Origin of the sequence: Pseudoalteromonas amylolytica (assembly GCF_001854605.1) — a bacterium.
Classification (GTDB): domain Bacteria; phylum Pseudomonadota; class Gammaproteobacteria; order Enterobacterales; family Alteromonadaceae; genus Pseudoalteromonas; species Pseudoalteromonas amylolytica.
Genome location: NZ_MKJU01000027.1, coordinates 304,482 through 393,399, shown reverse-complemented (window position 1 = coordinate 393,399; position 88,918 = coordinate 304,482). Strand labels below are relative to the sequence as shown.

The 88,918-nt window shown below is 42.0% G+C and carries 49 protein-coding genes (1 of these 49 running past the window's edge); 31 read left to right on the top strand and 18 right to left on the bottom strand.

Annotated features, from left to right (window positions below; genetic code table 11):
* The 3 genes from BET10_RS13620 to BET10_RS13610 form a co-directional block, all read right to left on the bottom strand.
* Positions 1-10,369 (bottom strand): non-ribosomal peptide synthetase (locus BET10_RS13620; protein WP_070986124.1); only part of this gene is annotated, 10,369 nt, incomplete at its 3' end.
* A complete protein-coding gene (locus BET10_RS13615) occupies positions 10,366-13,743 on the bottom strand; it encodes a non-ribosomal peptide synthetase (protein ID WP_070986123.1) in 3,378 nt (1,125 codons plus the stop codon). The genes BET10_RS13615 and BET10_RS13620, both read right to left, overlap by 4 nt.
* Positions 13,740-28,025, bottom strand: a complete 14,286-nt coding sequence (locus BET10_RS13610; protein WP_070986122.1) for a non-ribosomal peptide synthetase — start codon at positions 28,023-28,025, stop codon at positions 13,740-13,742. Before BET10_RS13610 ends, BET10_RS13615 begins: the two co-directional genes overlap by 4 nt.
* A 901-nt stretch (positions 28,026-28,926) precedes the next feature.
* Between BET10_RS13610 and BET10_RS13605 the strand changes: the two genes are divergently transcribed.
* The 14 genes from BET10_RS13605 to BET10_RS13540 all read left to right on the top strand — a co-directional run bounded on the left by BET10_RS13605 (position 28,927) and on the right by BET10_RS13540 (position 49,141).
* Positions 28,927-30,141, top strand: coding sequence for a LeuA family protein (locus BET10_RS13605; protein WP_083330554.1), 1,215 nt, complete (start codon positions 28,927-28,929; stop codon positions 30,139-30,141).
* A 1-nt stretch (position 30,142) separates the two neighbouring features.
* Positions 30,143-32,116 carry an aconitase family protein gene (locus BET10_RS13600; protein ID WP_070986121.1) on the top strand — a complete coding sequence of 658 codons (1,974 nt, stop codon included), beginning with the start codon at positions 30,143-30,145 and terminating at the stop codon, positions 32,114-32,116.
* Positions 32,106-33,179, top strand: coding sequence for an isocitrate/isopropylmalate dehydrogenase family protein (locus tag BET10_RS13595; protein ID WP_070986120.1), 1,074 nt, complete (start codon positions 32,106-32,108; stop codon positions 33,177-33,179). The genes BET10_RS13600 and BET10_RS13595 overlap by 11 nt, the downstream gene beginning before the upstream one ends.
* A 100-nt stretch (positions 33,180-33,279) precedes the next feature.
* Positions 33,280-34,560, top strand: coding sequence for an aminotransferase class I/II-fold pyridoxal phosphate-dependent enzyme (locus BET10_RS13590; RefSeq protein WP_083330553.1), 1,281 nt, complete (start codon positions 33,280-33,282; stop codon positions 34,558-34,560).
* Positions 34,561-34,673: 113 nt separating this feature from the next.
* Complete coding sequence (locus BET10_RS13585) at positions 34,674-35,651, top strand: TauD/TfdA family dioxygenase (protein ID WP_083330552.1); 978 nt, start codon at positions 34,674-34,676, stop codon at positions 35,649-35,651.
* A gap of 81 nt (positions 35,652-35,732) precedes the next feature.
* Entirely contained in the window at positions 35,733-37,622 is a 1,890-nt protein-coding gene (locus BET10_RS13580; RefSeq protein ID WP_070986118.1) for an HAD-IIIC family phosphatase, read from the top strand.
* Positions 37,623-37,633: 11 nt separating this feature from the next.
* Positions 37,634-39,265, top strand: a complete 1,632-nt coding sequence (locus tag BET10_RS13575) for an MBL fold metallo-hydrolase (protein ID WP_083330551.1) — start codon at positions 37,634-37,636, stop codon at positions 39,263-39,265.
* Complete coding sequence (locus BET10_RS13570) at positions 39,265-40,551, top strand: phenylacetate--CoA ligase family protein (protein ID WP_070986117.1); 1,287 nt, start codon at positions 39,265-39,267, stop codon at positions 40,549-40,551. Before BET10_RS13575 ends, BET10_RS13570 begins: the two co-directional genes overlap by 1 nt.
* Before the next feature lies 1 nt (position 40,552).
* Positions 40,553-41,758 carry an aminotransferase class V-fold PLP-dependent enzyme gene (locus BET10_RS13565; RefSeq protein ID WP_083330550.1) on the top strand — a complete coding sequence of 402 codons (1,206 nt, stop codon included), beginning with the start codon at positions 40,553-40,555 and terminating at the stop codon, positions 41,756-41,758.
* A 269-nt stretch (positions 41,759-42,027) separates the two neighbouring features.
* Positions 42,028-43,836 (top strand): fused MFS/spermidine synthase, encoded by a 1,809-nt coding sequence (locus BET10_RS13560; RefSeq protein WP_139158575.1) that lies wholly within the window; start codon positions 42,028-42,030, stop codon positions 43,834-43,836.
* Positions 43,836-45,077, top strand: coding sequence for an efflux RND transporter periplasmic adaptor subunit (locus BET10_RS13555; protein WP_070986115.1), 1,242 nt, complete (start codon positions 43,836-43,838; stop codon positions 45,075-45,077). Before BET10_RS13560 ends, BET10_RS13555 begins: the two co-directional genes overlap by 1 nt.
* A gap of 28 nt (positions 45,078-45,105) precedes the next feature.
* A complete protein-coding gene (locus BET10_RS13550; RefSeq protein WP_096348953.1) occupies positions 45,106-45,792 on the top strand; it encodes an ABC transporter ATP-binding protein in 687 nt (228 codons plus the stop codon).
* Positions 45,793-45,808: 16 nt separating this feature from the next.
* Entirely contained in the window at positions 45,809-48,205 is a 2,397-nt protein-coding gene (locus BET10_RS13545) for an ABC transporter permease (protein ID WP_070986114.1), read from the top strand.
* Between the two features lie 12 nt (positions 48,206-48,217).
* Entirely contained in the window at positions 48,218-49,141 is a 924-nt protein-coding gene (locus BET10_RS13540) for a TauD/TfdA family dioxygenase (RefSeq protein WP_070986113.1), read from the top strand.
* Between the two features lie 267 nt (positions 49,142-49,408).
* On the opposite strand, the gene dapE is transcribed toward BET10_RS13540, so the two are convergent.
* The 6 genes from dapE to BET10_RS13510 all read right to left on the bottom strand — a co-directional run bounded on the left by dapE (position 49,409) and on the right by BET10_RS13510 (position 56,018).
* Positions 49,409-50,644 carry a succinyl-diaminopimelate desuccinylase gene (gene dapE, locus BET10_RS13535; RefSeq protein ID WP_070986112.1) on the bottom strand — a complete coding sequence of 412 codons (1,236 nt, stop codon included), beginning with the start codon at positions 50,642-50,644 and terminating at the stop codon, positions 49,409-49,411.
* A gap of 554 nt (positions 50,645-51,198) precedes the next feature.
* Positions 51,199-51,444: a hypothetical protein gene (locus BET10_RS13530; RefSeq protein WP_070986111.1), complete on the bottom strand. Its 246-nt coding sequence runs from the start codon at positions 51,442-51,444 to the stop codon at positions 51,199-51,201.
* Between the two features lie 180 nt (positions 51,445-51,624).
* The gene (locus BET10_RS13525) at positions 51,625-52,317 is read right to left on the bottom strand and encodes a DUF4386 domain-containing protein (RefSeq protein WP_070986110.1); all 693 of its coding nucleotides are present in this window, start codon (positions 52,315-52,317) and stop codon (positions 51,625-51,627) included.
* A gap of 88 nt (positions 52,318-52,405) precedes the next feature.
* Positions 52,406-53,563: a helix-turn-helix domain-containing protein gene (locus BET10_RS13520; RefSeq protein ID WP_070986109.1), complete on the bottom strand. Its 1,158-nt coding sequence runs from the start codon at positions 53,561-53,563 to the stop codon at positions 52,406-52,408.
* A gap of 91 nt (positions 53,564-53,654) precedes the next feature.
* Positions 53,655-54,515, bottom strand: a complete 861-nt coding sequence (locus BET10_RS13515; protein ID WP_139158576.1) for a helix-turn-helix domain-containing protein — start codon at positions 54,513-54,515, stop codon at positions 53,655-53,657.
* Positions 54,516-54,521: 6 nt separating this feature from the next.
* Positions 54,522-56,018: a DUF3612 domain-containing protein gene (locus tag BET10_RS13510; RefSeq protein WP_070986107.1), complete on the bottom strand. Its 1,497-nt coding sequence runs from the start codon at positions 56,016-56,018 to the stop codon at positions 54,522-54,524.
* Positions 56,019-56,190: 172 nt separating this feature from the next.
* Here BET10_RS13510 and BET10_RS13505 point away from each other — a divergent pair, with 172 nt between their 5' ends.
* The 7 genes from BET10_RS13505 to BET10_RS13475 all read left to right on the top strand — a co-directional run bounded on the left by BET10_RS13505 (position 56,191) and on the right by BET10_RS13475 (position 64,250).
* Positions 56,191-56,673, top strand: coding sequence for an aldolase/citrate lyase/malate synthase family protein (locus tag BET10_RS13505; protein WP_070986106.1), 483 nt, complete (start codon positions 56,191-56,193; stop codon positions 56,671-56,673).
* A 208-nt stretch (positions 56,674-56,881) separates the two neighbouring features.
* Positions 56,882-58,780, top strand: coding sequence for an alkaline phosphatase D family protein (locus BET10_RS13500; RefSeq protein WP_070986105.1), 1,899 nt, complete (start codon positions 56,882-56,884; stop codon positions 58,778-58,780).
* A gap of 315 nt (positions 58,781-59,095) precedes the next feature.
* A complete protein-coding gene (gene kynA, locus BET10_RS13495; protein WP_070986145.1) occupies positions 59,096-59,959 on the top strand; it encodes a tryptophan 2,3-dioxygenase in 864 nt (287 codons plus the stop codon).
* 20 nt (positions 59,960-59,979) lie between these two features.
* Positions 59,980-61,167: an aminotransferase class V-fold PLP-dependent enzyme gene (locus BET10_RS13490; RefSeq protein WP_070986104.1), complete on the top strand. Its 1,188-nt coding sequence runs from the start codon at positions 59,980-59,982 to the stop codon at positions 61,165-61,167.
* A 105-nt stretch (positions 61,168-61,272) separates the two neighbouring features.
* Positions 61,273-61,638 (top strand): cupin domain-containing protein, encoded by a 366-nt coding sequence (locus BET10_RS13485; protein ID WP_070986103.1) that lies wholly within the window; start codon positions 61,273-61,275, stop codon positions 61,636-61,638.
* A gap of 1,170 nt (positions 61,639-62,808) precedes the next feature.
* A complete protein-coding gene (locus tag BET10_RS13480; RefSeq protein ID WP_170829158.1) occupies positions 62,809-63,600 on the top strand; it encodes a PhzF family phenazine biosynthesis protein in 792 nt (263 codons plus the stop codon).
* 44 nt (positions 63,601-63,644) lie between these two features.
* Entirely contained in the window at positions 63,645-64,250 is a 606-nt protein-coding gene (locus BET10_RS13475; RefSeq protein WP_070986102.1) for a DUF998 domain-containing protein, read from the top strand.
* Positions 64,251-64,370: 120 nt separating this feature from the next.
* Here BET10_RS13475 and BET10_RS13470 read toward each other — a convergent pair whose 3' ends face one another.
* The 3 genes from BET10_RS13470 to BET10_RS13460 form a co-directional block, all read right to left on the bottom strand.
* Entirely contained in the window at positions 64,371-65,522 is a 1,152-nt protein-coding gene (locus BET10_RS13470) for a serine hydrolase domain-containing protein (protein ID WP_070986101.1), read from the bottom strand.
* 114 nt (positions 65,523-65,636) lie between these two features.
* Entirely contained in the window at positions 65,637-66,686 is a 1,050-nt protein-coding gene (locus BET10_RS13465) for an acyltransferase family protein (RefSeq protein WP_070986100.1), read from the bottom strand.
* Between the two features lie 72 nt (positions 66,687-66,758).
* Positions 66,759-67,280 (bottom strand): GNAT family N-acetyltransferase, encoded by a 522-nt coding sequence (locus tag BET10_RS13460; protein WP_070986099.1) that lies wholly within the window; start codon positions 67,278-67,280, stop codon positions 66,759-66,761.
* A 298-nt stretch (positions 67,281-67,578) separates the two neighbouring features.
* On the opposite strand from BET10_RS13460, the gene BET10_RS13455 reads away from it, so the two are divergent.
* Positions 67,579-69,714 carry a hypothetical protein gene (locus tag BET10_RS13455; RefSeq protein ID WP_070986098.1) on the top strand — a complete coding sequence of 712 codons (2,136 nt, stop codon included), beginning with the start codon at positions 67,579-67,581 and terminating at the stop codon, positions 69,712-69,714.
* Positions 69,715-69,727: 13 nt separating this feature from the next.
* Here BET10_RS13455 and BET10_RS13450 read toward each other — a convergent pair whose 3' ends face one another.
* The gene (locus tag BET10_RS13450) at positions 69,728-70,246 is read right to left on the bottom strand and encodes a cytochrome b (RefSeq protein WP_070986097.1); all 519 of its coding nucleotides are present in this window, start codon (positions 70,244-70,246) and stop codon (positions 69,728-69,730) included.
* A gap of 294 nt (positions 70,247-70,540) precedes the next feature.
* Between BET10_RS13450 and BET10_RS13445 the strand changes: the two genes are divergently transcribed.
* Positions 70,541-70,777, top strand: a complete 237-nt coding sequence (locus tag BET10_RS13445; protein WP_070986096.1) for a hypothetical protein — start codon at positions 70,541-70,543, stop codon at positions 70,775-70,777.
* Complete coding sequence (locus BET10_RS13440; RefSeq protein WP_070986095.1) at positions 70,770-71,621, top strand: hypothetical protein; 852 nt, start codon at positions 70,770-70,772, stop codon at positions 71,619-71,621. Before BET10_RS13445 ends, BET10_RS13440 begins: the two co-directional genes overlap by 8 nt.
* Positions 71,622-71,714: 93 nt before the next feature.
* On the opposite strand, the gene BET10_RS13435 is transcribed toward BET10_RS13440, so the two are convergent.
* The 4 genes from BET10_RS13435 to BET10_RS13420 form a co-directional block, all read right to left on the bottom strand.
* On the bottom strand, positions 71,715-72,497 hold the full coding sequence (locus tag BET10_RS13435) for an MBL fold metallo-hydrolase (RefSeq protein WP_070986094.1): 783 nt from the start codon (positions 72,495-72,497) through the stop codon (positions 71,715-71,717).
* A 166-nt stretch (positions 72,498-72,663) separates the two neighbouring features.
* On the bottom strand, positions 72,664-73,530 hold the full coding sequence (locus BET10_RS13430; RefSeq protein WP_070986093.1) for a lipase chaperone family protein: 867 nt from the start codon (positions 73,528-73,530) through the stop codon (positions 72,664-72,666).
* Entirely contained in the window at positions 73,527-74,444 is a 918-nt protein-coding gene (locus BET10_RS13425; RefSeq protein WP_070986092.1) for an esterase/lipase family protein, read from the bottom strand. The genes BET10_RS13430 and BET10_RS13425 overlap by 4 nt, the downstream gene beginning before the upstream one ends.
* 330 nt (positions 74,445-74,774) lie before the next feature.
* Positions 74,775-77,258: an amidohydrolase family protein gene (locus BET10_RS13420; RefSeq protein ID WP_070986091.1), complete on the bottom strand. Its 2,484-nt coding sequence runs from the start codon at positions 77,256-77,258 to the stop codon at positions 74,775-74,777.
* A gap of 461 nt (positions 77,259-77,719) precedes the next feature.
* Between BET10_RS13420 and BET10_RS13415 the strand changes: the two genes are divergently transcribed.
* From BET10_RS13415 to BET10_RS13400, 4 genes are all read left to right on the top strand, one after another.
* Entirely contained in the window at positions 77,720-79,375 is a 1,656-nt protein-coding gene (locus tag BET10_RS13415) for a trypsin-like serine protease (RefSeq protein WP_070986090.1), read from the top strand.
* An 85-nt stretch (positions 79,376-79,460) separates the two neighbouring features.
* Positions 79,461-80,666 (top strand): hypothetical protein, encoded by a 1,206-nt coding sequence (locus tag BET10_RS13410; RefSeq protein WP_070986089.1) that lies wholly within the window; start codon positions 79,461-79,463, stop codon positions 80,664-80,666.
* A gap of 161 nt (positions 80,667-80,827) precedes the next feature.
* Positions 80,828-81,610: a putative porin gene (locus tag BET10_RS13405; RefSeq protein WP_070986088.1), complete on the top strand. Its 783-nt coding sequence runs from the start codon at positions 80,828-80,830 to the stop codon at positions 81,608-81,610.
* A 280-nt stretch (positions 81,611-81,890) separates the two neighbouring features.
* Positions 81,891-84,491: an ExeM/NucH family extracellular endonuclease gene (locus BET10_RS13400; RefSeq protein ID WP_070986087.1), complete on the top strand. Its 2,601-nt coding sequence runs from the start codon at positions 81,891-81,893 to the stop codon at positions 84,489-84,491.
* A 44-nt stretch (positions 84,492-84,535) separates the two neighbouring features.
* On the opposite strand, the gene BET10_RS13395 is transcribed toward BET10_RS13400, so the two are convergent.
* Positions 84,536-85,321: a PhzF family phenazine biosynthesis protein gene (locus BET10_RS13395; protein ID WP_070986086.1), complete on the bottom strand. Its 786-nt coding sequence runs from the start codon at positions 85,319-85,321 to the stop codon at positions 84,536-84,538.
* A 401-nt stretch (positions 85,322-85,722) separates the two neighbouring features.
* Between BET10_RS13395 and BET10_RS13390 the strand changes: the two genes are divergently transcribed.
* From BET10_RS13390 to BET10_RS13380, 3 genes are all read left to right on the top strand, one after another.
* Complete coding sequence (locus tag BET10_RS13390) at positions 85,723-86,508, top strand: hypothetical protein (RefSeq protein ID WP_070986085.1); 786 nt, start codon at positions 85,723-85,725, stop codon at positions 86,506-86,508.
* Between the two features lie 655 nt (positions 86,509-87,163).
* The gene (locus BET10_RS13385) at positions 87,164-88,606 is read left to right on the top strand and encodes a lipopolysaccharide biosynthesis protein (RefSeq protein WP_070986084.1); all 1,443 of its coding nucleotides are present in this window, start codon (positions 87,164-87,166) and stop codon (positions 88,604-88,606) included.
* A gap of 13 nt (positions 88,607-88,619) precedes the next feature.
* Positions 88,620-88,918, top strand: the 5' end (the start) of a protein-coding gene (locus tag BET10_RS13380; protein WP_070986083.1) for a polysaccharide pyruvyl transferase family protein. The gene runs 766 nt beyond the window's last position; only the first 299 of its 1,065 coding nucleotides appear in the window; it begins with the start codon at positions 88,620-88,622; the stop codon falls past the right edge of the window.

Genomic DNA, 88,918 nt, shown 5'->3' with positions numbered 1-88,918 from the left:
CGTCAACCGGATAGTTCTCGAAAATAAACAAACTATCAAATAGTTGCTGCTGTGTAGGCGCTAACTGCTGAATATCTGATAGGGGTAGGTAACTATAACTGTCCGCATCGACTAAATCTTTGTGTAGTTGACGCAACCACTTTTCTAGCGTTTGTGATTCATCCACCGTAACCTTCATCGGCACCGTGTTGATAAATAGCCCCACCATCTCATCAACACCTTTGAGCTGCGCCGGACGCCCCGATACTGTGACACCAAACATTACCTGTGATTCACCACTGTAACGGCTCAATAATAGGCTCCAAGCCGCTTGGACTATCACATTCACTGTTGTTTGACACGCTCGTGCAAGCTTCACCAACGCCGCTGTTTTCTCCGCCTCTAAACTAAACCGTGCCTGATGAATACCGTTTCGTGCTTCTTCGTGCTCACTGACCTCTACCCCATACCCTACAAATGGTAAGGGAGTGACCCCTTCTACGTCCCTAAGGTGGTGATGCCAATATTCCCTTGCCGCTGTCGCTGGCTGCTCCGCTAACCATTGGACATACCCTTTGTAAGGCTCCACCGCACCAAGCTGTGCTTCACTGCCTGTTTGAAGTGCTCGGTAATACTCTGTCACCTCTCCAAACACCAGCGACGTACACCAACCGTCTAATAGGGCGTGATGGTGTGTCCAAAGTAGTACTTGTTTTGTACCCTCTGCTGCCTCTGACAAGTTGAACACCGTCAATCGCATCAATGGGGCATGAGCCGCTATAAACCCTTTCGCTTTGTCTTCTGTACGATACTGCTCTATCGCTGCTTGCTGTGCTACCGGCGTCAGCTCTAATAATGAGATCTCCTGCCAATCCAGCATCACATCCGATTGTACTAATTGGTGTGCATTACCGTCTTCTACACCCACAAAGCTGGTTCTGAAAATATCATGTCTCGCGATTACCTTTTCCCATGCTTGTCTAAAGTGCTCAACATGTAAATCCGTAAACTCTACTTTCACTTGGGTCGCGTAACTGTCTGACGACAACAAGCTATGAAATAGCATACCTTGTTGCATACCCGTCGCCGGATATAAGTCTAATAGCCGCCCCTTCGTTAAGCTTGACCAGTCTATTAATGCCTGCTCTGTAACCGTGGCCAGCGGAAAATCACTGACAGTAAACCGCCCCGCTAACTCGCCTCGGTTAACTTGCTGACAATGCGCTATTACCGCTGCCAGACCAGCTTCATAGGCCGCCATCCACTGTGCGATAAACGTTTGCGAATAAGCCGCTTTGTCATACCCTAAGCTGATATGAAGCTGTCCCTTTTCTACAAATCCATTCAATGACAAACCATACGCCTGCGCACGACGAACACTCACGCCTTGTCCTGTTGATATATCTGCTCGGCTGAATTTTTGCCGCTCCCCTGTGGACGCATCGAATTGGCCTAAGTAATTAAACAACAGTTCGCTGCCTGCATCACCTTCTGATAGCACCGCATGTCCTTCTACTGAGCCAACCCCATGGCGTAATAAACCGTACCCTATGCCACCATTTGGGATCCCTCTATACTGCTCTTTTACTGCACAAATGAGCGCTGCAACATCATCACTGTCATGGCTTAACAAGCATGGATAAATACTCGTAAACCACCCTAAGGTTTCACTTAAGTCAATTTCATCGCTCAGGGCTTCTCGACCATGGCTTTCTAAATCCAATCGGATACCCGATACACCTTGCCACTGCTTCATACCCACAAACAAACCCGCCAACAACAACTCGTTGATACGCGTTCTATATGCCTGATTACTCTCGTTAATTAACTGAGATGTCAAAGCCGTAGATAAACTAAAGTTGGCTTCTTCATAGGTGGTCGCCAATCCATGTTCAGGAGCCGATGCGCTCCAACGAGCAACCGGACTAGACACCACCGCTTGCCAATAACCCAACTCATCAACCACACTTGAGCGTTGGGCGTAGTCTTCCAAAAACTCTCCCCACTGTTGGTAAGATGAGCTTTTCGCACCCAGTTTCAAGGCGTTACCCGCTTGGTGTTGCTCAAATAACGTGGTTAAGTCATCCAGCAGCACCCGCCACGATACACCGTCTATCACTAAGTGGTGAACGCAAATAAACACATGCTGATCTTGCTTGGTCGGCTCTAGATTCTTAACTAGCACCGCTTTCATCAAACGACCCGCTGTGATATCTAAACTCTTATGCACTTGCGTTGCGTAATCAGCAAATTCGCTGATCTGCGCTTGAGCACTCGTAAGTGGCCATGTGATCTGTGATACCAGCGATGAGATTGATTGTGCACTGTGTGCTACATACTGTCCCTGCCACTGCTCATCACGCGATTTTGTAAACACTAAGCGTAATGCATCGTGACGCTGATAAAGCTCAGTGAACATAGCCTGTAGTAACTCCAACGTCAGCGTGTCTGGTACTTGTAATAACAAGCTTTGGTTGAAGTGATTAATATCCGTTTCATCCGTGAAGAACTCACGATGAATGGGTAACAAAGGTTGTGCTCCGCTCGTGGCTTCTTGTGGTGCAAGTACCTTTGGTCCCGTGTTCACACTGGTGGCTAAACGACGGATAGTCGGCATATCAAATAGGGCTTTAACACTAAAGAACAGCCCTGCCTTTGCCGCTTTTGAAACTACCTGAATCGATAAGATAGAGTCACCACCAAGCTCAAAGAAGTTAGCATCAATGCTAAGCTGCTCCGCTGCCAAACCTAATAGCTCAGCCCAAATCACCACCAATTGCTGTTCAATATCATTCATTGGAGCAACATAGTTACTGACTGCGATACTCGCCCAATCAGGCATAGGTAATTGCTTTTTATTCACCTTACCATTGGCTGTCAGTGGCATTTCATCCAATACCAAAATCGCACTTGGCACCATGTAATCGGGTAGCTGCTCGGTAAGTCGTAACTTCAAAGACGACACCACCTCCGCGCTAATTGCTTCCTTGTTACTCAATACCACATAGGCAACCAACTGCTTTTTATTCGGCTCATCTTCACGTGCGACCACCACACAAGACTGCACATCACTTGACTGAGAAAGCTGGTACTCAATCTCTCCAAGTTCAATACGGAACCCTCGGATCTTGACCTGATCATCTTTACGCCCAATGAACTCAATATTGTTATCCGGTAGTTGACGAACCAAATCGCCAGTACGGTATACTCTTTCTTCATGACCTTCGTACAAACTAACCGTGATAAAACGCTCTGCGGTTAATTCTGGCTGCCCATAATAGCCAAGCCCAACGCTTTCCCCACCAACAAATAGCTCACCAATGGCCCCTTGTGGCGCCAACCTCAATTCACTATCAAGTATGTATAAATTAACATTGTCCATCGCCCTACCAATTGGGGTGACTTGGTTTTCCAACCAATATTGCGGGGTCAATATAAAGTCACAGGATATATCCGTACATTCGCTTGGGCCGTACATATTCACTAGGTTAGGACGACTCTCCCCCTCACTTACCCACTTGTTTAACCAAGTTGTATTAATAGGCTCGCCACCAAGCAATATCCATGATACTTCAGGCCATGTATCACCGTTATCTGTGATATGGTACATAGTACTAGGCGCACAGTTAACATGTGATATATGCCATTGTTTGATCTTGTCTCTCGCGTCATCAGCAGCAAAATATTTGTTGCCAATCAAACACACTGCACCACCAGAAACCAAAGGTGCGAGTAGGTTCTTTTGCGTCAAATCAAAGCCAAGTGAGCTGACAATCAGTGCTCTACTGGCTTGGTTAAAACCATACTTGGTAACATACCAATCTAATAAATTGACTTCATTGCGGTGACTTACAATCGCGCCTTTAGGTCGACCAGTCGATCCCGACGTGAAAATTAAATACAAGATGTTATCGACGTCCTGCCCTTTGGCTCGAGGGAGGTTATCAATGGGTTGGCATTCAATTTTGCTTTGCACCTCAACATCATCAAGGATAATTTGTTTGGCACTTTCAGGCTTAATAAGGCATTCAGATAAATTCAGTAGATAATTGGGCTTGGCTACCTCCATCATTACTTTGTGCCTTGACGCTGGGTAGTCTTGATCAATCGGAACATAAGCTGCACCAGCTTTCAGGACCGCCAATATTGCAACAATCGCCTGAGCTGTTGCAGGAAGGCACACCGCTACCAAGTCATTTGGTTTGACACCTTCTTCTCTTAAATAAGCTGCCAGTTGATTCGCTCGCGTATTTAAGTCGCGGTTTGACAAAGCGCAGATATCATCAAACACCGCAATATCATCAGGTCGTCGCGCCAAGCTTGTCTCGATTAATTCATGAATCAAAGTATCCTGTTCGCAAACTAACTCAGTGATAGATTGATTAGCCAATACCGCTTGGCGCTGCGTTTCACAGAGCATATTCACGTCAGAGATGTTATTTGACTCACACAATTGAAGTAGGATTTGCTTCAAATGAGTCGCAAATTGCTGTGCAGCTTGGGGGGCATAAACTGAATTCAAAGTCTCCACTCGCAATGACAATGAATCGGCGTGATTTGCGATCACTGTTATTGGGTAGTTTGTTCCTTCAATACTGTGAACATCATCAATACTTAAGTGCTCACCGAAGTCACTTGCAAAAAGGGATTCATCAACAGGAAAGTTCTCGTAAACTAAAATACTTTCAAACAGTTCTTTATTATCATACAGCTTTTTAATGTCACTTAGCGGTAAGAAGTTGTTGTTTTCTTGAAGCGCCACATTATTGTTAATTGATTGTAGCCACGCTTTGATCTGAATCTGTTGCTTGAGATCGACAGTTACAGGTAAGCAATTGATAAACAAACCTACGATGGCATCAGAGTTAGGCATTTCAACAGGTCTGCCTGAACTAATCGCACCAAAGCGTACAATGTCTACATCAGCATAACGCGCGAGTAATATCGACCAGGCCCCTCGCAGTACCGTGTTTAATGACACTTCACTTTGTTTGGCAAACGTCGTCAGTTTTTCAATTTCTAAATCTGTCAGTGAAAACGAATAATCACTAAACCCTTGTGCGTTTGCGTTATCTGTTTTGAAAACTTGCGGCAAAGGTGTTTGCCCTGCCATAAGCGCCAATTCATTTTGCCAATAAGTTTCTAGGCGCTGCATATCCTGTTGTTCAAGCCAAACAACATAATCTTGATATTGAACTACCTCATTGAGAAGTGGTTCACTATTGTAAATTTTGATTAAGTCTGTAAACAACAGCGAACGACACCAACCATCTAATAAAACGTGGTGATAAGACCAAAAAACAACCTGTTTCGCGCCCAGGTCAAAACATGTGATACGCATCAATGGCGGCTTAACTAAATTAAAACTTGTGTGCTTATCTTGTTTTGAAAATGCCTCTATAGCAGCATCTTGTTGTGCCTCACTATGCTGTGATAGATCAACCACTTCAAAAGGAAGTTCAACATTGTCATACACAATTTGATGAATGTTACCTTCATCAAAACCGTCAAAGCCCGTGCGTAAAATGTCATATCTTTGCACTACGCCCTGCCACGCTGACGCAAACTTCTTAAAATCCAACTTTGAGAAAGTAAACTTAGTTTGAGTTACATATTTGCCAGACTCCAACAAACCATGGAATAGCAAGCCTTGTTGCATTCCCGTCGCTGGGTAAATCTCTTTAACTCCCTCTGTGTGCCAATTACTTAGCTCATTCTCAGAAGCCCTTGCCATTTGGTAGCAAACACGATTTGAGGGTGTTCGTATCACTTCCTTGCCCCAGCGGCAATATAACGCAAGGGAATCGGATAGTGTGTCAACAAACTTTAACGCCTCATCAGCATCAATGAGATTGGTTTGCACTCTCACTTGGCAGACGAGCTTGTCTGCTCTGATAGCAATATTCACACTGATTGGGTGTGTCGCAAAATTGCCATTCTCTTCACGTGCTATATCGACAAAGTCAAAGTGTTCACTCTGTTCTACCTGCAGCCCGACCTCTCCAATATAGTTGAATAAAACGTCAGACTTAGCATTTGCCAAGAGGGAGTCATTGTCTGCATGAGCTTTAAGGCACAAGTAGCTGTCCGCTATCTGCGATACATGATTAATAGCAAGGTCAATACCGCGAATTTGAGCGAGGCAGTCTTCAGACTCAAATGCTGGCAACACAACGGGATAAATACTGGTAAACCAACCGACTGTGTGGCTAAAATCTTGCCCATTCGCGGCATTCAATCGGCCATGCCCTTCGAGTTCAACTAATGTAGCGCCTCGCCCTTTCCAGGCGCATATCGCATGCTGTAAAGCGCCCAGTAAAACCACATCTGCACGTTTATTTAGTAGCTTAGTTAACCCCGTCTTGAGAACATCTGTTTCTCCCTGACTCAGCTGAATTTCAAATAGCTCAATATGCTGTTCACGCGACAGTGAGTTTTCGTTACTTTCAACTAGCGTTCTAGTCGGTTTAGTTAACAACGATTGCCAACGAGCTTGATGTGCACTTGATTGCTCGCTTTTCGCCCAGTCATGCCAAAACAACGCATAATCACTATAGTTTTTCTCTAAATTGCGACTGTTTTCGTATGGATTACCTGACTTTGCGAACAATTCCAAATCAGCTAACATTATGGTCCATGAAATAGCATCTATGGCTAAGTGATGAACACATATAAAGAAATAATTTCCTTTTTCTGGATGAGATAACCAAACTGATTTAAACAATTCACCTGTATTCAAATTGATTGATTGTTCGGTTAACTCTGCTAAGCGTTGTAATTCGGATTCAACATTGTCATTCGCTGACAAAGTATGAACTGACAATGCCTTTTCGGTTAAAGCCTCATCAACAGGTAAGATATTCGCCCGTACTTGTTCTTCAGACCATAGATATTGGTATCTAAAGCTATCATACTGGGTTAGCCAGTACTTAACCGCAGCCTCGGCCATTGACAGGCTGACAGAGTCGCTCACTTTGATACAAAATGATTGGAAAAAGCGCGCTTTTTTTGGAATATCGCTGTTTAAAAACCAACTTTGAATGGGGCTCAGGGGAGTCGTACCTGTGCGTTGCACATTGCCAGCACAATCTAAAAGCGGTTCATCAAGCGAATCAACTATCGCCCTAACACTGCCTTTTTGATATAGATCTGACAACGATATATCAAACCCTGCTTTTTTAGCTTGCGCAACAATTAACAATGCTTTGATTGAGTCGCCGCTTACAGCAAAAAACTTGTCTTCGACACTTATAGATTCATTGCCAATCACTTGGCACCAAACCTCTAAGAGTGCTCTTTCTCTATCCGTTACGTCTGTCGTCTTAGTTTGGCTTTGTATAAATAACTGCGCAACAATTTCCGCTTGGTTGACCTTCCCATTTACGGTCAGCGGAAGGTCATCAAGAAGAAGAAGCCTTTTAGGTATCATATATTCAGGCAAATGCGCTTGCATATATGCGCTTATCTCTTCTTCTGAGTGTTCTGAAACTAGCGCGGCAACCAAAAGCTTACCCGCTTCTTTTAAGTCAGCCTTAAATACCGCAACTTGTGAGGCTATTTTTGCCTGTAGTAACAGTTGCTCAACTTCACCAGGCTCTATACGATATCCATTGAGATCTATCTGCTCATCCGCTCGCCCAATAAAAATCAACTGCTTAGACTCATTCCAACGAACTAAATCGCCAGTCTTATACAGGTGTTTGCCTAACCCATTAACGTTTATAAACTTTTCAGCCGACAGCGACCCTTGACCAAAATATTCTGGAGAAACACTGTCACCACCGATAAGCAACTCACCAACCGCACCATCTGGTACCAAGCGATTTTGCTGGTCAACAACATAGAGTTGGTAATTTGGTAATGCTGTACCAATTGGAACCGCGTAACCTTGTGGCACTTGTTGTTGTTTACTGTTCCAGTTAGTGCACCCAACAACAGTTTCAGTCGGACCATATTCATTAATGAAGGTCGCTTTTGGGAAGACTTTAACCCACTTAGCTAACTGTGCTGCTAAAAGTTGCGAGCCGCCAATAACGAACACATGCTCAAGGTCAATATGCTCACAGTTCAAAGCGATTGAATCAAGGTGTGCAGGGGTTAGTTTAAATAATTTAGCGCTGCTCGCGTTGTGTAATATATCTTGTAACTCAGATAGATCGCGCTCTTGAGGCAATAACGTAACAGACTTAGAGACTAACAACGGGCTATACAATGTCGTAATGGTGGCATCAAAAGCAATTGAAGAACTAACAACACTTCCCTCTACATCACCTAAATAGCTTTCTTGTGCATGATGCAGGTAGTTCATTAAACCTTTATGTGTGATCACGACCCCTTTAGGCTGACCTGTGGAGCCCGAAGTGAACATGATATACACAGGGTCCGTCTCTTGTACATCAATCGCATATAAAAATGCCTGTAACTCTGAGATTTCAACAAACTCAGAAAGATTAGCTGCCGTTAATTGCAATAATGACAATAATGTGACTGGCAAATCGGTAGAAACCTGTAAGCCTTGCTCATAAACAAAGAATTTACTGTTGCTTTGTGCTACGACCGCCTTTTGTCTGTTTGCTGGCGACTCAGGATCAATTGGCACATAAACAGCCCCAATTGCTTGAATAGCGAGTAATAATGCCGGTAAATCGCAAGTTCTTGGTAGGCAAACAGATATAATATCTCCCTTGCTAACACCATTTTCGCGTAATTTACTTGCTATTTGGTAAATTCGACTACCTAGCTTATGGTAGGAGTAAGTTGTGGTGCCATCCGTTAGTGCGATGGCCTGAGAAGTGCTCAGTACACTAGAAAATACATTCTTGATCAACACATTATTTGTGGTGCGACGAACGGTGCCCAAGGCTCTGTGCTTACTGAGCTCTAATTTAGACTCTATGCCCAACGTTTCGACCAAATGCAAAGGCAATGCGGGCTGGCGGAGCAACGCGCTTAAAAACTCATTAAATGCCTTAGCAAACTGATCGATCGTATTTGTCGACAAAATAGCAGCGTTGAATTGCCATTCAAGCTCTAATTCATTATTCGCTTCTGTAATATTCAAAATCAGATCTAATTTCGCACTATCAAACTGGCGGTCTAATACCTCAACCGTTAGATCTGATAAATTTACCTGAGCCTTCTCATAGTTATGCATTGAGATCATAACTTGATAAATAGGGCTGACATGCGTCAATCGCTCTACTGATAAGTTATCAGCCAAAAACTCAAACGGATATCGATTAAATAAAGAGGCTTCATATTCCTCATTTTGAGTTTTCATTATGAGCTGGGAAAAGCTCGCCTCCTCGTCTACCTTAATACGGCAAACTTGGGTATTCATGATCATCCCTACAATGTCCGCTAAATCTTTTGAGTCTCGACAGGCGATAGGAAAACCTAACACCACATCGTTACACTGAGTCCAACGTGATAAAGCTAGCCCCAGAACCACCTTTAAGGCAGTAAATAAGGTCACGTTCTGTTGATAGCAAAATGCTTTTAGTTGACTCGCTAACTTGCCTGATATTGCTGTGTTTATATGCGCACCGAGATAGCCATTTTCAGTTCGAGAATGATCCAAGTTAAGCGCATGACAAGCAGGGATGTCCGCTAAATATTGATGCCAATACTCTAGCGCGACATCTGCGGCTAGCCCATTTAGCCAATTGTGTTGCGCTTTTGCAAAATCACTATAATCAAGATTGCAAGATTGCTCTACTTGCCCCCCTTGTGACAGTGATTTATAAAAGCGACACAGATCCTTAACAATTATCGAATTTGACCAACCATCCGTAGCAATATGGTGTAAAACAATGACTAATAAATATTCGTTAGGCTGAAGCTCTACTAACGTGACCTTGATCGGGAAGTCTGCGGATAAATCGAACTTCACAGCTGATAACCGCTTAAGCTCAGAGTTCATATCCAATGCTCCCAGCTCATCCCTAGTTTGATGCTCAATAGCAAAGCTATTTGGATCTAGTTCGCGTAGTTCAAGCTCACCTTCCATTTCAAAAATAGTGGTTCTTAACACTTCATGATGTGCTAAAAGCTTTTGAAAACTCGCTTCAAGCACAGCAATATTTAATTCCCCCATTAGCTTAAGAGCGAATGGAATATTAAAAAGATTGCTACTATTACTGAGTTTATTCGCAAGCCATAGTCCTTTCTGCGCGGCAGATAGTACCTTGGGTTCGTCCGTCACCACCAAATCTGTAAGTTGATTGTCTGAAGTTAACCACTCAATCAATTCATGTTTTTTTTGTTTGATGGCTGCAATTAAATACTCTGGTAAATCGGTGTTATGAGCAACCAACTTTAACTGAGATTCATAAACCTCTAACTCAATGCCTCGGTTTTTACATTCGAGAATGATTTGCAATAATGTCATAGCAGTACTTCTGTTTTTTTCGTTGTTGGCTGTTGTTCTTTGTCAATTAATGCTGCCAATGCCGCAATGGTTGGTGATACAAGTAAAGATTTAATCTGTATACCAACACCAAACTTGCTACGTATTTCTGCTATTAAAGTCATTGCTAATAAAGAGTGACCACCTAATTCAAAGAAGTTGTCCGTGACACCAACCGCATTTACATCCAGTAATTCACACCAAATTTCCATCAGTGCCTTTTCTGTACCTCCCAAACTTTCAGGCTGTAAAACACTAGACTCTCTGTATAATTTCCACATGGCTGATGGAGAAACTTTTCCACTGGTTGTTCGCAACATTGCATCGACAGGGATCAGTTTGTTTGGGTGCATATAGCTCGGTAACGACGCTCGGATATGTGATTGAATGATAGGTAAGACAGTTGATGCATTCTCAATATCTGCTAAACAAACGAAGCTGATGAGCTGCTCACTTGCATCCTCCCTAAGCCAAGAATGTACCTCTTGAACCTCTGGCATGCTTTTTATTAAGTTATCAATTTCATCTAACTCAACTCTGAACCCTCTTACTTTAACTTGTCTGTCTTTTCGACCAAGAAAGCTCACCAAGCCATTTGGTTGCTTCACACCCATATCACCGGTCAAATAGAAAGCCTGCCCTTTTTTATTATTCTTTGCGTCACTGGCAATAAACCTTTCTTCGAATAGTTGTGCTTTGTTTAAGTAGCTCATTGCCAAGCCTGGACCCGAGATTGCTATCTCCCCTCTTGCCCCTACAGGTACTTCGTTTAATTCTCTGTCAACAATGAATAGTTGATGCCCATGAGTCGCAGAGCCAATTGCTGGCATGCTCAACCCATTAACTAAACAATAACTTGCATTCACCGTTGTTTCTGTCGGGCCATAGGCATTGATAGCATTTACGCCGAATTTCTCGTTGTACTTCTTCAATTGCGTCCAAGTTGATTGACCAATATCGTCGCCACTGACAATTAAGTTAACGGCAACTGATTGTCGTTCTAGCTCTTCCAACAAAGCTGGCGCAACAGAAGGCATAGTGTTGAAGATTGGCACTTCATATTTATTCAATAACTCAACCAGTGCACTTGGCGAAACCATCGTATCTACGTCAGGTAAAATGAGTGACGTACCACTTGCAAGCAATGTAAAACTCTTTATCGAAGCATCAAAAGCGAAAGAGTGAGACCACACCCAACTCTTTGGCAATTCTGGGGTCAATGCCACCAACTGCGCTTGGATTTCTAGCATAAAATGCGCTAACGAATACTGGCTGATTTCAACGCCTTTTGGCGTGCCTGTAGACCCTGATGTATAAATGACATAAGCCGCTTGGTCTGCCTTAGCAGCCGATAGGCTAGGCAACTTTATATCCGCCGGTTTGGTGTGTTCCGCGCTATATACAACCAAGGGTGGCAAGTTAGTTTCTTCCTCCCACCAACTAAACGTTGCGTCAGAGATAACCATTTTTGCAGCAGAGTCTACTACTTGAAAAACCATGCGCTCTTGTGGATAGTGCGGCTCTATTGGCACATAACACGCGCCTAACCTAAGTACGGCTAACACACACACGATGAGGTCTGTGCTGGGTGAAAATACCACCCCTACTTTATCCCCAGATTGAAGCCCTTTTTCCATCAGCAAGTGAGCTTGGCTTTCAACTTGCTCAACGAGCTGTGAATATGTGATGGCTAAATCGCCATCGATCAAAGCCGTTTGATCCGGAAATTTATCCATAGTTCGGTATAGCGATAAGATTAAACTGTCGATATTTTCATCATCGCTGTTAGCTTCGAGCTTCGTTTGCGGCGCTGATAAGGTTGTTTGGTTCACAGGTAAAGCGATTTCAGACAACTTTATTTGAGGAGATTGAGACGTTGTAACTAATAAGTGTAAAAAGTCTTCGGCGAAAGATTCGACCATCGCTCTTTCAAATAGTGTTGCGTTATACAACCACTCAACTACGAGGCCGTCAGTGCTATCTGTGATCAACAACGAAAGGTCATAACGTCCCATGCTGTCGTCAGATTTTATAGTTGAAACCTCAACCCCATCAAGTTCTAGCGCTTCATCAACCAGATCTTGCATTGCAATTGAGATCTGAAAAATTGGGTTATAACCTGTATTACGTTGCGGTGCTAATTCTTCAACAAGCACTTCAAATGGTACTTGCTGATGCGAATAACCTTCCAAACATCGTTGCTTCGTATAACGCAGTAAATCGCTATAGGTTTGACATTCATCTAAATTAATTCGAAGCACCAAGTTATTTACGAACAACCCAAATATATTCTCTAATGCGGGTAAAAACCTTCCCGCAGTCGGCGTGCCGAACACCATATCAGTGTCACCACTGTACCGATTAACCAATAGTGACAAGTTGGCGAGCATGGACATGAATATTGTTGCACCGTGCTCTTTGGAAATCCCCTCAATGATTTGAGCTTTTGAGGCCTCTATGTGTGTAGTAACTTTACCTGCTTCATAAGATTGAAACTCTGGACGAGGATGTTGTAGCGGGATGCTATGACATTTAGGAATACCTGCTAAGGTATTTTTCCAATAGTCCAAATGAGGCTTAAGACTATCGTTATTTAAGGATTCTCGCTGCCACTGTGAAAAATCCAGATATTGTAATTTGGGCAGTGGCAAATCACTCATACCCATTTTAGCAATTTGGTTGTACAGTTTATTGTATTCTTCAACCAACACTTTCATCGACATACCATCAGCTGAGATATGGTGGATGTTTATCTGTAATACCCACTCCTGCTCACCAAGCTGAACAACCGTCACTCGAATTTTTATATCTTGTTCCAGTAGAAATGGTTGATATACGTCCTCTTTTAAAACCGCTTGAACTTGCTCACTGGACCAATCTAATCCAATACAGTCTGTATTAACTTCAAATGGTATATCTGCTTGAGGTAATACATACTGCGCTGGTTCACCATCGTGCTCAAAGTAAATCGTTCTCAGTGATTCGTGTCTATCTAAGATTTGTTGAAAAGCAGCTTTTGCCACATCAATGCTGAACTGTCCAGTTAGATGAAATGCCGATGGCAAATTGAAGACCGCATTTTGTCCTTGTAATTTATCTATAAACCAAAGACGCTTTTGTGAATAAGACATTGGATAAATAGCTTGTCTATCTTCAAGTACACGGATCCCACTATCCTCACCTTGAGCACGGATTGACAACCACTCGATCAGCATAGGCTTTTGCTCTTTTAACTGACGCTTTAAATCATCACCTAATGCTTCTTTCGTACCTCGTACAACTAGCTGACCTTGTTCAGACAAGCCTATTTTTATTCCTTTTTCTTTTAGAACGTCAATCAATTCAGATATATTCACAGTACGAATTCCTCTTCTTCTTCACCCAATTCAGTTCCCTGAATGATGAGCATGTTATTTGTTTCAATCAGTGCTGCTATTTCCGCGATGGTTTGTGCAGAAAATAACAGTTGCACTGATAGGTTTACTTTAAATGTTTCTTCAATTCTTTTAGCGACGCGTAGTAGTAATAACGAATCGCCACCTAGCTCAAAAAAGTTGTCAAATATTGCGATGTTTTCGCTCGACAAGCCCAAGCACTCAGACCACACCTGAACAAGCTGTCGTTCAGTATCATTACGCGGTGCCACTCCTTCTTTTTCTGACTGATACTCGATAGCCGACAAAGCTTGATAATCAACTTTGCCATTGGGAGTAGATGGGAACTGTCCCAGCTGTATGAAATACGATGGGAACATGTAATCTGGAACTTTATCAGACATATAGCTTCTCAATTGCTCAGCACTGATCGGTTCCTTATTTTCAGTGGTATAAAACGCAATCAATAGCTTTTGTCCTACGGCTCCCTTTCTCACTTGTACAACACTATTGATAATGTCAGGGTGTTGCATGAGCCAGTATTCGATCTCTTTTACCTCTATCCGGAAGCCCCTGATTTTGACTTGATGATCTTCGCGGCCTAGGATTTCTATATTTCCATCGTCCATGTATCTTGCAAAATCACCGGTCTTATAGATTGGAATTTGTTTAGAACAAAGAGTGACTTGTGTGAAGGTATTTGCTGTTTGTTCTTCAAGGCCTAAATAGCCTTCAGATAAGCCATTGCCTCCAATGCATATTTCACCCACCATTCCTTCGGGAACCAACTGGTTATCTTTGTCTAAAAGGTAAACCTCACAGCCGTACATAGGCTTACCAATTGACGCAATGCTAGTATTGAGTTCACTGGCATCCAAAATTGGATACAAGGTGACAAATGTGGTCGTTTCTGTTGGCCCGTAAACATTGACTAGTCGCAAATCTCGATTTATCTGCTTTGCCTTTTTAACGTACTCAACAGCTAATGGTTCACCTCCGACGAGTAGTGACTGTAACTGAGTTAAGCATTCAGGTTGTTCATCCACCACAGCGTATAACAATACAGGAGTGAAACACGCTGCTGTCACCCCTGTATCTTTAATGCAATGATACAGTTTTACTAGATCTAGCTTGTCTTCACTGTAAATCGACAGAGTCGCGCCAGTTAAAAACGTTGTCCATATTTCAAAAGTTGACGCATCAAAGGTGATTGAGTTAACCATCAAAATAGTTTTCTGCTCGCCTATATGCGTGATTTCCTCCTGCAATGCCATATTGGCAATCGCCTTTTGAGTAATCTTAACTCCTTTAGGACGACCAGTTGACCCAGAGGTATAGATAAGGTTGCTGACACGGTTAAACGATGCTTTAAAATGAACATCGTCGAGGTTTTTGTCCAAATGAACATGCTTGATCTGACAATGCCCAAAAATGTCTTTACGTTGTGCTATTTCTGTATCGGCTCTTTGAGTCAGAACCAAATCCATCGCGGTATCTTGAACTATGTATTCAAGCCTATTATCAGGGTAACTAGGATCTAATGGAACATACGCACCGCCACTTTTAATTACAGCCAATACAGAAACAACAAACTCGCATGAACGTCCCATATACAACCCAACATAACGGCCATACAAGTCATGTTCTTGTGCTATCTCCGCTGCGAGGCGGTTAGACATTTTATCGATCTCTTGATAAGTGAATGCCTTACTTCCCTCTTGGATGGCCTCTTTATTTGGAGACTGCGCAACAAAATGAGCAAACCCTTCTATTAGAGACTCGACATTATGCGGATGTGTTTTGTATTCGTTCAGAGTGGTCATTTGACGCTGCATTTCCTGCGGAGTCATCAAATCATTTAACACCACTTGTGTGTCAGGAACACTCAATAACTTATCTAAGATAGCATCCATGTATTTTGCTAAGCGGCTTAGTACACTGGCATCAAACGCAACTTTATCTACTTTCAATCTTATCGATACTTCACCTTGAGCCGAGTGCATCACGCTTGTTTCAAATAAGAAGTTAGTTCTCTCTTGTAGCTCAAAGTCCGTGACTGACACTTTTTCATTAAGTGCGTTATAGACATAAAAGTTGGTGTAATTGAATATTGAAGCGGATAAATCACATTGCGCTAACTTTTGGATCTCGCTGATCGGATAGTAGCGGTGAGGCAACAACTCCACTGATGATGACTCAATTTGCTTTATCAGCTCAACATACGTTTTTCCTCTTACTTCAATACTCAGAGGAACCGAGTTCAAAAACATACCAAGCTTCGTATCTGCACCAGCTAATGCAGGCCGTCCGTTGGTGACAACTGACGTCAATACGCTGTGATTACTATCAATCATCCACAGTAATATCGCATGCATTGCGGTATAAACTGTTTTTTCTTGTACGCCAACTTGCGCAGCTAAGCCCTTGATTGCCACCTGTTGATTTTTACTTAAGTCAATTGAGACTTGCTGAACATCTCCCGATGGCCTTGTTAACCACCAAGGTGTATGAAATTGCTCTGCTTTTGACTGCCAATATACCTGATGCTCACGAGAATGCAGAGCCTCTTGTTCCAACCTAATATAATCGGAGATTCGAATCGATTCAGGGTCGCCTACAGTACTTTGACCATCACAAAGGGCGCGATAAATACTGAATAACTCAGTATTAAAGTTAGCCACACTCCAGCCATCTAGTAACATGTGATGAAAACTGAAATGATAAACAAAATCACCATCGGTTAATTGCTGAATATGAATGCGCCACAACGGCTGCTCATAGTCAAACCCATGCGCCAAGATGGCAGACTTACGCTCTGCTATTTTTTGTCGTCGAGTCGTCGTATCAAAGTTACGTAGATCTTCTAAAACAATAGGCAGTTCGACATTTTCATAGACCATTTGCAATGGTCGTTGAGCTGACAGACTTATTGTCGACCTAAGGACTTCCTGCCTTATCACAACGTTTTGTAATGCCGCCACAAAGTGTTCGAGTTCGAAGGGTTCTGCTATGGTTGCAGAAAATAAATCGTGGTATGTAGTGCCATGTTCATCCATAAGATGATGGAAAATCATACCCTGCTGAAGCGAAGACAGTGGATACGCATCTACAGCGTCTGAAGCTTCAATGATTTGGCGTTCTTCATCGGTTAGCAATTCGAAAGCCGCTAACTTGCACGCATCGACTTGCTGTTGTGAGTGAGCACGGTTATGTCGTGTTAAATATGCTGCCAACTCAGAAATAGTGGGATGCGCAAACAACTCACTAATTTGACACTCCCCTATTTCGCGCTTAATGCGATTGACTAACGGAATCGACTTAATTGAATCACCGCCTAACTCAAAGTAATTATCCGTAATACCAATCTCATCCAACCCTAAGGTCGTCATCCATATATCTGCTAACTTCGTTTCGAGTGTATTCGTTGGAGCTACTCGGCTACCCTGAAGTTTAACGTCTGGCTTCTCTAGCTTGGCAACATCCAACTTACCGTTTGCCGTCATTGGTAACGCCTCAATCTTAACCCAATATGCTGGGACCATATGAGCAGGCAGTACTAAAGACAGCGCCTTCTTCAGGTAAGTTAAAAGCGCTGAACTCTCTGACTTATGCTCATCATGAGGCACGATGTATGCGATTAATGCTTTCGTGCCAAGAGGTTCTTGGTGTACAACGACTTTACATATTGATACTTCATCTAGTGCTGTTAATTTGGCTTCGATCTCACCAAGTTCAATCCTGAACCCTCTGATTTTCACCTGATCATCAATTCGCCCCATATACTCGAGCGAGTTATGTTGATTAAATCGTGCTAAATCCCCAGTTCGGTACAATCGAGTGTAAGGAATTTCAGGTATTGGGTTAGAAACAAACTTTTGATTCGTCTTCTCCAAATCACCTAGATACTCTTTTGCTAACCCAGCACCTGTCACATACATTTCTCCTACCACCCCTTTGGGCACCAAACGCATATTCTGATCGAGCACCACAATTAATTGGTCATGTAATGGTTTGCCGATACTCTTATTATCCAAAGAGTCGGGGTGTAGGAAGTTGGCGGTCACATGTACCGTTGTTTCTGTAATACCGTACATGTTGACCAATTGGATTTGCTCAACACTGTAGTACTGCCACCAGCGCTCTACCATGTCATGATCTAACGCTTCACCACCAAAAATAATTAATCTAAGTTGTTCAAACACAGCCTTGCTTTCTATCGCTGCGAGTGTGAACCCATAAAATGCAGAAGGTGTTTGGTTTAATATCGTGAGGCCATGTTTTTGTGCAAACTCGCCAAACTTATATGGATCTCTAGTGCAGGCATTCGTTGGTAGTAATAACTTACCACCATGTAATAATGCTCCCCACATCTCCCAAACCGAGAAGTCAAATGCCGGTGAATGGAACATAGCCCACGTATCGTCCGATGAAATTGCAAACTCATCTCGCGTTGCATAAAACAGCCTCATCACGTTTTCGTGAGTTTGTACTACACCTTTTGGCTTACCTGTGGATCCCGAGGTATAAATGACATACGCTACTTTAGAGCTCGCTGCTTCATCTACACTTGGCACTTGTGATGCCGAGCAATCCGCTTGTAGTGACTGTAACGACACCGGCAGATTCTGGTATTGATTAGTAAAATCAAAATGATCCTGCTCATGCGTTAACACCAATGAGGTGCCGGTATCACCAAGGATATAAGTAATACGGTCAACGGGGTTATTTGGGTCAATTGGTACATAACCGTTACCAGATTTCAGTATTGCTAGTATTGCTACGATAAGCTCAAACGAGCGATTCATACAAACAGCGATAAGGTTGTTTTGACCAATGCCTGATTGAATGATCTGTACAGCGAGTTTCGATGAGTAATTATCTAGTTCAGCATACGATAACTGTTCATCACCAAATACTAACGCTGTTTTATCTGAAAACAACTGCGCCTTATCACTAAAAGCTTGATGAATATGGTGCTTAACCGGATATGATTTTCTATTCGGAACCAAGCCATTGGACAACTCTTTTTTCTCAATGTCAGACAACATATTGATATCCGTCACCGTGCTAACGCACGTCACCATGCTTTGCATTATCGCTTGAAGGTGCTTTACTACTTGACTCAGTTTATCCGCATTGAGCAAGTGCTGCTTAACTTCAAAGCTTATCTGCAGTTCTTCCCCAAGGTACGCGATGAGGCTAAGGCCATAATTATTGCCTTCAAAATTGTTAACCGACTGCACCTCAAATTGTGCATGTTGTGCATTTTGTGTAATTGCCTGATCAATAGGATAGTTTTCAAAAACGATCAAACTATCAAATAAACTTTGTCCCAAAGGGTGCTGCTTTTGGATTTGAGATAAAGGCAAGTAGCTATAGGAATCAGCTTCAACCAGATCTGTATGGATACTGTGTAACCAGTTTTCCAATGCAGTTTCTTCATCAACCTCAACAACCATTGGCAATGTATTGATGAATAGACCAATGATCTTATCCGCTCCAACTAAACTGGGTGGACGCCCTGATGTTGTGACACCGAAGGTGACATTTTTCTCTCCCGTATAGCGGCTTAACAACAAACTCCAGGCGGCCTGCAAGATCACATTCACTGTTGTTTGATGACGTCTGGCAAGCTGCACCAACGCCATAGTGTCTGCATGACTGAACTTCAAGCTATCATATATAGTAACGGCTTCAACGTCACCTGCTCTGAATTCACTCACGGGCAAACTGGTCTTTTGTTCAACCTTGGCTAATGTTTGCTTCCAGTATTCTTTCGCTTCATCCATCGGTTGTGTAAGTAACCAATCTACATAATTCCGGTAGCGCTCGCTTTGTTCCAAACGCGCAGTGGAGTTAGTCAATAATGAGCGATAAATTTCGGTTACTTCTGAGAACACAATCGACGTACACCAACCATCCAAAATTGCATGGTGGAAAGTCCAAAGTAAGACCGACTCTCCCTGCTCAGAATCACACTCATTAGATCCACTCAACGTAAAGTGGGTAAAACGCATTAATGGAAAATCTTTTACACTGAACCCTTGACGTTTGTCTTCTTGTAAATGGGTGATGATCGCCTGCTTCTGCTCTACTGCAGTCAAATCCGACAAGTTTACTGAGCGCCAATTCAGTACGCTCGAAGGTCTAACTAGCTGATGAATATTCCCTTGCTCAAATCCAACAAAACTGGTTTTGAAAATATCATGTCGCTCTAATACTTCTTGCCAAGCGGATTTAAATAGAGATTCATTGATGCCCACCAGCGACAATTCAATTTGAGACACGTAAGCGGATTTTTCTTCCATGCTATGGAATAACATGCCTTGTTGCATGCCCGTTGCGGGATACAAGTCAATTTTGGCAAGCTCATTTGCATTAAGCGTGTCTAGCCAACTATCTAACCGAGCTTGGTCAACGCTTGCCAGTGAGAAATCACTAGGTGTAGGTCGTCTTGCTATGCTCCCCTCATTAACCAAATTACAATGTGCCACAATATGACTAAGCGCTTGTAAATATGAGGCTGGCCACTGCTGGATAAAATGCTCACTGTATTGATACGCATCATATTGCAACGAAAAGCTAAGTCGCCCATCTTCAACATAACAATCCAAAATTAATGGGTGAGTTTGGGCTCTTTGCTCGCTGAAGTTTTGACCACTACTTTCCTTCGCTAACTCGAAATAGTTGTTCGCTTGATGTTTTGCGTCTAACTGTCCTAAGTAGTTAAAGAGCAACTCACTTCGATAGTTAGCAAATAATGGTTGAGCCTCTCCACCACAGCGATTTAATATTGCAAACCCAGCCCCTGCCGTAGGCACAGACCTAAATTGCTCTTTAACAGCACAAATAATGTCGTTCACACTATTTGACGGACTGTCTAATAGGCAAGGGTAAATATTGGTGAACCAACCGACGGTTTCGCTCAAGTCATATTGGCTTTCTAAATTGTCTCGCCCATGCCCTTCTACATCAATTCTTATTTTTCCTTGCAACGGTGCAGCTTCATTTGTCATCAATAAAGCAGACATAAGCAACTCATTCGTTTTTGTCTTGTATGCTTGGTTGCTAACACTCAACAGGCTTTGTGTCTCTGACACAGGCAAGTCAAACTTAACTTCACGAAATTGCGGCATCTGATCATGCTTACAAGAAACATCTAAATTATTTCGCTCAATATCAGACCATGTTGATACCGGTTGACTAACTACGTGCTGCCAATAACTGTGCTGTTTTAAAATGATGTCCTGTTTGGCGAGCTGCTGAACATACTCACCCCACTCTTGAAAAGAGGATGTTTTATCTTCCAATTGATATGACTGCTGCTGGCAATGCTGCTGATATAACCTGTTCAAATCATTTAAGATCACGCGCCATGATACGCCATCAACTAACAGGTGATGGATCACAAAGAGCACCCGGTCTTCACCATTTGTATCACCGCAGGTGTCTGCTTCCGCTTGAACAAGGTCACGCAACAAAACCACTTTCATAAGTGGTCCAGATACGATATCCAATTGTTTGTGTACGCTAGTTGCAAACTGCTCAACACTGAGGTTTGACTGCGCTTTTTGATAAGTCGGCCAGTGCACCTCTTCAACGAATGAGCCTAAGCTATCTAATGCTCGATAGTGACCTTGCCAAGTGCCTTGTTCATTCATAGCGAACACCAGCCTCAATGCATCGTGGCGCTTGACAATTTCGGCTATCATATCGCTAAGTGTATCGGCAGCAAGCGCCTCTGGCACAGATAGCATGACGCTTTGGTTGAAGTGATGTAAGTCAGTAAGATCGTCAAAAAACTCAACTTGGACAGGTAGTAATGTCTGAGTGCCATTTACTGACGTTTGGTTCGTTTGTGTCTTTTTCTCAAATGTAACACGCTCTACCAACCCACGAATCGTTTTACCTTCGAATAGATCACGCACACTGAAATACAAACCTTCATGTGCAGCTCTTGATACCAGTTGAATTGATAGTATCGAGTCACCGCCTAACTCAAAGAAGTTGGCGTTCACACTCAATTGCGCCTTATCTAAGCCGAGCAAGTCAGTCCACATGTCGACAAACTTACGTTCCAACTCTGTTTCTGGTTTCGCAAAGTTTGCCGACGCAATTGCTGCCCAATTAGGCTCTGGCAAACTAGATTTATCAACTTTACCGTTGGCAGTAAGTGGTAACTCTTTTATATCAACAATCGCCGCTGGGATCATATAACTTGGCAAAGTCTCTATGAGACTTTGCTTAACTTCACTGATCACAGCATCAATATTGATATTACTTTGAGTGTTTTGGGCTAGATTTTTTAATTCCTGTTTTGGTGCATCGTAATACGCTTCATTGGCTGGACAAATATATGCAACCAACCTTTTGCGTCCATAATTATCATCTTTAGCAATGACCGTAGCACTTTTAACCTGTGGGCTTTGCAGTAACTGAAACTCAATTTCACCGAGCTCAATTCTGAACCCTCTAATTTTTACTTGATGATCTTTGCGCCCACAAAACTCAATTGTGCCATCCGGCAAATAGCGCCCTAAGTCGCCCGTTCTGTATAGTCTTTCAGCTAGAATTGGATGCGGTAAATATCTTTCTCTTGTACGTTGCTCATCATTGTAATAGCAGCGAGCTACGCCCTCACCCGCAATAAATAACTCACCAGTGACCCCTTTTGGAATAAATGCCAAGTTTTCATCCAAAATATAAAACTTCTGGTTAGCAAGTGGCTTACCATATGGCACAGACTTCAACGCACTTGTATCGCCTACAATAGGGTGGTCTATTGACCAAATTGAACCTTCGGTCGCCCCTCCCAAACTATACACATTGGCCCGCGGGAAAGTTTTAAACAAGCGCGCTGGTAAGTCAGTTGCAATCCAGTCACCACTCATCATCATTACCCTGACGCAAGGTACAACATGCTGTTTTAACTCGGCCTGTTCACATAAAAACGCAGCGGAGGTTGGCACAGTATTCCAAACACTTACAGCATGTTGCTCAACCATTTCTAGCCAATGTTGCGGCAACTCTAGCTTATCAGGGTCAGGCAGCACTATGGCACCACCTTTCGCCAGCAAACCAAAAATATCATATACCGATAAATCAAAACTCAGAGCTGAAATAGCGAACACACGGTCAAGTTCTGTCACGCCATAACGACTGTTAATATCTAAAATTGTATTGGCAGCCATTCGGTGCTCAATTGCTACCCCTTTTGGGTTGCCCGTTGAACCAGATGTAAAGATCACATAGGCAAGATCTGAATCTGACTGTGCCATGAAAAGGTCTGATTTCGCGATTAAATCTGCAAGCTCATCACTGCTGTGTTGAACATGTTCAGTGCTGCACATACTTTTGTGCAATTTATCACCATCAACAGCAACTTGATGAACCCCTTTTTCATCAATGAGTAAAGTACAGTTTGCTTGCCTTAATACCGCCGCATTTCGACTCTCAGGCCAGTCCAATGAAAGTGGTAAGTAAGCGCCTTTTGCCATGTTGACAGCCAGCGTTGCGATGATCTGCTCTGGTGTTTTTGGTAATAAAATAGCGACTAATACTTCTGGCCCTACACCCAGTTTTTTTAAAGACAATGCCAGTGCATAGGCCCTTTCAAACAGGGTCTTATACGTTAACGTTTGTGTGGATGTAATTATCGCAGGAGAATCTGCATAGTCTCTTAGTGCATCAAAAAACAACTGGTGTAGTAGCCTAGGCCCAGGCAACGTCACTTCCGTGTCATTGAAATCGACCAGTTGCTCTTGCAACTGTGATTCAGATAGCGTCCGGACTTGATTAATTTCATCATGCAATGAAAGCCCAGTAAACGATTCGAGCGTGTTGGTAAGGTGTTGATGAAGCGTCTCGATAAACTCGCCAGTAAAAATACTATCATCGTATATGTACTGTAATCGAGATTCTTCGCTGCTAACTTGCAAGTTTATTTCAAGGTCAAAACGTGAGTTTGTTTTCTCTAACTGCTGACATTTAGCGCTAAATGGCAGTGCCTTTAAACTTTGTTCAATCGCGGCCACCCCATCATCAGCATTCAGGACGATCTGAAATATAGGAGAATACTGGGCATTTCGCTCTACTTTAAGCTCATCAACTAGCTTATCAAACGGCATTGATTGATTGATTTGCGCTTCTACATGGAGCTGCTTCATATCAGCCAAGTACGCCTCAATCGTTCTATTTCTAGTATTTGCCCGCAAAACAACAGGGTTAACAAAAACCCCTACTGCGTCTTCCGCTAACGCGTTTCGTCTGTTTGTAAACGGCGTACCAATTACCACGTCATTACTGGCACTGTGTCTAGACAATACGAGAGACAGGGCACTGTGAACAATAACGAATGGGGTGGTTTCATTTTGCTGAGCATAATCCAGCAGCTTTCTATTAAGCTGAGCAGGTAGGCTATGGTATTGCGCTAAACCAGTGTTCGATTTTGTTTGAGGTCTGTGTTTGCAAAGTGGCAAATTATGAGTATCGGGAATGCCTTCAAGCTTCTCGCGCCAATAAGCCGATTCTGCGTTAAACGTGTGACTCGATTGCGTAGCATTTTCCCACACTGCATACTCAAGGTAATGATTTTGAGCATCGTTATTGGACGTTTCACAGCCTCCTTCAGCATTTATCAAACCAAGGTAAAAGCGCTTAAAGGCTTCTAACAAGAAGCCAACCGACCATCCATCGGCCACGATGTGATGAATATTAATTAACAACACACCTTCATCAGACCCTAAATCAATGTAACTTGCTTTAAGCTTGACATCTTTAGTTAAATCAAAAGTTTCTCTTTGTGCTTTGTATATGACAGCTTGTACAGCAGAGTGCTTTTTCGACTCATTTAGCTTGCTTAAGTCTTGCTTGTCTAATTGCCAATTCCAGTGCGCAGGCAGGTATTGAACTGGTACGCCTTCAACCTGCTCAAAGTTTGCTGTTAAGATTGGGTAGTGGTTAATAACATCTTTAAATGCCCGTTCGACCTTGTCAACATTAACCTTCCCTTCGGTATTTAAGGCCACGAACATATTGTATTCAGGGCTGTCGCCTTGCAATTGCTCGACCATCCACAGTCGTTGCTGAGAAGAGGTCAAAGGAATTCTTTCTTCAAGCGCTATACCATTGTGTGTATGTGCTGTACTTTCTCTGCTTTCATGTAGCTTGCTCACCATTTGAGCGAGGTTTTTGCTTGCAAATACATCCTGAACTGCCGCCTCTTTAAAGCCAGATTTACGTAACAACGAGATCAGTTTGACTGCAATTACCGAGCTGCCACCCAAAGAAAAGAAGTTGCTATGTGCACCAATGTGCTCAACTGATACATTTAAGACTTGCGCCCATAGATGGGCCATATGCTCCTGTTCTTGTGTCTTAACGCAACTCTCTATGCTCGACTCTAGTTGCTTATTTGCAAGTTGCTTTCTATCAGTCTTACCATTTGCTGTTTTTGGTATAGCATCAATATGAAATATCTCAGCGGGTATCATGTAATATGGTAACTGTTGAGATAATGCCTGCTTCGAATAAGTGATAAGCTCCTCAATATCGCCACAAAAATCAGAGGTAATTTCCACATATCCGACTAGAATACCGCTCGGATTGCTTTGCTTATTTACAACAACAACAGCTTCTCGTATCGATTTGTTTTTTCTTAATACTTCTTCAATTTCGGCAAGTTCAATACGAAAACCATTGACTTTAACCTGCTCATCGATACGACCAATATATTCAAAATCATCGGCGTCAACTTGCCTGACATAGTCACCTGTTTTATAAAAACGCTCAATGCCATACCTGTTAGATAAAAATTCACTACACAGAAATTGTAATTCGGTTTTGGTTGTGTCACCCAAATAACCGACTGATAGACTCGCTCCACTAATGCATAATTCCCCAACCACTCCGTGCGGCGCTATATCTCCGTTATCCATCAGAACAAAATGCTGATACCCAGGCAATGTACCACCAATTCGCGACATTGCAGCGGTAGATGTCTTCGATATCTGTTTGATCATTGACCATATAGTTGCTTCTGTTGGGCCATAACAGTTCCAGACTTGATGACACGCATTAAGGAGCTGTTGTGCTAAAGAAGCGGTTACAGGCTCACCTCCAACCAATGCATTCAAGTTCGAACTGCCAGACCAACCTGACTCAAATAGCATTTTCCAAGTAGTAGGCGTTGCTTGTAGCAAATTGATATTGTGGCTTTCAATCATCTCACAGAGACGGTCTGGATTAACCGTATCGGTATTGGAAGCAAGATAGAGGGTTCCCCCTTTGATGAGAGTGCCTAAGATTTCAAGCAACGAAATATCAAAGATATAAGTGGTGATTGCCAGCGTTCTTGTATGCTGCGAAAAACAGCTTGATAACTGCTCAGTTGCACCGATTAAAAAGTTAGCAAGCGCTCCTCGACTGATACTAACACCTTTAGGCTGCCCCGTTGAACCTGATGTAAACATGGTATACGCAAGCATCTCATCATCTATCGAAACTGACGAACACGTACCTTGCTCTGCGCTTACCATCACTTGCCAATGAGTATCAAGCGCACAGACAGGTAAAGACAAATCTGCAACCCTAGAAAGCAGTTGGCTTTGTGTAAGTATGCCTTTGAGTTCTGCGGTATCACTAATATGTTTTATTCTGCTAAGTGGGAAGTCATGTGAGATAGGTACGAATGAAATACCACTGTGCAAACATGCCAGCATTGTGACGATGCTTAAGTTACTACGTTCAAAGCATAACCCCAACGTATCTCCCTTGCTGTAGCCAAGATCTTTTAACTTATTGGCGATGGCATTTCTGTGAGCAACAAGTTGTGCGAACGATAAAGTTTCATTTTCATCAACCAAAGCGAGCTTATCGCTATGTAGCTCCAAGCCATGCTTAATCAATATTTCAAGACTTTCGTTTGAATTATTTAATTGCCCCTGAATCAATCGCTGACGTTCACAGTGGTTAATAACGCTAAGCTCTTTTAACTCTTGGGTTTCATCTTCAAGTATATGCGCAACGTAATCAAGCAACCTATCTGGTATAACTTCAATATCTTTTGGAGAAAAGTATTCAGTTTGTAAATCTATTAACAGCTCAACAACCCCTGTTTGAGCATGTTCCCACACGGTTACCGATAGTGGCAGTTTTTCATCGTTATTTGTAACAAATACAATATCTGAATTGTCATTTTCAAATACCAGTGCCCTATCCAGTTTTAAGTAATTAAATTGAAAATCAAAGCTGGGTTCTGTTAAGCCTAACTCTTTGCGGTTAGTGATTACTTGACTTATAGGATACTGCTGATGACGTAGCAGCTTTTTTTGAACTTTAATAATTCTTTGGGTGATACTCTCTAAATTATCACCTAATTTAATATCTACATTCATGGGCGAATAGCTCAAAAACGCCCCCAACATATTACGTTCAATCGCGCCCTTTCTGTTGTGCACTGGCATTGCGATTGTCACATTATTCTTGCCAAATGTTTTATGTATAAAACCCGTCACCAACGCACAGTAAACGCTGTTTATTGCTACATTCAGCCGCTCACTCACCCTTTCTATTTGAGCGACATAATTTTCAGAAAGTGGCAATTTAACCCTTACACTCGCATCATTTTTTTGACTTTCTTTATATTGGGAGTAAGGAGTAAATAAAGGCTGTTTATGCGGAAAATCATATTCATTCCAAAAATTTTTGTCTTTCTCAGCCTTAGCACTCATCATGTAACGCTTTTCGCGCTCTACAACTTCCTGCCACGGCATAGCTGGCTGCTGAAGTTGTTCACCTCGATAAAAAAGAGACAGGCTTTTGACAAGGTTAGCGAATCCAAATCCATCCATGATCACATGGTGCGCGAGTGCCACATAACGAAATTGTCCAGGCGCGAGTTTTACCAAGTAAAATTTATAAAGTTCCTTACCTATCAGCTCCATAGGAGAAGAAAACACACTTTTTATAAAAACGTCAAACGCGTTATCTGGATTACTTTGCTGACTGACATCAACCAAAGGAAGCTCGGTCGAACGTTCATCTGTGATGTATTGTTCAAATCCATCATCTGACTCGATGATACGAATTCCAAATACATCAAATGTTGAAATGAGCAGTTCATGGGCAGATTGTATTTTCGACAACGACAGCTGTGCTTGGTCGTCTATTTCTATGTAACCGCCAATGTTGTAGCGTGAAGAACATTTATTTTTTAGCTGATCGAAGAGAATATCTTGCTGAATACTACTTAGGTTAAAACTCATTTATCTTTCCGTGACTTATTATTTATATTTTTGTCTTGAACAAGATTAAAAGTTTATAGAGTTATTTTCAACAATTAAAATTACACAAATTAGGGAAATTTTGATTAGGCACCCACTTACACCTACATACCGCCACAACCGCTTTTTATTCCATGATTTTCAATTTTAAAGATTTTCGACAAAAATCACCTCTATGTCAGGAAACCTGTGGCTCCCAAAGGGAAGACCACGATAACCCCCTACTATTAATGAACTTTTCATGAACCTCACAAAGTGTGACGAGATCACACAAGTACTGACTAAAAGGCAAGTTATTGCAGTTTACGGTAAAAAAACTGAGAGAGCCTTATGACACTAAAAAATAGAATAACGGCAATGTATATGGCCTATAGAGAGTTGTTTGCACTGGCTTCCGATGCCTACTTTAGAGAAAGAGACACTCCAATGCATAGTAAATATGCCACGGAGTCTTTAGTATTTTTTTTGAATAAAGTTCCAACTTAATTAAGATGAGTGAAAATTTAAACACAAACATTACGCGAAACCACCGTACAGCCTTGATGATTACTGAGCATTTAGATGAAACCAACAAATCTGAGAGTTAAAGAATATTCACGCGTTCACTGTTTATCTCCCCCCAATACTCACAGAAAAACCTCCCCATAAAATTGGCAAATTAGAGAACCAAATAACAACAAAAAGAAGCACCTTAGCAATCAAACTTAAGATTACTATCACCTAGATACATCAACATTGAGCTCTTAGTAAAAGACTTTTATTTAATACCAAGAAAGACTTTTTACTATTGACTAAATCGAAAACAAGGCTTACCGTATTGAAAATTGAAACGCCTACAATTCAATAAGATAGTTTTCTAGACGTATTTTAAAAGGAATTCAGTATGCATAAAAAGGAATTAATCCATAATTGGAATGAAAGCTCTAAATTAAAAAGAAAAGTATCGCTTTTAGATGAATCACTCAGAGACGGCATTCAATCTCCAGGCGTTTGGCTACCTGAATTAGATGAGAAAAAAGAACTCATTTCCTCTATGGAAAAATTAGGTGTAGAGTATCTCGATATCGGCTTTCCATCGGCAAATAAACGTGCTTTTAATAATATTAAATCGCTCGTTTCTCATATCTCAAACTGCCAGCTTAAAATAAAGCCTTGCTGCGCAGGTAGAACACATATCGAGGATATAAAACCCATTATTTCACTATCAGAAATAATGGGGAGACCAATTGAACCCCTATTATTTATCGCGGTAAGTCCCATAAGACAACTGGTCGAAAAATGGGATTTAGCACATATTATTTCAATTTCAAGAACAACGCTTGAATTCAGTTTATCCCAAGGATTAACACCAACTTTAGTAATTGAAGATGCCACTAGAGCATTACCTAGCACGCTCTCATCTATGTATGATCTTGCAATTGAGCTAGGCCTCAACAGAATTGTGTTATGTGACACGGTTGGCCAAAGCACTCCTGCCGGTGTGCGTGAAATCGTTTCTTGGTCAGTAGCATATTTTGAACAACGCGACTATCAGATCGGTTTTGACTGGCATGGCCACAATGATCGAGGGTTAGCCTTAATAAACTCTATGGAAGCTATCTTGGCTGGCTGTGATCGTATTCATGGGACCGCACTTGGCATAGGTGAACGCACAGGAAATGCGGCTATTGACCAAATCATCGTTAATTTGTTCTTACAGGGCTATACACAATGGGATGTCAGTAAGTTAAAAAATTATGTCGAATTGTCAGCAACTTATTTTAAGCAGACCATCCCCGACAATTATCCTGTGTTTGGTGCCAATGTGTTTAAAACAGCCTCTGGCGTCCATGCTGCGGCAATTAGAAAGTCCAAGCTACTCGAGAACCCCATGTTATGTGATTTGATTTATTCATCAGTGCCTGCCTCTGCTTTCTCCCGAGAAAATGAAATTGAAATTAACTATATGTCAGGAAAAGCGAATGTAATCAATTGGCTAGAACAAAGCGATGTCTTAATTACATCAGAATTAGTGGACAATATTTTGAAATTTGCTTCTCAGCGACATCGTCCACTTACCGATGATGAAATATACAGCGTAATTGAAGGTGTGAATTAAGGTGTCAAAAAACTATATTGATACGAATGGGAGAGCATTCGTACTCACAAACACCCCCCAGCAAATAGAAGTGCAAATTAATAACCAAGGTGTGAAATCTCTTGATGAATACCTAAAACAAGATATTTGCAACGATTTATTGGATAACATCTCCACAGACGAGATAACTCCCGGTTGGTGCTGCTTTTGGTACGATGAGAAGCTAGCTGACTTTGCCTATCTCGGCTTGAGGCAAGGGGTTGTGCACGAAGGCGATATAAAGCGTATTAACCCGTGTGTGATAGTATCTGGAAATTCAAAGGGCTGTGGCTCTTCAAGAGAACATTCACCTTATGCTGAAAAAGCACTAGGCGCAAAAGTCATCGTCGCCAAATCATTTGAAAAAATCTACTATCAGAACTGTATTAATATTGGGTTGTTTCCTACCACAGATTTTTCAATATTAGAGTATGTGTTTGACAAACAACCGATCCCGCTGGACAAGTTCAGCGAATCTATGTCGCGAATTGATAGAGAAATCATTTACAAAGGGGGGTTGTTTAAATTTAATATTGAACACCATAAAAACAAACAGCCGATTACGGTCTTCGATGAGGCTACCCCCCTAAATTTATTACAAAAAATAGTAAAAAATAGACTCAGTTCAATCTATTCAGATCATCAGTCCAATGAAGTGTCTTTTTGTCATGTTGATCTAAGGTTTTCTCACGAATATGTTTCACCTATGTGCATATCACTGTTTGAAAGCGAATTAGGTCATAACGCGACATTAACGGACCCAACATCTATCGTTTGCTTTCAAGACCATTTAACATTTTTAGAGCAAACGCTACCTGCGCAAAAGCAACACTTGGCCGTCCAAGCCAACAGACTTATTGAGACACAGTTAGAGTTCGTGAAGCTCAATGGCCTAACCTACTACTCAGGACGCTCTGCTAGCGAAAAGTCTGCAATATGCCACAATGCGGTGATGGAAGATCTCGCTCTACCTGGACAGGTAATCATAGGGACTGACAGCCATACTTGCACCGCTGGCGCGTTGGGGTGTTTTGCATTTGGTGTTGGGGCAACGGATATGGCAAATGCATGGTTTACGAAAGATGTAAAATTTACCATGCCAAAGACCGTTGCAATAGAGTTGGTTGGCGAACTCCCCCCATGGTGTACCGCTAAAGATATCGTACTTCAGTTGCTGACATTAGATTTCTTTAAGCATTCAGAAGCACTTGGCTGCGTACTCCTATATAAAGGAGACGGAATCAAACACTTATCAATCGACGAACGCGCGACGATTGCCAATATGGCGGTTGAAATGGGCGCTACCACCGCAATTTTTGAAGTAGATTCTGTGACCCTTGATTACATAGAGAAAATGAGAGATTTACCTGAGCATCAAGTAACTGCTTTGCTTGAATTGGTGAATGATGATGATGCCCAATTTGATCATCAACTTTCATTGGAACTCAGCTCGGTTAGCCCATCAATTGCATTGCCTGGCGATCCTAGAAATGTGCATTCTTTAGAGCATATTCTTGCTCAAAGACTCAACACAATCACAGTTGACAGAGCTTATGCAGGCTCATGCACCGGAGGAAAAAATTCGGATATGGATCTGTATGCGCAAGTGTTACTTCACGCAAAGAAGCTCGGTTTGGAAAAGCCAGACAATATTGACTTTTACATTCAGTTTGGCAGTGACAACGTCAAATCATATTGTGAAGAGAAAAATTATATATCGCTATTTGAAAGCTTTGGAGCCAAGTTAATCGACCCTTCTTGTGGTGCATGTATCAACGCAGGCCCTGGTGTTTCAAAACAATCGAGTGAGGTAACAATTAGCTCTCAAAATAGAAACTTTCCAGGTCGTTCTGGGCCTGGGAGTGTTTACTTAGCTTCTCCAACGGTTGTGGCTATTGCAGCAGTTGCAGGTAAATTAATGACCCCTTCGGAATTTTTTAGTAAAAATGAACACTGAAAGAAAAATCATCATAATACCCGGTGATGGTATAGGCAAAGAAGTGACCAACGAAGCGGTTAAAGTTATTGAGCATATCAATCACTCGAGCTGTGACGTTGTTAATTATGAATATTTCAACCGAGATGCCGACTTTTATCTTGAGCACGGTTACATTCTAAAAGATTCGGATATAAAGAGTCTTACGGATGGTGTAGACGGTATTTTGTTCGGCGCTATCGGTGATCCTCGTATTCCTAATATGGAGCACGGTAGAGAGCTGCTTCTAAAATTAAGACAATCTTTAGACTTATACGTTAATTTTAGGCCTATTAGAGCTGTTAGCAACTGTTACTCCCCCCTTAAGGAAAACCGAGTCGAGGGGGCTGACATGGTTATTTTCAGAGAAAATACCCAAGGGCTCTATACTCAAGTGGGAGGCTCTGTTGCTGGTGTTGATGGCACGCAAGCCGCAATGGATACCGCGTATTATTCAACGCATTCTGTAGACAGAATTATAAGAGAAGCGTTTGAATGGGCAGTGGCAAACGATAGGCGTCGCGTAGACTTAGTCGATAAAGCAAATGCCGTGACGAATATCGGTCAACTATGGCGAACACGCTTTCGCAAAATATCTAAAGAATTTAATCACATTGAAACAGGAGAGCATTACATTGATGCGTACTGCCAACGTATGGTCAGCGACCCTAGATCGATAGATGTTGTCGTTTCCAGTAACCTATTTGGTGATATTCTAGGTGATTTAGGCGCGGGAGTTGTAGGTGGTTTAGGAATTACCCCAAGCGCGAATATCAACCCACAGTCGGGTATCGCTTTGTTTGAACCCGTTCACGGCTCTGCCCCCGATATCGCTGGAAAAGGAATTGCTAATCCAGTGGCGTCACTCTACAGCTTAGCCCTTTTATATGATCATTTGCGATTAGACAAATGGGGAAAACGCATCACTGCAGCTGTTGATGAATATCTGCAAATGGCTAGCTCTCACAAAACGCCCGACTTGGGTGGTGAAGCTGGCACATCCGATGTAACAGAACAAATTATTTCTCTAATAGATGTGTCATGACCAATTATGTATTAATCACCCAGCACGTTAAAAGACGACTGTTAATCTCCAAAAATGAAAATATAGAGGTTTTCATTTTTGATCACATAGAAGCCTTACTATGTCGTTAACCCTTTCAAAGCAGGGGAATTTGATGTGCCAAAATTCTCCCATGATTAAACTAGCAAAAGACATCAATATGTCTCTGTCTAGTGACAGTAAACAGTGGTTAAACTTGGGTGTTGGAAACCCTTTAATAACCAAAGAAGTTGAAGAGTATTGGCTATCAGTTATTAAATCTATATCTGCGGAAAAAGTTGCCCAATCAGTAATGAGCTATGGCAGCACTTCGGGAGACTTACTATTAAGAAAAACATGTTCGGAACTACTTAATAAGCATTATGGCTGGGAAACTACCGCTGAAAACATATTGGTAACAAATGGTAGCCAATCTCTTTTCTTTATGCTTAACAATATATTTTCTGGACAATTTAATAGCGACAGCAAAAAGATATTCATTCCAGCCCTGCCCGAGTATGTGGGTTACAGTGGACAAATATTAAATCAGGACGGTTTTGATGCGAGGCTGCCGACGGTTAAAAATATAGATGATAAAGAGTTTATTTATAAACTGGACATTGAAAATTGTCATGTAAACCGTCGTGAGCATGGAGCTATGATATTATCATTTCCCAGTAATCCAACAGGAAAATGCTTGTCTGAACAAGAATGGCAGTTTTTAGTTAAAGCAGCTGAAAATGAAGGAATACCACTAATTATCGACTGCGCATATGGCAACCCTTTCCCAGGGCTATGCCACCAGCCTATTGATTTTAAAATGCTTCCAAATCTAGTTTATAGTTTTAGTTTTTCAAAAGCCGGCATTCCTGGTAGTAGAATTGGTATTGCCGTTGCCGATTCAGCTCTGGTGGCTAACTTATCGCTCAGTCAATGTAATGCAACTATTCAGCCTAATGCATATGCCCAGCTACTGGCTAATCAAGCTATAAATCATCATGACCTAAGTCGCTTTTGTCACCAAGTGCTAAGACCTATGTATTCCGACATGGCGCTATTTGCCAAAACATTAATGATGGATTTATTTAAAGGCATTAATTGGAAAATGCATCAATATTCCGGAGGAATGTTTCTTTGGATACAGTTTTCAGACTTAAAATGCAACTCACAAGTTATTTATGAAGAAGCCAAAAAGCATAAATTAATCATTGTTCCCGGTGATGTCTTCTTTTTCGGTGTGGACTCATCTTCGATTGGTGGAGAGCAATGCATTAGAATATCATTGGCCGTCAGTGAGAGAACTTTAATAGAAGGACTATCTATATTGAAAAATATAATTCACAAACTACTAGTTAAAAAAGCTAAAGCAGAAGCAACGTTTTAGCCTAAGTTAATATCATGAAAGAAAAAACGAAAGTCACCTAATAAAACACTATGCATGGGATGATAATTCCAATAGCATAATAAAAAAACAAAAATAGATATAAGTAAGCTGTTATGGATGAAACAAACGTGAACTTAATTACCAATCCAGTAGATGTTTCAACATCACATAAAATAGATTGGTTGCCAGTGATTGAGAATAGAGGTTCTAACACAAGCGCAATACAATGGGCTTCAGATAATATAGATACTATTAATAAAAAGATTTTAGAAAGTGGAGCGTTGCTTATAAGAAACTTTGACCTTCAAGATTTGGAAAGTTTCAAAGAAGTGTCAGGCGTGTTTGTTGAAAACTCTACAAACTATGTCGAAGGCGGCACCCCAAGACAAAAGCTAGGGAATAATGTTTACACATCTACTGAATACCCTGAGAAGCTGTCTATTTTCCCTCATAATGAGCTTTCTTATGTGATTAAGGTTCCAGAGAAAATTATCTTTGCTTGCCTACAGGCAGCCATTGTTAAAGGTGCCACACCAATCGCTGATTGCCGAAAAGTGTTAAGTTATATTGATGCTGACATTGTTGAAGAGTTTGAGGCAAGGCAGTGGAAGTTAATTAGAAACTTCGGCACGGGTTTAGGGCCAGATCTCATTCGTGCCTTTGAGACAGAAGACCATCTAGCTATCGAGCAGTATTGCAAACAGATGCAAATGGATTATGAAAAGATTAGCGAGCATCAAGTAAGAACGACTCAAGTTAGACCAGCTGTTCACACCCATCCTATCACTTTAGAAAAAGTCTGGATGAACCATATCGCTTTTTGGCACCCTTCCTCTATGGAACCAAAGATAAAGGATGAGATGCTCGCGGCTTTTGGTCATGAAGGAATGCCGTTCAATGTGTTTTGGGGTGATGGAGAAATTATTTCAGACGATATCATTGACAATATTAGAACCGCCTATAACAAGGCAACGGTGCGCTTTGATTGGAAAAAGGGCGATATTTTGTTCATGGACAATAAGTTAGTTGCCCATGGGCGGGAACCATTTGCAGGACCACGTAAAGTCGTCGTTGCAATGGGACATAGATAGGACCTTTTACGACCTCTTTGGTGTGTATGGCGATCTTAAACACTGGCACTTTAATGTGCTTCTAAATGACATGGACAAAGCATGAAAACAATTACTAATAAGCTTAAGTTGGTTATTTGGGATATGGATGATACTTTCTGGAAAGGCACTATTTCAGAGGGTGATGTAAGCTGCCCACCGGAGCATATTGCACTTCTAAAAGCGCTTGTTGATAATGGTATTGTTAATGCAATTTGCTCAAATAATGACTTTGAAATTGTTAAAGCAAAACTCGTTTCTCTAGGCATCTGGGAATACTTTGTATTTCCTCAAATAAATTGGCAGCCAAAAGGGCCATCTATTCGAAAAATAATTGAAGATGTACAACTGAGACCAGATAACACGCTGTTCGTTGACGATAGAATACTCAACCTTGAAGCTGCAAAGTTCGAATTACCAAACTTAATGGTGTTAGATGCGCAATATATTGAGGTATTGAAGTCTTATATTGAAGACAACCCGAAACCTGACAAACAACATACTAGACTTGCCCACTACAAGCTACTTGAGAGAAAAGCAGAGCAAAGAGCGCAAGTTGAATCCAGCTCAGACTTTCTAAAACAATCTGATATAAAAATTGCGTTTGTCTCAGCTGAGCAACACATCGATAGAATTGCCGAATTAATTGAACGGACAAACCAGCTTAATTTCACCAAAAAGCGCATCGAAAAACCAGCCGTTGAAGCATTGGTGATCGATAAATCAGTAACTTGCAAAGCTGTATGGGTAAAAGATAAATATGGTGATTACGGCATTTGCGGCTTCTATGCACTCAAGCAATTAAGTAATGGCACCTCGCAATTAGAGCACTTTGTGTTTTCATGCCGAATTTTGAATATGGGCATAGAGCAACATATATATTATATGCTGGGATATCCTCAACTTAGCACCAATTCAAAACAGCTCGACTCTCTCATGGGTACTGCACCAGACTGGATAGGCGAGATCACACCTGAGCTGTCGTTTTGGCAACAGAAGCTATTCCAAATTGGCGATAAGTTATGGCATTTCGCTCCTATATTAAGGCCAGCATTAACTGCCATACAAGCACGTTTTTTCGCTCAGCCTACTCAGGTTAACGAGCACAATATTTTGTTCCAAGGTGGATGTACGGTTAATGTATTGAATGCGTACATGGAAAATGTATTACCGGACATACTTACAGATGTTTCTGAATGGCGTGCAAGTGCCTCAATGATGAGGTATCAATTTGGTAAGAGCCATGATAAAGCAGAACTAGAATCCGCATTAGCTTGGACGAGTGATGTTCAACCCACGATTGACTTAAGTGATCAAAGGCAAGTACTTATTTTGGACTTAGCTAAGGATTACCGGACAGCTTATTACCAATACCAAAACACCGACATCTACTTGCCTATCTCACCATTTCATGTCGATTTGACCAAGAAAGAAAACTGGCATGTTGTTAAGGAATGGAAGCAGCACCTCGGTTCAGGTCCTTGGTGGGACAAGATCTACTCGCCATCAGGCCTTAAATGGCTAGCCAATAATTGTACCTATATCGAAAACTCGGAACGACTGGATTTATTTGAACGGTTTTTAACTGAAACGATTCATGCAGTCAAAGCGCGGATGCCAAACACCAAGATTATTTTAATTGACCATAGTGACATAGCACCCAAAGATAATTTTGAAGTCTGGCAAGAGCTATCTCGTGAAATTACAAAATGTAAGCACATTGTCGCAACGACGGCTAAAACATTTAATGTCGCCGTGTTGGACATTGGTGAATTAGTTACATCTGACGGTGATTTCATAGACGGTAACCCATTCCATTTCTCTCGCCAAATTGCGTTTAACGCGTCACATAAACTAATTAAAGAAATTCAACTTGGTCTCTCAAAATCAAAAGACTACGCAACTGAGACACCAACGGAAACAGCAGTAATAGAACCATCGGTTCGTAATTGAAGGAGTATATTGTGAGTAAGCGATTTTATCTTAAAGGAAATATTCAGGCCGAGCCGCTAGTGAATAATTGGTACGCTTGGTCGATGTTAATATCTCCTGCGACTAACGCTATGATAACGACGAAGCAACATCACAGGATCTTAGAATCTTATACAGCAAATCCAGAGATTCACGCGTCTTCGGCACAAAAGAAGTCACTCAAAGGTGGATTATTTGTAGAGAATGCCAATGAGCTTGAACCTGAGTTCATTAAAGACTTTTTAGAGCAAGACAAGCAAAATCGTGCTGAGATTGTCGCCCTAAGTCAAGCAATCGACGACTTACAAAAACTCATCCAAGAAGAAGCTAAAGGCATGTCTTTGGAAAGTTTATATGAACGCATTCCAGAGCCTTTACAAGGTATGGTTGAACTCAATTACGATCTTAATAACTACCCCAGCTTTAGACTGATTGAGCCTTTGTTTTACATGAACCCAAAGTTTTATGATAAAAGCTTACAATCTATAAACCTATGTCATTTAAATTCGGATGACAGACCATTTATTCTCAGCTCGCCTCGATTTGAGGGAGACAATACGGTTAATCTGCAAATTCCTTTTGATTCGCCGTTGTATGAAAAATTATTTGCATCGAAGCAACATGGCTTATCGTTGGAAGAAGTAGAAGAGATCTTGTCACATGCACCAAACAGAGCAACCAAAGCTGAACTGTTCTACTCATTTTTCAGCGAAAAGCCAAGCTACGTGACCACAGAAGCCAATACAATCCAAGATGACACCATCCGCGTGAGATACTTTGGGCATGCGACCATTTTAATAGAGTCACAACACTGCTCAATTTTGAGTGACCCTATCATTAGTTATGATATTACTAATGGACCTGATCGTCTTTCATACAAAGACCTACCTGATGTTATTGATTATGTTGTATTAACTCACAATCATCAAGATCACATCTTGTTTGAAACTATGTTGCAGCTAAGACATAAAGTAAAATATTGGGTTGTTCCACCATCGGCAAGCGGCACCTTACAAGACCCATCCATAAAGTTGATGCTGACACAGTTGGGCTTTAAAAATATCATTGAGCTGTCAGAATTTGAAACCGTCACTATCAATTCTGATTCTCGAATTGTAGGTGTTCCTTTCTTTGGTGAACACGGGGATTTAAATATTCAGAGTAAACTGGCGTACTTCATCGAAGTGCAGGGCCACAAACTCATGTGTACAGCCGATTCACGTAACCTATCACCAAAGCTGTACGAAAACGTGAGAACATACCTAGGCCCAATAGATACTTTGTTTATTGGCATGGAATGCAAAGGTGCTCCCCTATCTTGGGTTTATGGGCCACTTTATAGTGGTTCGCTTCGTCGCAAAATGGATCAAGACCGTAGACTGAATGGATCTGACTGTGACAGTGCGTGGCATATCACACAATGTCTTGAACCATCCGCCATTTACATCTACGCAATGGGGGCTGAACCTTGGTTATCATTTGTTTCTAGCATTGCATATACTACTTCGTCTGAACCGATTATTGAGTCAGATAAATTAATCGCGCGATGTGAAGAAAAGCAGCTAGAAGCGCGAAGATTGTACGGTACGGAAGTGATATCCCTTGGTAATTCTAGGAAGAAATAATGCAATCTATTCAATTGATTATTGCCAATAAAAAAAACGAGCAACACGCTAAACGTGAGATTGAGTACTGTTATGAACATGTCAGAATGTTCAAGTCTCGATTAACGTCGATGGGCCTTACTCCGGATGACTTCCAACGTATTGAAGATCTGTCCAAGTTTCCTATCTTCGAGAAAAAAGAGTTTAGAAAGCATTTTCCTGCAGGAATATTCGCTGGTCGATACAGTTTGGATGATGCGAGGCTTAGCCGCTCACCAAGTTCAGGAACCACTGGCGACAGACTTGTCACCTTTGAGTTTGGCACGCTCTTATTAGAACGTGCAATAAACTGTAGTGAAACACTGCCAAAAATCGCTACTGCATTCTCAGCTACGCCTCGCAAACACGTTCGCTATGCTGCCCCAAACTGTTCTGATGTTGAATGTGCCAACCCAAATAGCACAATGGAAGACAGATTAATGAAGGATGGAACTTTAATTCTGCCTGTGTATCACGATCTTCTGACAACACCTGAGCATATGCTAGATAGAGCGATTGAAGAAATCGAGTCTTATCAACCTAACCTTTATTATATAGATGCTACACATTTTGCATTTCTCGTGAGACACGCGAAAAAAAGGAATAAAGTGCTGCCCGAAGCGCCCATCGTGGCAACATTTAGCAATGTAACCAAAATTGCAAAAGCACAAATTAACGAAATGTTTAGTGAAAACGCAGTCAAACAACTCGTTTCTATGTCGGAGTTTGGCTGGGTTGCTATGGAGTGTGAGCATGGACATTTACACCTCAACAGTAAGAGTTTCATATTTGAATTTATTAATGAGGCTGGAGAACCAGCTTCAGTCAATGAATTGGCTGAAGTGATCATCACCAGTTTAGACCAAGGTGCCCTTCCTCATGTTCGGTATCGAACTGGTGACATGTACAGATTGCAAAAAGGCAACTGTAGCTGCGGCTCTAGCTCACCGGTAGTGACATTTGAAGGCAGAAAGTCAGACTTTATTTACCTGCAAGACACCTTTGTTACGCCAAACGATGTGGATGAAGCCATTGGTGTACCAAGTGGGTTGGCGCTATATCAACTAGTGCAAAAAGAGCAAACGGTCTTCGAGTTAAGGGTGATAGTGAACGAGCATTGGCTACAAAGTTCAGAACAACAACTAAATCAACGATTATCAACACTGCTGGGCTCAAACACAGAACTCAACATAGTCAAGGTACCCTATATAGAAACCGGACGTTCCGGTAAATTCAGAACGTGTATGCCATGCGAGCAAGGAGAATAAAATGAATAATGCTATGCAGAGCTTTGATTTACGGGATGACTTTCCTTTTCTCAGTCGACAAATAGATGGTGTGGATGTCGTATATTTGGATAGTGCTGCAACGTCGCTGAAACCAAACTGTGTTATAGAAGCGATTACTCATTTCTATCAAAATGTTGCGACAAATGTACACCGAGGGAAAAGTTACGTTACTGAAGAGGCGTCCAATATCTACGAACAAACTCGCTATAAAGTCGCGAATTTCATTCGTTGTAGTGGTAACGAAGTGGTATTTTGCAAAAACACAACGGAAGCTATCAATATGGTGGCACTTGGGCTAGAACTCGACAGCGATGACTGGATTTTAGTTTGCTCAGATGCACACCATTCAAATTTTCTTCCATGGCAACAGAACGCCAAAACGCGCTACGTTGGACTACTTGATGATGGCTCTCTCGATTTAGAGACTTACTATAAATTACTGGAAGAAAAACCTAAGTTGGCAGCAATCACGCACTGTTCTAACGCCACTGGCTTGTATCTGCCGGTGAAAGAAATGATTGAAGCGGCACATAAGCATGGAGTTCTCACATTAATGGATGCGGCTCAGTCAATTCCTCATAAAGCAATTGACGTACAATCTCTAGATGTAGACTTTATGGCGTTCTCTGCCCATAAAGTCCTCGGCCCTACTGGCTTAGGCATTTTATATGGCAAAAAAGCCCTATTGGAAGAACTAAAGCCTATGCAATGGGGGGGCGGTATGGTTGACTGGGTTGCGTTAGATAACACCCAGACAAGAAAGCTCCCACACCGTTTAGAAGCTGGTACGCCCAATATTTCTGCCGTATTTGGATTTAACGCTGCGCTGGATTATATCGACAAGTTAGGAATGGAAAATATTGAAAAATATGATAACTTCCTTTCTGATTATATTGTAAGTAAGATATTGGAAAATAAACGACTTACAATCATCGGTGGTGTCGGACATGCTCGAAGCTCTACAACCAGCTTTTCTATTCAGGGCGTTAGTAATCTAGACGACCTTTCAAGGATTTTAAGTGATTCCTATGGGATAATTTGTCGAACGGGTCACTTATGTGCTCAACCATTAGTCAGTGCAGTTGCTGGCGAACAAGTAATGCGGATCTCAGCATATGTCTACACGACAACAGAAGATATCGATTTCTTTTTCAATAGTCTAAGTGAAATATTGGATTTCATGTAACAAACCTATAACTGTTAAATAGAAAAATGAAAAAAATAAACCTACTAACAATCTTTATCTCGTCGTTCCTTCTTTTCCAAATACAGCCGTTACTTGGGAAAATAATGACGCCTTACTTTGGTGGGTCTGCCGCAACGTGGACCAGCTGTATGTTTTTTTTCCAAACATTTTTGTTAGTTGGTTATTTATATTCACATAGCCTTTCCAAGCTAACTGTACTAAATCAAATAAAGGTCCATTCGGCATTGATAATTATTTGCTTTTTATTCATGCCATTATCCGTTGAGTTGTATCAGCTGAACTTAAGTGAAGAACTGCCCATTTTGGATGTACTTACCACCTTGTTCTTCGCGGTGGGTTTACCATATACACTGCTCTCAACAACAGTGCCTATGCTACATAAATGGTATTCACTGAATCAAAGTGATGCTGAATCTAAAAGCTATTACTTCTACGCTTTGTCTAATGTTGGTGCCGTATTAGGGCTTATTTCTTATCCGTTTTTAATAGAACCCCAACTTACAATTGGTCTACAACAAACTATTTGGAGTGTGTTTTACTGTGTCTACTCTTTCTTTTTGTTATTCATTATTTTCAAAATATTTAGTGATAAAAAGCTCACCAGTAAAACTGTCAAGGTTGGCGAACTAGTTACTAAATTACCTCTAAGGTTGCAAGCATATTGGACTCTGCTTGCATTGACCGGCGTTGTATTATTGCTTTCGATTACTAATGCAATGACCCAGAACATTCCGCCAGTGCCATTTTTATGGATTCTCCCCTTGGTCATCTACCTGACGACTTACATTATTAGCTTCAGTAACGTTAATGCATATCGACGTTGGTTGACCGGCGGCGTATTTTTGCTAAGTGCGCTATGTATTGTATTTTTATACCACACAAGCACCATGTTCGACCTGTACAGCCAGATAATAATCTACTGCATTGCACTTGGCTCGGGTTGTATGATTTGTCACGGCGAGCTGGCCAAATCAGCCCCTAAAGAAGAATATTTAACAAATTTTTATTTGACCATGTCTGTTGGTGGTTTCTTTGGTGGATTGCTTGTCTCCGTAGTTTCTCCGCTTATATTCGATGAGTTTTTAGAGCTGCCAATCAGTATCTTCCTTACTATGGTGTTATTGCTGTTAAATGTGAAAGAAGAAAAGTCAGCGCGTCATTTGAAGCTTCAACAAATTGGAGGGGGCACAGCCGTAGCCTTATTCTTGTTGCTGTTTTTCATGGTAAACAGCGCTTATAAGAAGTTTGATGTTTATTCGACGCGTAATTTCTATGGCACATTAACGGTGAAAGACATCAACATTGGTGATATATCAGAAAGAAGATTGGTTGATGGAATCACTTCTCATGGCGCACAAAGCTTAAATGAAGATGAAAAGCACTTGCCTTTAGCCTATTTCAGTCACCAAAGTGGTATTGGTTTGCTACTAAATTCAGTGAAGAAAGCGAATGACCTTAATATGGGTATTATAGGGCTAGGTACGGGCACACTTGCAGCTTATGGCGATGCACAAGACTCCATTACCTTCTACGAATTAAACCCTGATGTTATCCGCGTTGCTGGCAGCCACTTTAGCTACTTGTCTGATACCAAAGCACAAGTATCAACTATTTTAGGTGACGGAAGGTTATCTTTGTCAAAACGCGATCCTGAACAAGCCCCATTTAATGTATTTGTCGTTGATGCTTTTTCTAGTGACTCAATTCCAAAACACTTACTGACTATCGAAGCGTTTGAACTGTATTGGCAGAACTTGGATAAAGACGGCGTTTTAGCACTACATATTTCAAACAACTATATCGATCTACTACCAGTTATAAAGGCCGCAGCGATTGAACTTGAAACTGAATTAATCTATTTCAGCCAAGGAACAAACGCTGAGGAAGGTAGCAGCGCTGACTGGGTATTAATGACAAAGAATCGCGATCTTTTGTATGACAAAGCGTTACTAAACGCCTCGACAAGAGGCGTCATCGAAAATACCAATGAATTACTTTGGACCGATAACTTTAGCTCTATTGCACCTTTACTCAAAACAAAGTGGGAACTATTTTAATGGATATAAAAAAATCACCTAAACAAAGGAATAACCCGATAATAATAGTTGCTGTGACCGCTTTAGTGCTTGTACTTGCAATCTACTTATACAATGACGAAGGTCACGATGTTTCACTCTCAAGCGTCGAAATAGCAGACGTCCAAAAAGGTAATTTTGACGTCTCTATTAATGCGTTTGGTCAACTTGAATCAAAGTATAAGCAACTGCTAACAGCTCAAAGCGCAGCAACTGTTCAAGAACTGCTTGTAAAACCTGGTGGAATCGTCGAAAAAGGCACTCCCATCGTTGTACTCAGTAACCCAGAATTGATGCAAGAACTAGAGCAAGCTCAACTCCAATTGTTGCAACAAGAAGCTGTGTTGCAACAAACCAAGATCAATCAAAAGATACAAAGACTCGATCAAAGGTCACGACTTGCAGAGCTTGAATCGCAATTTGTTGTTGCCAAAATGCGATTAGAGTCTGAGTCATCGTTATCAGACGTGGGGATTATTTCACGAATTGACTTTCAGGCGAGCAAAGTCAATATCGAACAGTTAAAACTAATGATTGATGTTCAAAAAGAACGCATATCACAAGTCGCTGATTTACAAAAAGAAGAAGTCAAGATTGCAGAGAAGCTCATTGAGCAACAAAAGTCGGTAGTTCGCAGCATAGAAAAACGGGTCGACTCTTTAAGTGTAAAAGCTAACTTCAATGGCGTCGTACAAAGAGTATTTGTTGAAGTTGGGCAAAGCGTTGCTACAGGCACACAAATAGCAGAAGTTGGCAGTTCAAATGAACTCGTTGCACACCTGCGCGTGCCACAAAGCCAGGCTCCTATGCTGCAGACAGGTCAAAAAGCAAGCATTTTTCTTAATGGGAAAAAAGCGCTTGGTAGTATCGTTAGAATCGAACCTGTGGTTGTGAATAACAACATTACTGTTGAAGTTGAATTCGAAGATGAAAGCATTGAAGGTGCAAGAGCTCAGCAAAATGTTCAAAGCCATATCAATATCGCTTCTATCAAGGATGCGCTTTACATTGAAACACCTACCAACGCGCAACCAAATAGCTCAGTAACCTTATACAAAATGTCGCAAGACAACAGAAAAGGAGAAGCGAAAACGCTTCAATTAGGTGCCCAATCAGGCAAATATACTCAGGTTTTAGCTGGGGCGAAATTAGGTGAAAAGTACATTATCAACAACCTAAAAACGCTCTCAGAACAAAAACAAGAGATCAATCTGGCGGATTAACATGGAACACAATAACGATAATATTACTATGAACAAAGCCCCAATAATTCAACTTAAAAATATCAGTAAAGTTTTCGACTCTGAAGAAGTAGAAAGTCACGTATTGACCGGTCTAGACTTGTCGATACATCAGGGTGAATACATTTCAATATCGGGACCTTCTGGTAGTGGAAAGTCTACGCTTTTATCAATTTTAGGCCTGCTAGACACTCCAACTAGTGGCGACTATTACATTGATGGCGTTAAAGTTGACTCTCTGAGCATGCACGATAGTGCAAAAGTGAGAAACGAAAAGATTGGTTTCATATTTCAATCTTTCAATTTGATCGATGAATTAAGTGTCCTTGAAAATGTCATGCTCCCACTTAAGTACAACGCGAATTGGAAAGACAAAAATGCCATTCGTACACAAGCCGAAGAATGTCTTAAAAAAGTTGGCTTGGAACATAGAATGAACCATAAGCCTAACCAACTCTCAGGTGGACAACAACAACGTGTTGGTATTGCAAGAGCATTAGTTGGGTCACCTTCCGTACTGCTTGTTGACGAACCAACAGGTAACTTAGACTCTAAAAGTGGGGATTTAGTATTAGATGTTCTAAATCAGTTACATGCAGAGGGCGCCACCATCTGTTTGGTAACACACGACCCAAGATATGCTGATCTTGCACATATAAAATACAAGCTTTCAGACGGAATACTAGAAACGGCTTAATGTAAGGAATATTAAAATGTTTGGATCCCTATTACAGTTGGCGAAAAGGCTGCTGGTGAAGAAGTATTTTTCTTTTACAGTGATAGTCACTATGTCGCTTGCCATTTCAGCATTTTTAACAGCTACCACACTGGCAAATCTATTACTTTTAGATCCCCTACCTTACCCAGACAGTGAGCGCATCGTAAAGGTTGAACATATATTCGATAGCCCTACAGGTGAAACTAACGCTTATACCTATCCAGGTTTAGTTGACCTTTACAATAACAAACAATTTTTTGAACAGGCTTCAATGGCGCTGTTTACCAGAGATGTCGTTACATCACTCGTGAACAAACCTACAATAGAAACTGCTTATATCACACCTGAGTTCTTCTCTATGATAGCCGCTCAGACCAAACTAGGTAGAACTTTCAGTGACAATGAGGGCTTTCAGAAGAATGTTCCGGCTGCTGTTATTAGCTATGATTTATGGCAAACATACTATGGTCAAAATCCCGATATTATTAATAAAACAATAACGATATCGAACAGGCAGTTTCAAATCGTTGGGGTATTGGACCGCTCATTTGTCGAGCCTGAAATAAATCAAAGAGGTCAAGATACCAAAATTTGGCTAACTTGGGACTTTAACCCGAGCGTACACTTAGCTGAAACTTGGTACAACATTGATGAAAAGCTCATTTTATTAGGAAAAGTGCACAAAGGCATCAAGCCGGATTCACTCAACGAGTCGATTTCTCAACACCTTTATAGAACTTGGAAAAGCCAAGTCGAAGGCATTGCATTCTTTAATAACTGGAGTATCAATGCAAAAACATCGAAAATAAAAGACGTGATTTTAGGCAGCAATATTCACTTGGTTTACTTGTTTATTGTTGGCACATATGGATTAATTTTTATTGCGTGTGTGAACATTTCTAACTTATTTTTAATGCGTACAGTTGAGATGTATAAGCCACTGGCTATTAGAGCCGCATTAGGCGCTTCCAAAACGGACTTATTTAAAGAAATATTTAACGAATCCGCGGTGTTAATAACCCTTTCAACCGTGCTTGGCTTTGTCCTTAGCTATTTTACTTTTGGTTTATTACAACAACACCTAACGGATGTCTTGCCTCGTCTAAAAGAGCTATCTGTAAACGGCTTAACTATCGGCTTAGCGATAGTAAGCGTATTTGCCTTCACTCTTCTCTTTTCTAAGTTGAGTATATCAATAGTGAATTATAAGAGCCTGATCTCAGCGATGCAGACAAGCGGTAAAGGTGCTGGCATTAAAGTGTCGAGTACCGCTCAAAAGGGCTTAATGTCTGTTCAGGTATTTTGCGCAATTATGCTGATCGTGTTTTGTACGTCTGTTCTGCAAAAGCTATACGAAATATCGAAGCAAGACCTTGGCTTTAATAGTAAAAATATATACAGCATTGAATTAAGCCACAGCGAGGGAGAATGGCCAGAGGAAGCCACCTTTTCTATTGTGAACCAGCTTGAACAAGCACTAAACAACTTACCTAGCACCGAATATGTACAGCAAAGTGCTTCTCCATTAGACCCGAGAGACATTTTTGTAATTAAAGACGCACACACAGAGTCGCAGTATGCACCAGAGTTTAGTACCGTCAGCTCTGAATATTTCAATATCATTGCACAGCAGTTTATCGCAGGAAAAGCATTCAGTTATGAAGATGTATTTAATCGTAACCCGCTGGTGATCATTAATGAAACATTTGCAAAAGAGCTTTCTAGCGATGGTAATGCGATAGGCAAGCAACTGACTCCAGATGGCGAACGAATGTTTACTATCTCAGGTATCGTTGCTGATATGAAGTTTCCTGGTCAAGTCGATGATATAAGCCGGATGTATCGACCTGCGCCTCAATCTAAAACACAGCTGCTCGTTAAGTTCAAGCCAGACCAAGCACTATCAAAGTCTGACTTAGTCTCGATCACCAATAGCGTATCACCTGAGGTCAATATATTTACCTACGACTCTATTGAAGCGAAACTGAATGAGATGAAAGCGCCCTTTAATATAATTGAGTTATCAACAATATTTTTAATGTTGCTATGTACTTTCCTTGCTGTTATTGGCTTGTATGGCCTGCAAGATTATAGCAGCCGCTTAAGTAGTTCGAAAATAGCGACCAAAATGGCAATAGGTGCATCTCCAACTCATATTATCACTGAGCTTCTTACATACAACTTAAAGGCGCTCATCGTCACAATCATAGTTGCCTTAGTGTCTTCTATTATGGCTACACGATTTATAATGCCAGATACATCAATGTCACTATTCCTATTGAGCTTTATCACATCGAGCATCGCTGTGCTTCTTATTTACGTCCTTGTGGTGATAATCACCTCTAGACGATTTGTCAACAGACCGATTGCCGACAGCTTCAACCATGTATAAAGGAGGAACGAAATGAACAGCAGTTTAAAAATACAGGACGATCTCCTCTATACCATTACGACTGAAGATAATGCTGACTTAGAGGGTTGGATAAAAGCACAATGGTCTGAGCTGGAAACAAAGTTGCACTCACATGGTGCAATTTTGTTGCGCGGGTTTGATGTAGCAAACACGGAGCTGGATAGTATTCTAAACTGGTGTGGCGAAACCCCTTTAGAATATAAGTTTCGTTCAACACCGAGGACCAACTTGTCGGGCAAAACTTATACGACAACCGAATATCCTCAGGATAGAGCTATATTGCAACATAATGAGAATGCTTATAGCAATCACTGGCCGAAACGCCTTTGGTTCAAGTGTGTCATTGACGAATTTAGTCAAGGTCAAACACCTTTGACATGTAGCCGTAAAGTACTTGCTAAGATTCCAGCTGAAATACAGCAAGAATTTGTGAAAAGGAAATTAAGATTTGAACGAAACTTCAATGCGTTCATAGACCTTAGCTGGCAAGATGCATTTTGTACATCCGATAAAGCGGCCGTTGAGCAGTATTGTAACAAAAATAATATCGAGCTCATTTGGACAGACGAAGGCCTTACTACTTTACAAACTTGTGAGCCAATCCAGACCCATCCAGTAACTGGCGAACAAGTTTGGTTTAATCAAGCGCATGTATTTCACCCTTATGCTCAAGGGGAATCATACCGAGTATTGCTTGATAGCTGTGGGGTGTTACCACCTAGAAATGTGGTGTTTGCAGATGATGGTAGTGCTATACCCGATGAGATGATTAAAATCATCAATGATGTCTATCAGGATCTGAGCCTTACTTTCGATTGGCGGAAAAATGATATTCTTATTATCGATAACTTGCTTGTAGCACACGGTAGAGCCCCCTATGAAGGCAATCGTAAAATCGTATTGGCCATGACCTAGTGAAGCTGATTCAAAAATGGTCGGCGAGTGTATCACTCACTTCGGCTAAAAGTAGCTGTTCGAGTTGTTGGTAAGGCAGTGCTGTTTTAATTGAGAACATGCTATGCAGACAGCCATTCAAATTTGAATGGCTGCCCAGCTATAAAGTGCCTGAAGGAAATTTTAGTGAGCTCTATTCGTGTCCCATTTTGTAAGGATTTAATAAGTATGAAAAATGGGGGGAACGCTAATGTTTAACCCATCGACAAGATAAACACGTTAGAGGCTTTAGTCGGTGACTAGATAAGGCTTGTCGGCTTTGTTTTCGAGTTCAGCCTGTGAAAAAAGCTTGCTAAATACTGAAAAATAAAGATGGCTCAACTTATCAATTTGCGTAACTTCGACCCGCTCATTGATTTGATGAATTGTTTTGTTTGATAGTCCAATTTCAATCACCTGCGAACACACTTCTTTAAAAAAACGCCCATCAGACGTGCCACCAGATGTTGAGAAAATACAGTCAATAGAAAACATTTCCCGAATGGCTTCCCGAACATGATGAGTCAACGATATTTTAGCGCCATCTTCACAAAAGTAAGGGACACAGCTTCGATAAGATTTAATATTATACTCAGATGTTACTGCACTCACCAATCGTTCTATCGTATTTTTCACTTCCGTTTCAGTATGCTGATGTGAATAGCGAACATTTAAACTGATTACCACTTTCGATGGGATCACATTATCAGTCCAATCTCCAGAGTTGATATAAGTCACCTCTAGGTTAGTCCCAGGTTGATTTTCACACCCTTCGTCCCATTGATGTTTTTTAAGATTTTCAATCACCTGACTCATCAGATGAACGGCGTTAATCCCATATTGTGGGTAAGCTGCGTGGGCCGCTTTACCTTGCACTTCAACATCAAAACTAATTGAACCTCGTCGACCAATTTTGACTACATCACCGACTTCCTGATTTGCTGTCGGCTCACCGATAATACAACAATCTAAATACACACCCTGCTCTTTTAGACGATCAACAATAGCTCGAGAACCATGTTCCGCTTCTCCCTCCTCATCACTCGTTATGAAAAGCCATAATTTTCCAGTAAACGTTTGTTCCTTAACCAGCCTTTCTGCAGCACCAATAAATGCAGCTATACCACCTTTCATATCCGCAATCCCTCTGCCATAGAGTACGCCTTGCTCTATATGGCCTGAAAACGGTGGAAAGTCCCATTTATTCGAGTCCCCCGCTGGTACTACATCAGTATGCCCACAAAAAGCGATATTAGGCCCATCGCCTTTATCAATCACAGCAATTAGGTTACTGACATTACCCACCTTGAATCGGGTGATATCCGCGCCTAATGCGTTCATTTTTTGCTCTAACCAGTCCTGACAGCCTGCGTCATAAGGTGTTACGGACTCCAGCCTAACTAACGTTTGTGCATACTCTATAGGTGATTTGCACATCGTGTTTGTAACCACTAAGGGAAAAATATCTAAAATATGACTACTCATTAACTCCTCCTGAGTTCAAATAATAAGTGCACCGCTCTATGTTCTTCTTAGTCGATTTTGAAAACCTCAGTCTTTCACGTCATCAAAACTTTCATCATCAACCTTTCTAGCCAAGACACTCTATTTGCGTTCGATTTCCCTCAACCCAATTCATATCGAAACAACATAAAATCCTCTGCTAATTAAGGACTTTTTAATGTTCTATCAACGAGCCTATAGAGTAAATCGTTTTAAAATTTATTATTATTCATTAACAAACGATATCTCAGTTCCTATTTTGGTTCAATCATTTAATCAACTATACGTGGAAACTCAAATTAGAAATCCGATGACGCTTTTTTAGCAGGCTATGAGCGCTTTTAAAAGGTTAAAAACCCTATTCTCTTGATCACACATGCTCATCAAAAGACAGTCGAATTTGTAGCCCCTAGGATGGCTTGCACCCTGAACCATTTTTCCATATTTTTCGACCTACTACCCTATATCACTCTGCACTTCTGAAACATATGCTGGACTTTCCTCTGGCAGATAGATCAAACTTAGCTTCTACGCACTTACCCCTTAGCAAAGCTTTCTGAGTCTTGACATTGAGAGAACTTACCCGCATCAAACTCACTTTGTAACTGTGCTGAAACCTTTTTAGCTACATCTTCAAAGACGTATTCTTCGACTGAAAAAGCAGAAAGTTTGCTGATGGTTTGTTGTTTGGCTTGCTGTGAAAGGTCACTAGTAAATGACACGCTACTTAGTAAGCCACTGAGCACTGGGCCACCAAAAATATGAGTTAAGCCTCGTTTCATGTTCACTTATCCTGAAGTTACAATCAACGCTTAACGTATCGAAAAAAATTGCTTGGAAATTGTATCAAAATAAAGGCGTACAGGTTTATTGTTCGTGTGCTACTTTCGGCGTCTATCTAATGTTATAGCTTAGCCAGCCAAGTAAAGCGCACACGGACAGAATCAACATCAAAAACCAACCTAACTCTTTGTTTTTATTCCTTTGAATAATAACCAAAGACCAAATAGCAACTCAAACAATGCGCCAGGATACATCGCATATTGCAACTCTTTAGGTGCATCGACCATCGCCACATTAACCACACCGTAAACAATCATGGTGATGTAGGTAACCATACCCCAAATGGCTAACGCTTTTGGCACATAATTAGACTTGTAAAATAAGTAGCAGTAGATGACAGCGCCCACCCCCATCACTGGAAGAAGTATGTAATAAGCAACACCGCTGGATTTAATAAACAAAATGGCGAGAGCTCGTAATTGCTCGATATTAAAAGCACCTAAGTAATCAGCATTGCTCAGAATGACCAAAGGCATAATATAAAAAATCAGGGTAACAAAGCCTAGAATGGCTTCAGCGGATCTAAAGGCGAATCCCATTAATGCCATACCTTTATTGACCGGCTTGAGAACTTTATAAAGCCCCCAAGACAACATCAGCACCAATGTATACATTATAAAGTCAGCAGCAATAGCAAATCTAAAAGCTTGCTCGAACTGGCTCATTGCTTGTATTGGATCCTCAGCACGAAAAATTACACGTTTATCAAACATGACTCTTGGTAAAAAGCCGAATAAAATAACCAGCGAGTAAAAAATCCCCGTTATTTTTACATAGTTTAGGTTACTACCCTGTGCATTCTGCGCGTTCATATTATACCTCTTGAATTTCAGTAATTTGATGCGTGCAGTATGCGAAGTTTGTGCTATCGAGTCGTCGTAATGGGCCTATTCGAACGAATTAATTCGTTATTTTTTCGTGTTCTACGAGTTTTTCTTGTTTTTTAAATGCTGAAGGCGTCAGGTTTGTCTGTTTTTTAAAAGCGGTGTTAAAGGTAGATTTTGAATTAAAACCAACCTCATAAACGATAGTAGACACTAACTTATCTGTAGTTAGCAGCAGCGTTTTAGCCAATTCAATTCGGTAACTGTTTACGAAGTGAAAAAAGTTCATTTGTAGGTGCTGCGATAGGGTTTCCGAAATATGGTTCTCACTGATACCAATTGCATTGGAAAGCTTGTTAAGAGACAACTCCTCATCCATAAACATTTGATCTTCAAACATAACTTTTTTAAGTTTAGCTGAAATCTGTGCCATTTTCTGCTCACTCAGAGTGGTAGCTCTGGTTTCGCTTTCGTTTGGCTTACCTTTTTCAGAATCATCTAGCACCGCCTGCTTTAACGCCAAATGGGCAAAAGCGATTAACACCACGGCTTCAAATAATGGCAACACGATACCCGTACCAAACCAGCGCCACCCGAAAAATACCATAACGTATTCTACTGAATACATAAACCACGCAAGCCCCCAAAGAATGAGTACCACTTTGAACCAAGCCATTGATTGACGTTCGATGGATGAGAATTTATCCATTAGTTGTAAACAGTGGCGACGGTGTAGCTGCAAAGTTGCGGCCAAATACCCCCCCGTGAAAACAACAAAGACCAACATAGTGCCTACGCACATAAACAGCGCAAATTTATAGTGTTCGGGGTTTCGAGTAAGGGGATCTGCCAACGCGAGCTTTTCAGCTGAACTGAGTCCAAACACAAAGGGTAACATTGGCAAAATCGCCAGCACGGGCCCAGTTAAAGCTATCAAGTAAGTTCGTCGCGAGGGCGCACTATTTGGAGACATACAGGCATAGGCATACAAATATAAAGCAGGCCCCAACAGCATTCTAACTGGCAACTGCGCACCAACCAGTGCAGGGGCATATTGATATGCACCTGAATAGAAGAACAGCTCCCCCAACACATTGAGTAGCAACAACAGCAGTAGCCCGCTTAAAAATACACTTGGCTTTTGTTTTTCTTTGCTGAGCACATCAACAAGGGCAAGTACCGTCACCCCTACCATGCTTGAATAGATGATCGTTTGTACAACATCAATGTTCATTTAAATTATAACCAATTGTTTTATTTAATTATATTTATTTTTCGACCATTATTGCGGCGATAAGTAACACCATGCAAACCCACAGTCCATGTTAATCTTTTTGCTCAATTGGGTTGTATACACCCGCAAAACGTTTGTTTATCTGTGTAATGGTAGCTGAATCAAAACCGTTCTCTTTAAAATATACTGTGGGCGTGCAATTAAGTATCCCTTTGAATTCTCTAATTAAGTGTGCTTGGTCGTAAAATCCTGCCGCTATCGCAGCATCCGTCATGGACGGCAGTTTACCTGAGTGTGCCAACATCAAAAAGTGATTAAGCCGCCAAATTTGGCTCAACTCTTTTGAGAGCAAGCCACAGTGTACTAAAAAGTGCTTACGAATAGTGACCTTACTTAGACAAAAACTGTCACATAGGGCGTTAACTTGAATATCTCCCTTGTGCCCAAGAATGTAATTAGTCTCAGCTCTAAATAACGTCGGCACAGTAAAGTTCACTTTGCTCAGTACATTATTTACTAGCCAAATTTGCGCCAGTTCGCTACATACCGCAAGTAGCGTCTTTGCTGTTTGAACCTTGTTTTCACTCAATATATTTATGACTTGATTGGCGAGTGTATGGCCGCCAAAATTGTCAGCGATATTTTGCAGAGTATTTTTTATTTCTAGCGCATTAAACTGAGGAAAGGGTAAAAGTGCGAATGGCTGCAAGCGGATACTGAACACCCAACAGAGAGCTTGCGCGGTTAGTTGATACTGGCAAGTATGCTGCCCCACCAGCCACATTGATGGCTGGAATCTTTGTTTATCGGTGCCGTAATACCGCATGTGTGTGTTGATAAAAATATCAAAGACCCCTTGTGGGATCACCTGTTGATTTCCCACCACCCGCTCTAACCAAAAGCATTCCACATCGTCGATTAAACATGGCATGGGCAAACATTCTAATTTCACTGTGCGCTACACCTCATAGCAACCCGGCTGACGTGGACAAGCATTGCCACGTGTACAAATCACTCTAACTTCGCTGCTTAAACCGCGTTCTATCCAGCCTATATTTAAAATGCGCGCCACGCTCAAAAGTTGTTGTTTTAGCGCATGTGGGATCACACTGGCGCCACCGTGTTTAATACACAAAGCTTGTAGCTCTGATACAACCGCCTCGGCATCCATTCCCTGCGCGATAATTGCGGGGTTAAGATCAACACCTGCGCACAACACGTGAGAGTTGCCAGCTAAGTCTTTGACTTGTACCGATTCACAACAATACAGCCTTGGCTTGCCATCCACCAGTAAAATTGACAATTGCGTACTGCTTTGCAAAGACAACTCGGCAAACTTTCTAAATACCGCCCAGTGCTGACAAGGGTCTTGCACCGTTCGCATATTTCCCCATGGCAGCGGAATTCCATTACCACGATACACAGCTTTCAACTTGCCAGGCTGGTAGGCATCAAAATAATGCCAGTGTGGGTAAGGTGAAACCACTGTCATACGCCGCATCGCAACTGACGCGGAGATATTCAGTTGCTTATGAATACTCACCTCATAACCGTGACTGTCTAGCAATTGGCGAAAGGGTGCTTTTGGGCATAATAAAGCGCCCGCAAAGAAGCTGGCTTCAAAGTCACGCCAAGCATTTAAAATATCCTGTGCGTTGGGGGTATCATTGCTGCTGTGTGAATTTTCCTGAGCCCCCCCCACCGTTAGCCGACATTGCAGCCCTTCTTGATTATGTAATACCGTATGACCGATATGCACTGCCAAGTCATACTTCAAACGACTTTCGCGACTTTTCAGTACGCTATTTAAATACACCTTGTTTGGCGCACTAAAATAAGAGGTGGTGAGATGTTGAGTCACCTCGCCTTCTTGTCCTAACTGCGTGCTGTTGGGTTCATCAAACCAGTGCAATTCAAGGGCATGTGAACGGGCGATTGCCATCAAATCATCACTCGTAAGATAGAGGTTTTTGTTACCGACCTCTTCAGCGGCGCGCTCTAAGTCGGGAAAGTGGTTTTGATGATGCTCTTGGTGTGCGCGTATCAACAAATGTGCAAATTGACGGCCACTGATCCCTGTTTGGGATAACATCTCTGGTATAGCAATTTGTAAAATATCATTCGAGAACAAGAAATTTGGCTCTAGAGCCATGCCAGCTATTCCCCCATGATTGCCCTTTTCTGGGGTGATATTGGTCGCTTCAGATTCGTTGTCTAAAAACCAAGAGATGGGTTTTTGAAACACCTCTGAGAGGTTTTCAAGCATACTTTGGCTGGGCGTGCGTTTACCTCGCTCAATCATCGACAGATAGGACACTGACGGGGCCGATTGCGCATCTACTCGAATACATCGGGCTGATAAGTCTTCTAAAGTGAGGTGGTTGCGTTTTCGCAAGTTACGAATTTTTGTGCCCAGAAAGTGGGATTTTCGCATCAAACTTTGTTCTTTTTTCATTATTTTTATTCCAACAAACGTTTCTGCCTATGTTTAAAAATAACACAATTTGTAAAATTTACACTGTAAAATTCTTTTTGTGAAATTATCTAAAAAAGTCGCATACACTCATTTTGAACACTCTCACAAATTACGTAAACAATTAAAGCGACCAGGAATGAGGTAACACACTATGACAGCACTCACCCGTTCAAATTTTGAAACACAACCGCAAAGTTGCCAAAAACTCAGCATTGCAAAGCAGTATCTTGATCAGCATTGTCCATTAGATCATGGCTCTCATCAGCAAGCCACCCACTATGTTGTTTACTATAACCATCTGATGGCATTCTTTGCAGATGGTAGTCACTGTGGCCTGAAATACCCCAAGCAATTTGTTGCCCTATGTGGCCACAGAGACGACCCCAGTGCTATTTTGCTTAAAAAAGCCGATAACTTACACATTGAGATAGCGTTCAATCGCTGCGGTGAAACCGGTAAAATTGACCATGCCAACATCGATGATATTCAGGTAGAAACGCAACTAAGCAGTGTGGATCAGCAAGCTCAACACACTCAACTTAATCGTTTATGGATGAGCTTTTTAACCGGCGTGCAAACCGCTACGCTTTGTAAACAATACACGGCGAAGGATGGCAGCGATTACCTGCTGTAAATGACCGATGTAAACATCAAAAAGGCGCAGAATACGCTGTCAGTGCCCTTTTGATGTTATCGCCGCTTCTAGATTCACCACGCTTTACCCTAAACACACTATCTGCGGCGCTTTTACAAGCTGCCCATGCTGGCATTGTACTTACACCAGTCTTAGCGCTATATTTCCTTCTCTTCATGGAAATTCATAAAAAGAAGGAATTATGGATATGAAAGTACTTTGCGGCCCCATGCTCAGACGAGTTGACTCTCAAACAGCTTGTATATTTTTAGTGTTACATGGGCTATTTGATAAACAGGCGCTTAGCGCCACAACCTCGCTGATGATGGCGCCCCTGAATGACGATGTACACATTGACAGCATTCAAATTGGCAACAATTTAAATGCTGTTATGATCACGCTTAACGCGCCTCAAAGCGGCTGGCCAGAACGCGATTTGATTCACTACGATTTACGCTATAACAATACCAGCCTCTTTCAAAACCAGTTCTTTAATGGCCCACTGCCCGTTTATGCTGGTCATGCTCTACCATGTTTTCGGTATGTGGCAAACAATCAAAAAATATTAAATGCCTCTTGCCGCAAACCTCACGGTGCCAAGCAAGATGCGTTGGCTGCCTATGATAGAAGCGTTGAACACAGCAACAAGCTAGACACGCTGCCTGATGTGGCATTTTTCACAGGCGACCAAATTTATGCCGATGATGTTGACCCGCAAATTGCTAAATACCTGTTTGAGCAATCGCAGTTGTTATTTAACGATGAAGCGCTGGCAAACCCTGTTGATAACAATACTGCACATTGGCAAAGTCACTTAAGCGAGCTTGGCTGGCAAAATCGACACTTATTACTGAATAAAAAAGAAGGCTTTTACACCACAGCAGGGCACCAACATTTAATTGGCTTTGCGGAATATATGCTGATGTACATGTTGGCATGGGGTGGCTTATGTCATGATCTTCCTCCCCCAGACAAGCAACGACCCAAAAAGCATGATGCTTTGCCATACAAAGAAGCCAAACAGCTCAGTGAGCTTTGGAAAAGTTACAACAATGCCAACACATTTGTAAAACAAAGCTGGCGCGTTAGGCGCTTATTGGCCCATGTGCCAAGTTATATGATGTTTGATGACCATGAAGTGACCGACGACTGGAACCTAACCCAACAAATTACACAGCAACTGAGCCACCCCAGCAGCCTAGGCCAACAGGTGGTGACCAATGCACTGGCGGCGTTTACCATTTGTCAGGCGTGGGGCAATAACCCAGCGCAACAAAAGCCGCTGATTGAGGAGGTTTTACCAGATCTTATCAATGCGTTACCAAGTTATAATGCGCAAAGCTATCAACAGACCTTTGAGCGCCTTAACAACTTGAACTTTACAACGCTTGCGCCAACCTCGCCGCCGGCATTGTTGGTCGATACCCGTACCCAGCGCACTTTTCGCTCAGACAAACCGCTATATCCGCTGCTTGTCGATGATGGTGCGTTAACCCATATTCGCGATTTGCTTGCGAGCCTTGATGAGTCAACGGAGCGATTATTGGTGCTCTCGCCCGCGCCTATGTTTGGGTTTACTGAGCTAGAACAGATACAACTTGGCTCTGTAGATATGCTCAAACACACCGCTGCAACAGCCGTGGATGGCGAATGCTGGATTAGTGACGAGCAGCAATTAGAGAAGTTTTGTGACGCCATTACCTCTGTTAGCAATTTAAAACAATGTTATGTGCTCTCCGGTGATGTGCATTACGGCTTTTGTCGCAAGAAAACGTTAGCGCACCCAGCTAATGCGCATAATGTTAACTTTTGGCAACTGACCAGTAGCTCTATCTCCAACCGCCCCAAAGGCGCGATGGAACTGGCGTTGGGTGCACTGCATAAAAGCACCGTATTGGGTTTATCAGTTAATCCATTTAAGAAGAAACATACCCAGTATCTAAAACCTGAACGCTGGCAAGGCAAGTTCCTCTCAGGACATTTAAATCTGGGCATACTTACGCTTGATGCGCCAGACTCGCATCGTTACTCAATGCATGTGCTTAGGCCAAAAGGCGAATGGAAAAAGTGGGAATATGATTTAAGCAAGCCCGACTTGCTGGAATAGGCAACAACAAGGCACGGGTGTTTGACCCACCCGCCTTAAACTGCTGGTGTCAGTGTGAGGCGTAAAATTGCACAAGATGTTACCTCCCCCAGCGATGTAACATCTTGAACAATAGATAAATAAACACATGTCTCTAAACATACTGATGTATGGTAATTTGTTCCGCAAGCTGTGTGTAAAGTTATTTACACACTCACATCACCACAACTGATGTTTACTCTTTGTTGTTCTGTTAATTGGTTGTTATTCTTGGGCAAACTACCTTTAGTCGCATACACAGCAATACTGCGACTTGTGCAAAAGCAGGACAAAACCATGAGTTGCCCATACCATTCTGACAACAAACCTAGTAATTACCGCGCCATGGAAAAAGACATTCATACCGATTTTAAGGATGATATGTCGTATGGTGACTATTTAAACCTTGAGAAAATTCTTAGCGCCCAGCACCCATTGTCTGATCAACATGATGAAATGCTCTTTATTGTTATTCATCAGGCCAGCGAACTGTGGTTGAAGCTGGCAGGTCACGAGCTAAACGAAGCCATTATAAACATTAAAAGTGGCGACTTCGGCCATGCTTTTAAGGTGATCTCTCGCGTAAAGCAGATCTTAAGCCAACTCACTCAGTCATGGGGCATTCTCTCAACGTTAACACCCGTTGATTATCTAAAGTTTCGTGATGCGTTGGGCCACTCTTCAGGCTTTCAATCATATGGCTACCGTAAGATTGAGTTTTTGCTTGGTAATAAAAATACCGAATTGCTCAAAGTTCATGAAAGCAACCCAAGCGTACACAGTGAACTGAGTGATATTTTGCATAAACCTAGCCTCTATGACGAAGCACTGATCGCACTAAAAGCTCAAGGCTTACCGATTGACCAAAGCGTATTAGACAGGGACTTTAGCCAACCGTATGAAGCCAATCAAAGCGTGTTAGACGCGTGGCTGATGGTGTACCGTGACGCCGATAAATATTTCCATTTATATGAGCTGGCCGAAAAGCTGGTTGATATCGAAGATAGCTTTCAACAGTGGCGCTTTAAGCATATGTACACAGTACAGCGTATTATCGGAAATAAGGTTGGGACTGGCGGCTCATCTGGGGTCGAGTTTCTTAAAAAAGCGCTGGATATCAGCTTCTTCCCAGAACTATTTGAACTGCGCACGCACCTGTAACCCGACTTGGAGCCAAAACTATGACCACAGAACTTGCGCTGGCGCTACAGCCTCACTACAGCGATTTTCAAGTTGATAAGCGCATTTTGCTCTCTGGCCACTCTCACCAAGCTTGGCCTAATGTTGCCAAAAATGGCTTGCTGGAATGCTATCAGGATGCCGCTTTGCATGTTGACGACAAATGGTCGAACGCCTTTGCCAAAGCACAGCGCGTAAAAGACTTCTACGGCGCATTGTTGGGTGAAGGTGATGCTGAGATCACGCTGGGTGCCTCAACCCATGAATTGCTGCTGCGTTTTTTATCGGACCTAAACTGTTTCAAACAACCTACCTCACGCGCGGTTAAAATTGTTACCACCGATGGTGAGTTTCACTCCATGCGCAGGCAGTTAAATCGCTTTAAACAACTCAATATGCACATTGAAGTGGTGCCCGTTGCTCCCAGCGAAACGTTGGCACAAAGGCTCATCGACAAAATTGACGCGCAAACCGATGCGGTGATGATCTCTGCGGTGTTTTATGGCACAAGTGAGATTTTTAGAAGTGTTGGCGCTGTTGCCCAGCACGCCCACACGCTCAATGTACCTTGCTTAGTTGATACCTACCACGCGCTCAATGTGGTGCCATTTGATATCAACGGCTGGCAACTTGAACATGCTTTTATCGTCTCCGGTGGCTATAAATACTGCCAAGCGGGTGAAGGTAACTGCATGATGCGCATCCCGAAAGGCTACAATGGTAGCCCGATTATCACCGGTTGGTATGCAGAATTTAGCGCGCTGGACCAAGCCCCCGGGCAAGTGGGTTATGGACCGGGTTCAAGCGCCTTTGACGGTGCAACGTACGACCCAAGCAGTCATTACCGTGCCGCTGCGGTGTTTGACTTTTTTACCGAGCAACAGCTCACACCTGAAAAACTAAGAGCCATCAACCAACAACAAATTGCCCAGTTGAAAAACGGCATTGCCGCGGTGCCCAAGTTAGCAAAGGCCTTTACACTCGCAGCTCACCCGCTTGAAAACAATGGTGGCTTTCTTGCACTCACCACCCACAACGCCAGCCAATGGGTTGCCAAACTGCATGAGTGTGGCATTCAAACCGACAGCCGTGGTAGCCAGTTAAGATTGGGGCCCGCGCCTTACATCAGCGAAGCGCAAATTAATCAGGCCTTAAACATAATGGAAGATATTGTTGGTCAATTAGCGTAATCTAACCCACAGCCCCCAGCAAAATAGCTGGGTGCTGTCCCCTTTCAAAGAAGATAAAACCCCAGCCAAAATCGCTTTGGCACTGCATTAATTAAGGATAAACCGATGTCATCAGAGAAAATAAACTTACAAGACAAGCTGGCAAAATTCAGTGAGCATTGGTCGCCGCGCGTCATTGCGCAAATGAATGATTACCAGTTTAAGCTCGCCAAATTTCAAGGCGAATTTACTTGGCACGCCCACACAGATACCGACGAAGTGTTTTTGGTGATTGAAGGCAATATGGGCATCGAGTTTAGAGACAAAGTGGTTGAACTATCAGCCGGTGAAATGTACGTCGTCCCCAAAGGGGTTGAGCACAAACCCTTTGCACAGCAAGAATGTAAAGTCATGTTGGTAGAACCCGCCGGCGTGGTCAACACCGGCGATGCAGGCGGAGAGCTGACAGCCCAAAATGATGTGTGGGTTTGAGGCTATTAACCTCAGTAATTCGCACTGGGTTCCAAATTTTAGGTTGTGGGATAGTGTTGGTTGTTATTCCAATGCTTGATTTGTACAGCTTTATTTGAATAAGTCTTAATTTTGTCTGCCAGATTCGATTAACCGGACTCAATCGAATCTGACAGTCGCATATGTGCCAGAAGCGGACCTTTAAGGCGTGCATCTGACACTCTGTTGGGTGGCGCCTTCAGCTTAACCAACCTACCTGTTGACGTAGTTCGGCATAAGGAGCGAAGCGCCGCCATCCGACAAAAATGATGAATTTACTTCGAAACAACCCGACTTACCGCGTTATTTGCGAGTGTGAGTGTTTCTTCAGCGCTTTAACTTCTGCAAAAATCATTGCTAATTCAAGCTTTAAAAAGTGAATGATGAGGTCACGCCGCTCATCAAAATATCATTATTCACAATGGTGTTTATCAACGTCGGATGGCGTGGCTTTGCCACTTATCCGACCTACTTAGATTAACTGTAGGTTGGATAAGCCTAAGGCGCCATCCAACAATCTGGCACGCAACACATATCTAGCTGTAAATTTGCCTTTCCATCAGCGCTTTAACTTCTGCAAAAATCATTTCTAATTCAAGCTTTAAAAAGTGAACGGAGTGAGCACGCCGCACGTCAAAATATCATTACTCACATTGGTGTTTACCAACGTCGGATGGCGTGGCTTCGCCACTTATCCGACCTACTTAGATTAACTGTAGGTTGGATAAGCCTAAGGCGCCATCCAACAATCTGGCACGCAACACATATCTAGCTGTAAATTTGCCTTTCCATCAGCGCTTTAACTTCTGCAAAAATCATTTCTAATTCAAGCTTTAAAAAGTGAGCGGAGTGAGTAGGTCGCACGTCAAAATATCATTACTCACATTGGTGTTTATCAACGTCGGGTGGCGTGGCTTCGCCATTTACCCGACCGACTTAGACTAACTGTAGGTTGGATAAGCCTAAGGCGCCATCCAACAATTTGGCAAACCACTCATACATCAAGAGCAGTGATTAAGTAACCCCCTAACTCCAACACTCCTCTCCACTTTACATTTTTTAAATTGAATTGTGTTTAATCTTTGCGCACAATGACTTACATCAGGTGCTGGCATCTCAATGCCGCGTTATAAACCCAGTGGAGTGAGTCAATTGAAAATGGATATATTTGTTGTTGATGCGTTTACCAGTCAACAGTTTAAAGGTAATTCAGCGGCAGTTGTGCCCGTTAAAGACTGGCCAGCTGATCTGTTAATGCAGAGTATCGCCGCCGAGAATAACCTCTCGGAAACCGCCTTTATCAAGGAGGTCGATGCAAACAAATACCAGATCCGTTGGTTTTCTCCACTGACTGAGATTGATTTTTGTGGTCACGCCACCTTGGCATCGGCGTTTGTGCTATTTAATGAGTTTGGCGTTGAGGCCCAAATTGAGTTCATCACCAAGGCGGTGGGTAGCTTAACCGTTATGCTTAATGCTGATAACGAAATTGAAATGACCTTCCCCAATCAAAACCCCCAGAGCGTGTCATCCATACCAACGCAATTGCTCGCAGGGCTGTCAAAAACCCCCGTTGACGTGCTCAAAAATCGACAAGCGTACTTTGCTATTTTTGATAATGAACAAGATATATTGGACTTAACTTATTCATCTGAACAATTAAAGCAGCTCGCCCCCTTAGATGTGGTAGTCACTGCACGCGCCAATGATTATGACTTTATTTCTCGTTATTTTTGGCCTGCCAATGGCGGTGACGAAGACCCTGTAACAGGCTCTATTCACTCCGGTCTTGCGCCCTATTGGGCTGAAAAGTTAAACAAATCTGACCTCATCGCTTATCAAGCATCTAAGCGCGGTGGCGTACTCAAGTGCAGCGTGTCAGATGAGTCTATTGTGGTGTCAGGCAAAGGGGTGTTATACCTCAAAGGTAAAATTAACGTTTAGAACAGCCGTTAAAGTGACTTAAAGTTGACAAAGGGAGTTTTCAGGTGATTGAAAATATTGCAGTTTATAGTGGCCTTATCGCCACAATCTGGATTGTGATTGGGGTCTATGTAGCGGGCCGTTGCTACCCCGGTTACAGCCACACTAAACAATTTTGCAGCGAACTGGGCGCGGCGGGTAGCCCTACAGAAAAGCTGTCTCCGCTTATCAATAATTACCCTTTGGGTCTGCTATTTTGCTTATTTGGCTGGTATTTGGCGCAATTGCCTAATGTGTCTGTGCTTGTAAATATAACTGGTTGGTTCGTCATTGCCCACGGCGTGGGTACGTGGGTGGCGGGTTATTTCCCGATGGATGCAGACCCTTATACCAAAAAACCAACGCTAAGTTGTCAGCTACACGCTTGGGCGGGCATGATTATGTTGCTTTCGCTGCTTGTCGCGCCAATTTTAATTGCGATTAGCCCAACCACTGAACTTATCCCACTGACTTTTAGAATTTTTTCAGTTTTAGTGGTGATTGGCGCTAGTTATTTTCTATTTACCATGGCTCAAGCCATTAACAATCAAACCAATCCAGGTATTCATCAACGCATGTCTTACGGGTTGCAATTAATTTGGTTAAGTGTGTTGTCATTTATATTGGTGTGAAGGTAAGGCACAAGGATTCGATTCGGTGAGTGCGCTACCCGCCCGCTCGGCGATGCTGGTGGACATTTCCATCACAAAATTATTAAGCGAAGGCTTTTGAAGGCCTTCGCTTAATGGATGTTACTGGGCTTGTATTGAGACGTTATCAATCACGATGACCGTTATCTTTTCCAACGCATCAAACACTGCTCCATTACTTGCGTCATTGCACATTAATGTAAATGACAGTTTTAGCTGTGGATAGCGTGAAAAGTAGGTCAGCGTTCCCAGCCAACCACCCGAATGTGCATACTCTGTGTAACCTTTATGCTGGCTAACAAACTGACCATTGGCATAACGCACATTAGCATTGGGCGTAACATGCGTGTTCTCGGTGTTCATCATGTTGATAAGCGCAGCGGGGTCTTTACCCACTTTCGGTTGGTCAAATTGGTTGTTCCAAATCAGCATATCATCTAAGTTTGTGTGCAACCCGCCATCCCCCACCCAAAATAGGTTGGTCATATCGATAACATACCTACCGTTGTCATCTTGTTTATAACCTGATGCCCTGTTTTTAACTATCTCAACAGGGTCATCACTAAAGAAGGTATGCTTCATTCCCAGAGGTTTAAACATGTGTTCTTCACTAAATTGACGCAGTGATTTACCAGACACTTCTTCAACCAGCATCGACAGAAGAAAATAAGCTAAATTAGAATATTGGAATTGGGTATTTGGCTGGCGGGCCAAAGGCACCGTTTTTACCACATCATAAAATTCACTAATCGTCAGGTAGTCTTCATTACCGAGTCTAAACTCACCACCGGCTGCCGATTTTAAAGTTATTGCATGCTCGCTTTTCTCGCCTTCAAATGAAGAGGAGATAAGGTCGTAATCGCCCATACCCGCAACATGATCTAACATTTGCCGTATTGTCACCTTTGCCTTGTAATCAGGCAGCGTTGGCAAATAGGTGTGAATATCTTTATCTAAATCAATCTTTCCTTGCTGGGCCAATATCAACACAGCCATTGCAGTAAATTGTTTGGATACTGACGCCATGCGGTGTACTTGATTTCCATCCAAAGGCACACTGAGTTCAAGATTAGCCAGCCCATAACCCGCTTTATGAATAAACTGACCGTTATGGCTTATCCCCAAATTACAACCAGGCGTATCACTGCCGATGATCTCATTCATGATGCCATCAATCTTTGCAGTCAGTGACGACGAAGCGGCTTGCACGTTAAAGGCAAGAAGTGTACTTACAACAAGCGCGGTGTTTTTCATAATATCCCTTTGCAATTCAGTCGTTATCTTTTAGTTGATTTTTTAGGAACTCTACGCGCTAGGCACAAAAAAAGGAAGCACTATGTGCTTCCTTTTTAGCGACTGAGGCAGCGGTTAAATTACAGATTGAGACGTCACGCCCGAGTGGCTGCTTTGCTTGGCTGAGCCCGCGCGCCGAATAACCTTTGCAATGGGTCGCTCAAACAGTCGAAATGACAAGTAAGCTACGAGCACACTTAATATCAGCGACAGTGCCAGTTTTAATTCAATTGCAATAGATAACTGATTCACTGTGTGAATAATTGGCATATGTAGTAAATACAATGAATATGAGATTTGACCCACAAAGTCTCCCACTCTATTAGCTAGTAACACATTGTTGTCCGGTACTAAAAACACCACGCAAAAGAACACCGTTCCCATTAGCAGCAATACCTCATAACTCAGCCACATTCTATGTTTTGCATCGGATTTAACCGGTGAAAACTCTGGATATAGTAGTGGAATTAAACACAGCGCCAAAATAAACCAATGGCTTTTGAGATAATGGGGGATCACCATTGATTTATAATGCATGCCAAATAGCATCCCAACGAAAAAGAAGGGAAGTGATCTAAGCACATTAAACTCGTTGTATGGCACCCCTTTAATATCGCCGAATATTTTCGGGAAATTACCAAGGAACAACCCTATCATCAGAGCAACAACTAGCAGATAAATATACCCAGCGCGATTTTTGGCCAGCGCCCAAAATACGATAAAAACAAAGTAAAACTGTATTTCTGGCGGAATTGACCAAAGCACACTTTCGCCATACAAAAACAGTAAGTGACCAAGTAAATTATTAACATCGGGTATCTCATATAAGCTCGTGTTACCCGCCTGCGTTAAAAAGAAGGAACACAGCACAACCAGCAAATACAAGGGTAACACTCTGCCTGCTCGGGCTAAAAAGTAGCGACTCACATTCGTTTTAGTAAATTCCTGATTTAAATAGAGGTAAGACATCAAAAAGCCACTTAGCAAGAAGAACAACATCACGCCATATGCCCCTGAGCCGCCTCCCAATGCCCCATCGAGCCAGTTTGTAATATCACTAAAATGAGTGAAAAAAACGATAAGCGCAGCAAGTCCGCGCAAAGTATTAAGTTTTCTTATTTGCATAGTACTTCTTTAATTATTGTTATAGTGGCTTGCGAATTGCGAAGCGAGTATTTTTAACTTTATATCAGAAAGTTACTTGATGAGTGCCAAGGGTGATTGCCAAACGTAAATAAACTCTTTTACTTTATTCCCACACGGTGTGTGCCAATAACCCTGAGAATGTTTTTGCCCGCCTAACGCTTCATAAAAGCCAATTGCTTTTGGATTACACTCCAGTACTTCCAGATATAATCCGCAATCTTTATAGTAAGTTTGCGCCCACTTTGCAGCTGATATGATTAACTGGGTGCCAATCCCCTTTCCTTTAGCCTCTGATGTAACATGTAGGTTGTCAATAATACTGCCAAGCTGTGGGTGTTTGTCACCAAACACACAAATAAAACCGCTGAACACGCCATCTAACTGAGCAACCAAAACCAACTGATTGTCGCAAGGTGTCGTGAGTCGTTCGGTCCATATTTGGGTGCGTTCTTCAAGTACTCGATGTGCTAAATAATCACCAGACAATACTGAGCTGTAGTTTTCCTGCCAACTTTTGGCATGTAGTTGAGCAATGTTGGTAAGGTCATCCACATTGGCGGGTCTAATATGCATAGGGTAACTCCATGTAATTAAATACAAGCTGCTAACTTTCCTCATTCAAAAACTGCACCCGAAAGACCTGAGCATATTTAAACTGTTCGCTCGTGATATTACGCGATGCTTGCTCAATGACTCTCTCAGAGCTTGATATGAACAGAAAAAACGTTAACTTGCTTTATCTTAATGTCTAATTGCTTTAGTCTTAGAAGGCTTTGTTTTTAAATAATTATTTCATTTTTATTAATTAAAAAAACGCCCTTACACTAGCAGAAAAAATGTTTCAAACCAACGGAATGCGCCCAGAGACACTATGAGTAAAGCACGAGTTTATAAACCATCACATCTTAAAATGTTGTTTGCACGCTCTGGGAACCAATGTGCCATGCCAGAGTGTAAAAATAACCTTATCAATGAGCACAACGACACGGTTGTTGGCAAGATCTGCCACATAGAAGCGGCCAACTCGAAGGGCCCGCGCTACAATGCCAACATGAGTGATGAACAAAGAAGAGACATCACCAACCTGATTCTATTGTGTAGCGACCATCATGATGAAATTGACAATAAAGCGAATGTAAAAGTCTATACCGTTAAAAGGCTCAAAGACATAAAAGAGGCGCATGAAGCGAAGCATGGTAATTATCCGTATGTGATAAAGAAGCACCACCTAGACCAACTCCAGCAAGGGCTAGACGAGCTACATGAGAACCTCGACAATACAAAAAAAATCGTCACGCAAAGCCAAGAAGTACTCGATGAGGTTCATAAAAACACCGCTGAATGCTTGGAGAGAGTCGAAGAGCTTGCCACCTTACTTACCAACAATGGCGGCGCTAATGCACAACAAGAAATTGACAGTTACAAAGCGCAATTTGGTATGTTTGACTGGCTAACGGGCAGGCAAATCAATACATTCGCACAGATCATCAAAGAGCACTGTGACCACGTAGAAAACAAAAGAAAGAGCTTTATATTCACGCAAAACTTAATTCTAGCGGTGTTTAAGTTGACCAAACTAGGAGAGATCATCACGTCTTGGAACCAAAACTCGAAGTCACCAGAGCGCTTAGATCATCTGCAATTTATTCAGTGTGGAATAATGGCACACGGTTGTTTGGAGCAAATACCTAAAGATATCTTAGAGGATGTCAGGCTATTCAAGCAGATATTTATTCATCCTTTATATTTTAATGGTTATCTACGCACCTTTGTATTGGAGCTGCAAGAGGCAAAAGCACTTGGAATTGATTTAATTGAACACTATCAACAGGATGCTTATCTGTTTGAAAACTTAACGCGGATATTCTCATCATTAAAGAGGTTTCTTGAGATCAATGTAGAAGATATCTACCCTGATAAAAAAGCAGCCCATATAGTAGAAAATCTCCCTCAAGAATTCTTATTACTCACTACTTCTGAAGGAGTTTCTGTCAGGCATTTGCATGAATGTGACAAAGTATTCGCTAATCTCCCAGCACACCCTTCGTTTCCAATCAAAGACAGTCAAATTGTTACCAGTCGCGGTAAAACCATCATTATTAGCTTTGATGCCCGACGTTGCTTCTATTGGGATCCAGAGCAAGATTTAGTTGAGTCAACATTTTTTAAAACCCCCGCAGGTGAAGAGATCAGAGACATATTCTGTGATGTCTCTGCCAACGGCGCTATTAATTGCTTTGTTCAGCTTGAACGACAACTCACACAATTTGTTGATTTTAAGCAAACGCAAAGCGTGAACTTACCAAAAGCTTTTGTGCTATCACGTCATCAAAACGGATTTGTAGGATTGGACCGTTCGGCTTTACCAAAACAGCCTTTTCTCTGGTTCATTGATGAGTCATTCAAATTAAAACAAGTACTTACATGTCAACAACTCTACACTATCATAGTGAATAGCCACGAAGTCCAACAATGGCATAAAGAAAAACTAGCACAACCATATACTCTGCTACATTGGCGTAATGAGAATTACAACCCCCATGTTCAAAGCCTTAATCACTTAGCTAAAGATGTCATCTTAATCAGAACAAAAGTTTACTTTTGCAGCGTACTTATCTTCTTAAAAGTATCTGATGGGATGTATGAGGTCATAAACATCTTCAGGCTGCACAAGGCAGTCTCTATTTCAGTGGATGCAACCCCTCACCATGACAATATTATGTTGTGTTGCGGTTATTTAAATATGAATGACAACAATGTGTCCTGTGACTTCATTGAACTTGAAGACTTCAGGCCTATTAACATCACCAGCGTACAAAATAGGAGTTCTAACATTACAAAGATCTCTGATGTCCACCAAGTTCAACTCGCCAACAGCAATGAAGTCTATCTCAATGAAATGAATAATAAACTGATAAGGTACAACTGCTCTGATAACACTTTTGTGGAGTACAGTTTTGAGCACGAAGAACTATACAAGATTACCTTATCGACCCACCCAACATAACGAGCAAAGGTACTTAAAGCATCCTTTTTAAGATTGGCTTGCCAGTATATTGGTGCCATACAACAGCACCTACATGCACAATAATCAAAACCGCCAATATATAACTGGCGTAATGGTGTATTGTTGAAAACCACTCACACAACCACACATCTTTGAGTAAAGGCGTTATGCTTACAATGCCAAAAACTTGAAACTCAAGGCGCATCATTAGCACCCCAGAGATAATTATAAGCATAATTAACAAATACATAAATATATGAACACTATGAGCACACTTCGCTTGTAAAGCGTTGAGTGTACCCTGATAGGCAGGCTTTTGTGTTCGTAGTGCATGAACCACCCGCCCACAGAATATGGGAATAAATACGGTTGTTAGAGAGATATTAAACTCACTAATGAGTATTTGCCATTCACTTTCTACCTTAACGACAGCAAGGAACAGCCCCGAAAATGTAGCCCAGAGGATCACCACCGCGGATACCCAATGAAACACTCTCGCAAGCCTATCAAATTTAGTCACCGACATTTTCATATTGATGCACTCAAAATTACTTTAGATGACACTCTAAAGCCCTAAAGGTTAATTTTTGGTTAAATATGTAGCCGGTTTGAATATTAGCTATTTTAGGCAAATTTCAAGGGTGATATGTGCCAGCAACGATTACACACAGCGCTTATTTCTTCCATCTGCACCCTGCCATGTTTACTACTTTAAATCAGTTATGAACCATTAGGCGTAATTACATCTGAGGCGTTGCTTGGCAATAACCCGTTCGGTATCTATATTTGAAAGGCTATATTGCTAACCTTTTCTAGGGAATTGAGGATGGTTAAGAAAATAATAGGCATGATAATCAAATGGGTTGGTATTAGCGGACTCATTGCAACATTGTTGATATCAGTGGCTATTTGGGCTTTCTACGATATTTCAGATAACAACGCGAGACTTGACGCATCAGAAACCACAGGCATGATGCTTTTTGTATTATTGTTAGTTTCCACGTTGAAAGCGCTGTACCTCTTTGCCAAGAAATTAAAAGAAAACAGAGGTGAAGATGTCTAATTCATTAAAAGCTCTTTTTGTTTTGATAGTTGCAACGATACTTTCATCGTGCAACTCCTCTCAATATAGTGAGGTGGGTGCAGCTGCACACCAAACATCAAATAAAACAGTGCAAACCGACTCAGTGGATGGAAAAATACAACTGATGCTCAGAGGGTTTCTTGACTCAGGCTATGGTCTTGATAGCTCCTATGCATACTATTCCTACTTAATCATCACTGAGAAAAGCCCTGATAACTTCGGTAAAAGGCTGGCTGCTGCAACAGCATTTATGTGTGAATTTAGCGATGTCTCTAAAGCCTCGGACATGGAGCTTCCCCCTCATGAGCTTGCAATATTTCTAGCGCCGATTAATTCAGGCACGAACACATCCAAACTGAAACAATCGAGATCAGGAGAAGAGCTTTTGTATGTGTACAATTACGATCATTCAAGAACAATAGCAAAAGCAATTAAACGCGTTGAGCCTGACAGTACACTGAATATAGCTATCGTATCTTACCCTAGACCTTTACATTACCCTCACACAAATTTTAACTACATAAGCCGTGAAGCTTTATATGTTGTTGAGTTATCTGGCACGCCTCCAGCACAGATAAGAAAAGTGATTGAAAAGTTCAGAAGGTCAGTGACAGGCTCCAAAGCTAAACAGGTCTCAATTGTTACAGAATGGGACGCTAACACAGGCGAAATAATTACTTCAGAAACCGCCAACGTGCCGAATATAAACTCTGTTGTTTACACAAGCTGGGCTGATAGGATGAGGGTCGTGTTTGCCTCTTTAGGTGCTTTTATGAACTCAGTTGTACCTACAGCGCAAGCATCGACGATGGAGTGTCAATAACCTCCGCTGAGGTTAAGTAACCTGAACTCGGCCTAAGCAGTATGTAGGCACTGCAAACACCTACATACTGTGAAATAAAAGCCACCACTGTAATTATTTGCCGCTATCAATCACTGTAAAGGTTCTTTCGATAAAGCGTTTAAAGGCAGTTTCAGGGATAAAGTTCTGCTTATTAGCGAGATTGAAATTGTGCAACAACGCTTTCACGTTATCGTTATTCATGATTTCTTCGACGCTCATGCCTTTGTCTTTTAAGACTTTGATTTGCTCTACCCATGCTTGGGTGTGTGCTCTAAACTGGCGTAACTCCACTTTGCTCGTCGGCTTACCATGCCCCGGAATGATAAGACTATCCTCATTGCCTATGTTGAGAATTTTCTCGATGGCTTGATTAAACCCAGATAGACCACCTGAGTAAAATGTTGGGTGCCAACTGGTGTCATAAATATCACCAACAAACACACTATTGCTTTTACTGTGGTAGAAAACTTTATCTTTTGAAGTGTGTGATTTAAATACAAACTCTGTAAATTCAGGTAGCTGACTAACTGTTTCAACAACCTTGCTGCCCTGTTCAACAAAGTAGGTGTTTCCACCTGTATGATCGCTATGTTGGTGGGTATTTAACACGTAGCTCACTGGAACTTTACTGTGCTGTTGTATGATTTGGTATAGCGTGTCTAGGTTTTTCTCACCAGGCATTGGGTCTATCGCCACAACGCCCGCATCAGTTTTGATGAGTCCAATGTTGGTGCCATAATCCTTTTCTGTGATGATAAAAGCACGCTTCGACACGCTAGTGACTTGAAAATTTGACGTATCACAAAGCGCACACGCCGAGTAAAACATCGCAACCAAAAGCAATTTGACTCGCATACCATTCCCTTTCTTATAATTCGGTGAGAAAATTAAAGTATCGTTATTGCAGGTAAAAATCAAAGCCTCGTGGTAGCTATTATTTCTCCACAGAGCGTTTGCTCAAGTAGGCGAGACTTTACTTTGGCTGGCTACGTTAGGTGATTTGAGCAATCAGGTTGTGCCATTAATCAACAAAGAGGCTGGCCTGTGTATTGGGTAGACGTTTCTGTTCATTATCACTAAACATAGACTGTTTAAGTTGCTCTATTGCTTGCGTTTTTTCATCATGGGATAACTCAAACGCGAGTATGTGCGCGCGCTCGCGTTCGAACTTAGCTAGCTTTTGTTGCCAACTTGCTCGCTCTTTTTGCAACGCAATAATGCGCTCAGCAGCTTCATCGCCAAAGCGCGCACTGAGCTGGTTGTAATCTTGCATCTGCCAGCTATCTGCAAGCTCGTGCAGCTGCGTGCTGTTGTTTATCAAGCGCTGTTCGCGCTCGGGGAGTTGACTGACATGCTGTGCTATAAGCTGCTGCTTTTGCGCCTCACTCAATTGCTTGTCAGCAAGTATCTTCCAACGTTCAATGGCTTGCGCGTTCCAAGCGTTCTCTTGTGCAAACCAAAGCGCTATCACCTGCGCTGAAAAAAAGCGTTGTTGTATTGATTGTAAAAGCTCATGACGTTCAAAAATATTCAAATTTTCATCTACCTCCGTCAATGCTTGCTTGTAAGCCATGTAGGTTTCAACATATTCATGTAAACAGTTATCCAACTGCTTTAGGTGTGCACGCCACAGGTGATGTTGATTACTGTTTTGTAGCGCCAGCAACCAATCATCGAGTGTGTTTTTATCAGCTTTAGAAACTGGGTCACACCTTTGGTGGACCCGCTTTTCAACTGCTATTGAGTTGTGATGTGGGGTCTTGTCGGTTTGCGTGAGTGTAGACTCATGCAAAATAATCGTATGCTCAGACAACAGCGTTTGGCTACCCGCAAAATAAAAATAGCCTACGACTATGCAAATAACAGCGCCAAGACCCCACTTACTCATAGTTCTAACCCCTTAAGACGACGAATATGTTGGCGGTAAAGCGTCAATGGATCTGTTTCAAATAAGTGGTGAATACCGATTGTTTGGTTTACCTGATCAAGGTGGTTCATTTTATAATCGTTACCAATGACTTGGCCTAAGTTGCTTGAACAAGCTGAGACCAGGCCATCGTTAGGTTCATCAAATACTTGTGAAAACAGTGCTAACGCGTTATCGGCGGGGTCTAATAGATTGGTCCACGCTTTGCTGCCACTCCAAGAAAAATAATACACACCATTGCTGGCTAATGCCGAAGTTTGGCCACAATAGCTACTCGGCACTCCTTCTGGGTATTTCTGATTGAATGCCAATGTGCCTTCGGTTGTCAAAGCTGACAAAGCCTCTAGCGCATCTCTTGGTGCAGTGGCTTTGCCAGATAGCAAGTCAATCAAACCCGCTAAACCATTCGCAAGCGAAGCCAAAAACTGCTCGGAGAAAGAGCCTGAGTCAACACTGCCTCTTACCACGTCAGCAAATCGGCTGCCCCAGTTCACCCCACCTATACTGGTCGCTGATGCAACCCACTGTGGCTTGACCGACGCAACATAGCGAATGGTTTGTGCACCTTGGCTATGACCAATCAAATTCACTTTGTCTTTGCCGGTAATCGCTCTGATCAGTGCCACTTGTTCGAGTAATTGCTCGCCACGTAGCTCAGAGTTATGAGCTGAAGACACCTCAGCCACAAACACATTGCCCCCTTCATCTTCAATCACAGAAGGCACGCGATAGAAATAGTCAACGCCCAGCAGGTTATCAAAGCCAAACAGGCCATGCACCAACACCACAGGATATTCAAGCTGCTCACTGCTGTGCGCTGCCTGTGTAAATAAAGTAAATAGGCCAATCACGGCCGCCCAAACATGTTGTTTCATATACTTGCTCCAATTATTACATTTTGATAACAAATTAAAATTAGAGCACAATGGTCAGAGGTCAAGCCAGAATGTTAAAATAATTTACTTTTTGTAAAAGTAAACTCAACAAAAAACATCTATACACACCAAATAGCAAAGCCAAATCACATGCAGGAATATATACAACCCACTGATATATAATAATAAGAATTTAAAATAGATGTACTGAAAACAGGGTTATAAAAAACAACTAAAGAGGCAATTCTAAGAAGTGAATTAATGTAAATACTGATAAGTACTGTATTATCGTGAAGCGCATAGGTGTCGACCTATGCGCGATTTTCTAGATTAGTTATATGGCTTGAGTGCTAAATTGCATTTGGAATCAAGGTACTCCTCTTTACCTTTACTTAGCTCATTCAAGTCAAGCCAAGGAACAAGCTTTGCACCAACAAAGGCACAGTCAACGTTTATGGTATGTATATCAACTGGCCGCTTCCCTGCTTGATGAGTATTAAAATCAAGTGGGTTCTTGTCTAACACTATAAAATCAGCCAGTTTATTTACTTCAATTGAGCCCAATTTGTCTGCGATGTTATGCTGCATCGCAGGCACAATGGTCAGTGCTCTGATTGCTTCCATGATCTCAACAGACTGCTGTGCATTAAGTGGTGTGCCATTTCCCTCAAGATTTGGGTAATACCAAGTATTACGAGTAACGGCTTGTTCAATAAACCATATTGGGAATAAAGCACTAATGCTTAAATCACTGTGAATCGAAAACGGAATATCATTATCTAGCTCTGTGCGCATTGGGTCAATCATCTTCCCCCTTTGCTCGCCCAGCTCATTTTCCATTGAACGGCCCCAGTAGGCAATGTGGCCGATTAAGTGGCTGGGCGTAAGATTAGGCAGGGTATGACGTGCTGCTAGATATTCCTCAACGACAATGGGTACTCCCGCGTTAGTTGTTCCCCCCTCGCTATTGACCGTTGAATGAATTATTGTGTGTGCCAAACACGCGTAATCTTTTTTATTTTCACTCATTTCACACTCTGATTGAGAACGCTCTCTGGGTGCTCTGTTCATATTACGCAAAGCACCGATTGAATCTTTAATCCCCGCATCACCATTCGCATGAATATTAAAATACCAGCCTGCGTCTGCAAAACCTTGTAAATTATCCCTTATTTGTGACTCATTAAAATCAACATGCCCGGCGTGGAACTGTTCGCACAATCCATCAGTGTCATAATCATGACTCAAGTTAGCGCTACACCCTTGCGTTGAACCATCTGACCACAACTTGACGCCTTCTGCCGATAACATTCCTTTGTACATTGGGCTGTCGAATGGAATTTTATAGCGCGTGCTGCGAGTGTTGTTATTTTCTTGCTGGTCGTGCAAATCTTGCCAATCATAAAGCGCACGAATGCGAGTCGCCGCTTTGCCCGATTTCGCAATACATTTGTAATTGTCGACCATACTGGTCGTAGAGCCACCTTCTACAAAGGTCGTTACACCCTGTTGCGAAGAAGTATTCAGAATGTTCGTCATCACTTTCATAACTGGGTCTTGAGCATCCCCCTGACATAAAAGCTTGTCCGAAGATTTTTTATCGCCAGCGTGTTTGAGCATACCCGCTACGTCAATATGACCAGAGGCAAGGCTTTTTTCGATTGCAACAACGAATGGTCCATATGAACTTTGCTCTTTGAGCAAGCCTGAGTATTGCCACTTGCCTTGTTTTTTCACAATTGCCCAGTCTCCATCTGGAAAATACATCTCCTTAACAATACTTTGATAAGAAGCCATCTCACTTTCACTGCTTGCCTCACAGCTTAAAGTAACACTACCGTCAGAGTTGATCACTTTGGGGTCTATCTTGTCACCAAGCTTAAGCGCCGCAATCTGAGATTTTGAAATGCGCTTGTTACACAGCCCTGTTTGCTTAAAAGCAGCCATATTGGCATATCCCAAATGACCCGATTGATCCAACATCAACACAGGGTTTGTGGCGAGTACATTACTAGATTGTTGGCGCGCTTTCGCCGCAAATGCATTTGGGTCTTGTATATAGTGCATTGGGAAATTTAAAAACTGTTTGTTGGCATTGAGCGCTTTACCAAACTCAAGTTTATTACGAGCATCAATATCTTTATCGTTATTTGGGTTAGGGATAAATGGGTAGTTGTCGTTTTTTGAGAGCAGCATCCGCGAAGGGTCAAGTCCGTTACCCACTAACCATTGATCAGCACTGTTCACCTTCGTCGTACTCAGTGCATTGATTGCTTCTTCAACATAGAGATAACAGTTCGCTCTAACATCCGCTTGTTCCGTGGGTATGTCCTTGCCTTGATAATACAACCAACCATAATCTTGGTTAAGTTGTTGTTGATATTTGTCTGGTAGGCATGGCATCAGGTTAGGCACAAACGATGTTTGTGCGGTGAGCTGTAAGTGCGCATGTGGTTCCACAAAGCCCGGCATCAGGGTTCTACCTGCCAAATCTAGATAGCGCACGGGAGAGTTTAGGCCAGGATATCTGCCTTTTAGATGTTTGTTAATTGACTCAAGATCACCAATGGCTGCAATGGTATCATCAACTATCAGTACACCTGTATCACCTTGTTCATGGTCAAACACTCGGTTGTCTTTATCGGCAGTGATAATGTCCCCCCCATAAACTACTAAGATACGTGGCAATGTTGCTATGTCATCCTGCTGATTCACATCTACAACGCTATCTTGGTGTACATCACCTCCAACCAATGAACAGCCAGCAAAAAGTAACGGCGCACAAATCGATGTCGCCCAAACTAACCTTTTCATTATATTTCCTTTCCTATATCAACGTTTTGAAGAACTAAAACCACTGTGTAAGGTGCTTACAAAGAGCAAGCAAACACTTATGGTTAATAACCTTAAACATTAGCGTTGAAAGAAAAAATGTCGATTACGTCACATTACGCTCACTTTAACAACACAGCTACTAGGCACGCGTATGTTATATTTGCTCATGAGATACCCAGCGCATTAACTACACCCACTTTCCACAATTAAACAAAAAGTTCATTCAAATATAATAAAAAGCCAACATATTTACATTCATTTACATAGTTTTTGTAAATAATTCAATACGCATAAGTTACTAATTTAGGTGAATTTATTGCTTCAATTGCCGACAAAAAAACTGGTCATACCATGGTTAACTTTTAATCTTGCTATTGATCCAAAATGTATCTCAGATTATTCCTAGATTACTCATTCACGAGTAACAACAAGGATACAACATGAACAATCTAAAAATGACAACGATAACCTTAGCAGTTTTAGGAACGCTTTCTTCACCAGTATTGATGGCCAACTCACCAGTACATACAGACGTCGATATAAGCATTGTTGGTGGTTCAGAAACCCAGCCACAATCAAGACCTTACCAAGTTGCACTGTTAATGAATGGCCGTCAGGGCTGTGGCGGTACATTGATTAGTCAAGACTGGGTATTAACAGCTGCACACTGTCTCGATAACGCAACCACAAGTGGTTTAACGGTGCGTGTTGGCGCACACTCTATCAGTCGTAATGATGGTCAAACATTACGTGTATCTCAGATTATTAGTCATGAACAATGGCGTGGTGCGAACAGTATTCGTTCAGGTTATGATATTGCGGTATTACGTTTAGCATCGCCAGCTAGCAGCCAGTACACTCCTGCAAAACTTGCAACACGCGAAATTGAACAACAATACGCTTCAGTTGGTGATGATGTGACCGTATCAGGCTGGGGGTTAACGTCGAACCAAGGCCGCCCAAGTGACGTACTTCGTGAAGTAGATTTACCGGTTATCAGCAACTCTACTTGTAGCAGCCAGCTAAACTATAGCATTCCTAGCTCTGTGATATGTGGTGGCGGTCAAGGTGGTGTTTCAGCATGTAACGGCGACAGTGGTGGCCCATACGCAGTGCGCGTTGGCAATGAATTCTACAGCATTGGTACTGTAAGCTGGGGTATTGCGTGTCAGGGCGCAACAGCATTTACCAGAACAACCAGCTATTTAGACTGGATCAAAGCAAAAACAGGTATTGGAAACACAGACCCAGATGATGGCGCACCTGTCGCTGACTTTGACTTCTCTGTTGACCAACTATCTGTCAGCTTTACCGACCGCTCACGTGACGATAACGGCATTCGTAGCCATAGCTGGAAATTCGGTGACAACCGTGGTGGTACTTCAACACAAGCTAACCCAACTTATCAGTTCAGTGAAGCGGGTACTTATAACGTGCAACTGACAGTAACAGATACCAAAGGTCAGACGAACACCACTTCTAAACAAGTACGTGTAACCGATGGGGGCGATCCTGGTAGCTGTAATGGTGTTGAAGCTTGGAGCGCATCTAAAGCGTATGCACTAAACGATAAAGTAAGCTTTAACGGATATGAATACACAGCAATCTGGTGGTCACAAGGTGCTCAACCTGATATGTACCCAAGCGTATGGCAAAAAGGTCAAGCGTGTGGTGACGCATCAGCACCTGTCGCTGACTTCAGTGCGTCTGTGTCAGGCTTGAACGTAAACTTTAGCAATAATAGTAGCGGTAACATTGTTGCTGTACAGTGGAACTTTGGGGATGGAAACAGTAGTTCAACGTTTGCTCCTAGCCACACTTACGCACAAGCTGGCAGCTATCAAGTAACCTTGTCAGTAACAGACAACAACAACCAAACAACCTCTGTGACAAAATCTGTGTCAGTAACGGATGGTGGTACTGGTGACTGTAATGGCATTGATGCTTGGTCTGCACAAACCGTATATCAATCAGGTTCACTGGCACACGTAAATGGTAGTGTGTACCGTGCAAACTGGTGGGTACAGGGTGAACACCCAGAGTCTTCAGGTCCTTGGGGTCCTTGGGTACGTGTTGGCTCTTGCAGCGGCATGTAATTGATTTTTAATTTCTCGACCGGACTTTAAAAAAACCTAAGTCCCATGTAATCTAACTTTTATATTAAAATAACGACTTGATATCATGGGACTTAATCAGCAAACCGCCAGTGAACTTACCAGATTAGGTGAGCGAATTAAAAAAACCCTTAATGCGGCTTTTGCCGAACTCCCGTTACAAGCGCACACTATCAACGGTTTAACGCAATTTTTGGACTACCACAGGTCAAATAGTCAGCGTGTTTTCAATGCCAAAAAAGCAGCAACGGGCGAGCTAGTCCTATTGCAATTACCCGGTATTAAAGCCTTAGAAGAATTCACCAGCAAACTACAAGCACACATTAGCGCTTCGAACCACCAGCAACTTCAGCAAGTATGTCACTTGTTTGCTAAAAGCATAAAAATGTATGCCAGTAGTCACGCAGATCTGAAACGCCAGCTACAAAGCCTGCATGAACCTGACGTTGATGAAATTCCTCATCAACAAGATAAACGCGCGCAACTATATTACGCAGCAAAGTCATTACTGGGATTTAGCATTGAGCACATATTTTGCAGCTATATTTTAACGCGTCAAAGTCCCTCAGCTGACTTTTTACAAGAGATAGCACTTATCAGCAAAACGGGTATTAAACGTCAACGCGGCGCACCACCCTTTGTACAGTTTTACACGCATCCACACCCAACTGATTTCACGCAACCCCAGTTATTAACCCTGGCGAGTCGTATCCACTCGAATAAATTTACCATAGGGATCGCCAGTGAGTTCTCAACGGCTGGGTTAGATCAGGCATACAGTAGTTACTCACCAAGTAACTCAGGGATCGTGTTTGACGAATTACCCGATGCACCCCGCTTTGATGCCACTTTCATTTTTAACAACCCAGATGAATTGGTTAATCCTCTGACACATAAAAGCCAATGTAGCTCTACCAGTATCTCAATTAAAAATCCTACCAAGCGTCTAACCCTGTTAGTTTTGGTCGACAAAGCAATAGATAGAAGCAGCAATGTGAATGTTGGTTGTTATCATGGCAATCAAAAGGTTGAGGAAGGAAAGTTAAACGCCAGTGATATGTGGACAGAACGCCTACCCGACTTTCCAGAGCTTCGCGTGATCAACCTGCAAAATCCACATAACCTATTGAACCAAGATATGAAAATGCAGGCAAAGGTAGAGTACTTACTTAATTATGCGAATCTCAATGCTGAGCATTTTGTCTGCTATCTTATGGATGTTGATTTCCCGATTTGGTCTGCAACCTATCGCATCTATTTTGAACACAATTAAGCTTCAATTCAACTTACTGATTCAACTGCTTATTTCTACCAAAAACTGTAATATCTTTAAGCTTGTATTAAGCCTTAAAGGTTTATAAGGTACGCACAAAATCAGGGTAAGCCTTATTAGCCCACGTTATTATTTGCCTAACTATGTAAGGAACACTCAGTATGCGTTACCTGTTACCTCTTTGTACTTTGTTACTGCCGCTTAGTACGTTTGCAGCAACACAAAACACCTCTGATAAGCAATGGTTTAACACCGCTGAATTCAGTCACGCCGAGCAAAATAGTCTTGATGCGATGGTTCTGTCGAGTAGCTATTATTTTGCACCACAACAAAATACCGGCGTATGGGATGACTTTGGATATTTAGACACTGATTCAAAAGTCAGTGCCAGTTATACCGATACGGACTTTGATAACTATTTTGGACTTTCGGGTGAGGCCTTTTACAACAACTGGTTTGTCAATGCGCAAGTTCAAGACTTAGGAGAAGAAGGCAATCATGCCATAGGGTTTGGCTACCTTTATAATGACGCGCTCAAGCTATCAATTACCAAACATGTACGTGAGAACGACTCAGATCCGTTTTGGCTAAAAGCTCAGTATAACCATCAAATCAACGAGTCTGACTATTTGGGCGTAACGTTGGATATGCAAGATGATTTAGACTACTGGACAGTTTCAACCCGCTACTTTAAAAAGCTGCATGGCGGAGCATTCTTTGCTTTGGATGCCAGTCATTCTGATGGCGACGAAAGCGATTCAGTAACCGCATTTATGGCGAGCTATTACTTCAACACCAATTTTGCGGTCGGTGCGGGGCTAAATGACTCTGACTTGCAGTTGGATGCAAAGTACTTTTTCTCTGACACGTATTTCTTACGCGCTTATTATTCTAATAGTGATCAGGGTGACTTAGTTTCAGTGGCGTTCAATGCTTATTTCTAAAGTAATGAGCTATCAAGGTGCGATGTTATAAGCATCGCACATGCACTCCTTATTTCGGGCCAAATGTTAACCAAAGTATCCCTTTAGTTGCCAAATCATCACTAAACCTCAGTATCCCCCTACCCTGTAACCCTTTAAAAGAAACAGAAAAATTCACATTTAATCATCCTAAATATGCTGGATATGAAAATATTTAAACACAAATGCAATAAAAATAGAGTAGAATATCCAAATCTAGTGAACACACTAGATTAGTGCTAAACACGGGAACTATAATAAAATGTTAAAGAAAACAATTCTAGCAACCCTGATCTCAGCGGCTTGCATCCCAGCTCATGCAGAGCTAATCATTTCTGAATATGTCGAAGGTAGCAGCTACAACAAGGCAGTAGAAGTTTACAATACTAGTGAACAAGCCATTGATTTAGCTGACTATGCACTTTCTTTTTACTTCAATGGCAACACCGATGCTGGTCGCACTATTGCTTTAGAAGGGAGCTTAGCAGGTAAATCTACCTATGTTGTTGCGCACTCTAGTGCCACTGAGGCGCTTAGCGCTAAGGCTCAGTTGCTCTCTGGTGGCAGCTGGTTTAATGGTGACGACGCGGTTGTGCTTGTAAAAGCAGGCAACATCATCGACAGCTTAGGCCAAATTGGCGTAGACCCTGGCTCAAGCTGGTCTGATGGCGATGCGAGCACACAGGACAAAAGCCTTGTTCGCAAACCACAGTTCATGACCGGTGACACGGATGCCAGCGACGCATTCTTACCGTCAACACAGTGGCTTGCCAATGCAAAAGATGACTTTTCAAACATTGGTGTACACTCAGATGAATTACCACCAGAGCCTGAAGATCTGATCTGCGACCAAAACAATGTGTTGATCAGCCAAATACAAGGTACTGCTGATGCAAGCCCGCTAACTGGCGAAATTGTAGAAGTGCAAGGTGTGGTCACCTCTTCATTACAAGGTGATGACCAGTTAAAAGGTTTCTTCTTACAAGAAGAGTTAAATGACCAAGATAATGACGTATTAACCTCTGAAGGTATTTTCGTTTATTACACCGGTAGCGCTGTAAACAACGGAGATATCGTAAAAGTACTTGGTAAAGTAGAAGAGAAATACGGCCAAACTCAACTAAGCTCAGTCACAACATTGAAGGTATGTGGCTCATCTGCGTCTGTACCTGCTACGCTAATCACCTTACCGTTAGAAGCGGGTCTTGAGTCTGTAGAAGGCATGATAGTTGAAGTGAGCAACGAGCTAGTTGTAAACGATACATACGGCCTGAAGCGTTATGGTGAAGTTCGCTTAGGTACAGAGCGTTTGTACCAGTCAACGCAAATTGCATTACCAGGTGATGCAGCAAACGCGGTTGAAGCGCAAAACAAACAAAAAGAGATTTTGCTAGACGATGGCTCATCTGCACAAAACCCTGAGGTGATCCCTTATCCAACTCCTGAGCTTGACGCTTACAATACATTGCGTTTGGGTGACAAGGTAACCAATGTACAAGGTGTATTAGGCTATGGTTACGGTCAATATCGTATTCAACCTACAGTTCAACCCAACTTTATCTCTGCAAACCCGCGTACAGAAGTGCCTGAAGTAACAACGCGTGGCGATTTACGTATCGCAAGCTTTAACGTGCTTAACTACTTCAACGGTGATGGTCAGGGCGCTGGATTCCCAACCCCACGTGGTGCAGATAACGCACAAGAGTTTGAACGCCAAAAAGCCAAAACAGTGACAGCTATGCTAAAACTAGATGCTGATTTATTCGGTATTCTAGAGATGGAAAACGATGGCTTTGGCGAGCTAAGTGCTCTGGCTGACTTAACGGCTGCATTGAACGCACAAGACAGCGAAAACACCTATGCATACGTAGACCTAGGCACTGAAAAAGTAGGTGGCGATGCCATCATGTCTGCCATTATTTACCGTAGCAACAAAGTAAAAGAAATCGGCACCGCTGCATTTACTGAAGCCGTACCATTTGACTATGGTAACCGCCCACCAGTAATGCAAACCTTTACTGATTTGCAAAGTAATGAAACGTTTAACCTTGTTGTTGCTCACCTGCGCTCAAAAGGTAGCTGTTCAAAGGCAACAGGCCTAGACGAGGACCAGAATGACGGTCAAGGTTGTTGGAACCAAACTCGTGTTGATGCGGTTAAAGTGCTTGCGGGCTGGTTGGATACAAAACCGACAGGCCAAGACGACCCAGATACAATCATTCTTGGCGACATGAACGCATATGGTCAAGAAGATCCTATCCGCGCTTACGTTGAGCAAGGCTATCAAGATATTAAAAAGCAGCTACACCAAAGCACCACTGATTACTCATACGTATATCAAGGTCGTATCGGTAGCTTAGACCATGCCTTTGCCAGCGAATCTATGATGGAAAAAGTAGTAGACATCGCTGATTGGCATATCAATGCTGATGAGCCTGTTGCACTTGACTACAATACGGAATACAAATCAGAGAAGCATCAAGCAAGCTTATACGCTGAGCACGCTTACCGCGCATCTGATCACGATCCGATTGTGATTGAGCTTAAGACTCAATCTAAGCAAGATATCATTGAAGGCGAGTTTAGTGCTCTTGCTGGCTGGTTCTGGTGGCAACGTTTTTCAATCGAACTACCTGAAGGGTATAAAAACCTTGAGGTAAGCATCAGTGGTGAAGGCGAAGCCGACTTGTATGTTCGTCGTGCTAAGAAAACACACTTCTTCAAATATGACTGCCGTCCATATCTATGGGGTAGCAACGAGACGTGTACCTTAGACAACCCACAAGCTGGTGTATGGCACTTTGGTTTACGCGGCATTCTTCCTTATGCAAACGTAACGCTGAAGTACAAAGCGAGTAAATAACGCGTGATAACATCAACCGCCAGCCCAAACGCTGGCGGTTTTATTTACCAACAAATGATTTCACCTTTCATAAAATCTACCGCACTACCGATTAGGGTCACCCGCTCCCCTTTTACTTCACATAAAATAGTGCCACCGCGCGATGATGCTTGTGTCGCCGATAGCTTATTTTTACCCAACTTTTGCGCCCAAAACGGTGCTAACTCACAATGGGCTGAACCCGTCACTGGGTCTTCATCCACACTCAAATTGGGGAAGAAGCAGCGACTTACAAAATCAACCTGATCGCCCGGTGCAGTTACCACAACCCCGCGTAAATCCAAGTTGCGCCAAGTATTGTAATCTGGCTCTAGTGCTCTGACTTGTGCCTCATTTTCGAGTAACACAATATAGTCAAATGCAGTAAAAACTTGTTTTGGTTCAACATTCTTAAGGCCACCAACCAATGATAGAGGTGCGGTGATCTCTTCAAGCACAGCAGCAGGAAAGTTCATGCTGTATCCTTGTGCAGTTTTACACACTTCCAAAACACCGCTTCGCGTATGAAATGATATCGACTCATGCTCGTAACCTAGATGCTCATACAACACGTGGGCACTTGCCATGGTTGCGTGTCCGCACAAGTCAACTTCATCTTTGGGTGTAAACCAGCGCAGTTCGTAACCCGACTCTGCGTGTACAAAAAATGCCGTTTCTGACAAATTATTCTCTTGCGCTATTTTCTGTAACAACGCATCGTCTAACCAGTCATCTAACGGGATCACCGCAGCAGGGTTGCCCTGAAACCGCTCATTGGTGAAGGCATCAACTTGATAAATAGGTAATTTCATAACGCTTCCAAACATTGGCCTGTAAACTCTACTTTAGCGGCTAATCATCAACAGTATCAACAAAATTAAACAATATATTGAGCAACATACCGCTGCCATCAGCTCATTCTCAATCAACTGAAACCGCTCAGTCACCAATCAATTTAACAAGAACTTCAATGGTTATCCCCCGTCACACAATAGTGCTTCATAGCGCATTATCCGAGTGTATTTCACATTGTGATATAAATAGAACACTAAAAATATGAATATCATAATACATTGATTTATATCATTAAAAATTCACATTTCAACATTGTCAGCGCTGTCATTTATCCCTATGATCATCTCGCTTAAGCAAGGGAGAGCTCAGTTTTGAACTCACTAGTCAACTTTTATGAAACACAAAAGGATTAAATTGTATGAAAAAGTTAAATGTATTCACCGCCGTAGTCGCTTTAACAGCATCGACAGGCACGCTCGCATTACCTGAACAAGCATTTGATACCGATGGCTTTGAACGTGTCACCGAATATGGCTATGGGCCAATTGCATCGGCTATCATCACCAGCGAATTTGCCCACCAGTTGAATGTTTATTTGCACCCTCGTAATGAAGGCGACACGTGCCAATATGGTAATGTTTACGCCCAGTCAACTGAAGAGCATATTGCACACGCCTATATCTCTGATGTACAAGCAAGTGTTGCTATTCAACAGGCCAATGCAGAGATCCCAGAGCAGTATTTACAGGAAAACAAACGGCTACGAGTCTCTTGTACAAACACCCAGGGCGAAGACTATGATGTCATTGTAAACATCCCAGGTGCCCCCGTGGTAGATTGGCAAATAAGTGTTGAACCAAAAGGCGGGTTTATTCATCGTCCCAACACCTATGGCTATCACAGCGCCTATGAAGTAACCAGCAAAATAAGCGTGAACAATCAAAGTAACGGTAGCCGCTGCACGACTTTGTCTAACCGTGGCGTAGAGCTTGGATTGTTCCACAACGAAGGCCGAGTTGGCCCCTTTCATTCAGATGTGTTCATGACCAATATCACCATCGATAACTACTATGCTGGCCAGCCTGTTCTATACCAAATCATTGAATGTGAAAACGCTGCGGGCAAAACCATGGCGGTGAAAGTCTTTACACTGACCAACCCTGATAGCATCTATTTGGTTGACGAAGATTTGATTGTTAAATGATGCATTAACATAATGTAGCAAGTGAAAGTAACACCTAATCACATATAAAAGGGCCGCTCACTAAGGCCCTTTTAATCTGCTAACAAATTGAATATTCAAGTTATAAATTCAGAACTTAAGTGACGAATTTTTCATGTAAGTTTGATAGACGGTTTTGTAGTTGTAGTGCCACAAAAAATTTGGCCATCTCTAGAAGTAATAGAATCGCTTTAACTTGCTTGATTAGATACAAATATGACTTCACTAAAACTTCGTACCCAACAAACCAAATGTAGAGATCGAAATATTAGTATTCGAACAGTTTTGTTTGCCTACAAACTGGTGTAACACAAGTTAGTATTGTACAATTCCAAGCTTTTGATGTTTATGTCCAACCCAAATATAGGTTGAGGTCATTATCAACGAACATTAGTTGTACAGTAGGGTGAATAATAGACCTTGTTACTTTATTTTAGTGGCCGTCAAAGGCGGGAGTTTTGGAGCATAGTTACTCCTCTTTCATACGGCGATAATGTTATCCAATATTCACTTTCACGATATCGGTACTGTATATTTTCCCCTTATGGTTCTTGACAAGAACTCAAATTGCAAACCATAGAAAGGCAAACATGGACGGCGTTTCAACGGCGTTTAAAATTATTAGTGAAACCATTTGATGTTAGAGAAAAAAACGCTTTTTAGTGTGATTTATAGTTTTGTTGAGCAGCTGGCAAGACGAGGTATTACTGTACTTGTCACTTTAGTTTTGGCTTACTTTCTTACACCTGATGAATATGGCCTCGTAGCTATGATGGCACTATTCCTTACCTTGGGCCAAACCTTAATGGAGTCGGGTTTTCGTTCAGCTCTAATACGAAAAGAAACTCTTACTCAAGTAGATACAAATACTGCTTTCTTTGTCAGCCTAGCGGTTGCAATACTTTCCGTCACCCTACTGTTTTTTTGTGCCCCCGTAATTGCCAATTTTTATCAAAAACAGGAGCTAACGCTAATGATTAGAGTTAGTTCGCTGTCATTAATTTTTAATTCTCTGCATGTTGTACAAATGGCCATGCTGTCAAGAGAAATGCAATTTAAACTGATTTTGCGCGCCAACTTTCCTGCTGTATTTATATCAGGTGTCAGTGCCGTTTTACTCGCTTATATGGGGTTCGGTGTGTGGGCGCTAATAGCACAGATTCTAATCACCGCTATTTTAACTGCTACATTCCTTTGGTGGCAGAGTAAATGGCGTCCAAGCCTATCATTTTCCATGGTATCACTACGAGAGATCTATAGTTATGGGTATAAAATTTTACTCTCTAGCATACTAGATACATTCTATAAGAACTTCACTGTTATGGTGATTGCAAAAGTCCTGACAGCAGGGGTTGCAGGGCTTTATTTCTTTGCCGATAGAGTTAGAGAGCTATTAGTCTCACAGCTAATAAATTCTATTCAAACGGTGACTTTTCCGGCTCTGTCTTCCATCCAAAACGATATTACCCGATTGAAAAACGGCTACCAACGAGTCATGTCGATAATGACTTTTTTAGTTTTCCCTGTGTTGATTACTTTGTGTGCATTGGCAAATCTAATTTTTGAAGCATTATTACCTCCAAAATGGTTGCCAGCAGTACCATACCTGCAAATAATGTGCTTAACCAGTATCGCTATCCCACTTGCTTCAATCAATATCAATATCATGAAAGTAAAAGGTCGCAGTGACTGGTTCTTATATGTAGAGCTGTGCAAAGTACTATTGGGTCTGACGGCACTATTTTTCACCTATGAAAAAGGAGTCATAGCGATACTCCTTGGGCAACTTGCCAGTCAGTATATCGTTTATTTTCCAAGTGTTATGTTTGCAAATCGCCTTGTTGATTACCCACTTAGAGAGCAATTCTCTGACTTTGCGCCCAGCTTATTTATCGCTATGTTTACCGGCATAGTTGTATGGTGTTTACAACAATATGTGACTTTCAGCGCATGGTTTGAACTGCTCTTATTCGGTACAGTCTCGATAGTAATGTATATAGCACTTGCTATTTTATTTAGGCTAACGGCTGCAAAACAAACGCTGCAAATGTTTAAAAACGCAAAAGTTAAAAATTCATAATAGGGGTTATAGATTGAAAACGTTTCTGCTCGTTAATGAGAATGGCTCAGACAACATTGGCGATCATGCCATTAACGAAGGTTTAAAGGCGCTGTTAAGTGAGTTAGGCTGTAGCTATTCCAGCGAGCCCTACTCTACAACACATGTCGATCTTTCAGTTGAAAGTCGCAACAATAATCATCAGGAGTCCACTTCCTTGATTAGCCGTTTGCGTAAATCGTTGTTACAGTTCAAACCCCTTTATCTACTAATGTGGTTACTCAAACACAAAGGGAGAATTAAACAGTGCTGTGAAGTTAAGTACGACGGTAT

Excerpts from the sequence above, each read along its gene's own strand:
- BET10_RS13610 (WP_070986122.1), bottom strand. The coding sequence starts at position 28,025 with ATGAGTTTTAACCTAAGTAGTATTCAGCAAGATATTCTCTTCGATCAG.
- BET10_RS13605 (WP_083330554.1), top strand. The coding sequence starts at position 28,927 with ATGCATAAAAAGGAATTAATCCATAATTGGAATGAAAGCTCTAAATTA.
- BET10_RS13595 (WP_070986120.1), top strand. The coding sequence starts at position 32,106 with ATGAACACTGAAAGAAAAATCATCATAATACCCGGTGATGGTATAGGC.
- BET10_RS13590 (WP_083330553.1), top strand. The coding sequence starts at position 33,280 with ATGTCGTTAACCCTTTCAAAGCAGGGGAATTTGATGTGCCAAAATTCT.
- BET10_RS13585 (WP_083330552.1), top strand. The coding sequence starts at position 34,674 with ATGGATGAAACAAACGTGAACTTAATTACCAATCCAGTAGATGTTTCA.
- BET10_RS13580 (WP_070986118.1), top strand. The coding sequence starts at position 35,733 with ATGAAAACAATTACTAATAAGCTTAAGTTGGTTATTTGGGATATGGAT.
- BET10_RS13570 (WP_070986117.1), top strand. The coding sequence starts at position 39,265 with ATGCAATCTATTCAATTGATTATTGCCAATAAAAAAAACGAGCAACAC.
- BET10_RS13565 (WP_083330550.1), top strand. The coding sequence starts at position 40,553 with ATGAATAATGCTATGCAGAGCTTTGATTTACGGGATGACTTTCCTTTT.
- BET10_RS13560 (WP_139158575.1), top strand. The coding sequence starts at position 42,028 with ATGCCATTATCCGTTGAGTTGTATCAGCTGAACTTAAGTGAAGAACTG.
- BET10_RS13555 (WP_070986115.1), top strand. The coding sequence starts at position 43,836 with ATGGATATAAAAAAATCACCTAAACAAAGGAATAACCCGATAATAATA.
- BET10_RS13550 (WP_096348953.1), top strand. The coding sequence starts at position 45,106 with ATGAACAAAGCCCCAATAATTCAACTTAAAAATATCAGTAAAGTTTTC.
- BET10_RS13545 (WP_070986114.1), top strand. The coding sequence starts at position 45,809 with ATGTTTGGATCCCTATTACAGTTGGCGAAAAGGCTGCTGGTGAAGAAG.
- BET10_RS13540 (WP_070986113.1), top strand. The coding sequence starts at position 48,218 with ATGAACAGCAGTTTAAAAATACAGGACGATCTCCTCTATACCATTACG.
- dapE (WP_070986112.1), bottom strand. The coding sequence starts at position 50,644 with ATGAGTAGTCATATTTTAGATATTTTTCCCTTAGTGGTTACAAACACG.
- BET10_RS13530 (WP_070986111.1), bottom strand. The coding sequence starts at position 51,444 with ATGAAACGAGGCTTAACTCATATTTTTGGTGGCCCAGTGCTCAGTGGC.
- BET10_RS13525 (WP_070986110.1), bottom strand. The coding sequence starts at position 52,317 with ATGAACGCGCAGAATGCACAGGGTAGTAACCTAAACTATGTAAAAATA.
- BET10_RS13520 (WP_070986109.1), bottom strand. The coding sequence starts at position 53,563 with ATGAACATTGATGTTGTACAAACGATCATCTATTCAAGCATGGTAGGG.
- BET10_RS13510 (WP_070986107.1), bottom strand. The coding sequence starts at position 56,018 with ATGAAAAAAGAACAAAGTTTGATGCGAAAATCCCACTTTCTGGGCACA.
- BET10_RS13505 (WP_070986106.1), top strand. The coding sequence starts at position 56,191 with ATGACAGCACTCACCCGTTCAAATTTTGAAACACAACCGCAAAGTTGC.
- BET10_RS13500 (WP_070986105.1), top strand. The coding sequence starts at position 56,882 with ATGAAAGTACTTTGCGGCCCCATGCTCAGACGAGTTGACTCTCAAACA.
- kynA (WP_070986145.1), top strand. The coding sequence starts at position 59,096 with ATGAGTTGCCCATACCATTCTGACAACAAACCTAGTAATTACCGCGCC.
- BET10_RS13490 (WP_070986104.1), top strand. The coding sequence starts at position 59,980 with ATGACCACAGAACTTGCGCTGGCGCTACAGCCTCACTACAGCGATTTT.
- BET10_RS13485 (WP_070986103.1), top strand. The coding sequence starts at position 61,273 with ATGTCATCAGAGAAAATAAACTTACAAGACAAGCTGGCAAAATTCAGT.
- BET10_RS13470 (WP_070986101.1), bottom strand. The coding sequence starts at position 65,522 with ATGAAAAACACCGCGCTTGTTGTAAGTACACTTCTTGCCTTTAACGTG.
- BET10_RS13465 (WP_070986100.1), bottom strand. The coding sequence starts at position 66,686 with ATGCAAATAAGAAAACTTAATACTTTGCGCGGACTTGCTGCGCTTATC.
- BET10_RS13460 (WP_070986099.1), bottom strand. The coding sequence starts at position 67,280 with ATGCATATTAGACCCGCCAATGTGGATGACCTTACCAACATTGCTCAA.
- BET10_RS13455 (WP_070986098.1), top strand. The coding sequence starts at position 67,579 with ATGAGTAAAGCACGAGTTTATAAACCATCACATCTTAAAATGTTGTTT.
- BET10_RS13450 (WP_070986097.1), bottom strand. The coding sequence starts at position 70,246 with ATGAAAATGTCGGTGACTAAATTTGATAGGCTTGCGAGAGTGTTTCAT.
- BET10_RS13445 (WP_070986096.1), top strand. The coding sequence starts at position 70,541 with ATGGTTAAGAAAATAATAGGCATGATAATCAAATGGGTTGGTATTAGC.
- BET10_RS13440 (WP_070986095.1), top strand. The coding sequence starts at position 70,770 with ATGTCTAATTCATTAAAAGCTCTTTTTGTTTTGATAGTTGCAACGATA.
- BET10_RS13435 (WP_070986094.1), bottom strand. The coding sequence starts at position 72,497 with ATGCGAGTCAAATTGCTTTTGGTTGCGATGTTTTACTCGGCGTGTGCG.
- BET10_RS13430 (WP_070986093.1), bottom strand. The coding sequence starts at position 73,530 with ATGAGTAAGTGGGGTCTTGGCGCTGTTATTTGCATAGTCGTAGGCTAT.
- BET10_RS13425 (WP_070986092.1), bottom strand. The coding sequence starts at position 74,444 with ATGAAACAACATGTTTGGGCGGCCGTGATTGGCCTATTTACTTTATTT.
- BET10_RS13420 (WP_070986091.1), bottom strand. The coding sequence starts at position 77,258 with ATGAAAAGGTTAGTTTGGGCGACATCGATTTGTGCGCCGTTACTTTTT.
- BET10_RS13415 (WP_070986090.1), top strand. The coding sequence starts at position 77,720 with ATGAACAATCTAAAAATGACAACGATAACCTTAGCAGTTTTAGGAACG.
- BET10_RS13410 (WP_070986089.1), top strand. The coding sequence starts at position 79,461 with ATGGGACTTAATCAGCAAACCGCCAGTGAACTTACCAGATTAGGTGAG.
- BET10_RS13405 (WP_070986088.1), top strand. The coding sequence starts at position 80,828 with ATGCGTTACCTGTTACCTCTTTGTACTTTGTTACTGCCGCTTAGTACG.
- BET10_RS13400 (WP_070986087.1), top strand. The coding sequence starts at position 81,891 with ATGTTAAAGAAAACAATTCTAGCAACCCTGATCTCAGCGGCTTGCATC.
- BET10_RS13395 (WP_070986086.1), bottom strand. The coding sequence starts at position 85,321 with ATGAAATTACCTATTTATCAAGTTGATGCCTTCACCAATGAGCGGTTT.
- BET10_RS13390 (WP_070986085.1), top strand. The coding sequence starts at position 85,723 with ATGAAAAAGTTAAATGTATTCACCGCCGTAGTCGCTTTAACAGCATCG.
- BET10_RS13385 (WP_070986084.1), top strand. The coding sequence starts at position 87,164 with ATGTTAGAGAAAAAAACGCTTTTTAGTGTGATTTATAGTTTTGTTGAG.